69 protein-coding genes and 1 pseudogene (1 of these 70 only partly in view) are annotated in these 99,050 nt (G+C 70.3%); 21 read left to right on the top strand and 49 right to left on the bottom strand.

Going from position 1 to position 99,050, the window contains the following annotated elements:
* Nucleotides 1-398 precede the first annotated feature (398 nt).
* The 3 genes from ABT147_RS19215 to thyX all read right to left on the bottom strand — a co-directional run bounded on the left by ABT147_RS19215 (nt 399) and on the right by thyX (nt 4,084).
* Entirely contained in the window at nt 399-2,081 is a 1,683-nt protein-coding gene (locus ABT147_RS19215; protein ID WP_351407471.1) for a ribonuclease J, read from the bottom strand.
* A gap of 151 nt (nt 2,082-2,232) precedes the next feature.
* Entirely contained in the window at nt 2,233-3,132 is a 900-nt protein-coding gene (dapA, locus tag ABT147_RS19210) for a 4-hydroxy-tetrahydrodipicolinate synthase (protein WP_351407469.1), read from the bottom strand.
* A gap of 211 nt (nt 3,133-3,343) precedes the next feature.
* On the bottom strand, nt 3,344-4,084 hold the full coding sequence (gene thyX, locus ABT147_RS19205; RefSeq protein WP_351407467.1) for an FAD-dependent thymidylate synthase: 741 nt from the start codon (nt 4,082-4,084) through the stop codon (nt 3,344-3,346).
* Nucleotides 4,085-4,273: 189 nt separating this feature from the next.
* On the opposite strand from thyX, the gene ABT147_RS19200 reads away from it, so the two are divergent.
* Nucleotides 4,274-4,831, top strand: a complete 558-nt coding sequence (locus ABT147_RS19200) for an SCO5741 family PH domain-containing membrane protein (RefSeq protein ID WP_351407464.1) — start codon at nt 4,274-4,276, stop codon at nt 4,829-4,831.
* 83 nt (nt 4,832-4,914) lie between these two features.
* Here ABT147_RS19200 and ABT147_RS19195 read toward each other — a convergent pair whose 3' ends face one another.
* The 5 genes from ABT147_RS19195 to rpsO form a co-directional block, all read right to left on the bottom strand.
* Nucleotides 4,915-5,370 carry a tetratricopeptide repeat protein gene (locus ABT147_RS19195; protein ID WP_351407462.1) on the bottom strand — a complete coding sequence of 152 codons (456 nt, stop codon included), beginning with the start codon at nt 5,368-5,370 and terminating at the stop codon, nt 4,915-4,917.
* A gap of 15 nt (nt 5,371-5,385) precedes the next feature.
* A complete protein-coding gene (gene dapB, locus ABT147_RS19190; RefSeq protein ID WP_351407460.1) occupies nt 5,386-6,138 on the bottom strand; it encodes a 4-hydroxy-tetrahydrodipicolinate reductase in 753 nt (250 codons plus the stop codon).
* Nucleotides 6,139-6,159: 21 nt separating this feature from the next.
* Nucleotides 6,160-7,539 (bottom strand): M16 family metallopeptidase, encoded by a 1,380-nt coding sequence (locus ABT147_RS19185; RefSeq protein WP_351407458.1) that lies wholly within the window; start codon nt 7,537-7,539, stop codon nt 6,160-6,162.
* On the bottom strand, nt 7,536-9,755 hold the full coding sequence (locus ABT147_RS19180; protein WP_351407456.1) for a polyribonucleotide nucleotidyltransferase: 2,220 nt from the start codon (nt 9,753-9,755) through the stop codon (nt 7,536-7,538). Before ABT147_RS19180 ends, ABT147_RS19185 begins: the two co-directional genes overlap by 4 nt.
* A 530-nt stretch (nt 9,756-10,285) precedes the next feature.
* Nucleotides 10,286-10,573, bottom strand: a complete 288-nt coding sequence (gene rpsO, locus ABT147_RS19175) for a 30S ribosomal protein S15 (protein WP_030041128.1) — start codon at nt 10,571-10,573, stop codon at nt 10,286-10,288.
* 729 nt (nt 10,574-11,302) lie between these two features.
* Between rpsO and ABT147_RS19170 the strand changes: the two genes are divergently transcribed.
* Entirely contained in the window at nt 11,303-11,596 is a 294-nt protein-coding gene (locus tag ABT147_RS19170) for a DUF397 domain-containing protein (protein ID WP_351407453.1), read from the top strand.
* A 119-nt stretch (nt 11,597-11,715) separates the two neighbouring features.
* Here the strand turns inward: ABT147_RS19170 and eccD are convergent, their stop codons facing one another.
* Nucleotides 11,716-13,224: a type VII secretion integral membrane protein EccD gene (gene eccD, locus ABT147_RS19165; RefSeq protein WP_351407504.1), complete on the bottom strand. Its 1,509-nt coding sequence runs from the start codon at nt 13,222-13,224 to the stop codon at nt 11,716-11,718.
* A gap of 363 nt (nt 13,225-13,587) precedes the next feature.
* On the opposite strand from eccD, the gene eccCa reads away from it, so the two are divergent.
* On the top strand, nt 13,588-17,562 hold the full coding sequence (gene eccCa / locus ABT147_RS19160) for a type VII secretion protein EccCa (RefSeq protein ID WP_351407451.1): 3,975 nt from the start codon (nt 13,588-13,590) through the stop codon (nt 17,560-17,562).
* Nucleotides 17,563-17,684: 122 nt separating this feature from the next.
* On the opposite strand, the gene ABT147_RS19155 is transcribed toward eccCa, so the two are convergent.
* The 3 genes from ABT147_RS19155 to ABT147_RS19145 all read right to left on the bottom strand — a co-directional run bounded on the left by ABT147_RS19155 (nt 17,685) and on the right by ABT147_RS19145 (nt 19,681).
* Nucleotides 17,685-17,984: a WXG100 family type VII secretion target gene (locus tag ABT147_RS19155; RefSeq protein WP_351407449.1), complete on the bottom strand. Its 300-nt coding sequence runs from the start codon at nt 17,982-17,984 to the stop codon at nt 17,685-17,687.
* A 75-nt stretch (nt 17,985-18,059) separates the two neighbouring features.
* A complete protein-coding gene (locus ABT147_RS19150; protein ID WP_351407447.1) occupies nt 18,060-18,404 on the bottom strand; it encodes a WXG100 family type VII secretion target in 345 nt (114 codons plus the stop codon).
* A 53-nt stretch (nt 18,405-18,457) separates the two neighbouring features.
* Complete coding sequence (locus ABT147_RS19145) at nt 18,458-19,681, bottom strand: S8 family serine peptidase (protein WP_502983116.1); 1,224 nt, start codon at nt 19,679-19,681, stop codon at nt 18,458-18,460.
* Between the two features lie 1,275 nt (nt 19,682-20,956).
* Here ABT147_RS19145 and ABT147_RS19140 point away from each other — a divergent pair.
* Complete coding sequence (locus ABT147_RS19140) at nt 20,957-21,625, top strand: hypothetical protein (protein ID WP_351407444.1); 669 nt, start codon at nt 20,957-20,959, stop codon at nt 21,623-21,625.
* On the opposite strand, the gene ABT147_RS19135 is transcribed toward ABT147_RS19140, so the two are convergent.
* Nucleotides 21,544-21,957, bottom strand: a complete 414-nt coding sequence (locus ABT147_RS19135; protein WP_351407442.1) for a DUF2563 family protein — start codon at nt 21,955-21,957, stop codon at nt 21,544-21,546. The genes ABT147_RS19140 and ABT147_RS19135 overlap by 82 nt on opposite strands.
* A gap of 510 nt (nt 21,958-22,467) precedes the next feature.
* Here ABT147_RS19135 and ABT147_RS19130 point away from each other — a divergent pair.
* The 3 genes from ABT147_RS19130 to ABT147_RS19120 all read left to right on the top strand — a co-directional run bounded on the left by ABT147_RS19130 (nt 22,468) and on the right by ABT147_RS19120 (nt 25,975).
* The gene (locus ABT147_RS19130; RefSeq protein WP_351407440.1) at nt 22,468-22,974 is read left to right on the top strand and encodes a hypothetical protein; all 507 of its coding nucleotides are present in this window, start codon (nt 22,468-22,470) and stop codon (nt 22,972-22,974) included.
* Nucleotides 22,975-23,082: 108 nt separating this feature from the next.
* Entirely contained in the window at nt 23,083-25,395 is a 2,313-nt protein-coding gene (locus ABT147_RS19125) for a hypothetical protein (RefSeq protein WP_351407437.1), read from the top strand.
* Nucleotides 25,396-25,468: 73 nt separating this feature from the next.
* Nucleotides 25,469-25,975 (top strand): hypothetical protein, encoded by a 507-nt coding sequence (locus tag ABT147_RS19120; RefSeq protein ID WP_351407435.1) that lies wholly within the window; start codon nt 25,469-25,471, stop codon nt 25,973-25,975.
* Nucleotides 25,976-26,416: 441 nt separating this feature from the next.
* Here the strand turns inward: ABT147_RS19120 and ABT147_RS19115 are convergent, their stop codons facing one another.
* From ABT147_RS19115 to eccB, 4 genes are all read right to left on the bottom strand, one after another.
* Nucleotides 26,417-26,665 carry a hypothetical protein gene (locus ABT147_RS19115; RefSeq protein WP_351407433.1) on the bottom strand — a complete coding sequence of 83 codons (249 nt, stop codon included), beginning with the start codon at nt 26,663-26,665 and terminating at the stop codon, nt 26,417-26,419.
* Nucleotides 26,662-26,838: a hypothetical protein gene (locus ABT147_RS19110; protein WP_351407431.1), complete on the bottom strand. Its 177-nt coding sequence runs from the start codon at nt 26,836-26,838 to the stop codon at nt 26,662-26,664. Before ABT147_RS19110 ends, ABT147_RS19115 begins: the two co-directional genes overlap by 4 nt.
* A gap of 11 nt (nt 26,839-26,849) precedes the next feature.
* Nucleotides 26,850-28,079 (bottom strand): type VII secretion-associated serine protease mycosin, encoded by a 1,230-nt coding sequence (mycP, locus tag ABT147_RS19105; RefSeq protein WP_351407499.1) that lies wholly within the window; start codon nt 28,077-28,079, stop codon nt 26,850-26,852.
* 172 nt (nt 28,080-28,251) lie between these two features.
* Complete coding sequence (eccB, locus tag ABT147_RS19100) at nt 28,252-29,787, bottom strand: type VII secretion protein EccB (RefSeq protein ID WP_351407429.1); 1,536 nt, start codon at nt 29,785-29,787, stop codon at nt 28,252-28,254.
* Between the two features lie 403 nt (nt 29,788-30,190).
* On the opposite strand from eccB, the gene eccE reads away from it, so the two are divergent.
* The 4 genes and pseudogenes from eccE (at nt 30,191) to ABT147_RS19085 (ending at nt 36,047) form a co-directional block, all read left to right on the top strand.
* Nucleotides 30,191-31,378 carry a type VII secretion protein EccE gene (eccE, locus tag ABT147_RS19095; RefSeq protein ID WP_502983114.1) on the top strand — a complete coding sequence of 396 codons (1,188 nt, stop codon included), beginning with the start codon at nt 30,191-30,193 and terminating at the stop codon, nt 31,376-31,378.
* Nucleotides 31,378-32,175: a hypothetical protein gene (locus tag ABT147_RS19090; protein ID WP_351407425.1), complete on the top strand. Its 798-nt coding sequence runs from the start codon at nt 31,378-31,380 to the stop codon at nt 32,173-32,175. Before eccE ends, ABT147_RS19090 begins: the two co-directional genes overlap by 1 nt.
* Before the next feature lie 308 nt (nt 32,176-32,483).
* Nucleotides 32,484-32,615, top strand: a pseudogene (locus tag ABT147_RS47335) (SCO5717 family growth-regulating ATPase); the annotation flags it as partial.
* A gap of 816 nt (nt 32,616-33,431) precedes the next feature.
* On the top strand, nt 33,432-36,047 hold the full coding sequence (locus ABT147_RS19085; protein WP_502983115.1) for a nucleotide-binding protein: 2,616 nt from the start codon (nt 33,432-33,434) through the stop codon (nt 36,045-36,047).
* A gap of 94 nt (nt 36,048-36,141) precedes the next feature.
* Here ABT147_RS19085 and ABT147_RS19080 read toward each other — a convergent pair whose 3' ends face one another.
* From ABT147_RS19080 to rimP, 9 genes are all read right to left on the bottom strand, one after another.
* Entirely contained in the window at nt 36,142-37,095 is a 954-nt protein-coding gene (locus tag ABT147_RS19080) for a bifunctional riboflavin kinase/FAD synthetase (protein WP_351407420.1), read from the bottom strand.
* Nucleotides 37,096-37,255: 160 nt separating this feature from the next.
* Complete coding sequence (locus tag ABT147_RS19075; protein WP_351407418.1) at nt 37,256-41,551, bottom strand: trypsin-like peptidase domain-containing protein; 4,296 nt, start codon at nt 41,549-41,551, stop codon at nt 37,256-37,258.
* Between the two features lie 447 nt (nt 41,552-41,998).
* Nucleotides 41,999-42,913, bottom strand: coding sequence for a tRNA pseudouridine(55) synthase TruB (truB, locus tag ABT147_RS19070; protein WP_351407416.1), 915 nt, complete (start codon nt 42,911-42,913; stop codon nt 41,999-42,001).
* Entirely contained in the window at nt 42,910-43,362 is a 453-nt protein-coding gene (rbfA, locus tag ABT147_RS19065) for a 30S ribosome-binding factor RbfA (protein ID WP_351407413.1), read from the bottom strand. The genes truB and rbfA overlap by 4 nt, the downstream gene beginning before the upstream one ends.
* 46 nt (nt 43,363-43,408) lie before the next feature.
* Nucleotides 43,409-43,702: a DUF503 domain-containing protein gene (locus ABT147_RS19060; protein WP_351407411.1), complete on the bottom strand. Its 294-nt coding sequence runs from the start codon at nt 43,700-43,702 to the stop codon at nt 43,409-43,411.
* Nucleotides 43,703-43,939: 237 nt separating this feature from the next.
* Entirely contained in the window at nt 43,940-47,074 is a 3,135-nt protein-coding gene (infB, locus tag ABT147_RS19055; protein WP_351407409.1) for a translation initiation factor IF-2, read from the bottom strand.
* A 146-nt stretch (nt 47,075-47,220) separates the two neighbouring features.
* Nucleotides 47,221-47,535 carry a YlxR family protein gene (locus ABT147_RS19050; protein WP_351407407.1) on the bottom strand — a complete coding sequence of 105 codons (315 nt, stop codon included), beginning with the start codon at nt 47,533-47,535 and terminating at the stop codon, nt 47,221-47,223.
* 173 nt (nt 47,536-47,708) lie between these two features.
* Nucleotides 47,709-48,695 (bottom strand): transcription termination factor NusA, encoded by a 987-nt coding sequence (gene nusA, locus ABT147_RS19045; RefSeq protein ID WP_351407405.1) that lies wholly within the window; start codon nt 48,693-48,695, stop codon nt 47,709-47,711.
* Between the two features lie 2 nt (nt 48,696-48,697).
* Nucleotides 48,698-49,207 (bottom strand): ribosome maturation factor RimP, encoded by a 510-nt coding sequence (rimP, locus tag ABT147_RS19040; RefSeq protein ID WP_351407403.1) that lies wholly within the window; start codon nt 49,205-49,207, stop codon nt 48,698-48,700.
* A gap of 183 nt (nt 49,208-49,390) precedes the next feature.
* On the opposite strand from rimP, the gene ABT147_RS19035 reads away from it, so the two are divergent.
* Genes ABT147_RS19035 through ABT147_RS19025 form a run of 3 tightly spaced genes read left to right on the top strand, consistent with a single transcriptional unit; the run spans nt 49,391 to nt 51,351 of the window.
* The gene (locus ABT147_RS19035) at nt 49,391-49,939 is read left to right on the top strand and encodes a hypothetical protein (protein WP_502983113.1); all 549 of its coding nucleotides are present in this window, start codon (nt 49,391-49,393) and stop codon (nt 49,937-49,939) included.
* Nucleotides 49,936-50,391 (top strand): ferritin-like domain-containing protein, encoded by a 456-nt coding sequence (locus ABT147_RS19030; protein WP_351407398.1) that lies wholly within the window; start codon nt 49,936-49,938, stop codon nt 50,389-50,391. Before ABT147_RS19035 ends, ABT147_RS19030 begins: the two co-directional genes overlap by 4 nt.
* Before the next feature lie 27 nt (nt 50,392-50,418).
* Entirely contained in the window at nt 50,419-51,351 is a 933-nt protein-coding gene (locus ABT147_RS19025) for an aminoglycoside phosphotransferase family protein (protein ID WP_351407396.1), read from the top strand.
* Between the two features lie 111 nt (nt 51,352-51,462).
* Here the strand turns inward: ABT147_RS19025 and ABT147_RS19020 are convergent, their stop codons facing one another.
* The 6 genes from ABT147_RS19020 to dxr form a co-directional block, all read right to left on the bottom strand.
* A complete protein-coding gene (locus ABT147_RS19020) occupies nt 51,463-53,169 on the bottom strand; it encodes a proline--tRNA ligase (RefSeq protein WP_351407394.1) in 1,707 nt (568 codons plus the stop codon).
* A gap of 100 nt (nt 53,170-53,269) precedes the next feature.
* Nucleotides 53,270-53,800 (bottom strand): GNAT family N-acetyltransferase, encoded by a 531-nt coding sequence (locus ABT147_RS19015; RefSeq protein WP_351407392.1) that lies wholly within the window; start codon nt 53,798-53,800, stop codon nt 53,270-53,272.
* 148 nt (nt 53,801-53,948) lie between these two features.
* Nucleotides 53,949-54,803, bottom strand: a complete 855-nt coding sequence (locus ABT147_RS19010; RefSeq protein WP_351407390.1) for a GNAT family N-acetyltransferase — start codon at nt 54,801-54,803, stop codon at nt 53,949-53,951.
* A gap of 181 nt (nt 54,804-54,984) precedes the next feature.
* Entirely contained in the window at nt 54,985-56,142 is a 1,158-nt protein-coding gene (gene ispG, locus ABT147_RS19005) for a flavodoxin-dependent (E)-4-hydroxy-3-methylbut-2-enyl-diphosphate synthase (protein ID WP_351407388.1), read from the bottom strand.
* Nucleotides 56,143-56,295: 153 nt separating this feature from the next.
* A complete protein-coding gene (locus tag ABT147_RS19000; RefSeq protein ID WP_351407386.1) occupies nt 56,296-57,600 on the bottom strand; it encodes a M50 family metallopeptidase in 1,305 nt (434 codons plus the stop codon).
* A complete protein-coding gene (gene dxr, locus ABT147_RS18995) occupies nt 57,597-58,880 on the bottom strand; it encodes a 1-deoxy-D-xylulose-5-phosphate reductoisomerase (RefSeq protein ID WP_351407383.1) in 1,284 nt (427 codons plus the stop codon). The genes ABT147_RS19000 and dxr overlap by 4 nt, the downstream gene beginning before the upstream one ends.
* Nucleotides 58,881-59,095: 215 nt before the next feature.
* Here dxr and ABT147_RS18990 point away from each other — a divergent pair, with 215 nt between their 5' ends.
* On the top strand, nt 59,096-59,551 hold the full coding sequence (locus ABT147_RS18990) for a lamin tail domain-containing protein (RefSeq protein WP_351407497.1): 456 nt from the start codon (nt 59,096-59,098) through the stop codon (nt 59,549-59,551).
* A gap of 102 nt (nt 59,552-59,653) precedes the next feature.
* Here the strand turns inward: ABT147_RS18990 and ABT147_RS18985 are convergent, their stop codons facing one another.
* Together ABT147_RS18985 and ABT147_RS18980 are read right to left on the bottom strand one after the other, a co-directional pair.
* Nucleotides 59,654-61,594: an acyl-CoA dehydrogenase family protein gene (locus ABT147_RS18985; RefSeq protein WP_351407381.1), complete on the bottom strand. Its 1,941-nt coding sequence runs from the start codon at nt 61,592-61,594 to the stop codon at nt 59,654-59,656.
* A 153-nt stretch (nt 61,595-61,747) separates the two neighbouring features.
* A complete protein-coding gene (locus tag ABT147_RS18980; protein ID WP_351407379.1) occupies nt 61,748-62,557 on the bottom strand; it encodes a GH12 family glycosyl hydrolase domain-containing protein in 810 nt (269 codons plus the stop codon).
* Nucleotides 62,558-62,919: 362 nt separating this feature from the next.
* Between ABT147_RS18980 and ABT147_RS18975 the strand changes: the two genes are divergently transcribed.
* From ABT147_RS18975 to ABT147_RS18960, 4 genes are all read left to right on the top strand, one after another.
* Nucleotides 62,920-63,933: a LacI family DNA-binding transcriptional regulator gene (locus tag ABT147_RS18975; protein WP_351407377.1), complete on the top strand. Its 1,014-nt coding sequence runs from the start codon at nt 62,920-62,922 to the stop codon at nt 63,931-63,933.
* Between the two features lie 166 nt (nt 63,934-64,099).
* Complete coding sequence (locus ABT147_RS18970; RefSeq protein WP_351407374.1) at nt 64,100-66,151, top strand: glycoside hydrolase family 31 protein; 2,052 nt, start codon at nt 64,100-64,102, stop codon at nt 66,149-66,151.
* 455 nt (nt 66,152-66,606) lie between these two features.
* The gene (locus tag ABT147_RS18965; protein ID WP_351407495.1) at nt 66,607-67,662 is read left to right on the top strand and encodes an AI-2E family transporter; all 1,056 of its coding nucleotides are present in this window, start codon (nt 66,607-66,609) and stop codon (nt 67,660-67,662) included.
* 101 nt (nt 67,663-67,763) lie between these two features.
* The gene (locus ABT147_RS18960; protein WP_351407372.1) at nt 67,764-68,993 is read left to right on the top strand and encodes a sulfotransferase family protein; all 1,230 of its coding nucleotides are present in this window, start codon (nt 67,764-67,766) and stop codon (nt 68,991-68,993) included.
* 110 nt (nt 68,994-69,103) lie between these two features.
* On the opposite strand, the gene ABT147_RS18955 is transcribed toward ABT147_RS18960, so the two are convergent.
* From ABT147_RS18955 to ABT147_RS18935, 5 genes are all read right to left on the bottom strand, one after another.
* Entirely contained in the window at nt 69,104-71,575 is a 2,472-nt protein-coding gene (locus ABT147_RS18955; RefSeq protein ID WP_351407370.1) for a CBM35 domain-containing protein, read from the bottom strand.
* Between the two features lie 112 nt (nt 71,576-71,687).
* Nucleotides 71,688-72,506 (bottom strand): carbohydrate ABC transporter permease, encoded by an 819-nt coding sequence (locus ABT147_RS18950; protein ID WP_351407368.1) that lies wholly within the window; start codon nt 72,504-72,506, stop codon nt 71,688-71,690.
* A gap of 8 nt (nt 72,507-72,514) precedes the next feature.
* Nucleotides 72,515-73,438 (bottom strand): carbohydrate ABC transporter permease, encoded by a 924-nt coding sequence (locus ABT147_RS18945; protein WP_351407365.1) that lies wholly within the window; start codon nt 73,436-73,438, stop codon nt 72,515-72,517.
* Nucleotides 73,439-73,477: 39 nt separating this feature from the next.
* Nucleotides 73,478-74,806 carry an ABC transporter substrate-binding protein gene (locus ABT147_RS18940; RefSeq protein WP_351407363.1) on the bottom strand — a complete coding sequence of 443 codons (1,329 nt, stop codon included), beginning with the start codon at nt 74,804-74,806 and terminating at the stop codon, nt 73,478-73,480.
* 100 nt (nt 74,807-74,906) lie between these two features.
* Nucleotides 74,907-76,004, bottom strand: coding sequence for a LacI family DNA-binding transcriptional regulator (locus ABT147_RS18935; protein WP_351407361.1), 1,098 nt, complete (start codon nt 76,002-76,004; stop codon nt 74,907-74,909).
* A gap of 174 nt (nt 76,005-76,178) precedes the next feature.
* Here ABT147_RS18935 and ABT147_RS18930 point away from each other — a divergent pair, with 174 nt between their 5' ends.
* On the top strand, nt 76,179-78,632 hold the full coding sequence (locus ABT147_RS18930) for a glycoside hydrolase family 36 protein (protein WP_502983112.1): 2,454 nt from the start codon (nt 76,179-76,181) through the stop codon (nt 78,630-78,632).
* 86 nt (nt 78,633-78,718) lie between these two features.
* Here ABT147_RS18930 and ABT147_RS18925 read toward each other — a convergent pair whose 3' ends face one another.
* The 7 genes from ABT147_RS18925 to ABT147_RS18895 form a co-directional block, all read right to left on the bottom strand.
* Nucleotides 78,719-79,486: a glycoside hydrolase family 12 protein gene (locus ABT147_RS18925; protein ID WP_351407359.1), complete on the bottom strand. Its 768-nt coding sequence runs from the start codon at nt 79,484-79,486 to the stop codon at nt 78,719-78,721.
* A gap of 49 nt (nt 79,487-79,535) precedes the next feature.
* Nucleotides 79,536-82,046, bottom strand: coding sequence for a glycosyl hydrolase family 95 catalytic domain-containing protein (locus ABT147_RS18920; protein WP_351407357.1), 2,511 nt, complete (start codon nt 82,044-82,046; stop codon nt 79,536-79,538).
* Between the two features lie 2 nt (nt 82,047-82,048).
* Nucleotides 82,049-84,112, bottom strand: a complete 2,064-nt coding sequence (locus tag ABT147_RS18915) for a beta-galactosidase (RefSeq protein ID WP_351407354.1) — start codon at nt 84,110-84,112, stop codon at nt 82,049-82,051.
* Nucleotides 84,112-86,352, bottom strand: coding sequence for a 1,4-beta-glucanase (locus tag ABT147_RS18910; protein ID WP_351407352.1), 2,241 nt, complete (start codon nt 86,350-86,352; stop codon nt 84,112-84,114). The genes ABT147_RS18915 and ABT147_RS18910 overlap by 1 nt, the downstream gene beginning before the upstream one ends.
* Nucleotides 86,353-86,605: 253 nt before the next feature.
* Nucleotides 86,606-87,565 (bottom strand): carbohydrate ABC transporter permease, encoded by a 960-nt coding sequence (locus tag ABT147_RS18905; protein ID WP_351407350.1) that lies wholly within the window; start codon nt 87,563-87,565, stop codon nt 86,606-86,608.
* Complete coding sequence (locus ABT147_RS18900; protein WP_351407348.1) at nt 87,562-88,602, bottom strand: ABC transporter permease; 1,041 nt, start codon at nt 88,600-88,602, stop codon at nt 87,562-87,564. The genes ABT147_RS18905 and ABT147_RS18900 overlap by 4 nt, the downstream gene beginning before the upstream one ends.
* 26 nt (nt 88,603-88,628) lie before the next feature.
* Nucleotides 88,629-90,314, bottom strand: a complete 1,686-nt coding sequence (locus ABT147_RS18895) for an extracellular solute-binding protein (RefSeq protein WP_351407346.1) — start codon at nt 90,312-90,314, stop codon at nt 88,629-88,631.
* Between the two features lie 386 nt (nt 90,315-90,700).
* On the opposite strand from ABT147_RS18895, the gene ABT147_RS18890 reads away from it, so the two are divergent.
* Complete coding sequence (locus ABT147_RS18890) at nt 90,701-93,607, top strand: glycoside hydrolase family 3 C-terminal domain-containing protein (protein WP_351407344.1); 2,907 nt, start codon at nt 90,701-90,703, stop codon at nt 93,605-93,607.
* A gap of 146 nt (nt 93,608-93,753) precedes the next feature.
* On the opposite strand, the gene ABT147_RS18885 is transcribed toward ABT147_RS18890, so the two are convergent.
* The 3 genes from ABT147_RS18885 to ABT147_RS18875 form a co-directional block, all read right to left on the bottom strand.
* Nucleotides 93,754-95,205 (bottom strand): aldehyde dehydrogenase family protein, encoded by a 1,452-nt coding sequence (locus ABT147_RS18885; protein ID WP_351407341.1) that lies wholly within the window; start codon nt 95,203-95,205, stop codon nt 93,754-93,756.
* A gap of 565 nt (nt 95,206-95,770) precedes the next feature.
* A complete protein-coding gene (locus ABT147_RS18880; protein ID WP_351407339.1) occupies nt 95,771-97,642 on the bottom strand; it encodes a PucR family transcriptional regulator ligand-binding domain-containing protein in 1,872 nt (623 codons plus the stop codon).
* A gap of 160 nt (nt 97,643-97,802) precedes the next feature.
* A protein-coding gene (locus ABT147_RS18875; RefSeq protein ID WP_351407337.1) for an ATP-binding protein crosses the window boundary here: on the bottom strand, nt 97,803-99,050 show its 3' portion. It continues 885 nt past the right edge of the window; 1,248 of the gene's 2,133 nt are visible here — the last part of the coding sequence; the start codon falls outside the window, past its right edge; its stop codon occupies nt 97,803-97,805.

Below are 99,050 nucleotides of genomic sequence, written 5' to 3'. Positions count from 1 at the left end.
TGACCCGGCCGGGAACGGGGTATCAACATATCTGGCGTTGATTTTTGGCACGCTGTTGAGTTCTCAAGGAACGGACGCTTCCTTTGTACTCACCCGAGTGACTCTCGGGCTTTCCTCCGGGCAGTTTCCCTTCGGTCTTGCTGTCTTGCGTTTCCGACTCTATCAGACCGTTCTCCGATCCGATTTCCTCGGTGCTTTCCAGGTTTCCGCTTCCGCGTTTCCCTTTCCGGCGACTCCGACTTTATCAGAGGTTCTGAGTCGGAATTTCCGCCCGGTCCGGGTGGCTCCTGACGCGTAGTTGCGTCGGGTTCCCCCCTGGGCGGAGCCGTAAACGTACTGGAGCGGGGCGCCCCGATGCAAATCGAGGAGCCCCGCTCCAGGTGGGCACTGACGGAGGGTCAGACCTCAACCACCACAGGCAGGATCATCGGCCTGCGCCGGTAGGTGTCGGAGACCCACTTGCCGAGAGTGCGGCGGATGAGCTGTTGCAGCTGGTGGGGCTCGACGACCCCGTCCTGCGCGGAACGCTCCAGGACCTCGGTGATCCGCGGGACGACCGCGCCGAACGCGGAGTCCTCGATGCCGGAGCCGCGGGCCTGGATGTGCGGACCGCCGGTGATCTTGCCGGTGGAGGAGTCCACGACGACGAAGACCGAGATGATGCCCTCGTCGCCCAGGATCCGCCGGTCCTTCAGGGCCGGCTCACCGAGACCGACCGAGAGGCCGTCGACGTACACGTAACCGGCCTGGACCTTGCCGGAGATCTTGGCCTTGCCCTCGATGAGGTCGACGACCACGCCGTCCTCGGCGATGACGATGCGGTCGTGCGGTACACCTGTCAGGGCGCCCAGTTCGGCGTTGGCGCGCAGGTGGCGCCATTCGCCGTGCACCGGCATCAGGTTCTTCGGGCGGCAGATGTTGTAGAAGTACAGCAGCTCGCCGGCCGAGGCGTGTCCGGAGACATGGACCTTGGCGTTGCCCTTGTGGACGACGTTGGCGCCCCAGCGGGTCAGGCCGTTGATGACGCGGTAGACAGCGTTCTCGTTGCCGGGGATCAGGGACGAGGCCAGGATCACCGTGTCGCCCTGGACGATACGGATCTGGTGGTCCCGGTTCGCCATGCGGGACAGGGCAGCCATCGGCTCGCCCTGCGACCCCGTACACACGAGGACGATCTCGTGGTCCGGCAGGTCGTCGAGTGTCTTGACGTCCACCACCAGGCCCGGCGGGACCTTGAGATAGCCCAGGTCCCTGGCGATGCCCATGTTCCGGACCATCGAGCGGCCGACGAAGGCGACCCGACGGCCGTACTCGTGGGCGGCGTCGAGGATCTGCTGGATGCGGTGGATGTGGCTGGCGAAGCTCGCCACGATGATCCGCTTGCTGGCGCCCGCGAAGACCTGGCGCAGCACGCTGGAGATGTCCCGCTCGGGCGGGACGAACCCCGGGACCTCGGCGTTCGTGGAGTCGGAGAGGAGGAGGTCGATGCCCTCCTCGCTCAGCCGTGCGAACGCGTGCAGATCCGTGAGGCGGTTGTCCAGCGGGAGCTGGTCCATCTTGAAGTCGCCCGTGTGGACCACCATGCCCGCGGGGGTGCGGATGGCCACGGCGAGCGCGTCCGGGATGGAGTGGTTGACCGCGACGAACTCGCAGTCGAAGGGGCCGATGCGCTCGCGGTTCCCCTCGACCACCTCAAGGGTGTACGGGCGGATGCGGTGCTCCTGGAGCTTGGCCTCGATGAGCGCGAGGGTCAGCTTGGAGCCGATCAGCGGGATGTCGGGCTTCTCGCGGAGCAGGTACGGGACCGCTCCGATGTGGTCCTCGTGGCCGTGCGTGAGGACGATGCCCTCGATGTCGTCGAGGCGGTCCCTGACGGACGAGAAGTCCGGCAGGATCAGGTCGATTCCGGGCTGCTCCTCCTCGGGGAAGAGCACCCCGCAGTCGACGATCAGCAGACGGCCGCCGTACTCGAAGACGGTCATGTTGCGGCCGATTTCGCCGAGGCCGCCCAGCGGGGTGACCCGCAGGCCGCCCTCGGGAAGGGGCGGCGGCGGGCCGAGTTCAGGATGCGGATGACTCAAAAGACTCTCCTCAACCATGCGCGCCACGTACCTCTGTGGCACGTGGCGCGCATGACGTTCGTGCAAAAGCAGTTGTGGATGTGGACGCAGGCGCTTTCGTCCTGCCTATTCAGTTGTGAAGTCTGGTTGTCGCGTCGTACGAAGTCCGGTGCTAGAGCTGTACCCCGCCGGCACCAAGATCGATCTTGAGCTGGGCCGTCTCCTCGGGCGAAAGTTCCACCATGGGGGCGCGCAGCGGTCCGGCGGGCAGACCCTGGAGGGCGAGCGCCGCCTTGGTGGTCATCACGCCCTGGGTGCGGAACATGCCGGTGAAGACCGGGAGCAGCTTCTGGTGGATCTCGGTGGCCTTCTGGACGTCACCGGAGACGTACGCCTCGACGAGGGCGCGCAGCTCGGGGGTGACGACATGGCCGACGACCGAGACGAAGCCGACCGCGCCCACGGAGAGCAGCGGGAGGTTCAGCATGTCGTCGCCGGAGTACCAGGCGAGGCCGGAGCGGGCGATGGCCCAGCTGGCGCGGCCGAGGTCGCCCTTGGCGTCCTTGTTGGCGACGATGCGCGGGTGCTCGGCGAGCCGGACGATCGTCTCGGTGTCGATCGGGACGCCGCTGCGGCCCGGGATGTCGTAGAGCATGACCGGCAGGTCGGCCGCGTCGGCGATCGCCTTGAAGTGGCGGTACAGGCCCTCCTGCGGGGGCTTGTTGTAGTACGGCGTGACGACGAGGAGGCCGTGGGCGCCGACCTTCTCGGCGGCGCGGGCGAGCTCCTTGCTGTGCTGGGTGTCGTTCGTGCCGACGCCGGCGATGATGTGCGCGCGGTCGCCGACGGCTTCGAGGACGACTCGTACCAGGTCCGATTTCTCCGCGTCACTGGTGGTGGGGGACTCCCCGGTGGTGCCGTTGATGACCAGGCCGTCGTTGCCTGCGTCCACCAGGTGGGTGGCGAGCCGCTGCGCGCCGTCGAGGTCGAGTGCGCCGTCCGCCGTGAAGGGCGTGACCATGGCGGTGAGGACCCGCCCGAAGGGGGTCTGCGGAGTCGAGGTCGGAGCCATGGGTAACACGCTACTCGCTGCTCAGGGCACGGTCTGCCCTCGGGGGGCGGGAAAAGTCAGGACAAATGCGGAGCCCGGCACTGCCTGCTCGGGGGTTCAAGCAGTGCCGGGTCCGTTTGATCAGGCTAGATGAACTTCGCGAAATGCCGCAATACGGACACTTCGCTCGGCTGACCCGTACATCTGTGCCTGGCCGAAAGTCGGCGGTCCGCTACGGCGCGACCCGGCCGTTCATGTTGAACGCGGCGTGCGTGAGCGGCATGAGCTTCGCCCACTCCGCCTCCATCTTCTCGCCGACCATCTCGATCTCCCGCTGCGGGAAGGACGGCACCTTCGCGAGCTCGTGCTGGGTGCGCAGTCCGAGGAAGTGCATCAGCGAGCGGGCGTTGCAGGTGGCGTACATCGAGGAGAAGAGCCCGACCGGGAGCACCGCGCGGGCGACCTCACGGGCCACCCCGGCGGCAAGCATCTCCTGGTACGCCTCGTACGCGTGGACGTACGAGTCCTCCATGACCCGCCCGACCAGCTCCTGCTGCGCCTGGGTGCCCTCCACGAAGACGTACTTGCCGGGACGGCCCTCCTGGACGAGCTTGCGGGCCTCGTCGGGGACGTAGAAGTGGGGCTGGAGCTCCCTGTACCTCCCGGACTCCTCGTTGTACGACCAGCCGACCCGGTGGCGCATGAACTCGCGGAAGACGAAGATCGGGGCGCTGATGAAGAAGGTCATCGAGTTGTGCTCGAAGGGGCTGCCGTGCCGGTCCCGCATGAGGAAGTTGATGAGGCCCTTGGAGCGCTCGGGGTCCTTCGTCAGCTCCTCCAGGGACTGTTCGCCGGCGGTGGAGACGCGGGCGGCCCACAGGACGTCCGAGTCGGCCGCGCTGTGCTTCACCAACTCGACGTTGACATCGCTGCGGAAGCTGGGCTTGAGATCGTCGGCGGGGGTGTCGGTCACGGCTCGGAGGGTCCTTCCCATTGCTGCTCTCGGGCGGCGCCCACTCTACGGCCCGGGACCGGCGAGGGGCCGGTTGGCCCGAGTTGCACCCCCTTGTGCCCCTGTCGGACGCCCGGAAGTGGTGAGGAGGGGTCCGGCTCTGTAGCCTCACCCGGCGAAACCTGTGCGTGGATTGAGTGAGGATCAGCCGTGCCCCTGCCCTTCCTGACCGCCGACCGCGCCTTCGACCAGACGGTGGACGAAGCGCTGCCCTTCGACGACCGCGACCGCTGGCGGCGCCCCTACCGCCCCGGCCCGTGGCGGGTCGGCGCGGCAGCGCTCCTGCTGCTGCTCGCCTCGTACGTGCTGGTCGCGGCGGTCATCATCGCGGCGGCCGAGACGCCGCAGGCGGGTGCCGTCTGCTTCGGCGCGGCACTGCTGGTCATCGGCTGCGCCCTGCGGCTGCTGCGGGTCGGCATCTGGGTGAGCGCGCGGGGAGTGCGACAAGTGGGCTTCTTCAGGACCCGTACGGCGTCCTGGCAGGCGAGTGTCTCGGTGCGTACCGTGCAGCAGCCGGTGCGGTGGCTCGGGCTGCCGCGGTCCGTGCAGGGGCAGGCGCTGCTCCTCGTCCGCACGGACCGGGTGCAGGAGTATGTGACACCGCTGATGACCACGCACAACGCCGACTTCCTGGCGCGTACGGAGGCCTTCGACCGGGCGGCCGACACGATCGAGGCGTGGGCGGCGGAGTACGGGCGCGCCGCGTAGTCCGCCATACGGGTGAGGGGCCGGTCCGCGGGTGCGGACCGGCCCCTCACCCGTACGCGTGTACGAGAAACGGGTGCGAGGAGTCAGGCGGCCGGGGCCGGCCTGCCGTCGTGGAGGGCGATCGCGCGCTGCATCGCCTTGCGGGCCCGGGGGGTGTCGCGGGCGTCGTGGTAGGCGACGGCGAGGCGGAACCAGGTACGCCAGTCGTCGGGGGCGTCCTCGGTCTCCTCCTTGCGCCGGGCGAAGACCTCGTCCGCCGAGTCACGGTCGATGCGGCCGCTCGGGGTGCGCTTCAACTCGTCGACGGGCAGGCCCCCTTCGGCGTCGAGTTCGGCGGCGAGCTGGTTGGCCTTGCGGACGAACTGGGTGTTCTTCCACAGGAACCAGAGGCCGATCCCCGGCAGGACGAGCACGGCGACGCCGAAGGCGATCGTGACCGGGGTGCCGGTCTCTATGAGCAGGATCCCGCGGCTGCCGACCAGGACGAAGTAGACGACCAGGACGGCTGCCGTGACGGCGTAGGTGAGCTTCGCGCGCATGACGATTCCGGCCGATCAGCCCAGGTCGAGGAAATGTTCGAGGCCGAAGGTGATGCCCGGGGCCGTCATCACGCGGCGGGCGCCGAGCAGGATGCCCGGCATGAAGCTGCTGTGGTGCAGGGAGTCGTGGCGGATGGTGAGGGTCTCGCCCTCGCCGCCGAGGAGGACCTCCTGGTGGGCCAGCAGACCGCGCAGCCGGACGGAGTGGACGGGGACGCCGTCGACGTCCGCGCCGCGAGCGCCGTCCAGAGCCGTCTCCGTGGCGTCCGGTGCCTGGGCCGTGCCTGCCGCGCGCCGCGCCTCGGCGATGAGCTGGGCCGTGCGTGTGGCGGTGCCCGAGGGGGCGTCGACCTTCTTCGGGTGGTGCAGTTCGACGACCTCCACCGACTCGAAGTAGGGGGCGGCGATCTGCGCGAACTTCATGTTCAGGACGGCACCGATGGAGAAGTTGGGCGCGATGAGCACACCGGTCTCCGGGGAGCCGTCCAGCCAGCCCTTCAGCCGCGCGAGGCGTTCGTCGGTCCAGCCCGTGGTGCCGACGACCGCGTGGATGCCGTGGCGGACGCAGAAGTCGAGGTTGTCCATCACCGAGTCGGGGGTGGTCAGTTCGACGGCGACCTGGGCGCCGGTCTCGGCCAGGGTCTGCAGCTTGTCGCCCCGGCCCAGGGCGGCCACCAGTTCCATGTCCTCGGCGGCCTCGACGGCCCGTACGGCCTCGGAGCCGATGCGGCCCCTGGCACCGAGGACCGCCACGCGCAACTTGCTCATTGCTTGGTTCCTTAACTGGGGTTAGGCGACGGCTTCGTGGAGACGGGACGCCTGTTTGTCCTTGAGCGGGCCGATCACCGACAGGGACGGACGCTGCCCCAGGATCTCGCGGGCCACGGCACGGATCTCGTCCGGGGTCACCATGGCTATCCGGGTCAGCATCTCGTCGACGGACATCTGCTCGCCCCAGCACAGCTCGCTCTTGCCGATGCGGTTCATGATCGCGCCGGTGTCCTCCAGGCCGAGAACCGTGGAGCCGCGGAGCTGGCCGATGGCGCGCTCGATCTCGTCGTCCGGCAGCCCGTGCTCGGCGACCTGGTCGAGCTCGTCGCGGCAGATCTTGAGCACGTCGTGCACCTGGGAGGGCCGGCAGCCGGCGTACACGCCGAAGAGGCCGCAGTCGGCGAAGCCGGACGTGTACGAGTACACGCTGTACGCGAGGCCCCGCTTCTCCCGGACCTCCTGGAAGAGGCGGGAGGACATGCCGCCGCCGAGCGCGGTGTTGAGGACGCCCAGGGCCCAGCGGCGCTCGTCGGTGCGGGCGAGGCCGGGCATGCCGAGGACGACATGGGCCTGCTCGGTCTTGCGGCCGATCAGCTCGACGCGGCCGGCCGTACGCAGAGCGCGGCGGCCGTCGCGCGGGGCGATCGGGGTGGCGTCGGGGCGATCGAGGGCGCCGGCGCTCTCGAAGGCGGCGCGGACCTGTCGTACGACCTTGTTGTGGTCGACGTTGCCCGCGCAGGCGACCACGAGGTGGGTCGGGTCGTAGTGCTTCCTGTAGAAGCGGCGGATGCGGTCGGCGGAGAGGGCGTTGACCGTGTCGACCGTGCCGAGGACCGGGCGGCCGAGGGGGGTGTCGCCGAACATGGTGTGCGCGAAGAGGTCGTGCACGCAGTCGCCCGGGTCGTCCTCGGTCATCGCGATCTCTTCGAGGATGGCGCCGCGCTCGACGTCGACGTCCTCCTCGCGGATGAGCGAGCCGGTGAGCATGTCGCAGACCGTGTCGATGGCGAGCGGCAGGTCGGTGTCGAGCACGCGTGCGTAGTAGCACGTGTACTCCTTCGCCGTGAACGCGTTCATCTCGCCGCCGACCGCGTCGATCGCGGAGGAGATGTCCAGCGCGCTACGGCGCGTGGTGCCCTTGAAGAGCAGGTGCTCCAGGTAGTGGGTGGCGCCGTTCAGCGCGGGCGTCTCGTCGCGGGAGCCGACGTGCGCCCAGATGCCGAAGGTGGCGGAGCGCACGGACGGCAGGGTCTCGGTGACGATACGCAGGCCGCCCGGGAGGGTGGTCTTGCGGACCGTACCGATGCCGTTCATGCCCTTGATCAGGGTTTGGGTACGGGCGACGGCCCGCGCCTCCGTGGAGGTGCGGGCCGTCGCCTTGGAGCTACGGGACGTCACTTGTCGCCGTCGTCCTTCTTGTCCTCGGAGCCTTCTTCGCCCTCGATCACGGGGATGAGGGAGAGCTTGCCGCGGGAGTCGATCTCGGCGATCTCGACCTGGACCTTGGAGCCCACGCCGACGACGTCCTCGACGTTCTCCACGCGCTTGCCGCCGGCCAGCTTGCGGATCTGCGAGATGTGCAGCAGTCCGTCCTTGCCCGGGAGCAGCGACACGAACGCGCCGAAGGTGGTGGTCTTGACGACCGTACCCAGGTAGCGCTCGCCGACCTCCGGCATGGTCGGGTTGGCGATGCCGTTGATCGTGGCGCGGGCGGCCTCGGCCTGCGAGCCGACCTGGGCACCGATGTAGATGGTGCCGTCGTCCTCGATCGTGATCTCGGCGCCGGTGTCCTCCTGGATCTGGTTGATCATCTTGCCCTTCGGGCCGATGACCTCGCCGATCTTGTCCACGGGGATCTTGACGGTGATGATCCGCGGGGCGTTGGGGGACATCTCGTCCGGCGTGTCGATCGCTTCCATCATCACGTCGAGGATGTGGAGGCGGGCGTCACGGGCCTGCTTGAGGGCCGCGGCCAGGACGGAGGCCGGGATGCCGTCCAGCTTGGTGTCGAGCTGGAGGGCGGTCACGAACTCCTTGGTGCCGGCGACCTTGAAGTCCATGTCGCCGAAGGCGTCCTCCGCACCGAGGATGTCGGTGAGGGCGACGTAGTGCGTCTCGCCGTTGATCTCCTGGGAGATCAGGCCCATGGCGATACCGGCGACGGGGGCCTTGAGCGGCACACCGGCGTTGAGGAGCGACATGGTGCTGGCGCACACGGAACCCATGGACGTCGAGCCGTTGGAGCCGAGGGCCTCGGACACCTGACGGATCGCGTAGGGGAACTCCTCGCGCGTCGGCAGGACCGGCACGATGGCGCGCTCGGCGAGCGCGCCGTGGCCGATCTCGCGGCGCTTCGGGGAGCCGACGCGGCCGGTCTCGCCGACGGAGTACGGCGGGAAGTTGTAGTTGTGCATGTAGCGCTTGCGGGTCACCGGCGAGAGGGTGTCGAGCTGCTGCTCCATGCGGAGCATGTTGAGGGTGGTGACGCCCAGGATCTGGGTCTCGCCACGCTCGAACAGCGCCGAGCCGTGCACGCGCGGGATGGCCTCGACCTCGGCGGCCAGCGTACGGATGTCCGTGACGCCGCGGCCGTCGATGCGGACCTTGTCCTTGATGACGCGCTCACGGACCAGGGACTTGGTCAGCGAGCGGTACGCGGCGGAGATCTCCTTCTCGCGACCCTCGAACTGCGGGAGCAGCTTCTCGGCGGCCAGACCCTTGACGCGGTCCAGCTCGGCCTCGCGCTCCTGCTTGCCCGCGATGGTGAGGGCCTGCGTCAGCTCGTCCTTGACCGCGGCGGTGAGCGCCTCCAGGACGTCGTCCTGGTAGTCGAGGAAGACCGGGAACTCGCCGGTGGGCTTGGCGGCCTTCGACGCGAGGTCGGCCTGGGCCTTGCAGAGCACCTTGATGAAGGGCTTCGCGGCGTCCAGACCGGCGGCGACGACCTCCTCGGTCGGCGCCTCGGCGCCGCCCTGGACCAGCTGGATCGTCTTCTCGGTGGCCTCGGCCTCGACCATCATGATCGCGACGTCGCCGTCCTCCAGGACGCGGCCCGCGACGACCATGTCGAAGACGGCGTCCTCGAGCTCGGTGTGCGTCGGGAAGGCCACCCACTGGTTGTTGATCAGCGCGACGCGGACGCCGCCGATCGGACCGGAGAAGGGCAGACCGGCCAGCTGCGTGGACGCGGACGCGGCGTTGATCGCGACGACGTCGTACAGGTGGTCGGGGTTGAGCGCCATGATCGTGGCGACGACCTGGATCTCGTTGCGCAGGCCCTTCTTGAAGGACGGGCGCAGCGGGCGGTCGATCAGCCGGCAGGTGAGGATGGCGTCCTCGGAGGGACGGCCCTCACGGCGGAAGAAGCTGCCGGGGATCTTGCCGGCGGCGTACATCCGCTCCTCGACGTCCACCGTGAGGGGGAAGAAGTCGAGCTGGTCCTTGGGGTTCTTGGAGGCGGTGGTGGCCGACAGCACCATGGTGTCGTCGTCCAGGTAGGCGACGGCGGAGCCGGCGGCCTGGCGGGCCAGACGGCCCGTCTCGAAACGGATGGTGCGGGTGCCGAAGGAGCCGTTGTCGATGACGGCCTCGGCGTAGTGGGTCTCGTTCTCCACTAGCAAATTCTCCTCGTCTTCGTCCCTGGTCCCGCCCGTGTGGCAGGGGGACGGTGGCGGAGAAGCGCGCCGTCTGGTGCGGGCCGGTCTTCGATCGAAGCCCTCGGGGTCGCAATCTCCCGGGGGCCACTACCGAGGACCGGCGGCGGCGAGGTGCGCTTCTCCTCGTTCGGTGTGCGTGCGGTCGCCCGTGCCGGGCGCCCTTACGCTGTGTCGTGCGTATTGCGTTGTGCTACCACACTACAAAGGGGCGGTGACACTCCGCACGTTTCCGCACGTACGTCCCGCGTGCGGCGGGGCCGCGCGCCCCCTTTCCGACGTTCCGGATCCGGTGTTCCGGTTGTTCCGGCTTGCGGCGGGGTCACGTGAGTCGCGGCGGGTGGGGCGGGTGCCGCGGGGTGCGGCGGGTGCCTCGTGTGTGGCGGGTGCCGCGTGATGCGGCGGGTGCCGCGGGGTGTGTACGCAAAAGGATGCGTACAGCAAAAGGAGCGGTCCCCATTCTCCCGGGAACCGCTCCCCTTCACGGCGTCTTACTTGGCGCCCGCCGCACCGCGACGGATGCCGAGGCGGTCGACCAGCGCACGGAAGCGCTGGATGTCCTTCTTGGCCAGGTACTGCAGCAGACGGCGACGCTGACCGACCAGGATCAGCAGACCACGGCGGGAGTGGTGGTCGTGCTTGTGGGTCTTGAGGTGCTCGGTCAGGTCCGAGATCCGGCGGGAGAGCATCGCGACCTGGACCTCGGGGGAGCCGGTGTCGCCCTCCTTGGTACCGAACTCGCTGATGATCTGCTTCTTCGTAGCGGCGTCGAGCGACACGCGATACTCCTCTTGAGTCTCATTGATGCCACCGAGTGCCCCTGGTCTGCTTCTCAGGGGGGCTTCTGTGACTCGGGTGACGGGGTCCGTCGGGGGCTCCCCCAGGTGAGGGGTGCGCACGCGAGCGGCCATCGGCCAGGGTATCAGGCTGGGGGGACGCGGCTGACCGGGGTCGGTCAGCGCCGTCGAGGACGACGCTCCCGTAACCGGCGGTGGCACGGCAGGCTCATGCCCGCGGCGGTGGGGCCCTCGTCCGGATGGGGGCTCTTGCCGGGGTAGGCGACGGCCGTCCAGCCGGCCACGCTGACGTGGCGCGTCACCGCACACAGGGGGCGGGGAAGTCGAGCCTGCAGCTCCTCGCTCTCGTCGCCGTGGGCACCCCCTGTTCCTGGTCTCCGATGCCCTTCGCGAAGACCCTCTCCGTCGCCCAGGTGCCGACGGACTGGATGTTCCTGCCCACGGTCTTGACGGGTCGCTCACCGGCCGTGGCCTTCCTGCGTGTCGGGGACGCTGTCGGCCGGGCGTGGGTACGAGGGACGATCAAGGACCATACGGCTCTTCGTACGGGGGCGGCGGCGGGCGTGGAGCTTTGGTGAGGGGTGCCCGTGCCTGTAACGAAGCCGACACCCCTCGTTACGGTCGTACCCGGGCGAACCCCTGAGCAGCGAGAACGGCAGCAAGTAGGGTGACCACACAGTGCGTTGGCGCAGAGGAAGGATCGGAGCCGTCATGGCCGAGGCCGAGGACGAAGAACTCAGGGCACGCAAGGAGCGGGAGAAGGACGAGCTCTACGCGCTCGACATCTCGGGCGTCGAGTGGCACAGCGCGCCCGGCACCGAGGAGCACGAGGAGCGGGTGGAGATCGCCTACCTCCAGGAGGGCGCCGTGGCCATGCGTTCGTCACTCGACCCCGACACCGTGCTGCGGTACACGGAGGCGGAGTGGCGGGCATTCGTACTGGGGGCGCGGGACGGGGAGTTCGATCTGGAACCGGCTCCGCACAACGGAGGGCTCGACGCGTAGCCCGGGCGGCAATGGACCGGGCAGTACCCATGGGGCAGGGAACCAGGTATCGGCTCCCTGCCCCATGGGTTTGCACGACGCGCCGAGCGCCTGACGCCGTATCCGGGTCAGGCCCCCCGCTAGCCGGTCATGCCCCGGACCTGGGCGTACACGTCGAAGACGGCCAGAGCGAGCGGGATCAGGGTGAGCAGGACGAAGGTCTCGGCGATCTCCAGGAAGCGTCCCCAGAACGGGGTCACACCGCGCTGCGGGGTGATGAGACCGATCGCGGTGACCAGGACGGCGGCCGCCGCGATGGCCGCGGCGAGCCAGACGCTGCGGATGTCGAGGGCGGTGGTGTCGCCGAGGAGGGCGTCGCGCACATAGTCCCGCGGCGGGTTCAGTACGAGCCCGAGTCCGAGGAAGACCAGGACCATGAGGCCGGCCGCCAGGGTGGCGCCCACCTGCGCGGTGTAGCGGAAGAGATGAGCGCGCATCAGCATCGCCACACCCGTGGCCAGTGCCAGAAGCTCCGCCCACATGTTCCCGGAGAAGCCCAGGACGATCGAGGCGCCCACGGAGACGAGCGCGCAGCCTCCGACGAGGCCGACGAGGAGCTCGTGGCCGCGGCGGGTCTGGGCCGCGATGCGCTCCACGTCGATGGGCTCCTGGGGGACCGGCTCGCCCGCGTCGTAGCCGCCCCAGGACGGATTGGGCGGTTCGAAACCGATCGGCAGCCGTGCGAAGCGCATGGACAGACCGGGCAGGAAGGCGAGCGCGACGACGGCGAGCGGGGCGCAGACGGCGGCGGTCTCCATGGGGCGCAGATCCGTGAGGATGGCGATGAAGGTGGTGATCAGGCCGATGGCGGAGGCGAAGACGAAGGCGACGAAGGGGCCGTCGCCGCCGGGCGACACCAGGGTGAGGACGACGGCGGCGAGCAGCACCGCGGTGCAGGCGAGCAGGAACTGCAACCGGCCGACGCCCTGCCCCTCGGAGAGAGGCAGCAGTCCTGAGCCGGCCACGGCCATGTTCGGGAGGGAGCCCAGGCCCAGAGCGATGGCGGAGCCGCGATCGCCGTACACCCGTGCGCGCACGCAGGCGACGGTGAGCAGCAGGAGCCCGAAGACGCCGGCGATCACGCCTTGGAGGCTGTACATGTCGTGACGGAGCTCGGAACCCCAGGCCACGAACGCCAGCAGCGCCGGCAGGACACCGCCCGCGATGAGGCCGGCGGCCCGGGTGAGTTCACCGTTCCACAGGGTGCGGTCGCGGGTGACCGCGGCGGCTACCGCCTCGGAGACATCGTCGACGACGGCCGGCGGCAGCGAATCGGCGAACGGTCGCAGCGTGAGCAGTTCTCCGTCGAGGATGCGCTGCGCGGCGAACGACCGCGCGCCGTCGAGGACGGTGCCGTCGCGGAGTACGAGGTGGTAGCCGACGGGAGCCCCCTCGTCGGGGTTCTGCTGGGACAGCCTCAGGATCTCCGGGTACAGGTCGGCGACCGGTACGTCGTCGGGCAGCGCCACGTCGATACGACTGTCGGGTGCCACGATGGTGACCCGGCAGTAGCCGAAGCCCATGCCTGCCCCGGAAGGGGCTCCGGTACCCGGTCCGCCGGTCGCGCCGACCGGCGCGGAGGCCGTCATGCTCACCTGCTGTTCCCCCTCGTCAGTGGTCGGGCGGTCGGCCACGCCGCCGCGCAACCGCCCGCCCGTCCGCAAAGATCCTGTGTAGGTTGCGCCGCGCCGCGCGTGCAACCGGGCAACGATGCCGTCCCGCCCGGGTGTCGCGGGGCGGCGCTTGGTTCCGAGCGTTGCGGATTGCCCGGTTTTCCCAGAACGAATTGCCTGGTTCTCCCGGAACGATTCGCAACTGCTCACGCCCCTCACGGGCACCCTACCGCCCGTCGATGTCAGCGGTTGTCAGTAGGATCGCCCTTCGCGATCGACGTCCGCCGGACACGGGGCTGCGGACGAAACGACTCGGTCCGGCAAGGGAATTGGTGCGTAGTGAGCCACATCGTCGTCAAGCGCCCGCCGCGGGCGCTGCCGAAGGAAGTGCCCACGGACGAGGTGGTGCTGCAGCCTCCGCCGGAGCTTCCGCGTGGGCAGCAGGAAGGCGCTCTCATGCAGCTGTTGCCCATGCTCGGCATGGGCGGTTCCGTGGTGTTCTTCTTCAACCCGCAGGCCCAGCCCTTCATGAAGATCATGGGCATGGTGATGATCGCCTCCACGATCGCCATGGGCGTCGCGATGCTCGTCCGCTACCGCCGCGGCAATCAGGGGCAACTGGCGGACATCCGACGGGACTATCTGCGCTATCTGTCACAGACCCGGCACCACGCCCTGGCCACCGCGAGGGCCCAGCGCGACGCCCAGTACTACCTGCATCCTTCGCCGGAGCAACTGTGGGCGCTGGTCGCCGAGGGCAGCCGGGTGTGGGAGCGCCGCACCGGTGACGAGGACTTCGGACAGGTACGTGTGGGTCTCGGGCCGCAGGCCCTGGCCACTCCCCTGATCTCACCGCAGACCGCTCCGGTGGACGAGTTGGAACCGCTGGCCGCCGGGGCCATGCAGCGTTTCCTGGCCACGCACAGCACCCTCGAGGACCTGCCGATGGCGGTCTCGCTGCGCGCCTTCTACCACGTGACGATCAGCGGCGAGCCCGGCACCGTACGCGGAACCGCCCGAGCGGTCACGGCCTGCCTCGCGTCGCTGCACTCCTCCGAGGACATGGTCATCGCGATCGCCACCGGGCGGGAGACGGCACCCGAATGGGAATGGGCGAAGTGGCTGCCGCACACGCAGACACGGGGTGTCGCGGACGGCGCGGGCAGCATGCGCCTGATCGCGACCGATCCGCTGGAGCTGGAGGACCGGCTGGCGGACGTCCTCCAGGGCCGCCCCCGTTTCCACCCCGCCGCTCCCCCGGTCCCCGAACAGCCGCACCTGGTCGTCGTGCTCGACGGTGTCTCGCTGCCGCCCGCTTCCCTGCTGGCCGGCCCCGAGGGCCTGCAGGGCGTGACGGTCGTCGAGATCGTCCCCGGAGACCTCAGCTTCGGACGCGGTGACCTCTCGATCGTCGTGCAGCCCAAGGAACTGCGCCTGGAGTCGGCGCACGGCATGGTCTACGAGGGCACGCCGGACGTCCTGTCGTACGAGGCCGCCGAGGCTCTCGCCCGGCAACTGGCGCCGCTGCGCATGGCATCGGGCGGTGACGACGGCGAACCGCTGCTGGCCAACCTGGATTTCACGGAGCTGCTGAACCTGGGCGACGCGGCCTCGGTCGATCCGCGGCGCACCTGGCGTCCGCGTTCGCAGTCCGAGCGGCTGCGGGTGCCGATCGGCCTCGGCGAGGACGGCCGGGCCGTGATGCTCGACCTCAAGGAGGCCGCGCAGGAGGGCATGGGCCCGCACGGCCTCTGCGTCGGCGCGACCGGCTCCGGAAAGTCGGAGCTGCTGCGCACGCTGGTGCTGGGGCTGGCCGTGACCCACTCCTCCGAGACGCTGAACTTCGTCCTGGCGGACTTCAAGGGTGGTGCGACCTTCGCCGGCATGGCCCAGATGCCCCATGTGGCGGCCGTGATCACCAACCTCGCGGACGACCTGACCCTCGTCGACCGCATGGGCGATTCGATCCGCGGTGAGCTGAACCGCCGCCAGGAGTTGCTCCGCGATGCCGGCAACTACGCCAACATCCACGACTACGAGAAGGCCCGCGCGGCCGGTGCCCCGCTCCAGCCCATTCCGTCACTCGTCCTGGTGATCGACGAGTTCAGCGAACTGCTCACCGCGAAGCCGGACTTCATCGAGATGTTCGTGCAGATCGGCCGTATCGGCCGTTCGCTGGGCGTGCACCTGCTGCTCGCCTCGCAGCGTCTGGAGGAGGGCCGACTGCGGGGGCTGGAGACCTATCTGTCGTACCGGATCGGTCTGCGGACGTTCTCGGCGGCCGAGTCACGCGCCGCGATCGGCGTCCCGGACGCGTACGAGCTGCCGAACGTGCCGGGCTCCGGCATCCTGAAGTTCGGCACGGAGGAGATGGTGCGCTTCAAGGCGGCGTACGTCTCCGGGGTGTACCGCACGGGTTCCGAGCAGGCCGTCGTGCCCGGCGGACCGCTGCCGGTCGACCGACGGCCCGTGCTGTTCACCGCGGCCGAGGTACCGGTGCAGTACGCGCCGGTGCCGCAGCAGCGCCGGGAAGAGCCCGACGAGCAGCAGGACGACGCGCTCGCCGACACCGTGCTGGACGTGATCGTCCGGCGTCTGGAGGCCCAGGGTCCGGCCGCGCACCAGGTGTGGCTGCCCCCGCTGGACAGCCCGCCGTCGCTCGACGCGCTGCTGCCCGGGCTGGCTCCGGTGCCGGGCCGCGGGATGACGCAGCCCGGCTACGAGGGCGCGGGGCGGCTCGTCGTCCCGGTCGGCCTCGTCGACAAGCCGTTCGAGCAGCGGCGCGAACCGCTGTGGACCGACTTCGGCGGCGCGGCCGGCCACATGCAGATCCTGGGCGGCCCACAGTCCGGCAAGTCGACGCTGCTGCGTTCGCTCATCGCGTCGTTCGCGCTCACGCACACCCCGTACGAAGTGCAGTTCTACGGGCTCGACTTCGGTGGTGGCGGTCTGTCGGCCGTGGCCGGGCTGCCGCACGTGGGCGGCGTGGCCTCACGCCTGGACCCCGAGAAGGTCCGTCGTACGGTAGCCGAGGTGTACGGCATCCTGACGCGCCGCGAGGAGTACTTCCGTGCCGCGGGCATTCCCTCGATCGCCGAGTTCCGTGCGCGCCGCGCGCGGGGCGACATCTCGGTGACCGACCAGCCCTGGGGCGACGTGTTCCTCGCCATCGACGGCTGGGGCAACTTCCGTACGGACTACGAGGCGTTGGATCCGGTGATCCTGGACATCGCGGCGCGCGGCCTCGGTTACGGAATCCATCTGGTCCTCACCGCCTCGCGCTCCATGGAGGTCCGGTCGAACCTCAAGGACCACCTGATGAACCGCCTGGAGCTGCGGCTCGGCGACCCGATGGACTCCGAGTTCGACCGCAAGGTGGCGGCGAACGTGCCCACCGGTGTTCCCGGCCGCGGTCAGACACCGCAGAAGCAGCACTTCATGGCAGCGGTCCCGCGGATCGACGGCCTGTCCTCCGACACGGACCTGGCGGAGGCGACGGCGGGCCTCGCGGCCGAGGTCGGCCGGCACTGGCAACAGGCCGGCGCTCCCGAAGTACGTCTGCTGCCGCGGGAGTTCCCGGCAGCGCAGCTGCCACCGGGCAACCGCTTCCCGAACCGTGGCGTCTCCTTCGCCCTCGACGAGGACAGCCTCGAACCGGTCTTCGTGGACTTCGACCAGGACCCGTTCTTCCTCATCTTCGGCGAGAGCGAGTCCGGTAAGTCGAACCTGCTGAAGCTGCTCATCAAGCGCCTCACCGAACGCTACGACGGCAACAGCTGCAAGCTCTTCGTGGTCGACAACCGCCGCGCGTTGCTGGGTGTCACCCCGCCTTCGCATCTGGCCGAGTACATCCCCATGTCGAACCAGATGCAGCATCACATGGACGCGCTGGCCGACCTCATGCAACGCCGCACGCCCACGGCGGACGTCACGCCGGAGCAACTGCGCGACCGCAGCTGGTGGCGTGGACCCACGGTGTTCGTGATCATCGACGACTACGACCTGGTGTCCACGTCGAGCGGCAACCCGCTGTCGGGGCTCACGGACATGCTCCCGTTCGCCCGTGACGTCGGCGTCCGCTTCATCATCGCCCGCTCCACGGCGGGCGCCGGACGCGCCGGCTACGAGGCGTTCACCCAGCGCATCAAGGAACTCGGCGCACAGGGCGTCGTCCTCGCGGGCGACCAGGGTGAGGGGGATCTGCTGGGCGGTGTCCGACCGCGGCCGATGCCGGCGGGGCGGGGCGTGTTCGTTTCGCGGAAGCGGGGGAAGCCGTTGGTTCAGGTGGGGTTGGTGGAGGGCGGGGAGGCGTGACGGGTGGCCGGCCGTCGACGAACGGTTGGCTGACGGTCAGCTGATGTGCAGGGAGGCCCCAAAACCACGGGGTGGGCGCCTCCCGCGCGCGCCCACCCCGCAACTGCCCGACAAGTGTCGGCCTACTGAAGGTAACTGGCGCCCTTCTTGTCACCTTCCATGTAGGTACCACCGGCCGTGGCCACGACGTGGCCGATACCCGTGAGTGCGGTGTGGATGTCGCTGGCTTCCTTGTCCCACCTCTCCAGCTTGCCCTTGAACGTGTCCTGGGCCTCACCCTCCCAGTACTGCACGCTGTTCTCGACGAGCCTCTTCAACTCCCGCAGGTCCTGCTCAAGGTCCCTGGCCTCGTTGGCAATCTTGGTCGCCGTGATGTCGAGCGCGTCATAAGTGACGGAAAGCCCGTCGGTGTTGTTGCCCATGCCTGCCTACCTCGTCTCGCTGATGCGTGCCTGATGAGTGCCGGTGTCCGGCTTTGGTCCTTGATGCGGCTCGACTCAGTAGGAGCTCAGCGGGGAGACCGTGGGAGCGCCGTCCTGGAGGTCAATCCTGTTGACCGCCGCACGCACCTCGTCTTCCTTGCTGTCGATGATGTTGCGCGCCGAGGTCATCGCGTCGATGACATCAGCGAGGATGTTGCCCATGTTCCGCAGCGACTCGTTGATCTCGAACTGCTTCTTGTCGAACGCGGCTCGGCCGATTCCGTCCCACTGACCGGTTTCCAGGCTGTCGATAATTCCCTGCAGCCTGTGCACGCGTGACTTGACGTTCTCGTACTTCTCTAGCATCTGCTTCTGGAGCAGAATTACTGCATCGTTTTCGAGCTTCTGCTTACTGACCATGGTCAGGCGTCCTTCCTGTTACGTGTTTCTGGTCCAACGGCTCGCGCCCGAGGTCACCTGGCGCGCCGCGCCCGCATGACAGCCACGCCGACACCGCCGAGCACGACAGCCGCGGCGGCCGAGCCGAGCGCGATCCACAGGATGTTGCTGTCATCGGGCGATTCCGCGACCGATCCCGCCGCCGAGGTACCGCCGTTGGAACCCTTTTCGGGAGCTTGCGACGCGGTTGATGGAGAGGGGGAAGGCGAGGGCGAAGATGCCGAGTTGGCCAGGAGGTCTCCGCCGTTGTCCTGTTCGAGGGGGTCTACGTTGGCGGGGCCGGCGTTGTAATCGGGGTCTTCGAGAACAATCCGAGGACGGACGAGCCCATAACCCGCGTACTTGCTCGGCTCATCCTTCGGCCACGTACGGCTGGCCGTGTCGATCAAGGAACGGGTGACCTGGTTCACCGACCAGTCCGGGCGAGCGGACCAGATCAGGGCGGCGGAGGCTGAGGCGATGGCAGCCGCGGCACTCGTGCCTTGGTCGTCATCGCAGTACGAGCGGAGGTTCCCGTCGCACCACCCGGGGAAACCCTCCCCTGGCGCCACAAGATCCACATAGTTCCCGGACGAAGCGAACTCCGACACTGTTCCGGATTCATCTACCGCCGACACGCCAATTACATAGGGATACGCGGCTGGATAACCGATCCTGCCCTTGTCGCTGCCCCCGTTACCAACTGCCGCAATGAGCAACTTGCCTTTGGAAGCGGCGTACTCGATAGCCGACTCTTCCTTGGAGCTGGGTCCCTCCGCTCCGAACGACATGCTGATGATCTGCGCGTCAGTGTCGGCTGCCGCCCTGATCGCGGCTGTGGTGTCGGGCGTTTTCTCCAGTTCCTCCGCCTCGCCCTTCATTTCCTCAAGCTCGATGCGATACGGGACGATCTTCGCCCCCGGGGCCAACCCCTGCAGGCCTCCTCCCGCTCCCGTACCCGCGATCAATTCAGCCATGGTCGTTCCATGGCCGGTGGCGTCGTCCGTGGCTCGGTACGCGACCGGTTCGGGAACCTCGTCGGCCAGGACCTGCCCCTTCAGGGACGGGGTATCCGCGCTCACCCCGCTGTCAATGAGCGCGACCTTGACGCCCTTCCCCGTGCTGATCTTCCACATCTGCTCGGCCTGCATCGGTTCCAGGTACCACTGCTTGGACTGGGCGTCGTCCGCAGCAGCATTCGGGGCGAATCCCGTACTCACGGCCGCCAGGGCGCCGATGACCGCGCCCACAGCCCGCACTCGACTACCGCTGCGCGATCCGTGGAACATGGCCTGCTCGGCTCGTCGGCTGGTCGCTGACCTCATCGTGTTCCGTGTCCTCGCTCGCGCTCAGTTGACGACCGGCGGCACATCGCGCCGCGGCCTGTTGGGCAGGGGATTCTCTTCTTCATCGACCCGCTGATCGAGGCGCGGCGATTCCTGAGCATTCCCGTCGTCACCGGGCGTCCCTCGACCAGGGCCGCGCACGAGACCCGCACCGCCACGGGTCAGACCATTGCGCTCGGCTCCCGTAACGGAGTTGCGTGCCGCCGGCCTACCCGTGACAGCCTCGGATGTCCCCGTACCGCTACGAGAAGGCGTCACGCGTGAACTCGGCCTCGCGGTGGACTCGGGTGCTCCGAAAACCCCACGCTGACCCGGTCGACCACTAGTGGGCCGTGAAGTGGCTGCCCCCTCGCCACCTACGACTGTGCCGCGAGGAATCCTCGCCCCACCCTTCGCGGAAGCGCCGCCGGCAGCCATGGGCTGTCCACCGACAACTCCGTTGGCCCGACCCGCTCCGGTCACAGGACCGCCGTTCGCCCGGTGAGCCACCGTACCGCCGGCTCGCGGCGTGCCCCCGGTGACCGCACGGCCCACCTGGGACGACTGCGATCCGGAATCCATGCCTCTGGTCGTGGGCTGCCCGGTCGACGTGGCACGTCCCATCTGGTTCATGGGCGCTTGTCCCGTGGAACGCCCAGGAACCGAAGTGGGCGCCCCGGGCGTACCAGTACGCCCTTGAGCCGACGCAGGGGTACGAAGACCACCTGCTCCGCCCGAGTTCCGACCTGACGTGCCGTTGGCGACCGGTGTCCCGAGACCGCCCTCGAACATGCTCGACTGCCCACCACCTGGAACAGGAGTACCCAACGCCGACGGCGTATGACCGGTCACGGGCGGAGCCGTGGACGGTGGCAACGTGCCGACGCTGTCGATATGGGTATTCACAGGCTCATCCGGGTACGTGGTCTTGCCCGTGATGTTTTTTGCGGACCCCGGATGGTCACTCGGGCCGTGCCTGGTGGCGTCATCCGTCACGGCAGCGGGATGACTCACGACAGTTGTCGTTCCGAATTCTCCAGTCCCGCCCGAGGCAGATCCTCCGGGGCGATACTCGTTCACAGGCCGCGGAACCCCCACGTCAGGCATGGTCGTGAACTCAGGCGTCTTGTCCTTGGCGGGCAGGGACGCCAGCACCTCTTCGGAGACCGCGTAGTACGACGCCAACCGGTTCATCTGGTTGATCGCCTCTTGGCGATCCTTCTCCACCCGTACGGCAGCCTCGTACTCGCCCTTGTCCGCGGTTTTCTCCGCGTCCGTGAAGTGCTCAGGCCGCTTCCGGCTCGCTTCCGGGTCTCGGGACGGCATGGCGCCGCGCACAGACGCGAGGCCCACGGCGGCAGCGGTGATCTGATCCCCCGCCGACCCGGCGAAGTCACTCAGGTGATGCGTGTTGGTGACGAGCGAACTACCCCATTTACGGAAGGCGTCACCCGACTCTCCGACCCAGTGGACATTGTCGATGTGGCCTTCGAGTTCGTCGGCTGCTGCCCTGATGGCATCACGCGCATCCCACAAGGCCTTGCCCGAGGATTCCAGATCCTCGGGGTTCGTCCGCTCAACGAGGTCAATCAGCTGATTGAGGTCGAAGTCACGCTTCTCGAAGTCTGTCCGATCCGCGATAGTGCGCCCGAACGAAGTATCCACGAAGGCCGAGCGCATCATGCGGTGGAGCAGCCCACCTTGCGGACGGCTCTCAAACCCACGGACGATATCCGTGACGCCGTTCTGCCCCTCAACGCGGCCGAAGTCCGCCTCGTGCTGTTTATCAGTCATCGTCACGCCTTCATGCCGCTGCGACCGTCGCTGGCACGCTGCTTGCCATCCTGGATCTCCCTGACCTCTCCCTGGATGGCGTAGAACCGCTGACGCAGCTCCTCTTCGAGATTGTCGAACCCCCGATGCGCACCCTGAACCGCGATGGCGGTCGCCTCGATCTGCAGATGCAAGGTCTTGGACAGAGACGTCAGCTCTTGATGGACCCGGTTGTACTGCGTGTACAGGCCATCGGCCTCGGGGAAGATGCCGTCCGCCCCGGCACTCAGCGACGTGGACCTGATCGTCTGGGCGCCCACTTTCGTCGGGTTGCCCGCCGACGTCTCAAGGTCGCGGAGAACCGCGTCCACCCGCTTCACGAACTTGTCCAGAGCCTCACCACTGGCCTCCAGGTTCGCCGCCCTTGCCGCCGACACACCCCCAGTCACCTCAGCCGGAAGCACGACGCTCCTCCCCGTTTCCCCGTAGAACCATCGCCCCCGACATGACCGAGACCTGGCCGACCGCTCACCGTACGATCGCAAAGCGATCCACGTCCCACGACGCTTTCACCACTGTAGTCAACCCGTGGAACGGGGCCAACAGCAATGTGCGGCAGCTCGGTTACGAGACCGATCAGCTGTCACAGTTCGCCCGTCTTGCCTGTTCACTGCGAACGGGATGCGCACGGCTGGCCGCGCGCAGGGCCTGCCTGGCCCTACCTCATGATTCAGCGCCGTCGCGGTCACGGCGTCACGCTGCCTGCGATCTTCTTCGCATCTCCTGCGAACCTTCACGGCCGACAATCCGCGCACAGCGGGCTTGCCCTGACTGCTCCTTGGGCCGGGTTGCTAACTTGATTGATCGCCACACCATCGGCGACAGCGTCTGTCCGACGCGGTGATCGCGAGAACGGCCGACCGAGCACACGGGGGAAGGTTCTGCCCATGGCATGGGAAGAGTGGGAGCAGCTCAAGGCGGAGGCGGCCGAGCGGCAGTCGACCCACATGCGGTTGAACCAGGTCGAGGGTGGTGGCGCCTCTTCCGCGCTTCCGGAGAAGTACGGCGTCCTCAAGGCCAGTCAGACCGATCTGAGCAAGATCGGCAAGATCGCGCACACCCTCTACAACGATCTGTGGGACAAGGCCCGCGTCGCCGTCCCCAGCAGTGACTCGGCGGCCGGCGACCTGTCGAGGCAGGGCTTCGCCCTGGGCGCCGGCCTCCAACACGTGTCGACGCGATGGGAAGAACAGCTCAAGTCCCTGATGGACGCCGTCGCGCACATCTCGAACCACATGCACGTCACCACGAAGCTGCACAGCGGGGGCGAAGGCTTCATCCAGCGGCAGATGAGCAGTATCGACGCGCTGGACGCCGGTTTCGACGAACGGGTCGGGAAGCCTGGCGCCAAGAACCCGGCCTACTACCCGGCCGAGAGCGAGAAGAAGGAGTAGCGGTGGCTCGGTTCCGAGAGCGGCGTCGTTGCGCCAGACCGCCCGGTACCGACATCCGCGCCGCACATCACCCGGCCCCTGCTCCCCTTGCTCCGAGGACGAAACCCCATGCAGCTCGACACTCTCCTTCACGCAAGTTTCACCCTGCTCGATGACGCCGTCACCGACTGGTCGACGCTCGTCGATCGACTCGATGACCTGAAGAAAGACGCCGAGGACGGGCTGCACCAGGCCGCCAACAAGGCCAACTGGGCCGGAATGAACGCTCAGGTGTCCAAGGAGTTCATCGGCAAGACGGCGGGCGAGTTCGCCGATGCCCACACCCAGGCCAAGACCATTCACAGCATCCTCAGCGACACCCGGGGCGAGCTGAAGAGGTATCACCAGCAGCTGACCGGGGCCATCGACCGCGGCCGGAAGAGGAATCTGAAGGTCATCGGATACGAGGGCGGGTTCACCGTCACCTCGGACGTTCCCCCGGAAGGCCGGGCCAAGGCCGACTCGGACAACCAAGGGGACATCACAGCGCTTCGCGACGAGGTCCAGGGGATTCTGGACAAGGCCACCCAGAGCGACGACTCGGCCAGTACCGTCCTGAAAGCCATCGCCGACCAGACCCAGCTGGGCTTCTCGGACGCCAACTACTCCGACCGGGATTCTGCGGCCGCGGCCGTCAAGGCGGCCAAGGATCTGGCCAGGCTCGCGAAGAAGGACCCCGACGATCTGACGGTCAAGGACTTCGACACGCTCAACGACGGGCTCAAGAAGTACGCGAACGATGGCCTCTTCGGCGAGACGTTCGCGACGACTCTCGGCCCGAAGAAGACCCTTGAGTTCTGGACGGGTGTCACCGATGCCAACAGAGGCAACTACGAACTGGGGCACAAGCGCCTCGACCAGTTCGACGACCTCCAGCGCAACCTCGGCCTGACACTGGCCCATGCCTCTCAAAGTGACTCCGTCGCCATGACCGAGTGGAAACGCCAGATGATCGACATCGGCGACAAGCCGATCTACGGCAACAACGGCGGGCCGATGGGCTTCCAGGTCATGAGCAACCTGATGCGCACCGGCAACTACGACGACCGGTTCCTGCACGACTACGGCACCAAGCTCATGGACACCGAACGCAAGCTCACCGGCAACGGCGAGCACGGCAACGGGGCTTGGCGGCACATGGGCGGCAGCCCCTGGCTGAACCGGATCGGAGAGGACAGCGGCTCCGACCCACTCACGGGTTACTTGAAGGGGTTGTCCAACAGCCCCGACGCGGCTACCGATTTCTTCAATCAGCAGTACGTCTCGAAGGACGATCCGGACAACCCCTTCGAACGGGACTCGGACGACGCCAACACCTACAAGGGCAAGGTGTCACTGTCCAACTTCCAGTACCTGTTCGAGGAGCGGGACTGGCCTCAGGATGTCGACTCGAAGGGCGATGATCTCCACACGGGCCAGAACACTCTGGCATTGGCACTGGAAGCTGCGACCACGGGGCACCCGGCGGGAGAACTGCCCACACTGGACACCCCGCCGCACAATGCAGCTCAAACCAATCTCATGGAAAGTCTTGTTGCATCGATCAGTGACGACCCTGAGCGCCTGACAGGCAACGGATACATGTCCGATAGCATCGGGCAGATCACTTCAGAGTATCTACCCGACATCAACCGCGCCGCGTCAGGCGTGGAAAAGAACGAGGATTCAGAGAAGTGGAAGGAGATCGAGAATCTATATCCGATCGTCGGCTCCGAGGCCAAGCTTGAGCACATCGATGTGAGCAAGCTTCTCTTTGCGGTTGGCCATAACCCCGAGGGTTACGCCGCTGTCGAGGTCGGACAGAAAGCCTACCTGGGCCGACTGATGGATCATCACCTAAATCCTGATCTACCGGCAGATCAGCGCATTTCCGATGATCACGAAATCATCGTCAGGCAAATCGCAGAAAGGTCAGGAGAAATTTCCGGAACTCTCAGGCTCGGCATTCAGGATGAGATCGGAGACACCGCCTCAAACAAGGATAAGGAATATGAGCAGTCCGTTGCACAGCGCAAGAACTGGATCTCCGGCGGAGTTGGCACCGCCGTCGGCGTGGGCACATCTTTCGTAGCGACTCCTTGGGTCGGGGCACTTGCAGGTGGCGCTGCCGGCACTGCGACCAGTGTCATCCTGGAGTCGGTCTTCCAGGATGCCGAAGGAAACGCCAAGGCAGATGCGGAGAAAACCGGTGGGCAGGTCTGGAACGAGGGCTGGAAACAGAACACGAGTATTACAGAGGATGCGGTACGCGCTGCGGCGGAAACCTATCATTTGGACTCTGGCGATCTCGGAATGACGGCCCGAGGGGCCGCAAGTCAGGGCTATGTCAACGCGCGAGCCATCCTGGAAGGCCAAATCCCGGGAAGCACCACGGACGGCTAATGGCACCCAGTCTCACTGAGGAATCTTAATGAATAGTCAACGGACGGCTCCATGGCCGCATCACCTACGCGCCGTGGCTACCGCCGCAACCCTTGTCTCCGTGCTCTCAGCATGCAGTAACGATGGACCAGAACGCGAATACGCGATCCCTGCCACGCTGTGTGGAACTGCAATCGACAGCGACGACCTTGCGCCGTTTCTCCCAGCGGGCAAAGATATTTCCGTGAAGGGCGACTCACGCTCTGGGATCAAAGACTGCGAGGTGGTCATCGACAATGTGCTCGTCGTGACCACGACTCAAGCCTGGCTGGAAGACGGAAGAACAACAGCATACTTCGCGTCCGGAAAAACTCTTGACACACCCACACATTCAGCAAACGGAGGCAGGTTTCAGTATTCGGGAAGGGAGGCCTTCGGTAAAACCCGTAACTGCATTGACGCCAAGTACAGGCAAGAGCTGTACACAGCAGTGCAGGCGCAGGGTTCGAAACACACGGATGCCGACGCCATGAAACGACTGATTATCTCTTACACCAGCGAGGTCGAGACGTCAGCCGAGTGCACAGGAGGAGCGCAATAGACAAGGAGAAGGTGCGCTCAGTCAGAACCCCGGAAGCCTCCCGGACGCCTCTGTGGGATTTCACTAACCGCTACTACATTCGGGTACTAGTGCTATTGGAAAGACCACGGCATCTGGCAAGTCATCGGATCATCCCGAGCACCTGTACGCCGTGATCCAGGTGTTCTTGAGGACTCCAGCATGTGCAACGGAGACGTACTCCATCATCACCGGCTGGACGACGGCCGGGAGAGCCGATTCGAGTCTCGTATTCCCAACCAGGGCTCCGCGCTGGCTATTTCAACGCACTTCATTGTCCGCCGCACTGCAGCCGCTCTTGAAGGCCGATCGAACTGCTCCCGACCACCCGTGTCGTGGGGCGCTCAGTTCCTCTTCTGCAGCAGCCCTCCGCAGCTCGCTTCAACTGGATCCTGTTGGCGGCGAGATGACCGCCCTGCTCTGTCAGCACTCCCCACCCTCCCCCTCCACATCAAGCCGATACCCCCGATAAGTCACCGGCCCCAGCGCACCCGCGACACCCGGCGGCGTGTAGTCGTCCTCCTTCGAGCGGATTCGTTCGATGTGTACGCAGAACGCCGTGCCCGCCCCGTCCCCCTTGACCGTGAAGTGCGCGTCGGTGTCGGTGTTGGTGGGGACCGGATAGGCGTCCACGCCCGACTGGGGGGCGGCTGCGCCGCCGTTCTGTGTCACCTTGTCTTCGACGAGGGTCGCGTAGTCGTGACGAGGGTGATGCGGGCCACGGTGAAGGCCGCGTCCGGGAGTTCCTCGGCCGATGGGTTGACGCGGGAGCGCCAGGCTCGTACCCGGTCCGCCTTGACGCAGGCCATGGCCAGCAGGGCGGCGGGCAGGACCAGGCCCAGCACGGTCAGTCAGGTCAGCGCGTCCATGCGCCGTCTCCCGGCCGTCGTCGCTGCCCGCGCCGCGAGTCCCGCACCGCCACCGCCGTACCGCTCAGGCCCGCCACCAGTACCAAGCCGCCCACGGCCACATACGTCGCGAGGCGGGTGTTCCGTTCCTCCGCGGACTCACCGAAGTGCAGCGGGGTGACCGAAGGGGCCTCGCCCCTGGCCACTCCCGCCTCGGGCTCCGGGCTCTCGACCGGGTGCTGCGGGTCCACGTTCGTCAGGGCCTTGACGGGGTCGATCACTCCCCAACCGACCAGAGGGTCGTGGCCGGGGATCGAGCGTTCCGCCGTCTGCTCGATCTGGGCGACGACCTGCTGAGCCGTCCAATCCGGATACTTGGACTTCAGGAGGGCCGCCACACCGGCCACGTACGGCGCCGAGAAGCTCGTACCGTTGTCGGCACAGTGACCGCCGCCGGGAACTGTGGAGATCATGTCGACACCGGGGGCAGCGACTCCCACGAAGTCTCCCGATTGTGAGAAGGACGCCCGTTCGTTGTTCCGGTCGGAGGCCGCCACCGCCAGGACTCCCTCGTACGACGCGGGGTACGTGGCCTTGTGGCTGCCGCCCAGGCCGTCGTTGCCGGCCGACGCGACGACCACGACCTTGCGATCGAGGGCGTAGTCGACGGCCGCCTCCAGCCGCTCGTCGGGTTTCACGGCGTTGGCCGTGTCCTGGGAGATGTTGATGACGTCGGCGCCCGCTTCCACCGCGTGGCGGATCGACGACGCCAGGGTGAGGGCGGTTCCGTCGCCCTCGGCGTTGTTCTGCTTGACGGGAATGATCCGGGCGTCCGGGGCCAGGCCCACGAAACCGGTCCCCTTCATCGGTCGGGCCGCGATGATGCCGGCCACGCGCGTGCCGTGGCCCACCGTGTCGGTGGTGCCCTGGTTGTTGCCGCGGTCGATCTTCTCGCCCTCGGAGTTCTTCGCCGGGAGGTAGTTCGCGCCCTTGGAGGCGTCCACGGCTTTGGTGAGCTGCGGGTTCTTGACATCCACCCCGGTGTCGATCACGGCCACCTGGACGTTCTTGCCCGTGGACTGGGCCCACAGTTCGTCGAGGTTGACGCGTTGCAGAGCCCAGGGGCGGCCCGCGTAGGGCTTCGACGAGAACGTGCACTGGCCGCCGTCAGCCCACGCTGTGGTCGCGGGGAAGGCGAGTACGGAGCCGGTGGCGATCAGTGTGGTCGCCACGGTCATGGTCGCCGGTCTCGCCGTCGAACGGCCCACGCGGCTCCAGAGCTTTCGCGTCCCCGCGTTCCGTCCGGTCCGCATCCGCATCCGCATCCGCAGCGCACTCTCGTAAGCCCTCACGAGCGCCTCCGCCTCCGCCTTCACCTTCGCCGTCCCTCCGCTCTCCTCCACCCCGCGGCTACGAGCCCTGCGGCTGCCGCGCCGCCGCCTCCGACAGACGCGGGCCCGTCGGCAGGAACGTCGACCACGCCACGGGGACCGGCGACGGCGTCACCTTCTCGTAGCCGAGCCGGGTCTGGGCGATCTTCGCCGCGTTCAGCTCCTCCTCGCGCTGCTTGGCGGACGAGCCGATGCCCTCGTCGTCGGTGACGCTGTCGCTGTTGGACTGCAGGGCGTACCGCAGGCCCGTGTCCGTCACCAGGAAGACGCTGCCCGCCGCCGTCTCCGTGCCCTGGAACTGGCGGTAGAGCTGACCGGAGCCGGGGGTGACGTACGCGCTGGAGGAACCGGTGGGCAGCTGGGCGGGGAAGTCGGTACCCGCCCAGGTGGACAGTGTCGTCCTCCCCTTCGCCTTGCCCCGCGAGTCGACCGAGAGCAGGACGTTGCAGACGGTGTTGCGGCCGGAGTCGGCCTTGGAGCCGTCGTTCACCGTCTTCGGCTTGAACGTCGGCCAGGTCTTGTCCGCCGCGAAGGTGGTGCTGTCGGCCACCGCGCTGGGGTGCACCTGTTGGGCCTCGCCCGCCTGTCCGACATCGACGAGGTCACCGCTGTTGAGCAGCAACGTGGCGACGAACTCGGAGATCCGGGCCACCTCGCCCGGCAACACCACGTAGTACTGCATCCGTTGGCCGTCGTAGGCCTTGATGACCTCGCCGACCTTGTCGTACTGCTCAAGGCCGGCGGAGGCGTTCGCCGGCGTACCGGGCGTACCGTCGATCTCCGGGATGGAGATGGGGTCGCCCTTGTGGAGCGTGTCGAGCCAGTCCTGGGAGACCCGCTGCGGGGCACGGCCCTGGGTGTCGAGTGCCCTGAGCAGCTCGGTGTCGGCCGGGTCGGCCAAGGGGTACGCGGTGCCCAGGGCGTCGACCACGTACTGGCTCTTCTCGTCCGGGCCTACGACGTACATCAAGTCGCCGCCTGAGAGCTTCTCGGGGCCCGAGGTCCTGGAGAACTCCTTCTCGGCCAGGACGAACGCGGCCTTCAGGATGGCTCGGCCGCCCTCACCGGGACGCTCGCACACCGCCCAGCGTTTGGCGGTCTCCGCCTCGTCGGGGGAGGGCAGGCGGTCGGGGGCGTACGGGATACCGATCGTGGCACCGTGCGGTGGCTTCCCGCTGTCCAGGATCTTCTCGTCCACGGTGATGACGCTCGCCTTGGCGGGGTCCAGGAGCAGCTTGGCCGAGGCCATGTTGAGCACCGGATGCAGCTGCGTCCGACCGTCCGTCCTCAGCACGACGTACCGGGTGGTGGAGTCGCTCGCCACGATGACGTGTTCCTCGGCCGTGGCCCAGCCCCTGGGTGCCGTGGGGCTGAACACGCCGATGCCCCCGAAGACCGCGAGAATCACCACACCGACGACGGCTCCGGGCCACAGCGCTCGCAGCGGCTTGGGTGCGCCCTCCTCCGAGCCCGACGGAGACGGCTGAAGGAAGGCCGCGAGCGTACGGCGCTTCGCGAAGGTGTAGGCGTTGAGTTCGTCCCGCCGTGATGCCATCTGTGTCCGCTGTCTCCCCGTGCGGAGCCATGGGGGATCTGTGAAGATCCGTCCCCGTCCTCGAATCGCCTCTGGTGTCCAGGCTGTCAGAGGCGCCCCCTACTATGCCTGTTGCGTGACTGTGCTGTCGGCACGGGCAGGGTGTTCAGGTCCTGACAGGCCCTGAGTGCCAAGGATTTCGGGAGAGTTCGGGGGTTTGTGAGCAATGGCGTCCGCAGCACGGGCCCGATCGCGATCGCAAGCGAGGCCGCAACCGGGTGGCGCGCGCCCGTCACGTAGGCGCGGATCGTCCTCCCTCTCCCCGACCACGCGCTCGGGATCGGCGCCCGCCGCCTCCGCGCCCTACCGCGGATCCGTCTCGCCCCAGCTGAAGTCCCATTCGGGGCGCAAGGGTTCGTTCGCGGTGCAGCGACTGGTGTTGCTGGAGGCGGCGGCGGCCCTCGTGGTGGTCGGATGGCTCCTCGGCACGCTCGCGCTCGTCTCGGCGATCGCGGCCGCCGCGGTGCTGGTCGTCCTCGCCCTCGTACGACGTCGTGGGCACTCCCTGCCCGAGTGGCTGGGTTCTCTGCTGGCGCTGCGGGCCCGTACGCGCAGGGCCGCGAGCACGCCGGTGCCCCCGGGCACCGATTCCGGTCTCGCACCCGCCGTGGAATGTGATCCGAGCCTGCGGACGTACAGCTTCGAGCGCGGCGATCGCCGTGGTCAGCGGCCGGTCGGCATGGTGGGCGACGGAGGATTCCTCACCGCGGTGCTCCAGTTGGAGTCGGACGCCGGCGCACTGCGGGCCGAGCGCGCACGGAGACCGCTGCCCGTCGCGCTCGTACAGGACGCCCTCGAAGTCGACGGGATCCTGCTGGAATCGGCGCAGATCGTGGTCCACACGCAGCCGGCGCCCGCGCTGCACCTGCCGCAGCAGTCGGTCGTGGTGAGCAACTACGCGCCGCTCCAGGCCCAGACCGGGGCTCCCGCGGTGCGCATCGTCTGGATCGCGCTGAAACTCGACCCCGAGCTGTGCCCCGAGGCGGTGGCCGCGCGCGGCGGCGGGCTGCGCGGGACGCAGAAGTGTCTCGTCCGGGCGGCGGAGCACCTGTCCAGTCGACTGACGGGCGCCGGCCTCCGGGCGAGCGTCCTCACGGAGGAGGAGCTGACAGCCGCCATCGCCACCTCCGCCTGCGCCAACCCGATGGTGACGGCGCAGGCCGCGCAGACCGGGCCGGACGAGGTGTCGCAGCGGCGGACCGAGGAGTCCAGCCGCAGTTGGCGCTGCGACAACCGTCGGCACACCACGTACTGGGTGCGCCGCTGGCCTCAGTTGGGTGGCTCCGGCACCTCGCTGGCGCAGCTGGTGGCCGAGCTGACCTCGGTTCCCGCGCTGGCGACGACCTTCAGTCTGACGCTGGCCAAGGGCGGTCGGCAGGATGTGGCCCTCACCGGTCACCTTCGCATCACCGGTCGCAGCAACCAGGAGCTGACCGACGCGCGGCGTGATCTGGAGCATGCCGCGCGGCAGGCCGGGACCGGGCTCGTACGACTGGACCGTGAACAGCTTCCCGGCGTTCTCGCCACCCTGCCGCTCGGAGGTGCCCGCTGATGACCATGACGACGTCGGCCTCGGCCTCATCTTCGTCCGTGTCCTCGCCTTCGCCTTCGCCCGAAGGCACTCCGGTGGCAGCGGGCTTCGGGCAGCGGCTGCGCACCGGGTTCGGGCTGCTGGGTCCCCGGCACCCGCGCCACACACTGTCCCTGGAGCAAGTGGGCGCGCTGTCCCTGCCCATAGGCGACGACGGTGTGGTGGTGGGCGTCAATCAACAGGGGCGGCCTGCCGTCCTCGGGATCAACCGGCCGACCCCGTTCGACGTCGTCCTCATCGGCGGCCTGTGGACGGCCCAGGTCCTGGCGCTGCGCGCGGCGGCGACAGGGGCGCGCGTGGCCGTGGAGACAGGACGGGGACAGTCCTGGATGCCGTTGGTGCACGCCATGGGCGGCGGGCAGAACGGTCTGGCCGTGTACGACGTGGGGCGCGTGCCACCGCAGGGCGCGTCGGCCGGTACCCCCGTGCTGGTGGTGCGTGACTGCGGCATGCGGCCGCCGCGTGGCCGCGTGGCGTCGGCACCCTGGCAGTCCGTCCTCACACTTCTCCCGTACTTGAGCCCGGTCGCGCCCCGACTGATGCGCCAGGCTCGTCTCGTGGGTGTCCAGCGGGTGTCGCCGGACGAGGCGACGGAGATCGGGCGCGTGCTGGGCCTGCCGCACCCCGAGATACGGTCCCTGCCCGGACTGCAGGACGGCATCACGCTGTGGTGCGCGGAGCGGGACCGGGAGTACGTGATGACGCAGGCCACGGACGCGGAGACCGGTCTGCTGGGCGTGGCCCGTCGCATGGACTGAACCGACGGTTCGGGACGAGTCCGGCGGATGAAGATCGAATGAAGATCGAACCTCGACCATATATCCAAGTGCGCCACCATTGAGGCAATTGAGCACTTCGCTGAAGCCGGTCGGGAGAGACGGGCCTGCCGGGCCCGTGGCTTTGATGATTAGGCTGGGGTACAGCACGTCGCGAGTTGCCCGCGAGCGGGTGGTACGGGCTGTGCGACATGGCCCGGGGCCCGAGGGGGGATCAGCCCGGCGAATCGGACGACAGGAACGGTCGCCCCAGCACGGCTTGAGGGTGCTCGACCACACCAGGAGGAATTGTGAGCAGCGATCGGGACGGGATGCGCGGGGGCTGGGCCACACCCGACGATGACCAGCCCGACGCGGAGTCCTCCGTCGAGACGACGGGCGAGTTCACCATCGACTACGCGCCGCCTGCCTGGTACACGCAGAACGCCTCGTCGGGAGGGGCCGGTTCGGATTCGGGTACGGCTGCCGACACCGGCGCGGGCGCGAGCGCGGGGGGTGCTTCTCCGGTCGTGGGTGCCACGACGCCTCCGTTCGCGCCCCCGTCCGCTCCGCCGGTCGGTCCTCCTGTCGACTTGCCCAGCGCGCCCGGTGCCGGTCCGGGTGGAGCGGTTCCGCCCACTTGGCCGCCGGTCGCCGCCGCGCCCGAAGCCGGTGACGCCGATGGGGACATCGAGAGCGGTGCGACCATGCGGATTTCCGCTGCCGCGTTGAAGCGTGAGATCGCGGGTGCGGGTACGCCCGCCGCGGGTGCGGGTGTGGTTGCGGGTGCTGCTTCCGGAGGTGAAGTGGGTGCCGGTGACTTCGAGTTGAATGCGCCGCAGGTGGAGGATGGGGCGCCGGGGGCCTCGGCCGTGCCCGGTGGCAGTGAGAGTGACGGTGCCGGGGTGCCCGACGCCGGGGGCTTGGCGCCTTCCGGTACGGCCCCGGTCGCCGAGGCGCAGCCTCAGGGGTCGGACAGCGTGGGGGCCGTCGTAGCCGATGCGGGTACGGATGCCGCCGATGCCGGTCCCAGTACGAGTGCGGGTGCGGGTGCGGATGATGTCGCCGTCGTGCAGTCGGCCGAGGCGGGCTCGTCCGGCGGGAGTCAGGATGCGCAGGGCGGTGCTGGTGATGGCGGTGTGGCCGCCGAGGGTTCGCCCGCCGTGGACGCGTCCGGCGAGGCCGTTGCCGCCGAAGGCGTAGCTGCGGCCGCTGGGGCCGTTGCCTCTGAGGGCGAGGAGCCCGGCGAGACCGCAGCAGTGGCGGGGGGCGAGCAGCCCGACGGTGCCGCGAAGCCGGACGTTGTCTCCGACAGAGGCGAGTCGGCGGATGCCGCGCCTCAGGGCACCGTTGCGCAGGGTTCGGCGCCGCAGGACCTCCCGGCCCAGGGCGCCGTCCCGCAGGACGCAGCACCTCAGCCAGGTCCCCCGCAGGACGCCGCGCCTCAGCCGGGCGCTCCGCAGGACGCCCCGCCTGCCGTACCCGGTGTACCGCAGGCCCCGCCCGCGTGGGTACCCCCGCCGGGGCCCCAGGGTGGGCTTCCGCCGTTGCCGCCCGCGTATCTGCCGGCCGCGCCCGCCGCGCCTGCCTCGGCGGCGCAGTGGCCGGCGTCCGCGCCCTCGGAGCAGGGCGAGCCGTCCGTGCCTCAGCAGCAGCCGTTCCACCCGCAGGCCCCTCAAGGTGCGCCAGCGGCCTGGGGCAACCCGGTCGATGCCGCTCCCGGCACGCCCGGTGCGCCTGGTATCCCCGGACCCGGCGCACCCGCCGCCCCTGGCACGCCCGGAGCACCCGCCGTCCCTGGCGACCCCGGTGCACCCGCCGCCGTGGCACCCGGCGCGCCCGACGCCTCCGATGCGCCGACCGCCGCCCCTGGCCCGACACCCCCGCAGGCCCCCAACACCCCCTCCCCCGCTGGCTATGGCTTCCCGCCCCCCGGCGCACCCGTGCCCCCGCAGGCACCCATCCCCCCACAGGGCGGCTACGGCTTCCCCCAGCCCCCGGCCCAGCCGGGACAGCCAGTGCACCCGGGACAGCCCGTACCCCCGGCCCAACCAGGCCACCCGGAGCAGCCCGCACACCCGGCCGCCCCCACCCCCACCGCACCCCCCGCCCAACCCACCCCCGGCTACGGCTTCCCGCCCCCCGGCGCACCCGTACCCCCACAAACCCCCATCCCCCAGCAAGGCGGCTACGGCTTCCCCCAGCCCCCGGCCCAGCCGGGTACCCCGGACGCCCCCGCCCCCCAGCCCGGCTACGGCTTCCCGCCCTCCGCCGCCCCCGGCGTCCCGGCCCAAACCCCTCCTCAGGGCCCGCCCCACGCGGCCACCCCCCAGCCCGGCTACGGCTTCCCTCAGCCCCCCGCTCAGCCCGGGCACCCTGGCCAACCCCAACCCCCCTTCCCCAACCAGCCGGGCCAGCCCGGACACCCGGGCCAGCCCGCCCACGCAGCTCACCCGGACCACCCCGGCCAGCCCGGCCAGCCCGGTCACCCCGGCCAGCCCGGTCATCCGGGCGGGCACCCCCACCCCCCTGCACCCACCGCTCCCACCACTCCCACCGCCCCCATCGACCCCCGCACAGGCGCCGCCTGGCCGCAGCCCGTGCAGCATGATCAGCGGCAGCCGACCAACCCCGGTGTGGCGCCGCTCGGTTACACCGCGGCGGTGGAGTTGTCCTCCGACCGGCTGCTCAACAGCAAGAAGCAGAAGACCAAGAGCAGCCGCCCGGGGTCGGGCGGCGGGCTGTTCAAGTTGGGTGGGAAGAAGGAGGAGGCCGAGCGGCAGCGGAAGCTGGAGCTGATCAGGACGCCGGTGCTGTCCTGCTACCGCATCGCGGTCATCAGCCTGAAGGGCGGCGTGGGCAAGACCACGACCACCACCGCGCTCGGCTCGACGCTCGCCACCGAGCGGCAGGACAAGATCCTCGCGATCGACGCCAACCCGGACGCCGGCACCCTCGGCCGTCGCGTGCGGCGCGAGACCGGGGCCACGATCCGCGACCTCGTCCAGGCGATCCCGTACCTCAACTCGTACATGGACATCCGGCGGTTCACCTCGCAGGCGGCCTCCGGGCTGGAGATCATCGCCAACGATGTCGACCCGGCCGTCTCCACGACGTTCAACGACGAGGACTACCGGCGCGCGATCGACATCCTCGGCAAGCAGTACCCGATCATCCTGACCGACTCGGGTACCGGTCTGCTCTACAGCGCCATGCGCGGGGTGCTCGACCTCGCCGACCAGCTCATCATCATCTCGACACCGTCCGTGGACGGTGCGAGCAGCGCGAGTACGACGCTGGACTGGCTCTCCGCGCACGGTTACCAGGACCTGGTGGCACGTTCCATCACGGTCATCTCGGGGGTGCGCGAGACCGGGAAGATGATCAAGGTGGACGACATCGTCTCCCACTTCGAGACGCGCTGCCGCGGTGTCGTCGTCGTGCCCTTCGACGAACACCTGTCCGCGGGCGCCGAGTTGGACCTCGACATGATGCGGCCGAAGGTGCGGGAGTCGTACTTCACGCTCGCCGCGATGGTCGCCGAGGACATCGCCCGCCACCAGCAGTCGCACGGCCTGTGGACGTCGGACGGCAACCCGCCGCCGGTGGTCGCTCCGCCGATGCCGGGCCAGCAGACCCCGGGCCAGCCCTATCCGCAACAGCAACAGCAACCGGGGCAGGGGCAGGGCCAGCCGTACCCGCCGCAGCAGGGGCAGCAGCCCTACCCCGGCCAGCCCCAGCCCTACCCGGGTCAGCCGGCCCCCGGCCAGGCCCCAGGGCCCTACGGCTACCCCGGTCAGCCCGCCCCGGGCCAGCCGTACCCGCCGCACCAGGGTCAGCAGCCCTACCCGCCGGCACCGCCACAGCAGCAGTAACCCCCGCACGGCGAGACGACCGAGGGCCCGTACCGTTCACGATCCACGAACGGTACGGGCCCTGCGCGCGCCCGAAGGACGAAGCCGGCGGGGGCTACTCCCCCGCGTACGCCCCGATCAGCTCCCGGCACCTCTTCACGTCCTCGCCCATCGCCACGAGCAGCGCGTCCAGCGAGTCGAACTTCGCCTGGCCGCGCACGAAGGCGAGGAAGTCGACGGCGACATGGAGGCCGTAGAGGTCGAGTCCGACGCGGTCGATGGCGTACGCCTCGACCGTGCGCTCGGTGCCGTCGAACTGCGGGTTCGTGCCGACGGAGATCGCGGCGGGCATGGCCTCGCCGTCGACGTGGAGCCAGCCGGCGTAGACGCCGTCGGCGGGGATCGCGGTGTGCGGGAGGGTCTCGACGTTGGCCGTCGGGAAGCCCAGTTCGCGGCCGCGCTGGGCGCCGCGTACGACGACGCCCTCGACGCGGTGGGGGCGGCCGAGGATCTCGCGCGCGCCCTCGACGTCGCCCTCGGCGACCAGGCGCCGGGTCATCGTCGAGGAGAACGGCTGTCCGCCGCCCGCCTCACCGGTGACGAACAGGTCGACGACCTCGACGTCGAAGTCGTACGTCTTGCCCTGCTCGGACAGGAAGGCCACGTCCCCGGCGGCCTTGTGGCCGAAGCGGAAGTTGGGGCCCTCGACGACGGCCTTGGCGTGCAGTTTGTCGACGATCACCTTGGCGACGAAGTCGGCCGGCGACAGCCGCGAGAACTCCGTCGTGAAGGGCAGGATCAGCACCGCGTCCACGCCCTGCTCGGCCATCAGTTCGGCGCGGCGGTGGTGCGGGGCGAGCAGCGGAGGGTGGGTGCCGGGACGCACGACCTCGCTGGGGTGCGGGTCGAAGGTGACGGCGACGGCGGGAACGCCCAGCTCACGCGCGCGTTCCACGGCGTGCCGGAGGATCAGCTGGTGCCCTCGGTGCACCCCGTCGTAGGAACCGATGGTGACGACGCTGCGCCCCCAGTCCTCGGGGATGTCCTCCAAGCCACGCCAGCGCTGCACTGTGACCGCTCCTCGTCGAACCCGTGTCCGTATTGACGCCTAACCCTTGCGCAGGTCTAAGGGTGCCATGCCCGGTGTCCTCGGTCCGCATCGGCATCCGGCCTGTGACCCGGAGCACGGAACCGGAGCACGGAACCGGAGCACGGAACCCGGCCGTGCTTCACGCGGGCACCCGCACCCCCGGGACCCCCGGCACGCCCGCCAGGTTCTCGATCATCCGGCGGGTGCTCGGCCCGACCACCGCCGCCCACTCCTGGGGCGTGCCGTTGAGCCAGCCGGCCACCATCCCCGCGAAACCCGGCACATGGCGGGCCAGGTCGACGAGCGCCCAGTCGAAACGGGTCGCCCCTTCGGGCGTACGGACGAGCAGCATCCCGACCCGATGGACCAGCGCCCGGGTGGCCGCACCGTCGTCCCCCGCGCCTCCCGCGCCCCCCGTGCCCCCCGCGCCCCCCGTGCCTCCCACCTCCCGCGCATCCGCTGTCACTCCGCGCGCGGCGGCCGCCCGCAGCAGCGCGTCGAGGACCGACGGGTCCCGTTCGGTCGCCATCAGCAGGTCGAGCAGTTCGCGCCGCAGCGGGCCGGAAACGGGGGTGCCCGGCTCGGCGAAGACGGCCGCGAGGGCCGCGCGGACCTGGACGGGGCCGTCGACGATGAGGCCGCTGACCAGCGGGAACAGTACGGCTCGGGTGCCCGGGCCGTGCTCCAGCCTGCGGTCGACGTACACGGCGACATGCCCGGCCAGCTCGGGGCGCAGTTCGACGACCTCCCGTACGAGGGTGGTGACGCGGCGCGCGAGACCGGGCGTGGTGACCTCGGCGAGCGTGCGCAGGGCCTCCCCGTCGGAGCCCTCGGCGCCGGGAGTCCGCAGCCGGGCGCGGAAGGCGCCCAGGACCGGGTCCGGGTGGGTGGCGAGGGCCGTGACCAGCGCGCTCGCGGGCAACTGGGGATCACCGGCCGCGAAGCGCTCCAGCGCCTGCGGCAGATAGCGCGACCGGGTCCCCGGATCCCGTACGAGCAGGGCGAGGGCGCCGCTGTGCAGGGTGACGTCGGCGGGGCGGCCCAGCAGGGCGAGCGCCGCGTAGCGGAGCAGCTCGCGGTCGGGCTCCGTGCGGGCGTGCGGAGCGGTCCGCAGTCCGTACGCGAGCCCCGCGACCCGCCGTGCCGGGCGCTCGTCGTGCGCCCACCGGTCGACGGCCCGGCACACCGCCGAGGGCTCCTCCTCGGACAGTACGGCGAGCAGCTCGTCGCCGCGCCGGTGCGCGCTGTCGACCAGCGCCTCGGTCAGGTCGTCCAAGGCGCACCGCCGATGCGTGTGCAGCAGCGCCTGCGCGGCCGTCGCCACGGTGGCGTCGGGGGTCGCGACCAGCGGGGTGTCGTCGGGGAACCAGCGGGTGAGCAGCGGTTGTACGGCGGTGGGGTCGGCGGCGAGGAGCCGGGAGGCCACGTCCAGATAGCGGGGTCCCTCGCCGGGGGACGGGTCGGCCACGACGAGGCGTCGCAGCAGGTCGAACCGTTCCGCCTCGGGCAGCGGCAGCGACGACCAGAAGTCCGGCCCGAACTCCCCCGGTACGCCCCGGCCCTGGCCCCGCCAGGCCCCGATCCGCTCGCTGAGGAACCGCAGCACCCGGGTGTACGGCGTCGCGTCGGGGACCCGGAGCAGGACCTCGGCCAGGAGGCGGGTGGCCCACCAGGTCGGGTCGTCGGGGGCCGGTGCGCCCGGCGGCAGCAGGGTGTCCAGGGCGTCGAGCAACTCCTCCAGGCGCCCGGCGAGTTCGGTGGGGCCCTGTTGGCGGCCGAGGAGGAGCAGGGCGTGGACGACGGGGCCGATGCGGTGGCGGGGCACGGGGAGGTCGCGGGTGGCCCGGCGGGCATGGCGGCGGACGCGGGCCTCCGACGGCATGGTGCCCCAGCCCCGCCGGGCCTCGGCCTGGGCGACCCAGCCCCGGTGCACGAGCGCGTGCAGGGCGGCGTCGAGGTCCAGGTGCGCGCCCTGGATCCAGTCGGCCAGCTCCTCGTGGGCGAAGCGGTAGCCGTCGCCGGCCGGGACGAGCAGGCCCTCGGTGAGCACGGCCGAGGCCCAGCCGGTGGTACCGCCGAGCCGCCGCCCTGGCACCGGCCCCCAGGGGAACACCGCCTCGAACGCCGCCCGGTCCAGCTCCCCCTGCCCTGGCCCCAGACACCGCCGCGCCGCCTCGTGCACCTGCCCCGAGACCTGCGCCGCGAGCCGCCGCACGGCCGTCCCGCGCACCCCGTTCACCGCGGCGAGCCGCACGGCGACCCGCAGACACATCAGATCCAGATAGGCAGCCAACACGTCGTCCCGATCGGGCCGCCGACCCGGGGCAGCGGCTGCCGCCTTGCCGGAGGAGGACGAGTCCTGACCGGAGGAGGGCGAAGCCTGACCGGAGGAGGGCGAAGCCTGACCGGAGGAGGGCGAAGCCTGACCGGAGGAGGATGTCGTCCTGCCGGAGGCGGACGCCGCCCTGCCGGACGGGGGTGCCGTCGTGTCGGACGGATGCGCCGTCGTATCGGACGGGCGTGGGCCCGGGCCGGAGAAGGGCCCCTCCGGCCCGTGGGCTCCCGGCCCAGGGCGACCCGGCCCATCAAACCCCGACCCTTCCGGCCCCAGCCCACCAAAACCCGCCGCCACCCGGCCACCCCCGGCCGCACCCCCGCCCTCCGTACCCCCACCGGCCGGCCCGGCGAAGGCGCCATCCTCGCCGGGCCGGCCGTCCGGGGGCTCCGGCAGGGCCGCTCGTACCTCGGACAGGAGCCGCAGGGTGAGCGGGTGTCGGGCGTCGGGGCCGGCGAGGGCGTCCTCGGGGATGCCGTACCGCAGCCGGGCGCGCCGGGCCTCGCTCTCCGTCAGGTCGCCGAGCCGCACGCACGCGGGCAGTGACTGCCCCGCTCCGCCGGACGCCTCCCCGTGCAGCAGCTCCGCCGGGAACTGCGCCCCGGCCCGCTCCCAGTACTCGGACCGGCAGGCCACCACGAGCCGGGCCCCGTTCTCCCGCAGCCACTCGACCGTCCCGGCGGTCCACTCGGCCAGCCGGTGCGCGAGTGTCGGCGGCATCTCCTCGGGCCCGTCGAGGAGCAGCAGCATGGGCCGCCCCTCGGCCGCGGCGAGCCGGGCCAACCGCTCCGGCCGGATGTCCCCCAACTCACCCTCGTACCGGCCGGGCAGCCACGGCCGCCCCCCTCCGGCCCACGACCCTCCCGAAGCATGAGCGGCCCCCGGCAGACCTCCACTGCCCCAGGCACCGGCATCGCCACAAGCACCCGACGCGGCCGAGAAGTCCGAGGCGGCCCACCCGTCCGACGCCCCTGCCCCGGCGGCCCCGGCAGGCCCCTGCGCCGGGCGCGCCCCCGCCGACGCACCCCACTCCCCCGCGGAACTCGCCCCCGCCGACGCACCCCACTCCCCCGTGGGACTCGCCGCCGCCGAAGCCACCACGATCCGCCCCGCCCGCTCCAGCGCCCGCCGTGCCGCGTCCGCCAGGGAGGTGTCGTCGGCCAGGAGGTCTGCCCCGCGGAGCCACAGCGTGGGCGCGGGCTCGTGCCCCCGGCCGCGCCGGGCGGCGAGGGCGGCCAGCTCCGTCGTACGGCCGCTGCCGGGTGGGCCGACGAGACCAAGGACGGTGGCCGGACCGTCCGTGAAGGCGCTCAACTCCCGTACGACATCGACCCGTTCGACGGGGTCGGCACCGCTCGCCGCGACGGCCCCGGCACTCGCCCCCGGCCCGTCCGAGCCGACCGTGGTGGCGGTCAGCTCCAGCACCCCGGCCAGGTTCAGATCGGTCCCGTACGCGCCCACGGTCGCCGCGTTCCGGGCGAGCAGCTCGGCCAGCGGCTGCACCGCCCGCCATCCCCGCAGAGGTACGGCGAAACCGGTGGCCCGGTGCTGGGCCTCCAGCGCCGTGCCGAGGACGCCCACCACGGCCCCGGTGGTCATGTCGAGCACGGGCCCCCCGGCCGCGCCCCCGCCCAGCCGCAGCGCCTCGCTCCCGGCCGTGCCGATCGCCAACTCCAAGGCGCCGCGCAGCAGATGGAAACCGTCGGTCGCCGTGTACGTCACGTCCGCCGTGCCCAGTACCCGTGCCTCGCGCCAGCCGCCGGCCGCGATACGGACGTACGCGCCCGTGTCGACCTCGTCCCGCAGGGCGAAGGGGAGCGGGTCCACGCACAGCCCCTCGGTGCGGATGAGCGCGAGGTCGAGGGCGGGCAGTGGGGTCACCGCGTCGGAGGTCACCACACAGACACGGTCGCCGGCCGCGTGCACCACGATCCGGGCCAGTCCGTCCACCGCCTCGTGGCTGGTGACGACCGTGCCGTGGTGATCGGCCACGAAGCCCGTGCCGCGCGGTCGTCCCGCCAGATCGCCGACCCGCACCAGGACTTCGTCCCGCGCCGCCCGGCGGCCGTCGTCGGTCGCCCGACGGCCCCGTACCGCCATGTCCTGACCTCCCCGTCGTACCTGTGTTCCGACGGTAGGCACGTGAAGATCAGCGGAACAGATCGCGCGGCGAACGCGCCCCCTTCCGCTCCCTCGGTTCACTCCGAGCGCCTGCACGAAGGGGTGAATAGCCCCGGGGAGATGGATACACCTCTGGGTGGGGGAACCGAGGGGGGACCGTGGAGCGGCGGGAACAGCGAAACCCCGTGACCGCCGCTCCACGCTCCGCTGGGTTCAGCCGAGGTACGCCGGGTGCCTCCGGCACCGGCCGGCCCAGGGGCTGTGCCCCTGGGCCCCGCCTACACCCCGCCTACCAGCTCGTGAGGATGCGGTCGTTCGGCGCGTGCGGCTCGTGTGTGGCTGATCGCGCAGTTCCCCGCGCCCCTGAAGAGCATGGGGCTGCGCCCCTGCTCTTCAGCGCCCGCCCCTCAGCCTGAGTCCCAAGCTCTAGCCGAAGACGGCCAGGCTCTTGGCCTTGCCCTTCTGGCTTTCGACCAGGGCCAGGAAGCGGCCGGCGGGGTCGAAGACGGCGATGGCGCCGCGGTCGGCGTACTCCTCGGGCATCTCCAGGCGTACGCCGTTCAGCAGCAGCCCCGCCCGGCGGTCGTCCACGTCCCAGCGGGGGAACGCGGCGGTGGCGGCCTCGGCCACCGGCATCACGGTCAGCTCCTCCTGGAGCTGGTCCAGGGTCCGCGCGGAGTCCAGCTTGTACGGCCCCACACGGGTGCGGCGCAGCGCGGTGAGGTGGCCGCCGACGCCCAGCCCGGCGCCCAGGTCGCGGGCGAGGGCGCGGATGTACGTCCCGGAGGAGCACACCACCGACACCACGAGGTCGAGGACCGGGGTGCCGTCCTCGGCGACGGCGTCCCGGACGTCGTACACCGCGAAGGAGGAGATGGTGACGGGCCGGGCGGGAATCTCGAAGTCCTCGCCGTCCCGGGCCCGTTTGTACGACCGCACGCCGTTGATCTTGATGGCGCTGACCTTGGACGGGACCTGCATGATCTCGCCGGTCAGCTCGGCGATGCCGGCGTCGACGGCGTCGCGGGTGACCTTCGACGCGTCGACCGACGCCGTGATCTCGCCCTCGGCGTCGTCGGTGACCGTCGTCTGCCCGAGCCGGATGGTGCCCAGGTACTCCTTCTCGGTGAGTGCGAGGTGACCGAGCAGCTTGGTCGCCTTCTCCACCCCCAGGACGAGCACACCGGTGGCCATGGGATCGAGTGTTCCCGCGTGCCCGACGCGCCGCGTGCGGGCGATGCCCCGCATCTTGGCGACGACGTCGTGCGAAGTGAAGCCCGACGGCTTGTCGACGATGACAAGGCCGTCGGGCGTGGTGGTCTTCTGGCGCTGCTGCGTCATTCGGCGGCGTCGTCCTCGTCGTCGTCCTCGCCCGGCTTGCGGTACGGGTCGGCCTCGCCGGCGTACTTGGCGCCCGACGCGCTCTCGCGCACCTGGGCGTCCGAGGCCCGCGCCTTGTCGAGGAGGTCATCGATGGTCTTGGCGGTGTCTGGGAGGGCGTCGGCCACGAAGGTGAGGGTCGGTGTGAACTTCACCTGGGCGGCCCGCCCGACCTCGGAACGGAGGATGCCCTTGGCGCTCTCCAGTCCCGCGGCGGCGGCCGCCCGCTCCTCGTCGTCCCCGTACACCGTGTAGAAGACGGTCGCCTCCCGCAGGTCCCCGGTCACCCGGGTGTCCGTGATGGTGACGTGTGAGCCGAGCCGCGGGTCCTTGATCCCGCGCAGCAGCTTCTGGGCCACCACCTCTCGGATGAGGTCCGCCAGCCTCTTGGCACGCGCGTTGTCGGCCACTGGTCCGTCTCCTAGCTCTTTCTTACGTCTACTGATCACTTCTCGGTCAGTCGTCGTCGCCGTGGAGGCGACGTCTCACCGAGAGCAGTTCCACCTCGGGGCGTCCCGCGACCAGCCGCTCGCACCGGTCGAGTACGTCGGTCAGATGCCCCGTGTCACCGGACACCACCGCCAGCCCGATCACGGCCCGGCGGTGCAGATCCATGAGATCGACCTCCGCCACGCTCACCGCGAACTTGCGTTGCAGCTCGGCCACGATGGGACGGACGACGGAGCGCTTCTCCTTCAACGACCGTACGTCGCCGAGCAGGAGATCGAAGGACAGAGTCCCCACATACATGTGTGTATCCGGTTCACCCGCCGGTACGGGATAGATGGCCTGCCAGGATGCCGGGCAGGAACATCAGAACCGTACATCGAACCCACGGGGCGGCTCGATCGCTTTTAGGGGCGCGGGGCTGCATCGATATGCGGCTCCGCCGCGTGGGCGCGAAGGGGGTCTGGGGCGCAGCCCCAGAAACGGCCACACCGGCCGGGGGTGAACAGGTCACCCCCGGCCGGCATGAACCACGGCTGACTACGACCGCGGCTTCTCCCGCATCTCGTACGTCGCGATGACGTCGTCGACCTTGATGTCGTTGAAGTTGCCGAGGTTGATACCGCCCTCGAACCCTTCGCGGATCTCGGTGACGTCGTCCTTGAAGCGACGCAGACCGGAGATGGTGAGGTTCTCCGCGATGACCTTGCCGTCGCGGACGAGGCGCGCCTTGGTGTTGCGCTTGACCTCGCCCGAGCGGACCAGGACACCGGCGATGTTGCCCAGCTTGGACGACTTGAAGACCTCGCGGATCTCCGCCGTGCCGAGCTCGACCTCCTCGTACTCCGGCTTGAGCATGCCCTTGAGGGCCGCCTCGATCTCCTCGATGGCCTGGTAGATCACCGAGTAGTACCGGACGTCGACGCCCTCGCGCTCCGCCATCTGCGCCGCGCGGCCCGCAGCGCGGACGTTGAAGCCGATGACGATCGCGTCGGAGCCGGTCGCCAGGTCGATGTCCGACTCGGTGACCGCACCCACGCCGCGGTGCAGGACGCGGATGTCGACCTCTTCGCCGACGTCGAGCTGGAGCAGCGAGGACTCGAGAGCCTCCACCGAACCGGACGCGTCGCCCTTGATGATGAGGTTGAGTTCCTGCACCAGACCGGCCTTGAGGGCCTCGTCCAGGTTCTCCAGGGAGAACCGGACCCCACGCCGGGCGAAGTTGGCGTTGCGCTCGCGCGCCGCGCGCTTCTCGGCGATCTGACGGGCCGTACGGTCCTCGTCGACGACGAGGAAGTTGTCGCCGGCGCCCGGGACGTTGGTGAGACCGAGGACGAGGACCGGGGTCGAGGGACCCGCCTCTTCCACGTTCGCGCCCTTGTCGTCGAGCATCGCGCGGACACGGCCGTACGCGTCGCCGACCACCATGGTGTCGCCGACCCGCAGGGTGCCTCGCTGGACCAGGACGGTCGCGACGGCGCCGCGGCCGCGGTCGAGGTGGGACTCGATCGCGATGCCCTGCGCGTCCTGCTCCGGGTTGGCCCGCAGGTCGAGCGAGGCGTCCGCGGTGAGGACCACGGCCTCCAGCAGGGAGTCGATGTTCAGACCCTGCTTGGCGGAGATGTCGACGAACATCGTGTCGCCGCCGTACTCCTCGGCCACCAGACCGAACTCGGTGAGCTGACCGCGCACCTTGGTCGGGTCGGCGCCCTCGACGTCGATCTTGTTGACCGCGACCACGATCGGCACACCGGCCGCCTTGGCGTGGTTCAACGCCTCGATCGTCTGGGGCATCACACCGTCGTTGGCCGCCACCACGAGGATCGCGATGTCGGTCGACTTGGCACCACGGGCACGCATGGCGGTGAACGCCTCGTGACCCGGGGTGTCGATGAAGGTGATCCTGCGCTCTTCGTCGTTGACCTGGGTCGCGACCTGGTACGCGCCGATGTGCTGCGTGATACCGCCGGCCTCGCCCGCGACGACGTTCGTCTTGCGGATGGTGTCGAGGAGGCGGGTCTTACCGTGGTCGACGTGACCCATGACGGTCACGACCGGCGGACGCGCGACGAGGAACTCCTCGCCACCCTCGTCCTCGCCGAACTCGATGTCGAAGGACTCGAGCAGCTCGCGGTCCTCCTCCTCCGGGCTGACGATCTCGACGACGTAGTTCATCTCGCCGGCGAGCAGCTGGAGGGTCTCGTCGGAGACGGACTGCGTGGCGGTGACCATCTCGCCGAGGTTCATCATCACCGCGACGAGCGACGCCGGGTTGGCGCCGATCTTCTCGGCGAAGTCGGTGAGCGACGCACCGCGCGACAGGCGGACGGACTGTCCGTTGCCGCGAGGCAGCATCACGCCGCCGACCGACGGGGCCTGCATGGCCTCGTACTCCTGACGCCTCTGCCGCTTCGACTTGCGACCGCGACGCGCGGGACCGCCGGGACGGCCGAAGGCGCCCTGCGTGCCACCACGGGCACCCGGACCACCGGGACGACCGCCGAAGCCGGGACGACCGCCGCCGCCACCGGGACCACCGGGACGACCGGCGAAACCGCCACCGCCGCCACCGGGACCGCCCGGACGACCGGCGAAACCGCCACCGCCGCCACCGGGACCGCCCGGACGACCGGCGAAGCCGCCGCCGCCACCGGGACGACCGCCGCCGCCACCGGGACCGCCGGGACGACCGCCGCCACCGGGACCACGGCCACCGGGGCCACCGCCGCCGGGACGCGGGCCGGCAGCCGGACGCTGCGGCATCATGCCCGGGTTGGGACGGTTGCCGCCGGGGCCGCCGCCGGGACGCGGGGCCTGCGGACGGGGCATGCCGCCCGGAGTGGGACGGGCACCGCCCGGACCGCCCTGGGGACGCGGAGCGCCACCGGGACCGCCCTGCGGACGGGGAGCCTGGCCGGGGGCCTGCGGACGCGGACCGCCGCCCTGGGCGCCACCGGGGGCGCCGGGACGCGGCGCTCCACCCGGACGGGGGCCCTGCGGGCGTCCCATCCCGGTGGAGCCACCGGAGGTGAAGGGGTTGTTACCCGGACGCGGACCGGCCGGACGGGCACCGCCCGGCTTGGGCGCGCCGGGCCCACCCGAACGCTCGGGACGCTGACCACCGGGACGAGGCCCCTGGCCACGGTCCTGACCGCGGTCCTGCCGGTCCTGACCGGGACCGCCCGGACGCTGGCCACCGGGACGCGGCGCACCGGGGCCGGGACGGGCGCCCGGACGCGGGGCGGACGGGGCGGACGCGGCGGCCGGAGCCGACGGGGGTGCCTGGAACTCGGGCACGCTCGGGGCCGGGGAGGCCGGAGCGGGCTTCGGGGCCGGCGGCTTGGGACCCGGCAGCGGGCGCGGGCCCGGGGCCGGAGTCGCGGGCTTCTCCGCGGCGGGCGGCTTCGGTGCGGCCGGACCCGGGCGCGGGGCGGCCGGACGTGCGGCCTGCGCGGGAGAGGGGGCCGCCGGACGTGCCGGGGCGGCCTTGCGGGGGGCGGGCTTGCCGCCGCCGCTGCCCTGCTGGAGGGCGTCTGTCAGTTTGCGTACAACGGGCGCCTCGATCGTCGAGGACGCCGAACGGACGAATTCACCGAGCTCTTGGAGCTTGGCCATGACGACCTTGCTCTCAACCCCGAACTCCTTGGCGAGTTCGTATACCCGGACCTTAGCCACTTCGCTCCTTTTTAGGTCCGGGTGCGTCCGGACCGTCGCTACTTCATGGGCGTACTCATCGCGTGCTCATCGAGTGCTCATCGCAATCTCGACCTACTTCCAACTCGCGGAATACCGGGCCGCACGGAGGTTCCGTACGACACGTCTTACGGTGTTGCCTGCTCGGCAACCGTCACCTGCTCGGCAACTGTTGTCTGCTCCACGTATCGGCGCAACGCCTTTGTGTCGAGCGCTCCCGGGGCACGCAGCGCCCGCGTGAACGCCCGACGGCGAAGCCCCAAGTCGAGACAGACCTGGGCGGGGTGTACGTACGCACCCCGGCCGGGCAGCGTACCGCGAGGATCGGGGGCGCATTCGCCCTCGATCGCCACGACCCGCAGCAGTTCGGTCTTGGCCGCTCGCTGCCTGCACCCCACACAGGTGCGTTCAGGGCATGCGCGGGCACGCGTCCGGCCAGACACTGCTAAGTCTACCTCCCCGCACCGACCTCACCCCTTTGGGGCAAAAATCGAACGGTTGTTGTCGTGATCTAAGCGACCTGCGGCTTGGATCTATTCCCCGGCCTCCCGGAACTACCCGGATGGCCCAGTCAGGACGCCCGATCGAGTGATCGCTCGGGCGGTTGCTCGGGCGGTTACTCGGACGGCTGCTCGGTGTCCGGGCGGATGTCGATCCGCCAGCCGGTGAGGCGGGCGGCGAGGCGGGCGTTCTGGCCCTCCTTGCCGATCGCCAGCGACAGCTGGTAGTCGGGCACGGTCACCCGCGCGGAGCGGGCCGCGAGGTCCACGACCTCGACCTTGGAGACCCGGGCCGGGGAGAGCGCGTTCGCCACCATCTCCGCCGGGTCGTCCGACCAGTCGACGATGTCGATCTTCTCGCCGTTCAGCTCGCCCATGACATTGCGCACCCGGCCGCCCATCGGGCCGATGCACGCGCCCTTGGCGTTCAGACCGCTGCGGGTGGAGCGGACGGCGATCTTCGTACGGTGACCGGCCTCACGCGCGATGGCGGCGATCTCGACGGATCCGTCGGCGATCTCCGGCACCTCCAGGGCGAAGAGCTTCTTCACCAGATTGGGATGCGTGCGGGAAAGCGTCACGGAGGGACCGCGGACGCCCTTCGCGACCCGTACGACGTACGAGCGCAGCCGCATGCCGTGCTGGTACGCCTCGCCGGGGACCTGCTCCTGCACGGGCAGGATGGCCTCCAGCTTGCCGATGTCGACGAGCACGTTCTTCGGGTCGCGGCCCTGCTGGACCACACCGGTGACGATGTCGCCCTCGCGCCCGGCGTACTCGCCGAGCGTCGCGTCGTCCTCCGCGTCCCGCAGTCGTTGCAGGATCACCTGTTTGGCGGTGGTGGCGGCGATGCGCCCGAAGTCCGACGGGGTGTCGTCGAACGCGCGCGCCTCCTGCCCCTCCTCCAGGTCCTCGGGGTCCTCCTTCGCCCACACGGTCACATGGCCGGTCTCCCGGTTGAGCTCCACGCGCGCGTGCCGGCGGCTTCCCTCGGTGCGGTGGTAGGCGATGAGGAGGGCCGCCTCGATCGCCTCGACGAGCAGGTCGAAGGAGATCTCCTTCTCCCGTACCAAGCCCCGCAGGGCGCTCATGTCGATGTCCACGGCTACGCCTCCTCCTCTTCCGTCATGTCCTTCTTGTCCTTGCGGTTGAACTCGACCTGGACGCGGGCCCTGTCGATCTCGTCGAAGGCGAGCCGGCGGGAGGTGGCCTTGCGGCCCTTCACCCCGGGCACTTCGAGGTCGAGGCCCTCGTCGTCCACGGTCAGGATTCTGGCGATCAGTTCCCCGTCCTCGCGGAGCGTGAACTTCACCAGACGGTCGACGGCGCGGCGGTAGTGACGGTGCTCGGTGAGGGGGCGCTCGGCGCCCGGCGTACCGACTTCCAGGGTGTACTCCGCCTGGCCCATCGCGTCCGTCTCGTCCAGCTGGGCCGAGAGCGCGCGGCTGACCTCGGCGATCGCGTCCAGATCCGCGCCCTCGTCCGAGTCGACGACCACGCGCAGCACCCGCTTGCGTCCGACCGAGTCCACTGCGATCTCTTCGAGATCCAGGCCCTGGGAGCGTACGAGCGGTTCCAGCAGTTCTCGCAGCCTCTCGCTCTGGGTGGTGCTCATCCGGGTGACTCCTCGGCCGCGTGTGCTGTTGTGGGTAGGGCGCGTGTCAGGTCAAAGGGTAGCCGCTCCGCTGGGGTGTTGCCGTCCACGAGTCGCCCGCGCCCCTATCGGGAGCGGGGCCCGTTCACGGGTACCGTGATCGCACCGCTTCTTTGTTCGTACGACCCCCCTAGGACGTCTGCTGTGTCGTTCAGCCTGCCGTCGCGCGCCCTGTCGGGGCCGCGGAGAAGGAGTTTGCTCGTCGGGGCCGCTGGTGCGGGCCTGCTCGTGGGGTGCTCGTCCGGGGGTGAGGGGTCGGATGCCGCCGGGGGCGGTGCGTCGAAGGTGGACAAGGCGCGGGCGCGGGTGGTCCGGGACAGCGAGGAGCTCGTGGAGCGGTACGACGCCGTGATCGCCGCGCATCCGGATCTGGCCGCGCTGCTGACGCCGTTGCGGGCGGAGGTCGTACGGCATGCGCGGGCGTTCGGGGGCGGGAAGAGTGCGGGTAAGGGTTCCCCGTCGCCGTCCGGTTCGCCTTCACCTTCTGCTTCTGCTTCCGCCTCCCCCTCCTCCTCCCCCGTGCCCGAGGATCCCAAGGCCGCCCTCGCCGCCTTGGGCGCCGCCGAGCGGAAGCTCGCGGACCGGCGGGCCAAGGCATTGCTGGAGGTGCCGGGTGAGGTGGCGCGGCTGATGGCCTCGGTGGCGGCCGCGGGGGCCGGGCACGCGTACTTGTTGACGGAGGGTGCGAAGTGAGCAGCGGGGAGCTGAAGGCGGTACAGGCGGCGCTCGGGGCCGAGCACGCCGCCGTGTACGGGTACGGAGTCGTCGGCGGGAAGATCGGCGAGGCCCGGCAGAGCGAGGCCCGGGAGGCGTACGACGCGCACCGGGCCCGGCGGGACCAACTCACCCGGGCCGTACGGGACCTGGGCGGCAGGCCCGCCGCGGCGGCGGCCGGATACGCGCTGCCGTTCCAGGTGAGCGATTCCAACTCCGCCGTACGGCTCGCCGCGGAGTTGGAGGAGCGGGTGGCCGGGGTGTACTCCGATCTCGTCCGGGCAGCGGAGGGTGACCGGCGCCGTGCGGCGGCCGAGGCGCTGCGGGAAGCGGCGGTGCGGGCGGTGCGATGGCGGGGCGGAAGCGTAGCCTTCCCTGGTCTCGCCGAGCGGACGGCCGCCGCCGGTCCGTCGGCGACACCGCACACCTGATCACGGTCCGAAGGGAACGACTCGCACATGGCACGCATGGCTTTCGAGGACTTCGAACCGCCGCAGCGGCTGGTGCGAGCGCTCGCCGAGACCCGGCGGCCGGGCGGCGGTGACGGGATCGGCGCGTGGCTGGAAACCCTCCCCGAGCTGCTGCAACAGGCCGTCGATCTACGCGAGTTGACCGTGGAGCGGGTGCAGGCACCCGGTGGTCGCAGCAGTCTGGTGCTGCTGGTGCGGATGATCGGCGACACCCCCGCCGTGCTCAAGCTGGCGCCCGAGCGGGCGCGGCCGGAGAGCGAGCGGGCGGCCCTCGCGCACTGGGACGGGCGGGGCGCGGTGCAGTTGCTCAATCCCGGGGACAGTGCCGGTGTGCTGCTGCTGGAGCGGCTGCGTCCCGATCTGTCGGTGCGGTCGCTGCCGGAGGCCAAGGCGCTGCTGGAGGCCGCGGCGACCTTGCGGCGGCTGTGGGTCGAGCCGCCCGAGGCACATGTCTTCGAGACCGTGGCCGAGCGGACGGGGCGGCAGGCCGAGGCCCTCCGGGCGGGCGCCGAGGAGGACTCCGAGGTTCGGGCGCTGGTCGACGCGGCTCTCGCGGTCCGTGCGGAGCTGCTGGGTTCCGCGCCCGAGGAGCGGTTGCTGCACGGGACGTTCCGGCAGAGCAAGGTGCTGGGCGGGGAGCGGCTGCCGTGGCTGGCCGTGGGGCCGGATCCGGTGGTGGGTGAGTGCGCGTTCGATCTGGCCCGGCTGGTGCGGGACCGGGTGGAGGACCTGATCGCGTCGCCGTCGGGAGCGGCGATCACTCGGCGGCGGGTGAAGAAGCTGGCCGAGTCGTTGGATGTGGATCAGGAGCGGTTGCGGGGGTGGACGCTGTTCCGGGCCGTGGAGTCGGGGGTGCGGGCCCGGCGGGTGGGGCGGCCTCGGGACGCGGAGCTGTTGCTGGAGTTCGCCGGATGGCTTTGAGCGGGCGGATGAGGAGCTGATCCGCAGTTCCCCGCGCCCCTACGGGGGTCCCCGACCGTAGAGGGGCGTTCTGCCACGTCCTACGGTCGGGGGAACGGTCTCTCTTCGAGGTCAGGCCGTGGTCAGGCGGGCGATCGCCTCGTCGACCGTCAGCTCCTCGCGCTCACCGGTGCGGCGGTCCTTCAGCTCCAGGACGCCCTCGGCGGAGCGGCGGCCGGCGACCAGGATCTTCGGTACGCCGATCAGCTCGGAGTCGGTGAACTTCACACCCGGGGAGACCCCGGCACGGTCGTCGACCAGGACGCGGAGGCCGGCGGCCCGCAGCTTCTCGGAGACGTCGAGGGCCAGTTCGGTCTGGAGGGCCTTGCCCGCCGCGACGACGTGGACGTCGGCCGGGGCGACCTCGGCGGGCCAGCACAGGCCCTTGTCGTCGGCGGACTGCTCGGCGAGGGCCGCGACGGCGCGGGAGACGCCGATGCCGTACGAGCCCATGGTGACGCGGACGGGCTTGCCGTGCTGGCCGAGGACGTCGAGCTTGAGGGCGTCGGCGTACTTGCGGCCGAGCTGGAAGATGTGGCCGATCTCGATGGCGCGGTCCAGCTTGAGGCCGGTGCCGCAGTTCGGGCAGGGGTCGCCCTCCTGGACGACCACGACGTCGACGTACGCGCCGACCTCGAAGTCACGGCCCGCGACGACGTTCCTGGCGTGCGTGGCGTCCTTGTTGGCGCCCGTGATCCAGGCGGTGCCCGGCGCCACACGCGGGTCGGCGATGTAGGTGACCTTCTCGCCCAGGCCCTGCGGGCCGACATAGCCGCGGACCAGGTCGGGGCGGCCCGCGAAGTCCGCCTCGGTGACCATCTCGACGACCGCCGGGGCGAAGTGCGCCTCGACCTTGCCCATGTCGACCTCGCGGTCACCGGGGACACCGACGGCGACGATCTCGCCGTCGACCTTCACGAGGAGGTTCTTGAGGGTGGCGGAGGCCGGGACGCCGAGGTGGGCGGCGAGGGTCTCGATGGTGGGGGTGTCCGGGGTCGGGATCTCTTCGAGCGCGGGGGCGTCGCCCGCGTCCACCGGCTTCAACTCGTAGGTGATCGCCTCGGTGTTGGCCGCGAAGTCGCAGTTCGGGCAGTCGGCGAAGGTGTCCTCGCCGGCGCCGGCCGGGGCCAGGAACTCCTCCGACTTCGAGCCGCCCATCGCGCCCGCCGTCGCCGCGCAGATGCGGTAGTCGAGGCCCAGACGCTCGAACACCTTCTGGTAGGCCTGGCGGTGCAGGGCGTAGGACTGGGCGAGGCCCTCGTCCTCGGTGTCGAAGGAGTACGAGTCCTTCATCAGGAACTCACGGCCGCGCAGGATGCCGGCGCGGGGGCGGGCCTCGTCACGGAACTTGGTCTGGATCTGGTAGAGGATCACCGGCAGGTCCTTGTAGGAGGACGCCTGGTCCTTCACGATCAGCGTGAAGATCTCCTCGTGGGTGGGGCCGAGGAGGTAGTCGCCGCCCTTGCGGTCCTGGAGGCGGAACAGCTCCGGGCCGTACTCGTCCCAGCGGCCGGTCGCCTCGTACGGCTCCTTCGGCAGCAGGGCGGGGAGCAGGACCTCCTGGGCGCCGATGGCGTCCATCTCCTCGCGGACGACGCGCTCCACGTTGGCGAGGACCTTCTTGCCGAGCGGCAGCCAGGTCCACACACCGGCGGCGGTGCGGCGGACGTAGCCGGCGCGGACGAGGAGCTTGTGGCTGAGCACCTCGGCGTCCGCCGGGTCGTCGCGCAGCGTCTTCGCCATCAACTGGGACATGCGCTGGACCGGTGCGTTCGCCATGGTTGTCGTACTCCTGCCGGGGTTGGGTGATGGCAGGAGGTTAGCCGGGGGGTGGGTGCCCGTGGAAATCCGGTGGGGGCGGTGGGGGGTGGTACGGCGGCTATCTGCGGCGCAGGGGCAGGTGGGCGCCCATCACGGCGTACGGCTTGGGGGCGCTGGGGAAGACGACCTGGCGGGCCAGGTCCGTATAGCCGAGGGAGCGGTACAGGCCGCGGGCCGGGCTGTCGACGTCGATCGCGGAGAGGATCGAGCGGGGTTCGGCCGCGCTGTCGGTGATGGTGGTGATCAGGGCGCGGCCGACGCCGTGGTTCTGGTGGCGGGGGTGGACGTGCAGTTCGGTGATCACGAACGAGTCGTCCAGCCAGTGCTCGTGGTGGAGGGCGCGGAGGTAGGGCTCCACGACGGTGGACCACCAGTGGGTGCGGTTGTTGGGCATGCCGTAGACGAAGCCCACGAGCCGTCCGGCGGTGGTGGCGCCCAGTGCCCGCGCCCCCGGGTAGGTCATGTGGCGGAGGACGATCTGGCGGCGGACGGCCACCTCGTCGGGGGCGAGTCCGAAGGCGATGGCTTGGACTGCGAGGGCCTCGTCTACGTGGGCGGAGAGGTCCAAGGGGCCGATGACGAGGTCCATGTTGCGGATGCTACAGGGGGGTTCGGGTTGTCTGCGGGGCGCGGGTTGTATGTGGCTGGTCGCGCCCACGCGGCGGAGCCGCATGTCGATACAGCCCCGCGCCCCTTCAGGGGCGCTCACCTTGCCCGGCGTTCACAAGTTTGCCCCCTCAGAACAGGACGCTCATGAAGGCGCCCACCTCTTGGAAGCCCACCCTCTGGTACGTGCGCCTCGCCGAGGTGTTGAAGTCGTTGACGTAGAGGCTGACGAGGGGGGCCACGTCGGCGAGGGCGTAACGGAGGACGGCTGCCATACCGGGGGCGGCGAGGCCCTTGCCGCGGTGTTCGGGGGCGACCCAGACGCCCTGGATCTGGCAGGCGTGGGGGGTCGCGGCGCCGATCTCGGCCTTGAAGACGACGCGGCCGTCGGGGCCGAGGCGGGCGAAGGAGCGGCCGGAGCCCACGAGTTCGGCGACGCGGGCCTGGTAGAGGAGGCCGCCGTCGCCGGCCAGTGGGGAGACGCCGACCTCCTCGGTGAACATCGCGACGCACGCCGGCATGATCGTGTCCATCTCGTCCTTGCGGATCCGGCGGACGTACGGGTCGGGGGTGACCTCGGCGGGGTCGGGGAGCCGGTCGGTGACCATGAGGGGCTGGTGGGAGCGGACCTCGCGGGCCGGGCCCCAGCTGGGTTCGAGGAGGCGCCACAGCTGGGCGGTGGGTTCGGCGGGGCCGACGACCGAGGAGCAGCGGCGGCCGGCCCGGCGGGCGCGGTCGGCGAAGGCGCGCACGGCGCGGGGGGTGGCGCAGATGGGGACGAGGTTGGCGCCGGCGTAGCAGAGGGAGGTGAGGGCGCCGTCCTCGTACCAGCCCCACATCTCGCCGCCGAGCCGCCAGGGGTCCAGGCCGGCGACCTGGACGCGGGACGTCACGAAGGCGTTCGCGACGGGGTCTCGGTCCAGGACGGCGAGTGCGGCGTCCAGGTCACTCGGTTCGAGGACCCTGGTGGTGGTCTGGGTCAACACGTGCGGGGGCCTCACCCTGGGGTCTGCGCTGGTCTCCGCACGATACCCTGCCGGGCTGTGCCGGGCGCCTCAGAGCTCGGGGGCGACTGTGTTTTGGCGGGTGCGGGTGCGTCGTGGCTGGTCGCGCAGTTCCCCGCGCCCCTGGAAGGGGGCCTGCGGCCCCTTCCAGGGAAGAGCGGGCTCAGCCCGCTACCGCCACCGTCGGTTCGCCCGAGGCGACTCCGTCCGCTTCCATCTGTTCGGCGATCTTCATCGCCTCTTCGATGAGGGTCTCTACGATCTTGGACTCGGGGACGGTCTTGATGACCTCGCCCTTGACGAAGATCTGGCCCTTGCCGTTGCCGGAGGCGACGCCGAGGTCGGCCTCGCGGGCCTCGCCGGGGCCGTTGACGACGCAGCCCATGACGGCGACGCGGAGGGGGACCTCCATGCCGTCGAGGCCGGCGGTGACTTCCTCGGCGAGCTTGTAGACGTCGACCTGGGCACGGCCGCAGGAGGGGCAGGAGACGATTTCGAGGCGGCGGGGCTTCAGGTTCAGCGATTCCAGGATCTGGTTGCCGACCTTGATCTCCTCGACCGGCGGGGCCGAGAGGGAGACGCGGATGGTGTCGCCGATGCCCTCGGAGAGCAGGGCGCCGAAGGCTACGGCCGACTTGATGGTGCCCTGGAAGGCGGGGCCCGCCTCGGTGACGCCGAGGTGGAGGGGGTAGTCGCACTGGGCGGCGAGCTGGCGGTAGGCGTTGACCATGACGACCGGGTCGTTGTGCTTGACCGAGATCTTGATGTCGCGGAAGCCGTGCTCCTCGAAGAGGGAGGCCTCCCAGAGGGCGGACTCGACGAGCGCCTCGGGGGTGGCCTTGCCGTACTTCTGCAGGAGGCGGCGGTCGAGGGAGCCGGCGTTGACGCCGATGCGGATCGGGGTGCCGTGGTCGTTCGCCGCCTGGGCGATCTCCCGGACCTTGTCGTCGAACTGCTTGATGTTGCCGGGGTTGACGCGGACGGCGGCGCAGCCGGCCTCGATCGCGGCGAAGACGTACTTCGGCTGGAAGTGGATGTCGGCGATCACCGGGATCTGCGACTTGCGGGCGATCGTCGACAGGGCGTCGGCGTCGTCCTGCGTGGGGCAGGCGACGCGGACGATCTGGCAGCCGGACGCCGTCAGCTCGGCGATCTGCTGCAGCGTGGCGCCGATGTCCGACGTACGCGTCGTGGTCATCGACTGGACCGACACCGGGGCGTCTCCACCGACCGCCACGGATCCGACCTGGATCTGCCGGCTCTTCCGACGCTCGGCGAGCTTGGTCGGAACGGACGGCATGCCGAGAGAAATCGCAGTCATCTGCTGTGCAACCCCAAGTTGTGGATCAGGATCGGTTCCCGGTACGGGCGGGCTCCAGGCTTCGAGATTACGGCACGGGCACGGGCCCGAGCACATCACCGTCCGGCCGGGCCCACCGCGTGAGTGTGCCCGGCCGCCGTGAACCACGGGTGTCTAGGAGATGCGCACCGGGTTCACGAGGTCCGCGATCAGCACCAGCAGGGTGAAGCAGACGAAGATGCCGGCGACCACGTACGCGACGGGCATCAGCTTCGCCACGTCGAACGGGCCGGGGTCGGGGCGGCGCAGCAGCTTCGCCGCGTTCCGGCGCAGCGACTCCCACAGGGCGCCCGCGATGTGCCCGCCGTCGAGCGGGAGGAGCGGGAGCATGTTGAACAGGAAGAGGGAGAGGTTGAAGCCGGCCAGCAGGATGAGGAAGCTGGCGAGCTGCTGGGTGGCGGGGATGTCCATGGTGAAGATCTCGCCGCCGACGCGGGCCGCGCCGACCACGCCCATGGGTGAGTCGGCCTCGCGCTCGCCGTCGCCGAAGGTGGCGTCCCACAGGGCCGGGACCTTGGAGGGCAGGGCGAGCAGGGACTCGACGCCGTTCTCCATCATGTCGCCCATGCGGTCGACGGAGTCGGCGAAGGAGAGCGGGACGATGCCGGTGGCGGGGGTGAAGCCGAACCAGCCGGCGGAGATGTACTTGTCCTCGACATAGCCGCCGTTGCCGTCGGTCTTGCTGACCTGGTTCTTCACCAGGGTGGCGGTGAGGGCGAGTTCCTTGCCGTCGCGGTCGACGGTGACGGTGACCTGCTTGCCGGGGTTGGAGCGGATGTCGGACTGCAGGGCGGCCCAGTCGTCGACGGGCTCGCCGTTGAAGGCGACGATCTTGTCGCCCGGCAGCAGGCCCGCTGCCTTGGCGGGGGCCTCCTCGTCGCCGGAGCGGCACTTGGAGCGGTTCTCACTGGCCTCGATGACGCAGTCCGAGACCTTGCTGACCGTGGTGGTCTGGGTCTGGGCGCCGAAGGTCATCATCACGCCGACGAAGATCACGACGGCCAGGACCAGGTTCATGAAGGGGCCGGCGAACATCACGATGACGCGCTTCCACGGCTTGCGCGTATAGAAGAGGCGGTTCTCGTCGCCGGGCTGGAGCTCGTCGAAGGAGGCCGCGCGGGCGTCCTCGATCATCACGCGCCACGGGGAGGTCGAGCGGGACTCGATCCGGCCGTCCGCGCCGGGCGGGATCATTCCGATCATACGGATGAAGCCGCCGAGCGGGATCGCCTTGACGCCGTACTCGGTCTCGCCCTTCTTCTTCGACCAGATGGTCGGGCCGAAGCCGACCATGAACTGGGGCACGCGGACACCGAAGAGCTTGGCGGTGGAGAAGTGACCCAGTTCGTGCCAGGCGATCGAGAACGCCAGGCCGATCACGAAGACCACTATGCCGAGGATGAACATCAGGGTCGTCATGCACGGGCCTCCGCGGTCGTCCGCTCGGTGGGTTTGGCTGTCGAAGTGGTCGAGGTGGTGAGCTCACGGGCCCTGGCGCGCGCCCAGGTCTCCGCTTCGAGGACGTCCGCCACGGTCAGGGAAGTTCCCGTTCCGGGGGTGCCGTGCTCCTCGACGACCCGGGTGACGGTCTCCATGATCGCGTTGAACGGGAGGCCGCCGTACAGGAACGCGTCGACGCACTCCTCGTTCGCCGCATTGAACACCGCCGGGGCGGTGCCCGCGAGCTGCCCCACATGCCGGGCGAGCCCGACCGACGGGAACGCGTCGTTGTCGAGGGGGAAGAACTCCCAGGTGGACGCCTTGGTCCAGTCGAAGGCGGGCGCGGCGTCGGGGACGCGCTGCGGCCAGCCGAGGCCAATGGCGATGGGCCCGCGCATGTCGGGGGGCGTCGCCTGGGCCATCGTCGATCCGTCCGTGAACTCAACCATCGAGTGGACATACGACTGGGGGTGCACGACGACCTCAATGCGGTCGAAGGGAATGTCGTAGAGGAGGTGCGCCTCGATGACTTCCAGGCCCTTGTTGACCAGGGTCGCGGAGTTCACGGTGATGACCGGGCCCATGGCCCAGGTGGGGTGCGCGAGGGCGTCGGCGGGCTTGACGTCCGCCAGTTCCGCCTTCGTACGGCCGCGGAACGGGCCCCCGGAGGCGGTGACGACCAGCTTGCGCACATCGGCCCGGGTGCCGGAGGCGAGGGCCTGGAAGAGGGCGGCGTGCTCGGAGTCGACCGGGATGATCTGGCCGGGCTCGGCCACCGCCTTCACCAGCGGGCCGCCGACGATGAGCGACTCCTTGTTGGCGAGCGCGAGGGTGCGGCCCGCCTCCAGGGCGGCGAGGGTCGGGGCGAGGCCGATGGAGCCGGTGATGCCGTTGAGCACGGTGTGGCCGTCGGAGGCGGCGAGGTGGGTGGCCGCGTCCGGGCCGACGAGGATCTCGGGAAGCGGCTCTCCCGCGCCGTACGCGGTGGCCAGTGCCTCGCGCAGCGCCGGTACGACGTCCTCGCGGGCGACGGCGACGGTCCGTACGCGCAGGCGGTGCGCCTGCTCGGCCAGCAGCTCCACCCGCCCTCCGGCGGCGGAGAGCCCGGTGACGCGGAAGCGGTCCGGATGGCGCAGGACGAGGTCGATGGCCTGGGTGCCGATCGAGCCGGTCGATCCGAGGATCACTACGTCCCGTACGCCGTCGACCGGGTCGAAGACGAGATGCGGATCGGCGAGAGGGGCTGGACTGTCGCTCATCCCTCCATTGTGGCCGCATCCGGTGTCGGGCCGGACCGCGCGCCCCCTTGTCGACCTACTTCGTGCGATGTGCCGTCGACGACGCGTTTTCTCCGTTTGTGAAGCACGCGTGAAGGTGGGGTGATATGACTTCTCCCCTGGCTGATCCGAAAGTCGTATCAGCTGATCGTCGGTGGATGACGACGATCTTGTACGAGGATCCTGGGGGGATCTCCATGCACAAGCGCATACGCGCCGCCCTGCCCGCGCTCGCCGGAGCCGTCGCGCTGAGCGGCACGTTGCTGAGCGGCCCGGCCGAGGCCGCGGGGGGCGTGGTCATCTACCGCGTGTACTTCGACAGCCCGGGCAAGGACACGCGGACGAACGCGCAGTACAACGGCGAGTGGGTGCAGATCAAGAACACGGGTTCGTCGGCGATCTCGCTCAAGGGCTGGGTGCTGAAGGACCTCGACAACCACAAGTACACGTTCCCGAACATCAAGATCGGGGCGAAGAAGTACATCAAGGTCCGCACCGGGTCGGGGACCGACACCTCCTCGACCAAGTACCAGAACCGCAAGGCCTATGTCTGGAACAACACCAGCGACACGGCGAAGCTGACGAAGGCGAACGGTTCGAAGGTGGATTCCTGCTCCTGGACGACTCGGGACGCCAGCGACAAGTACTGCTAGGCGCTGCGGGGGAGGGTCGTTCGTTGGCTGCGGGTCCGTCGTGGCTGGTCGCGCAGTTCCCCGCGCCCCCAAAAGCACCAGGGGCGCGGGGAGTTGTAACGGTCAGCGGATGCGGCGGTGGACGTTCTCCTTCGTGCTTTCGCCCGGGGTCGCGTCCGCGATCCAGGGGCCCTCGCCCGAGGGGTCGATGACGCCCTCCTCCAGCCATTCGTATGCGCCGCCGAGGACACCCTTGACCACCTTGCGGTCCAGGTCGTCCGTGTTGCTCCACAGGCGGCCGAAGAGTTCCTCGACGCGGATGCGGGACTGGCGGCAGAAGACGTCGGCGAGCTGGTAGGCCTCGCGGCCGTGGTCGCCGGTGGTGCGCAGGAGTTCGGCGCGTACGACGGCCGCGCTCATCGCGAAGAGTTCGGCGCCGATGTCGACGACCCGGCCCAGGAAGCCCTGCTTGGTCTCCATCCGGCCCTGCCAGCGGGACATGGCGTAGAAGGTGGAGCGGGCGAGCTTGCGGGCGTTGCGCTCGACGTAGCGCAGGTGGGTGGCCAGGTCGGGGTGGCCCGCGGGGTGGAAGTCGCCGTAGGTGCGCGGGAGTTGGCCCGGTCCCGCGACCAGTTTGGGCAGCCACTTCGCGTAGAAGACGCCCGCGTTCGCGCCCGCCTTCGCCTTGTCGGAGAGGGACTTGTCCGGGTCGATGAGGTCGCCGGCCACGGAGAGGTGGGCGTCGACGGCCTCGCGGGCGATCAGCAGGTGCATGATCTCCGTGGAGCCCTCGAAGATCCGGTTGATGCGCAGGTCGCGCAGGATCTGCTCGGCGGGGACGGCCCGTTCGCCGCGTGCCCGGAGCGAGTCGGCCGTCTCGAAGCCCCGGCCGCCGCGGATCTGGACCAGTTCGTCGGCGATCTTCCAGCCCATCTCGGAGGCGAAGAGCTTCGCGAGGGCGCCCTCGATGCGGATGTCGTTGCGGTCCTCGTCGGCCATCTGGGAGGAGAGGTCGAGGACCGCTTCCAGGGCGAAGGTCGTCGCCGCGATGAAGGAGATCTTCTGACCGACCGCCTCGTGGTGGGCGACCGGCTTGCCCCACTGCTCACGGGCCGCCGACCACTCGCGGGCGATCTTCAGACACCACTTGCCGGCGGCCACGCAGGACGCCGGGAGCGAGAGCCGGCCGGTGTTGAGGGTGGTGAGGGCGATCTTCAGGCCCGCGCCCTCGGGGCCGATACGGTTCGCGGCGGGGACCCGGACCTGGTGGAAACGGGTGACGCCGTTCTCGATGCCGCGCAGGCCCATGAAGGCGTTGCGGTTCTCGACGGTGACACCGGGTGAGTCGGACTCCACGACGAACGCGGTGATGCCGCCCTTGTGTCCCTCGGACTTGGGCACCCGCGCCATGACGACCAGGAGGTCGGCGACCACGCCGTTCGTCGTCCACAGCTTCACGCCGTCGAGGATGTAGTCGTCCCCGTCGGGCACCGCGCTGGTGGCGAGCCGGGCCGGGTCGGAGCCGACGTCGGGCTCGGTGAGGAGGAAGGCGCTGATGTCGGTGCGGGCGCAGCGGGGAAGGAACTTCTCCTTCTGCTCGGGGGTGCCGAACAACTTCAGCGGCTGCGGTACGCCGATCGACTGATGCGCCGAGAGCAGCACGCCGATCGCCGGGCTGGCCGAGCCGGCCAGGGCGAGCGCCTTGTTGTAGTACACCTGGGTGAGGCCGAGACCGCCGTACTTGGGGTCGATCTTCATGCCGAGGGCGCCGAGTTCCTTGAGGCCGTTGATGACCTCGTCGGGGATACGGGCCTCGCGCTCGATCAGGGCGCCGTCGACCTTCGTCTCGCAGAAGGCGCGGAGCTTGCTCAGGAACTGCTCGCCGCGCCGGACGGCCTCGTCCGTGGGCAGGGGGTGGGGGTGGATGAGGTCGAGGCGGAACCGGCCCAGGAACAGTTCCTTGGCGAAGCTGGGCTTGCGCCAGGCCTGCTCCCGCGCGGCCTCCGCCACCTGGCGGGCCTCACGTTCTGTGACGACGGGCTTCTTGAGGGGTGGGGCGGACATGAGGCTCACCTCGCCGCGAATCGGGATCTTGTACCGGATGGGTACCTGATTGGTTACCGATGGGTGCTACTCGATCGTTGGTACCCGATTCGGGGTGACCCCGCCACCCCTCGCGTGCGCGCCGGCACCCTCCGGCCGGCGCTCACGGCACCCTCAGCCGATGTTCACCGAGTACGCCTTGGTGTCCAGGCGGCCGGTTCCCTTGAAGACCTCGGTGCCCGCCTCGATGCCGGAGACGTACTTGTCGTTGCTCAGCAGCTTGCGGCGGACGAGTGCCTGCGTGAAGTCGTCGAGGTTCAGGGTCGCCCTGGTGGTGTTGGTGCGGCGGACGAAAGAGAACACCTTCCAGCCGATGTCACCGGTATAGATGTCCCACATCGCCCCGCCGAGGCTGACGCTGCCGTACTTGGTGCCGAGCGGGCCGGCGCCGCCCTGCCGGTTGAGCCAGATCATGACCTCGTCGGTGGGCCTGTCCTGCCAGTCCGCGGTGTTCTTGGAGTGCAGCCACAGGTCGTAGGCGACGTTCATGGTGCCGGGGTTCGAACCGACCGAGAACTCCCAGCTGGTCTTCACCGGCTTGCGGGCGCCCACCCGGATGGGCAGCTGCGTCGCCGCCCTGTCGACCTTCCAGCCCCAGTGCCAGCCGAGCACGCTGCTCGCGTACGACTTCACGTCGTAGTCCTTGCCCGTCGCGCTGTTGGCCAGGCTGTAGCTGGTCCCCCACGAGATGGTGGAGCCCGACCGGGAGTTGTCCCAGACGCACTGGGTGCCGGTGGCCTTCTCCCGGTTCCAGACGTTGTTGTTCACGTAGTACTTACCGAGCGTGATCGTGTCGAAGTCCGTGCACTTCCTGGCCTCCTCCCCCGCCATCGCCACGGTCACGGAGGCCCCGACCGCGAGCGCGGTGACAACGGCCGCGCCGATCTTGGCGGTACGGGTCAGTCGGGGGCGGCGGTGCTGCATGGGCGGTTCCTTCCGGGGGCGGTGCGTACGGGTGCTGGTCGCCGCCGGGGAGCACGAAGGTTGCCGTGCGGTTCTAAGCTGAGATCCGGGCGCCTTCGAGGAGACGCCCCCACCCGCCCACCCAGGGGCGCGGGGCTGTATCGATGTGCGGCTCCGCCGCGTGGGCGCGAGAAGCCCCCACTCACCCGCACCCGCCGAAACAAGCTCCCCCACCCCTCCCCCTGGGCGCCCGGCGAATAATCGAAGCGCTTCGACAACCTATGGACACCCACCCACCGCCGAGCTACTGTCGAGCCACCCTCACTCGCCCTTGTTCAGAGATAGCGCGCTGTCGAAGCGCTTAAACACGCTTGGAGAGCTGGATGGTCACCCTCGCCGAGGTCGCCCAGCACGCCGGAGTCTCGGCGAGCACGGTGAGCTATGTCCTCAGCGGCAAGCGGTCCATCTCCGCGGGCACCCGGCAGCGGGTCGAGCGGAGCATCCAGGAGCTCGGCTACCACCCGAACGCGGGGGCCCGCGCCCTGGCGAGCAGCAGGTCGAACATCGTCGCCCTGATGGTCCCGCTGCGCACCGACATGTACGTACCGGTGATGATGGAGATCGCCATCGCGGTGGCCACCACGGCCCGTACGTACGGCTACGACGTGCTGCTGCTCACCGGCGAGGAGGGCCCCGACGCGGTGCGCCGCGTCACCGGCAGCGGGCTCGCCGACGCGATGATCCTGATGGACGTGGAGCTCGACGACGAGCGGCTGCCGCTGCTGCGCGGCACCGACCAGCCGTCGGTACTCATCGGACTGCCGGCCGACACCAGTGGGCTGACCTGCGTCGACCTCGACTTCGGGGCGACGGGCGCGCTGTGCGTGGAGCATCTGGCGATGCTCGGCCACCGCGACATCGCCGTCATCGGCGAGGCACCCGCGGTGTACGAACGGCACACCGGTTTCGCCGAGCGCACCCTCGACGGACTCCGGTCCAGGGCACGGGAGTTGGGCCTGCGCGTGCTGCACCGCCCGTGCGAGGGCGGCTACGACGCGATGGCCGCGACCCTGGCCCGGATCTTCGACGAACGGCCCGGCACCACGGGGGTCGTCGTCCAGAACGAGTCCGCCGTGGAACCGCTGCTCGCGCTGCTGCGGCAGCAGGGGCGCGCGGTGCCGGAGGACGTCTCGGTGATCGCCGTCTGCCCGGACCAGGTCGCCGTGCAGGCCTCGGTGCGGCTGACGTCCGTGGCCATCCCCGCCCAGGAGATGGGCCGGCGGGCCGTGGAACAGCTGATCGCCAAGCTGGAGGGCCGGGACACCGACGAAGTGGTGCTCCTCGCCCCCGAGTTGACGGTCCGCGCGAGCACCGGGCCGCTGTCCACCCACGACTGAGCCCACGTCGTCCGCCGACCGTCGCACGCCGGGTGCCGCCGGGCACACCGACCGCCGTGGGAAAGCCGCCGTACGGAAGCCGCCGTACGGCGACCTCATCCCCCCTCCTGCCTCCTTCCCGTGTTCCTCCTGCCTTCCTTCACCCCTCCCTTCCAGGAGACCTCTCGTGAATCAGCCTGCCGAGAACCAGACCCCGACGGGTGCGGTCAGCCTCGCCCAGTCCTCCCCCACCGTCGGTACGTTCCGTGAGCGGGACGGTGCCCTGGAGTGGAGCGGACGCCAGGAGACCCTGCGGATCGAGCCCTGGGGCCCCGACGCGGTCCGGGTCCGCGCCCGCCTCGGCGGCCCGGTCCTCGACGGGCTGCCGGGCGCCCTGCTCGACGAGCCGGAGTCCACCGAGAGCAGCGTCAAGATCGAGGACGGTCTGGGGCGGCTGACCGTCGGCGCGCTCACCGTCGAGGTCGACGCCGAGGGCCTGATCCGGTACAGCCGTACGGCCGACGGGAGCGAGCTGCTGGCGGAGGAGCGCGCCCACTTCTGGTGGCCGGGCTCGCGCCTCTACACCGCCGTCGGCAACGGGTACCACCGCCTGGAGCAGCGGTTCGCCGCGTACGACGACGAGAAGCTGTACGGCCTCGGGCAGCACCAGCACGGGCGGCTCGACCAGAAGGGCCTGGTGCTCGACCTGGTCCAGCGCAACGCCGAGGTCGGTATTCCGGTGCTCACCTCCAGCCGGGGCTACACCCTGCTGTGGAACAACCCGGCGATCGGCCGTGTCGAGCTGGCCGGGAACGGCACCCGGTGGGTCGCGGACTCGGCCCGGCAGATCGACTACTGGATCACCGCGGGCGACCCGGCCGACGCGCAGCGCCGCTACAGCGCGGCGACGGGCCGTACGCCGATGCTGCCGGAGTGGGCGGCCGGGTTCTGGCAGTGCAAGCTGCGCTACCGCACCCAGGACGAGCTCCTCGCGGTGGCACGGGAGTACAAGCGGCGGGGGCTGCCCCTCGACGTCATCGTGTGCGACTTCTTCCACTGGACGCATCTGGGCGACTGGAAGTTCGACCTGAGCGAGTGGCCCGACCCCGCCGCCATGGTCCGGGAGCTGGACGAGCTGGGCGTCAAGCTGGTGGTGTCCGTGTGGCCGTCGGTGTCGCCGCTGAGCGAGAACCACCATGTGATGGAGCAGCGCGGGTACTTCATCGGCACGCAGTACGGCCCGATGGCGCACGCCGACTGGCCCGACAAGGAGGTCGCCTCGACGGTCCAGGTGGCCTTCTACGACGCGACGAACCCGGAGGCCCGGGAGTTCGTGTGGTCGCGGGTGAAGGAGAACTACCTGGAGCCGTACGGCATCAAGGCGTTCTGGCTGGACGCCTGCGAGCCGGAGATCAAGCCGGGCTTCCAGGAGAACCTGCGCTACTGGGCGGGGCCCGGTCTGGAGGTCGGCAACATCTACCCGGCCGAGAGCGCCCGCACCTTCTACGAGGGGCTGAGGGCGGCCGGTGAGGAGGAGATCGTCTCCCTCAACCGGTCCGCGTGGGCGGGCAGTCAGCGGTGGGGGGCCGCGCTGTGGTCCGGTGACATCGGTACGGACTTCCCGACGCTGCGGCGGCAGATCGCGGCGGGGCTCAACACGGCGTTGTCCGGCATCCCCTGGTGGAACACCGACATCGGTGGGTTCCACGGAGGCGACCCCGACGATCCGGCGTACCGCGAGGTGATGGTGCGCTGGTTCCAGTTCGGCGCGTTCTCGCCGCTGATGCGGCTGCACGGGTTCCGTGAGCCCGGTATGCCGTTGGGGCCGGACATGACCGGGGGGCCCAACGAGGTCTGGTCGTACGGGGAGGAGGCCGGGGCGATCCTGGAGGGGTACCTGCGGCTGCGGGAGCGGTTGAAGCCGTATGTGCTGCGGGTGATGCGGGAGGCCCATGAGGAGGGGCTGCCGGTGATGCGGCCGCTGTTCCTGGAGTTTCCGGAGGACGCGGGGGCGTGGGCTGTGGACGACGCGTATCTGTTCGGGCGGGATGTGCTGGTGGCGCCGGTGTTGGAGGCGGGGGTCACTCGGTGGACGACGTATCTGCCGGCGGGGGCTCGGTGGACCGATGCGTGGACCGGGGAGACGTATGAAGGGGGTGCGGCCGTGACTGTGGATGCGCCTCTGGAGCGGATTCCGGTGTTTCTGCGGGACGGGGTGTCGTTGCCGATCGCTGAGTAGGTGCTCGGTGTGGGGGCTGGGGCGGGGGGGCCGCTGCTCGGCGGTTGCGAGGTGGGGCCTGTGCTGGTCGTGGCGGAGCGGCTGCTGCTGCCCTGGGTGCGGGAGACCACCTCGCCGCGGTAGCGCGCCGCCGGGCGGACCGGCCGGATCAGCGTTCGCCGGCCGGGTCTACGCTATGGCGCCACGGCCATCCCATGATCCTCAGGGGGTGTGCGCGACCTCTGAGTGAGTGGAGATGACCGGCGATGAACAGCCGTACGGGAGACTCTCGCGGAATCCGCGGGGGACGGCCGGGCCGTAGGGGCGGGCCCGCGCGCAGACCTGTCGGACGGGTCCATCGGACGCGTACGACGATACGGACGACCGGCGCGTACGTGGAGGTGCCGAGGCCGGTCGCGCCGGCGGACGGGGGCGTTCCCCCTGGGTTCCTGCCGGGGCCCGCGCGGCACATCGCCGTGTGGAGCGCGCTGACGCTGCTGGTGACCGGTGTCGTGTCCGTGGGCGTGTGGATCTGTGTGACGTTCCAGACGGCGGTCACGCCGGTGCTGATCGCACTGCTCGGTACGGCGCTGCTCGGCCCGCTCTACCGGCGGCTGGTGGCGATGAAGTTCAACAAGTCCCTGGCCGCCGGGCTGACCTGTGCGGCCGTGATCGTGGTGATGGGCGGGGCCGCGTACATCGTGGTCTCCGCGCTGATCGACACCGGGGACCAGATCATCTCCTCGCTCAGGGACGCGGCGAAGTCGCTCAGTGAGGAGTTCGGGTTCGCGGGGACCTCGCTGGACGATCTCGCGAAGAACGCGAAGGAGCTGATGTCGAAGTTCGGCGGCACCGCGGCCTCCGGCGTGCTCACCGGGGTCAGCGCGGTCAGTGAGTTCGTCGCGATGGCGGTCCTGGCGATGCTGCTAATGTTCTTCTTCCTGCGCGACTCCGACAAGGCGGTCGCGTCCCTGCACTCGTTCGCGCCGCGCGGCAGCGGGGACACCCTGGAGGTGATGGCCCGGCGCGCGTTCCGGGCGATCGAGGGCTATATGCGGGGGACGACGCTCATCGCCTTCATCGACGGTGTCTGTATCGCCATCGGACTGCTGATACTCCAGGTACCGGGGGCCGTCGGCCTGGGCGCGCTGGTGTTCGTCGGTGCGTACATCCCGTATCTGGGCGCGTTCCTGTCGGGTGCGGTGGCGATCCTGGTCGCGTTCGCGGACCGGGGTCTGGTGACGGCGCTGTGGGCGGTCGGTGTCGTCTTCGCGGTGCAGATCCTGGAGGGGAACGTGCTCCAGCCGATGATCCACAGCCGGACCGTGCAGATGCACCCGGCGGCGATCCTGCTGGCCCTCACGGCGGGCGCCTCCATCGCCGGCATCCTCGGCATGCTCCTCGCGGTGCCGCTCACGGCGGCGGTGTCCGGGGTGCTGTCGGAGCTGCGGGCCCGGTACGGGGACGGGGCGGGGGCAGGGGCGGCGACCGCACCCCCGGGGACGGCCGAGGTGGCCCGCGCGGCAGGATGATCACCGGCGGTGCGTCCGGACCGGGCGGCGCCCTCGCTCCGGCGAAGCCGGAGGGGCTGGGCTTCACCGCCGGAACCGGACCCGCGTCGAAGGGAAGCCCGATGTCCGCCACTCCCGTCCCCCTCAAGCTGGCCAATCTGTTACTCCGGCCGACGCTCGGCTCCCGCCGGGACCCCGACCGGGTGTTCGACCGGATCGCCGCCAAGGCCGCGCGGGAGGGCGGGGACGGGAGCGGAGAGGGTCACGGGCAGGGTGTCGGGAGCGGGGACGAGGAGTTCGTCGAGGGCTTCCGGTTCCTGCTGCGGGAGTGGGCGAAGGACGAGGGACTCGGCCCGGTCGGCTGGCAGTCCGCGCAGGCGCACGTCCGCAGACACCTCACCAACCGGGCCCGGTTCCGGCGGCTGATCGCCGAGAACCCGGCCATCGCGGAAGAGCCCGTCGAGAAGCCCGTGTTCGTGGTCGGTCTGCCGCGCACCGCCAGCACCCTCACCCACGGGGTGCTCTCCCTCTCGGACGACCACCGCTGCCCGCTGCTCTGGGAGTTGCTGGCCCCCGATCTCGAACCCTCGCCCGAGGAGCGGCGCAAGCGGATCACCACCGCGCGCCGCGTGCTCGACGGCAGCCATCTGCTCAGCCCGCGCTTCCGCGACATCCACCCGATGACCGCCGAGGGCCCGGAGGAGTGCACGTTCCTCCTGCCGCACGCCCTGGTGCCGCTGTCCCAGGCCCACATACCCGCCTACCACGCCTGGCACTTCGAGCGCGATTTCGTGCCCGACTACCGCCATCTCAAGCGGGCGTTGCAGGTCCTCCAGTACGGTCGTCCGCGCCGCCGCTGGGTCCTCAAGTCCCCCTTCCACACCGGGAATCTGGACGCGCTGATCAAGGTGTTCCCCGACGCCACGCTGGTGTGGACGCACCGCGACCCGGCGGCCGCCGTCGCGTCCTTCTGCAGCCTGGTCGAGGTCGGCATGGTCACCTCCCGGCGCGAAGTCGACCCGCACGGGCTCGGCGCGACCTGGCTCGACCTGCTCAGCCGGTCGGTCCAGCGGGGCCTCGCGGCCCGGGCCGGCATGCCCCGGGAGGCGGTGGTCGACGTGCCGTACTCCTCGCTCGGCGCCGACCCTGCCGCGGGCGCCCCGAAGCTGTACGACGCCATCGGGGCCCGCTGGACCGAGGCCGACGCCGCCCGGCTCCCGGCGGCCGCCACCCGCTCCAAGGGCAGCCGCCCCCACCGCTACGACCTGGCCCGCTACGGCCTCACCCCGGCCGACATCGAGTCCGCGTTCGCCGACTACAACGCGCTGCGGGCCGAGGTCGACCGGGCCTGACGGGACCGGAACGACACGGGCCTCGGCCACCGGTACGCACTACCGGTGGCCGAGGTCCGAGGGTGTCCCAGGGGCCGTGGCCCGGGGTCGGCCTGATCCGAACGCCAGGCCTAGCCGACGACCCGGCCCACCTCGATCCGGTCGATGTTCGGCGCCCAGGCGCCCGCGTTGCCGAAGGTCACCTTGTTGGCGCCCTTCTTCAGGTCGACCGGGACGCCGACGGTCCAGTAGTCGTCCCAGCCCCAGGTGTTCTTGAAGGTGACCTTGCGCGGCTCGCCGTCCCCGACCGTGATGTCCGCCGTACGGGACATGATGTCCGTGTTGTAGGCGTGGCCGTTGTCGCGGCGGTCGTTGTGCGCGTAGTGGACGACCAGGACGTAGCGGCCCTTGGTGGGGGCGTTCACCGTGAACTCGGCGGTGCTGGCGGCGCTGTTGCCGAGCCAGCCGATGTACGAACCGGCCGAGGCGTACGGGGAGTCGACCAGCTTGGCCCCGCCCGCGAGCGTGGCCGCGGCGCCCTCGTACGCGAGCGTGCCGGTGGTCGAGCCCGCGCCGGTGACGTCGAGGGCGCGGACGGCGGTGTGCTTGGCGGTCGCGGTGATCCGGTTGTTGCCCGCCACGAGGTACAGCCGCAGCGGCCGGTCGGGCACCGCGGCCACCGACTGCCCGTGCAGGGCGAGCTTCACCGGCGCCGACGCCCGGGGCACCACCCGGTAGTAGCCGTCGCTCGGGGCGTACACGTCGAAGACCGCCTTGTCGCCGGAGCGCAGCACGAGCGCGCCGGTGCCGACACCGGCCGAGGACGAGTAGTCGTACGACGGCCTGCCGCTGATGTCGGCGAGGGTGGCCTCGTAGGAGGCGGCGGGGTCGCCGGTGCGGGCGGTGAGGTCGATCCGGTCGAGGGTGACCTCGGTGTTGCCCTTGGAGAGGGTCAACTGGTGTGTACCCGCCGAGAGTTGGACGGTGACGTCCTTCTTGGCGCGGTAGGTCCAGTTCTCGGTGGAGGGGTAGGTGACCGTGACCGGGTCGCCGCCGTCGACGATCAGCTTCTGGGTGGCCGGGGTCCCGGACTGGTTGCCGTACAGGATCGCCAGGTCGTACGTGCCGTCCTTCGGCACCGACACCGTGAAGTCGACCTTGCTGCCGGCCTGGTTGAGCGAGCCGACGTCCTTGGTGCCGGAGGCCGCGTAGCCGTTGGCGTTGCTGACGGTGCCCTGGGTGTAGACCTTGCCGTCGGTGATGGCGGCGTCCTCGGCCTCGTAGGAGGCGGTCCAGGGGACGGACGGGGTGGCCGGGGTGCCGGCGCCGCCCGGGGTGAGGACGATGCGGTAGGCCGACATCTTGTGCAGGCCGCGCAGCGGCACGGTCACCGTGCCGTCGTCGGCGATCTTCACCTTGGTACGGGAGAGGACGTGCGGGGTGGCGTGCTGGCCCTCGTAGCCGGACCAGGCGGCCTCGGCGACGGTCGCGGTGACCGTACGGCCGAAGAGGGACCGGGGGACCTTCCGGAACACGACGTCCGTGTCGGCGGCCGAGCCGCCGAGCAGGACCTGGGCCTGGCGGCGGGAGGCGTCGAGGGAGGCCAGACCCTGGAGCGTGTCGATGGTGTCGGCCTGCGGCGGGGTGACCTTGACGGTGTCACCGGTCAGGCCGGCGTACCAACGGAAGAACCACCAGCCGCCGTTGGGGATGTTGGAGCGGACGACGTTGCCGTCCATGTTGCCCGCCGCGTCCCAGTAGGCCTGGTTGGCGTACACCTTGTTCCGCTCGAACATCGAGACCCACTGGACGAGTTGGCCGGGGACGGAGAGGTCGCGGCGGTTGGCGTACTCGTCGATGTTGATCGTGAGGGGCTCGATGCCCAACTGCCGTTCGATCGCGCGGTAGTTGTCGTAGTGGCCCTGGAAGTCCTTGAGCGAGCCGGAGCCCAGCTCGTGCCAGGTCATGATCTGGGGCAGGACGTTCTCGCGCTTGGCGAAGGTGAGGAAGTCGGTGATCAGGCGGGTGTGGTAGCCGGACTCGTTGGGGCCGGCGATGCGCGCGTCGGGGTCGATGGCGCGGATGCGGTGGAAGACCGTCTTCCAGTCCTTGAGGAACCGGTCGCGGTTGGCCTCGTACTCGGCGGGGTCGGAGGCGTTGAGTCCGTACCAGATCAGGTCGGGCTCGTTGAACGGGATGTAGACGAAGCGGTCGCTGTTCGGGTCGGCCGAGACCTCCTTGACGATCTTGTCGACCTTGGGGAGGTAGTCGTCGATGCCGAGGTCGTCGTACGGCCACTTGGGATAGATGTCCTGCATCATCACCAGGACCTCGCCGCCGCCGTTGCGGAAGAACGACTTGGAGACGGTGAGCGCGTCGCCGTTGGGGTGCTGGGCACCGCCCTCCGGTTTCTGCGAGATGCTGGTGATCTTCAGCGGGGCGAGGGCCGCGTCGCTGGGCACCCCGTCGTCGCTGAGCCCGTACAGCGCGCCGTTGGCTCCGCGCAGGACCGGGCCCTCGGAGGCCGAGAGGTCGACGGTGAGGCGCTGCGGATCGGCGGCTGCCGCCGCGGACGATCCGGTGGCGGGGAGGGTGCCTGCCATGACGGTGACTCCAAGTAGTGCTGTGACCAGGGCAGTTCTCGTTCGGGACCTGGTCCGGTTCCGGGTGCGGGCTCTCGTGCGGGTGGGGGTGATCACGCGGCTGGACCTCCGGTCATTTGACGGCTCCACTGGTGATTCCGGACACGATCTTTCGCTGGCCGACGAGGAAGACGGCGACCATCGGCAGGCTCATCACCACGACGTACGCGAAGACGAGATGCCAGTTGTTGAGGTAGAGCTGGGCGCTGGCGACCTTGTAGAGGTTGAGCGGGAGGGTCGCCCGGTCGCCGCCGCCTAGGACGAAGAAGGCGTAGAAGATGTCGCTCCAGGCGTAGAGCATCACCATGATCGTCGCGGTGGCGATGACGGGCCGGAGGAGGGGGAGGACGATCCGGACGAAGATCCGGAACGGCTTCGCGCCGTCGATGCGGGCCGCCTCCTCCAGTTCCATGGGGATGGCGCGGATGAAGCCCGTCATGAAGAAGATCGAGGTGGACAGGTACATCCCGGTGTAGACGGCGATCATTCCGGGCCGGGTGCCCGCGAGGCCGAGCTGCCGCAGCTCCATCACGATGGTGATGACCGCCGGCGGCAGCAGCAGCCCGCTGATGCACAGCGCGTACGCCGTCGAGACCAGCCTCGACTTGCGGCGGGCGAAGACCCAGGCGGCGCCCGCGCCGAGGATCAGCACGAGGAGCACCGAAGGGACCACGACGAGCAGGGAGTTGAGGAGGCCGCGCAGCATCTCGCCCTGGGCGACGGCGTCGTCGTAGTTGGCCCCTGGCTGCCACTGCTCCGGCAGGTCGAGGTTCGGCTTGATGGCCTCCGCCTGCGGTTTGGCGGAGGTGACGAGGACCAGCCAGAGGGGGACGCCGACGGCGAGCCCGGCGATGAGGAGGACCAGGGCCGGGCGGCCGTATCTCCAGGCCACGGACGGGTTCACAGTAGCTGCTCCCTTCGCCGCAACCCGATGACCAGCGGGATCGCGACGGCGACCACGACCAGGAAGAGGACGAGACTCATCGCGGAGGCCTGCGCGTACAGGCCCTGGCCGAAGATCCGGAACATATAGATGTTGAAGACCTCGGTGGACGCGGCCGGCCCGCCGCCCGTGGTGGCCTGCACGATGTCGAAGGTGTTCATCGAGCCGATGAGCGCCGTGGTGACGTTGAAGGTGAGGGCCGGCGCGAGCATCGGCCAGCGCACCGACCAGAACGTCCGCCAGGGCCCGGCCCCGTCCATCCGCGCGGCTTCCAGCATGTCGCCCGGGATGCCCTTCAGCCCCGCCAGATAGATCAGCATCGACAGGCCCATCCACTTCCAGCCGTGGATGAGGGTGACGACGACCAGCGTCCAGGTCGTCGAGCCGAGCCAGGGAATGTCCGTACCGAGCACGGAGTTGACCGCGCCGTCCTGATCCAGGAGCGCCTGGAACACATAGCCCGTGGCGAGGGCCGAGATGAGCACCGGCAGGAAGAAGACGGCACGGAAGAACCGGTTGAAGCGGGTGTCGTCCTCCAGCAGCAGCGCGAGGATCAGTCCGAAGGCGTTCTGGAAGACCGCCGCGAGCAGCGCGTACAGCAGGGTGGTGCGGATCGCGCGGAGGAGGGTGCCGTCGTCGGCGATGGTCGTGAAGTTGTCGAGGCCCGTGAAGGCGATGTCCGGGTGGTACGAGGACCAGTTGGTGAACGGGTAGTAGAAGTTGAGCAGGTTGGGCACCAGGAAGAAGCCCGCGAAGACGACGATCGCGGGGAGCGCGAACCACCAGGGGTGGTGCACGGCGGCGCGGGGCAGCCGCCCCACCCGCCGGGGTTCGCCTCTCGTGGGTGCCTGTTTGCGCGTACGTACGGCCGTGTCCGCCATCGGATAGCCCTGTCCCTCCCCAGCCTGTCTCTCCCCCGGTCAGAAACCGGGCGCGCCCTGGGCCTTCGCCACCTGCGCGAACTGGTCCTGGATGGCCTGGGCGACCTGCTGCGGGCTCTTCTTGTCGAAGAGCATGTCGGCGAGGTAGAGGTGCGTGTCCGGGGCGACGATCGCCTTGGCCTGGAAGACGCCGATGGCGGTGGGCAGGGCCGCGACCTGGGCCTTAGACGCCTCCGGCAGACCGTCCGGGGTGGGCACGGAGGGCTGCACGGACGGGATCTTCATCGCCTTGATGTAGTCGGGGTAGTCGGGGCCGAGCCAGAAGGCGAGGAACTGCCGGGCCGCGTTCTGCCGCTTCTCGTCACCCGTCTTGAACGCGACGACCCCGTTGGTCTGGTCGGGCGAATACAGGCCGGTGGCGGCCGAGTTGGCGACCGGGAACCAGCCGATCCTCTTGTCGATCTCCGCGGTGGAGTACTTGGCCTGCAACTGGCTCTGGAAGGAGGTGACGTTGAGGACCATGCCGGCCTCGCCCTTCCACAGCGCGTCGGCCTGCCCGGTGAAGGTGCCCGTCCGGTAGTTCTTCTGCGCGAGCCCCGCGTCGAGGAGCTTCTCCTTGTACTTCTTGATCGCGCCGACGACAACCGGGTCGGTCCACTTCTCCTTGTTCTCGTTCAGGTCCGCCCACCACTGCTTGTCCAGGTCGGTGAGCTGCACCTGCGTCTGCCACTGCAGGGGCCACTTGTCGCCGCCGGCCTCGTAGAAGGCCGCCGCGTCCGTGCCGTCGACGACCCTGTGGCCGAGGGCGAGGAGTTCGTCGTACGACTTCGGGAAGTCCTTCTCGGCGATACCGGCCTTCTGGAAGACGTCCTTGTTGTAGTAGACGCCGAGCATGGCGGGGCTGGTGACGATCGCCGCGTACCGCTTGCCGTCGATGACCCCGAGCGACTTCTCGGTGTCACCGAGCTCGGAGACCCACTCCTCGCCGTCGAGGGTGAGAAGGTTCTGCTGCGGCTGGACGAAGGGGAGCGTGGAGATCGACGGCTGCCAGAACATCAGGTCGGGGCGGTCGCCGGAGGCCAGCTTGGTCGGCACGTTCGACTCGTAGGGGTCCGGGACCGGCTGGACCTCCACCTGGGCGCCGGTGGCCTTCTCGAAGGCGTCGATCACCTGCTTGGGCGCCGTCACCGTGTTCTGCGCCGTCCACATGGTCAGTTTCACGCCGTCGAGACGGGCGGTGGGGTCGACGGCCGACTGCTTGGTGTCCGTGTCCGCGCCGGAGGACCCTGCCGTGGGATCGCTGCACGCGGTGGCGGCCAGGCCGAGGGCGCATATGAGGGCCAGCGTCGGGAGAGCTCTTGTCTTCATCGCGTGCCTTTCGAGAACAGGTGGTTCAGGGCAGGGCAGGATGCGGAACAGCCGTGTTCGTACGGGGGGTTCGGGTCTTGCGGCGGTGCCTGTACGGGTCTCAGGCCCGCGTGCCGGGTGCGGGCCCACCGGGCAGCGGCGCGGGTGGGGCGGGCGGGGCGGGCAGTGGCGCGGGCGGGGGGCCCGCGCTTTCCCGCACGACCAGTTCCGGTACGGAGACGGGGTGCGGGGCGATCTGCGCGGACTCCTCGACCACCGCGTGGAGCAGGGCGAACGCGGACCGCCCGAGGCCGGTGAAGTCCAGGCGTACGGTCGTCAGGGACGGGGTCAGATAGGCGGAGTGCGGGGCGTCGTCGAACCCGGCGACGCTCACCTCCCCGGGCACGGACCGCCCGGCCTCGTGCAGCGCCCGCAGCACACCGAGGGCGAGGTCGTCGTTGCCGCAGAGGACCGCGGTGACCGCCGGGTCCCGCGCCAGCCGCAGCCCGGCCGCGTGACCGCCCGCCGGGCCCCAACTCCCCTGCACCGGGCGGGGTTCGGGCGCTCCGGCCTCCTTGAGCGCCTGCCGCCAGCCGGTGGTACGGGCGCTCGTGCGCCGGGTGCTGGACGGGATGGCGACGTAGTGCACGGTCTCGTGGCCGAGGGAGAGCAGATGGCGGGTGGCCTCGTAGGCGGCCTCCCGGTCGTCGGTCCACACCCAGGGGCGGTCGCCGTCGGGCGGGGTCGCGGGGGTCTCGACGACGCCCACGACCGGCAGGCCCGCGGGGACCGCGCCGAGGGCCGCCACACCGGCCGGATCGTAGGCGATCACGATGAGGCCGCCACTCGCGTCCGCGGCCCGCTGCACCTCGGCGGCGACCGCGGCCTCGTCCGCCGATTCGAGGACACCGATCCCCACCGCGTACGACGCCGCCCGCGCCGCCTCCTCGATGCCCTGGAGGATCGAGGCATAGCCGTAGTGCGTGGTGTTGGCGGTCAGCACGGTCACGGCCCGGGTACGGCCACTGGCCAGCGCGAGCGCGGTGGCGTTCCGGCGGAACCCCAGCTCGTCGATGGCCGCGAGCACCCGCTCCCGCGTCGTGTGCTTGACGCTGGGGTGGCCGTTGATCACCCGGGAAACCGTCTGGTACGAGACCCCGGCGGCGGTCGCGACGTCCCGGATGCTCGCCGGGCGCCTTGTGTGACCGGTCACATTCATGCCAGGATTGTGACCGGTCACACAGGCGTCGTCAAGAGAACGTAACGAAGGATTCACGCGGATGCCTCCGGCGGTGGAGCCGCGCGGACGGGACGGCTTGCGGTTCGGCTTGCGGTTCGGTTTGCGGTTCGACCGGCGGTTCGGCTGACGGGACGGCTTGGGAGGGAAGCGAACGTGGACTCTGGTGCGAGCGGCTTCGACGGAAGTGATCCGAGTGATCTGACGGACGGCGGGGCTGACGCCAACTGCGGTGCGAGAGGCTTCACTTGGGGCCACTCGGCGATCGAGACGGAGTTCGCCACGGCCGCCGACGGGACGCTCCGCTTGGTTCGGCTCGGCCCCCGCGGGGACACCGTCGATCCCGAAGTCGCCCTACCTCTTGTCGAGTTGACGGCGTTCGGGCACGGCAGCGGGTGGTCCGGGCCCCGGTTCACGGGTACGGCGTTCGGGGAGCGGCTGGTGTATCGGGGGCATCGCGGTGACGGTGGTGGCAGCGGCGGGGGCAGTGGCAGTGAGGGTGGTGGCAGCGGTCGTGACGGTGGGGTCGGCTGGGAGCGGCTGACCGTCGAACTTCACGATCCCTCGACCGGGTTGACCGCCTTCGTCGAGCTGTCGTCACCCGCCGAGGTCGCCGTCCTCCGCTCCCGGATACGGCTTCGCAACGACAGCGGCGAGCCCCTCGTCGTCCAGTCCGTCAGCAGCCTGCTCCTCGGCGGGCTGCCCTCCCCCGATGTCCTCGATGTGCACCGGGCGCGCAACGACTGGCTCGCGGAGTGCCGTTGGTACGCCGAGCCGCTGCGGGCGACGGTCGCCGACATCAACGTCGACGTCCATCAGCACGACAGCCGGGCGGCGCTCACCCTGACCGGGCGGGGCAGTTGGCCCAGCGACGGGCATCTGCCGATGGGGGCGCTCGTGGAACGGGGCGGCAGCGGGGGCCGGGCCTGGGTGTGGCAGGTCGAGTCGCCCGCCGGGTGGCGCTGGGACCTGGGCGAACGGGACCACCGCACCTACCTGGCCGTGAACGGCCCGACCGACGCCGAGCACCAGTGGCGGGTGCGGCTGGCGCCGGGCGAGGAGTTCACGACGGTGCCGGCGGTGCTGGCGGTGGGGAGCGGGGGCGGGGCTGCGGGCGTGTCTGCCGGACCTGCCGCTGGGACTTCCGTCGGGACTTCCGTTGGGACTTCCGTTGGGACTTCCGTCGAGGGTGCTGCCGGATGTACCGATGGGGCTGCCGTCGGGACTCCCGTCGGGGCCGGGTACGGCTCGGGGCTCGACGAGGCGCTGGCCGCGCTGACCGCGTACCGCCGGGCCGTGCGGCGCCCGCACCCTGACCACGAGGCGCTGCCCGTCGTCTTCAACGACTACATGAACACCCTGATGGGCGACCCCACCACCGCGAAGCTGCTCCCGCTGATCGACGCGGCGGCCGACGCGGGCGCGGAGTACTTCTGCATCGACTCCGGCTGGTACGACGACTCGGCGGACGGCGGCTGGTGGGACGGCGTCGGGGAGTGGCTGCCGTCGCCGCGCCGCTTTCCCGAGGGCGGTGTGGACGGCGGCACCGAACCCGGGGCGACCCCCCTGTCCGACGCCGGGATCCGGGCCGTACTGGGGCGGATCCGGGAGCGTGGGATGGTGCCCGGGCTGTGGCTGGAGCCGGAGGTCGTGGGCGTACGCAGTCCCGTGGCGGCGGAGCTGCCGGCGGAGGCGTTCTTCCAGCGGGACGGCGTACGGCTGACCGAGCAGGGCCGTCACCAGCTCGACCTGCGCCACCCGGCCGCCCGCGCGCACCTCGACAAGACGGTGGACCGCCTCGTCGGTGACTGGGGCGTGGGCTACCTCAAGCTCGACTACAACATCGTGATCGACCCCGGCACCACCGCCCCCGGCGACCTCTCCCCCGGCGCCGGCCTCCTGGGCCACGCCCACGCCTACCTGGCCTGGCTCTCCGACGTCCTGGACCGCTACCCGCACCTGGTCGTCGAGAACTGCGCCTCCGGCGGTATGCGCATGGACGGCGCCACCCTGGCCGTCTCCCAGCTCCAGTCCACCAGCGACCAGCAGGACCCCCTGCGCTACCCCCCGATCGCCGCCGCCGCGCCCACGGCGGTACCGCCCGAACAGGGCGCCGTCTGGGCCTACCCCCAACCCGACTACGACGACGACCTGATCACCTTCACCCTCGGCGGCGCCCTCCTCGGCCGCATCCATCTGTCGGGCCACCTCGACCGCATGACGGAACGTCAACTCGGCCTCGTACGCGCCGCGGTGGACACCTACAAGTCGATCCGCGGCGACCTGGCCCACACGGTGCCCTTCTGGCCGCTCGGTCTGCCCGGCTGGACGGACGAGTGGCTCGCGCTGGGGCTGCGGGCGCCGGACGGACGAGGACCGTCGTACGTCTCGGTGTGGCGAAGGGGCGGGGAGGCCGAAGTACGGCTGCCGGTCGCGCACTTGGCCGGTCTCGGCGCCCCCGTCCGCGCGGAGATCCTGCACCCGTCCGCCGCACGGACGGACTCCACGGCGGCCTGGGACCCGGCCACCGGCGAACTGCGGGTGACCGTGCCGCGCACCCCCGGCGTGCTGCTCATCCGTCTGACACCGGAGGCCCGGGCGCAGGCGTAGGACGACCCGAGCCGGTGCCGCGTGGGGGGACGGCACCGGCTCGGGCTCACCTACGGATACGGATACGGCTCAACGGCCGCCGAACGTCAACTGCTGCTGACAGTCAGGTTGTTGGTGGTGAAGTTCAGGCCACCCGAGGACGAGGTGACCTCGAAGCCGAACTGCACGTCACCGATGGTCTCGTTGCCCATCCAGCCCTTGGTGTCCTTGATCCACTTGAGGATGGGGAGGATCTGGACGCTGCCGGAGTTGGAGTCGGAGGTCCGCAGGAACGAGAAGACCTCGTTCGCGCCGTTGTTGCCCTTGTAGACGGCCCAGGTGTGGCCGCCGAGCGTCACGTTGCCCTGTGAGGTGCCGAGCGGGCCGACGGCTCCGTTGTAGTTGACCCAGAGCATGATCTCGTAGTCGTAGTCCGTGTCCCAGATGTCGTACGACGAGTTGTACGCGCCCGAGGACGGGACCGTGACGTTGTAGCTGCTGTTGAGCGAACCGAGCGAGGTGATCGTCTTGTTGATCACCTTCTTGGAGTTGGGGTACGACTTGATGCCGCCGGTGTTGGGGTGGTTGGCCCAAACCCCCCAGTTGGTACCGGAGTTGGCCCAGATGCACTGGCTGCCGGCGCCGGAGCCCCAGATGTTGTTGTAGAGCGTGTATCCGTTCAGGCTCGTGTTGCCCCACTGGTCGCAGGAGTTCCAGACAGCGGCCGAGGCGGGGGCGGCGGCGAGACCGACGGTGGCGCCGAGCGCGAGGGCGGGGGCCAGCAGGACCTTGCCGATCCGGCCCAGGGTGCGGGAGTGGGGACGCGGGGCGGTCCCGGTGAGCGTGCGGGTGCGGGTGCGGGTGCGTAGTGCCATGGGTGTCGTGTTCCTTCCATGGGTGGGGGGAACTGCGGGGTGGGGAGAGCTACCGCGGCCCCAGAGTGAGGACGCGGTCTTCTCCGGCGACGAGGTCGAGCGACGTGCACGGCTCGTCGAGCGACGTGCTCGATTCGGCGAGCGACGTGCTCGATTCGGCGCCGGAGGAAGTCCGGAGTTCTACGCGGCAGGTCCGGGTGGGGCGGATCACCGCGATCGCTTGCCGTGGGTTCCAGGTGAGGTCGAGTTCGGCCCCGAACCTCGTACGGACGCCCCGCAGCCGGCCCGACGGACAGGCCGCAGGGAGCGCGGGCAGCAGCACCAGTCGGTCCGGCGTCGACTGCACGAGCATCTCGATCAGTACGGCGGGCAGGGTGTGCGCGGCGTCCGCGTTGTAGACGTCGCGCTTCGGGTAGTGGGCGCTCATCAGGGAGGCGTGGAAGAAGTCACCGCCGAGGACCTGGCCGAGGGCGTGTGCGACCCGGTCGCCGTCGCGGAGCCGGGCCGCGACGAGGGCGTGGTGGAGATGGCCGTGGGCCGAGTCGTTCTCGGCGCCGCGCAGTTCGAGGGCGCGGTGGGCGGCGGCCGCGAGGTCCGGGGTGTCGTACGGGTTGATCTCGTCCAGCGGCCAGACGCCGTAGAGATGGCTGAGGTGACGGTGGTCGTAGGTGTTGTCGAGGCCGGGCCAGGCCCACTCGGCGAGCGCGCCGTCGGCGTTGACGCGGTGGGCCGGGATCCGGTCGGCGAGCGCCCGCCAGCGGTCCGCCCGCTCCGGCTGATCGGCGTGGTACTCGGCGGCCGTGAGCAGCGCGTGCCGTGCCGCCGACAGGTCCATGGCCGCGTTGACCGCGCCCCAACTCGCGTTCGCGGGACGGTTCTCGGGCGAGTAGGAGGGGACGACGACGAGGTTCCCGTCGGCGTCGGTACGGGTGAGGAAGTCCTCGTAGAACAGGGCGACCTCGGCGAGCGCGGACGCCGTGCGCGGATCGCGTTCGCCCCGGGTCTCGTCGTGGTCGACCAGCGGCTTCAGCAGCCAGTCCGCTCCCGCCGTCCACAGGTGCAGCGGGTACTCACGGCTGAAGTGGTACGTCAGCCCGGTCTCACCGTCGGAGTGCGGCGGGGCGACGACACCCCGGGCGCCGAAGATCGCCCGAGCGTTCTCCCGCCAGTCGGCGAGCTGACCGTGGACCAGGGACGCGTGCGCCTCGGTGACCTCGGGAAGGGCCCCGGCCGCGGCGGATGACGTCTGCAGGTTGAGGTTGGCGTCGTTGGTGAACGCCCCCGCCCAGGCCGTGTCCCAGTCACCGGTCCACAGCCCGACCAGCCGGGGCGGCAGCAGACCGCTGGAGGAGAGGAGGTGGTAGCGACCGGCGGCGAAGAGGCGTTCGAGGAGAGCGGGGCTTTGGGGGCGGCGGAGGAGTTCGGAGCCGGGGAGGGAACGTTCGTTTTGGGGGGTGGTGTGGAACGAACCCTCGTTTTGTGCGGCGGCGGTCTGCGGGGACGAACCCTCGCTTTGTGCGGCGGCGGTCTGCAAGAACGAACCTTCGTTTTGTGCGCCACTCCGCGAGAACGAACCCCCGTTTTGCCCGACCCGCCAAAACGAATGTTCGTTTTCGATCCCCCCACCCCCGAGCTCCAACGACACCCGCTCATACGCCGGCCGGTGCATCCCCACATGCCGGTCCAGCAGCCAGGCGTACGGCGGCTCGATGTCCTCCGGCAGCAGGTCCCGCAACGCCTGCCCCTCGGCCACCGCGTCCAGTTCGCCGGTGTGGCGGCGTATGCGGGTGAGCAGCAGGACGGACTGGGCGCGTTCCAGGCGTACGCCGGGCGGGGTGAGGGTCGTACGGCCGCCGGTGACGGCGACGAGCGTGGTGCCGGTGTAGGCGCGGTCGCTGCCCGGGTAGCGGGCGCGCAGGTTCAGGAGGGCGCCCTCGGGGGTGAGGACCGCGCCGTGACCGATCGCGAGGTCCGGGGGCGCGCCCGGCAGTCGGGGGTCGAGGTCGATGTCGAGGGTGAGCCGGTGTCCCGTGACGTACTGGACGATCACGTCGTCCGCGCGCGAGACGAAGACACGGCTGCGCCAGCCCGCGCACTCCGCCTCCACGACACCGGTGGTGAAGTCGACCGACCGGCGGTACCCACGCCCACGCCCACCCCGGTCCCCATCCCCGTCACCGTCCTCCCGCCTCAGCCGCACCTGGAACGCGGGATGGAAGGGCTGCACCCACTGCAGCTCCCGCCCGTCCGTGAACCCTTCGGCGGCGGTCAGGTCCCCGGCGAGCAACCGGTCCTGGAGCGAGGCCAGTTCGTGGGCGAGGCGCGGCGGTGCGGCGGTCTCGCCGCCGTTGGGCCGTACGAGGGTGTGGTGGGTGGCGATGACGCGGTCGTCGTTCGGATCACCGAACACCAGGGCGCCGTGCCGGCCGTTGCCGCTGAGGAAGGCGTCCTCCCAGCGGCCGGCGGGCGTCGGCTCCCAAGTCCCGTGCCACCGGGCCTCCGTGACCGTGTCGCTCGTGCTCGTGCTCGTGCTCGTGGTCCTGTTCGTGGTCCTGTTCATGGTCATGATTTCAGCACCGCCACGCCGTACCGGCCGAGCGACAGCGCCCCGGTGACGGTCGCCCCCGTGAGCAGGTCGCGATGGGTGCCCGGCACGTCGACGGTGACCGCGTCACGGCCGTGGTTGAGCACGAAGAGCACATCGCCGCGCCGTACGGCCTCGACGCCGTCGGGCAGCCCGTCCAGTACGGGCCGTACCCCGGCGTCGTCGGCGGCCCGCGTCAACAGGCCCCGCAGCGCTGCGGGTTCGGGGAGCGTGGAGACGTACCAGGCGCGGCCCTTGCGCAACACGGCCGGGAATCCGTCGAGTTCGCCGCCCTTGTAGGCGATGACCTCGTCGGCGTCGTCCGCCGCCTCGATCTCCTCGGACCACAGCGTCCCCCGGAAGGTCCCCCGCGAAGCCCCCCGGAGGCCCTCGTACTCGACCTCCTCCCCCGCGTCCAGCGGCCACCACTCGTGCAGGGTGCGGATGCCGAAGAGGTCGCGGAGTCGGGCGTCCATACCGCCGGGGCGTACGCGGTCGTCCTCGTCGGCGACACCGGTCAGGAAGCCGCTGACGAGGGTGCCGCCGCCCCGTACGTACGCGAGGAGGTTCTCAATGGCCGTGTCGGTGAGCAGGTAGAGCTGCGGTACGACGACGAGGCGGTACGCGGAGAGGTCGTGCTCGGGATGGGCGAAGGCGGTGGTGAGGTGTGCCTCCCACAGGGCGCGGTGCCAGGACCGTACGACCTGGGGCAGGTCGACCTCGGACGACAGCCGGCCGTCCTGGGCGCCCGCCCACCAGGAGTTCCAGTCGAACAGCACCGCCACGCCCGCGTGAACATGATTTCCCGTCACCTCCGCTCCGATGGCGGCGAGTTCGGTGCCGAGCCGCTTGATCTCCTGGTACGTGCGGCCCTGTTCGCCCGCGTGGCTGACCATGCCGGAGTGGAACTTCTCCGCGCCCTGCCGGGACTGCCGCCACTGGAAGTAGCAGACGGCGTCCGCGCCCCGGGCGACGGCCTGGAGGGACCAGAGACGGTTCAGGCCACGGGGCTTGGGGTGGTTGACTCCGCGCCAGTTGACCGGCCCGGCGGCCTGCTCCATCAGCACCCACGGACCGCCGCCCGCCTGGGAACGCGTCATGTCCTGGATGAGCGCCCCGTTCTGGGCGCCGAACGGGTCACGTGGGTCCGGGTAGATGTCGACCGAGACGACGTCCTCCTCCTCGGCCCAGCGCCACGCGTCCTGACCCACCCACATCGGCATGAAGTTGGTGGTGACCGGGAGGTGCGGGGTGTGCCGGCGGACGATGTCGCGCTCGATGACGTAGCACTCCAGGAGCATGTCGCTCGTGAAGCGTTTGAAGTCGAGCACGTGGGTGGGGTTCTTCATGTAGTGGGCGCGGCGTGGCGGGAGGATCTCGTGCCAGCCGTCGTAGCCCTGGCTCCAGAAGGCCGTGCCCCAGGCCTCGTTGAGGGCGTCGAGGGTGCCGTACTTCTTCCGGAGCCAGTCGCGGAAGGTGGCCGCCGCCTCGTCGCCCCAGTCGTAGGTGCAGTACTCGTTGTTGATGTGCCACATGGTGAGGGCCGGGTGGCCGCCGTAGCGGGCGGCGAGGTCCTCGGTGATGGCGGCGGCGTAGCGGCGGTAGGTGTCGCTGGAGTGCGAGAAGTGCTGGCGGGAGCCCCACCACTCGACCTGCCCGTTCTCGTCGCGCGGGAGGGTCTCGGGGTGGAGGCGGCCCATCCACGGCGGCGGGGAGGAGGTGGGGGTGGCGAGAACGACGCCGATGCCGTTGTCGTGCATCAGATCCATCAGGGTGTCCAGCCAGCCGAACTCCCGGGCTCCCGGACGGGGTTCGAGCTTCGCCCAGGAGAAGACTCCGAGGGTGACGGAGTTGACGCCGGCCTCCTTCATGAGGCGTACGTCCTCGTGCCACACCTCCTCGGGCCACTGCTCGGGGTTGTAGTCGCCGCCGAAGAGGACCCGGCCGCGGGTGGCGTCGGCGAGGGTGGGGCCGCCGGTGGGAGCGGGGCCGCCCGTGGGAGCCGGGCCGCCCGTGGAAGCGCGGGTCGTGGGTTCCGGCATCAGACCGGCTCCCCGTACTGGATGCCCCGCCCGTTGGTCGCCAGGTACACACGGCCGTACACGCGCGGGTCGCCGACGATGACCTCGCCGGTCCAGCCCCACTGGTGAGCGTCGTCGTTGATGCGGGTCCAGGTCCTGGCGCCGTCGTCGGAGCGGTAGACGGCGGTGATGGTCTCCGTCGAGCCGACCTGGTAGATCGCCGGGTAGTCGGCGCCGGCGGCGGCCTTGCCGAAGCCGAGGGTGTACGAGGCCCAGCAGCTGTCGAGCTTCGAGAAGGCCGCCCCGCCGTCGGTGGACCGGTACAGCCCGTTCCACTTCACGCTCAGCCACAGGTCACCGGATCTGCCCGGGGCCGCGACCAGCTTGAACTGGCTGTCGCCGGACGGCAGTCCCGTCGCACGCGCCGTGAACGAACGGCCACTGTCAGTGCTGGCGTATAGCGTTCCCGTGTCGGTGTCGTATGCGTAGAAGTGCGTCGGGTCGGCCGGGTCGGCGACCGGCGTGGCGCCCTTCGGGAAGGAGGGGACCTCGGTCCAGGTCGCGCCGTTGTCGGCGGAGCGGTGAGCGGGGTACTTCGTGCCGTCCCAGTGCACGAAGGACCACAGCAGCGCGCTGCCGTCGGCGTTGGTGGCGATCGGCCCCGGTGCGCTCTTGGCGATGTCGGGCTGGGCTTCGAAGGGCGCCCAGCTCCGCCCGCCGTCGCGGGAGTACGCGCCGTTGCCGTGGTCGCCCCAGCCGGTGCGGACCACGTACGACGGCTTCGCCGAGGCCTGCGCGAGTCCCGTCGCCGACCCGAACACGGGGTTCGACGCCATGCCGCGCGACGGGGACGCCGTGAGCCGCTCGTGGTACATCGTGCCGATGTCCCCGAGACCGCTGATCAGGTGCGCCTCTCCGACCGGGGGCGAGATCAGCTGGCGCACGGCGGTCTCCTCCAGGCCCCGGATCTGCGGCGCCCAGTGCTTCAGGTCCCGGGTGCCGTAGAGGGTCGCGCCGGTGCCGTAGACGAGGTGCCCGGAGTCGTACGGGTCGAGGGCGAGGGCCTGGATCCACCAGCCGAACTTCGGCTTGTCGGCACCCCACTTGAGATAAGGAGTCTCGGATACGTCGAAGACAGCGGAGTCCTTGAGGGACGTCCAGGTACGGCCGCCGTTGGTGGACCGGTAGACGGTGTCGATGTCGGCCCAGCGGTTGTTGGTGGACACGACCACCGTGCCGGGGCGGCGGGCGTCGACGGCGACCCCGCCGTAGCCGAAGGAGTCGGTGCCTCCGTCGGCCGTGGTGCCGCCCGGCTTCACCGGGGTGATCTCGGTCCACTTGCCGTTGGTGGTGCGGAGCTTGTGCACACTGCCGTCGGACTGGCCGTTGGGACCGGGCGCGTCGGCGTACGTCACGTACAGCTCGCGGGTGTGCCGGTCGTACGCGGCGCGGATCGGGACCTTGGCGGAGGTGCCGGTGGGGCGGCCGGGGACGGCTTCCCAGGTGGTGCCGTCCGTGGTCCGGAAGAGGTTGGCGGAGGTGCCGTCGCCGTCGCCCCAGCCGGCGTACACGGCGCGTCCGGCGGCGACGAGCAGGGTGACGCCCTGGCCCGAGCCGCTGGGCGCCGCCGGGAAGCCGGTCACCGCCGCCCAGGTGGCGCCCCGGTCGGTCGACCTCAGCAGACCGTCGTGTCGCGTGCCCAGCCACAGGGTGTCGCTGTCGCGCGGGTCGACGAGGAGGCGCTCGCCCGCGCCCCGGCCGTCCTCGTTGGCGCCGAGCTTGACGGTGAGGTCGGTACGGGTCCAGGTGGCGCCGCGGTCGTCGGAGCGGAGGATCGCGCCGTTGCCGGCCCAGGACTGGGCGTACGTGCCGAGGGCGAGGTAGAGGCGGTCGGGGTGGGCGGGGTCGATGGCGATGGCCTCCACGCCGAGGAGGTTCCAGTCGTCCCAGCCGATGTGGTCGGTCAGCGGGGTCCAGCGGGCCTTGCGGTCGTCCCAGCGGTAGGCGCCGCCGATGTCGGTGCGGGCGTAGGCGAGACCTTGTCTCGCCGGGTGGAAGAGGACGCCGGTGACGAAGCCGGTGCCGCCGATCACTGCGTTTCGCCAACGGTAAGTGATGTCGCCGGGGGTTGTGGGGTCGGCGTCGGCTGTCGGGGCCTCGGCCGCGTGGGCCGGGGTTCCCAGTGCGGGGAGGGCCGTGAGGGCTGCGGCGGCTGCCGTCCCGGCGAGTACGGTGCGGCGGCTCGGCTGTGGGGTGCGCATGACATACCTCGGTTTGCGGGGAGGGGTACGGGGTGGGCGCCTTATGGGTCGGGGGTGCGGGTCCGTCGGCGGGTGCGGGTGGTGCGTGGTTGCTCGCGCAGTTCCCCGCGCCCCTGAAAAAGCGGGGCCGCGCCCCTGCTTTTTCGGCCCGAAATGGCCGCAGGCCTTTCAGGGGCGCGGGGAACTGCGCGAGAAGCCCCACGCACCCGCACCCGCCGACGAACCCGCACCCCCGAGCGACTAGGCGCCCCGGTCAACCCTTGACCGCACCGGTCAGCATCCCCTTCTTGAAGTGCTTCTGGACGAAGGGGGAGAGGACGGCGACGGGGAGCAGGGCCATGACCATGACCGCCATCTGGATGGCGAGCGGCGAGAGCTGGCCGGTGTTGATCTGGGCGGAGAGACCGACCGGGCGTTCCTGTTTCTGGACGAGCTGGATCATGACGTTCTGCAGCGGCATCATGTCCTGGTCGGTCAGATAGATGGACGCGTTGAACCAGGCGCTCCAGTAGCCGACCGCGTAGAAGAGGGCGATGACCGCGAGGACGGCCCTCGACAGCGGCATCACGATCTGCCACAGGATGCGCCAGTCGCCGGCGCCGTCGATGCGGGCGCTGTCGATGAGTTCGGGCGAGATGCCCATGAAGAACGAGCGCAGGACCAGGATGTTGAAGACGCTCACCGCGCTGGGGAGGATCAGCGCGAGGTAGGTGTCGGTGAGTCCGAGGCCCTGGACCAGCAGATACGTCGGGATGAGGCCCGCGCCGAAGAACATCGTGGCGAGCAGCGTCATCAGGATCCACCGGTGGCCTAGCGAGCCGACGCGGGAGAGGCCGTAGGCGCACAGGACCGAGACGGTCATGCTGAACAACGTGCCGACCACCGTCACCCCGACGCTGACCAGCGCGGCCGTCTGGACCTGGCCGCCACTGAGGAGTTCCTTGTAGGCGATGAAGGTGATGCCCTTGGGGACGACGACCAGCCCGCCCGCCTCGTCGATGGTCTTCTTCGTCTGGAGGCTGGTGACGATGACGATCCACAGGGGGAAGAGGATCGCGAAGCAGGCGAAGCCCAGGGCGATGCCCTTGCCCGCGAGGCCCGCCTTGGCGGGTTCCTCCTCCCAGGACGGGCGGGGCGGCGCGGCCCAGCGGCTCGGCTTCGGCGCAGTCGGCCGCTCATCGACCGGGGCCGCCTTCTCGACGAGTGCGCTCATTTCTTGTACACCCCCTGCTCACCCATGAGATGGGCGACCTTGTTGGCGGTCAGAACCAGGGCGAGGCCGACCACGCCCTTGACGAGTCCCGCGGCGGCGGCGTAGCTGAAGTCCTGGTTGCGGATGCCGTTCCACCACACATAGGTGTCGAGGACGTCGGAGGCGTCGACGCCCACCGCCTGCCGTTGGAGCAGCAGTTGCTCGAAGCCGACGGTGAGGGCGTCGCCGACGCGGAGCACCAGCAGCAGGGCGATCACCGGGCGCAGGGCGGGCAGGGTGATGTGCCACATGCGCCGCCAGCGGCCGGCGCCGTCCATCGCGGCGGCCTCGTACAGGTCGTGGGAGACGGAGGAGAGCGCGGCGAGGAAGACGATGATGCCCCAGCCGGCGTCCTTCCAGATCATCTCGACCGTGACCAGGTACTTGAAGATCTCCGGGTTGGTCATCAGGTCGAAGCCGTCGTAGCCGTGCTGGCGGAGGGTCTGCGCGATGACGCCCGCCCCGCCGAAGATCTGCATGAACACGGTGACGACGAGGACCCAGGAGAAGAAGTGCGGGAGGTACATGATCGCCTGGGCGACCGCCCGGATCCGGGGCCTGACGATGCTGTTGATGAGCAGCGCGAGCAGGATCGGGATGGGGAAGAACAGGACGAGCTGGAGGAAGAACAGCACGAACGTGTTCTGCACCGCGTGCCAGAACGCCGAGTCCGCGAAGATCCGCTCGAACTGTTCGACGCCGACCCAGGGGCTCTGGAAGATGGCGACGAAGCCGTTGTCGCTGAGGTACGGGTCGTAGTCCTGGAAGGCGACCACATTGCCGAGGATCGGTATGTAGTTGAAGACCAGGACCAGCAGGACCGCCGGCAGCGTCATCAGGATCAGCGTGCGGTCACGCCGAAATCTGAGGCGGCGGCTCAGCCCGTCCGCGCGCTTCCCGCCCCGGGGCCGGGCCCCGGCGGCGTCGTCGGACGGCGCCGGGGGGTCATCGGGGGTCTTCGCCTCGGCCCTGGACCGGGGCACCGTGCTGTGCGACACGGCGTTCTCCTTGCCTCGGCCCCGGGTCAGCTCGCCGAACCGTTGTCGTCGAGCAGCTTCTTGTACCAGTCGCGCAGGCCGTCGCCGCCCTTGCTCTTCCAGTCGGACACCGCCTGCTGGACGTCGCTGATCTTCTTGCGCCCGCGCACGACGTCGTCCTCCAACTGCTCGAAGTTGTCGGCGAGGTTGGCCCAGCGGTTCGGCTCGGTGACGGTCAGCCCGAAGAAGGAGGTCTTCTTGGTGAAGGCGCCCATACGCTGCTGCCACTCGACGATGCCCTTGGTGACCTCGGGGAAGTCGGGGTAGGCGACGTACGCGGCCGGGTTGCCGGTGTAGTCGTAGGCGCCGTTGACCTCGTTGACGCCGGCGGTGGTCTTGACCGGCAGGCCCTTCTTCACGTCGTAGTCCGTGCCCTCGACGCCGTAGGCGGTGAGCATGAACTCCTTGGTGCCGTAGGGCGCGGCGCAGTAGTTGCAGAGGGCGAGGAAGTCCTTGATCTGCTGGGCGGACGCCTTCTTGCTGACGAAGGTGAAGATGTTGGCGGGCTGGACCGCGTAGAGGGTGGGGTCGCCGCCGTCGGCGCCGAAGATGTCGAACGCGGCCATGTCGAAGTCGGAGTTCTGGGTGGCCTGTTCGGAGACCGAGCCCCACCAGGCGGAGATGTTGCCGTTGAAGACCAGGGACTGACCGGCCGTGAACCGGTTCCTGGCGTCGCCGCCCGCCTTGCCGGAGACCGCGTCCGGGTGGACCACGTCGGCGGCGTACAGCTTCCGCGTCCACTCCAGCGCTTCGAGGTACTCCTCGGTCTCGACGCGGTTGACCAGCTTGCCGTCGACCATGTTCCACCACAGCGCCTTGTCGCTGGCACCGAGGACGCCGAAGAAGTTCCACGCCGACCACTTCATGTCGTCGCAGGCCCAGACCTTCGACCTGGCGTCGGTGGCCTCCTTCGCCCAGGACAGGAACTCGTCGGGGCTCGTCGGGACGCTGTAGCCCTTCTTCTCGAAGATGTCCTTGCGGTACATGGGCGCGATGTCCGTGACGTACGGGGCGGGCATCGGTACCGCGCGCAGCTGGCCGCCGAAGATGCCGCGCTGCCAGGCCTCGGAGGGGACGGCCGCGAGGTTCGGGTACTCCTTGACCTTGTCGCCGGAGAGGTACGGGCCCAGGTCGGCGAACTTGGCGTTGATGGCGCTGGGTATCTTGCCCATCAGGTTCCAGCCGGGTACGACCACGACGTCGGGGATGTCGCTGGAGGCGAGGACCGCGCCGAGCTTCTGGTCGTAGGTGACACCGTCCTGGTTCTGCCAGGTCACCTTGACGCCGGTGGCCTCGTTCATGGCCGTGTAGTAGGGGTTGTCGCCCTTCGGCGGGGTGCCCCAGAACGGCGCCATGACCTTGAGGGCACCGCCGCTGCCGAGCTTCTTCGGGACCGAGGTCTTCAGGTCGGCCGTGGCGATGGCCTTGCTGAAGCCGGCCGCCGAGCCGTTCTTCGCCGGGATGTCGGGCTCCACGACGGTCGACGCGACGAACGTCGGAAGGATCTTCTGCGCGTCCTTGCCCGACGTCGTGCCCTCCTTGCGGCCTTCCTGCGATCCGCCGCAGGCGGACAGCAGCGGCACACCCCCCGCCACTACGGCGGCGGCGACCGCCGTGGAGGCGAGGAAGCTTCTCCGGCTGGGCGCGGCGGAGGTGGCGGAGTTCGGCGTCATTGCGTCAACCCTTCATGGCGCACACCAGGACACCCGGCGGTGGCCGTCGGCTGCGGTGTCTTGAGTGGAACTGGCTGTGCTGAAGCGGGGAACCGATGAACAGCGGAGGGAGGTGAGCACGCGAAGCGTTTCCCTACGCTGTCGAAGCGCTTCGATGTTGCTGCGAGGTTAAGTGAACGACCGGGGGTGCACAAGGGTCGATTCCCAGATTCCTCGGAGGTGTCGGCGACCGGAACGTCCCCGTCCGACCTTCGATATCCCGGCCTGTATGACGGTGAGGAAACGGATCTGTTGCGCCTTGGTCTCTTGACACCCACCCCACGGTCGAATGAGCATCGAAGCGCTTCGAAAGCGCCTCGCCGCTCCACCGCAAAGGGATCCCCAACGTGACCGCACAGACGACGCCCACGCCGCCTTTCCGCGATCCGCAGCTGCCGCTCGCGAAGCGCATCGACGATCTGCTCCAGCGGCTCACCGCGGACGAGAAGATCGCGTTCCTGCACCAGTTCGCGCCCGCCGTCGACCGGCTCGGGGTGGCCGCGTTCCGCACCGGCCAGGAGGCCCTGCACGGGGTGGCCTGGATGGGCCCGGCGACGGTGTTCCCGCAGGCCGTGGGACTCGGCGCGACCTGGAACGAGGACCTCGTCCGCCGTGTCGGCGAGGCCGTCTCCACCGAGACCCGCGCCATGCGCGCCCGCGACGACCGCGTCGGCCTCAACGTCTGGTCCCCCACGGTCAACCTCCTGCGCCACCCCCTGTGGGGCCGCAACGAGGAGGGCTACTCCGAGGACCCGAAGCTGACCTCGGCCATCGCCACCGCGTACACCCGGGGCCTGCGCGGCGACCACCCCACGTACTGGCGCACGGCCCCCGTCCTCAAGCACTGGCTGGCGCACAACAACGAGACCGACCGCTCCGAGACGTCCTCCTCGGTCCGCCCGCGCGTCCTGCGCGAGTACGATCTGCGCGCCTTCCGCGAGACCGTCGAGGCGGGCGCGGTGGCCGGTGTGATGCCCGCGTACAACCTGGTCAACGGCCGCCCCAACCATGTCTCGCCCTATCTGGCCGAGCATCTGCGCACCTGGACCGACGAGCCGCTGCTGGTCTGCTCGGACGCGGGCGCGCCGTCGAACCTGGTCGACTCCGAGCACTACTACGCCACCCATGAGGAGGCGACCGCCGCCTCGCTGCGGGCCGGTGTCGACAGCTTCACCGACCACGGCACGGAGAGCTCGACGATGATCGGACGAATCCGGGGCGCGCTGGTCCAGGGGCTGCTGACCGAGGACGACATCGACGAGGCGGTCCGCCGCCAGCTCTCGGTCCGCTTCCGCCTCGGCGAGTTCGACCCCGGGGCGGACCCGTACGCCGATCTCAAGGACTTCGACACCCCGGCCCACCGCGCTCTCGCCCAGGAGGCGGCCGAGCAGGCGATCGTCCTGCTGAAGAACGGGAACGGCCTCCCGGAGAACGAGGGCGGCCGCTCGGAGGACAACGAGCGCGGCCACTCGCAGAAGGGCGGTCTGCTGCCGCTCGCCGCCGACACCCGTATCGCCGTCGTCGGCCTGCTCGCCGACGAGTGCAAGCTCGACTGGTACAGCGGCACCCTCATCCACCGCTCGACCCCGCTCGAAGGCCTGTACGACCGCTTCGGCGCCGAGCGCGTGACCTTCGCGGAGGGCGTGGACCGCGTACGCCTCCGGGCGCTGTCCACCGGCGCGTTCGTGTCCGTGCCCGAGGCGCCCGAGGCCGCCGACGAGGTGCGCGGCGCGGAGGGCGCCCTCGACCCGGCGCTCCTGGCCGGCCGCACCGATCTGGCGCCGCTCACCACGGGCCCGGACGGCACCGAACTCGCCCTCGTCGACTGGGGCGCGGGCGTGCTCACCTTCCGCGCGCCCGACGGCCGCTACCTCTCGGTCGCCGACGACGGATATCTGCGCGCCTCGGCCGATCAGCCGGGCGGCTGGGTGGTCCAGGAGACATTCCTCCTCGAACCTCACGAGAACGGTCACCTCCTCAAGCACGCGGGGACAGGCCGGTATGTCACCGTCGCCGCCGACGGCGTGAAGGTTGCCGACGGTAATCCGGAAATCTTCGATCTCCTCGTGAGCGAGCGGGGCGAGGAATCCGTCGCACGGGTCGCCGCCGAGGCCGACGTGGTCCTCGTGGTCGCGGGCAACGACCCGCACATCAACGGCCGCGAGACCGAGGACCGTACGACGCTCGCGCTCCCCGCCCACCAGGAACGCCTGCTGCGCGCGGCCCGCGCCGCCAACCCGAACACCGCGCTGGTCCTGGTCTCGGCCTACCCGTACGCCGTCGACCCCTCCGACCTGCCCGCCGTCCTGTGGACCGCGCACGGCGGCCAGGCCGCGGGCACCGCCCTGGCCCGGGTCCTCGCCGGTGACGTCTCCCCCGCGGGCCGCCTCCCGCAGACCTGGTACGCGGCCGACGCGGACCTCCCCGGCCTCCTCGACTACGACGTGATCGGCGCCCGTCAGACGTACCTCTACTTCGAGGGCACCCCGCTCTTCCCCTTCGGCCACGGCCTGTCGTACGCGGAGTTCGCGTACGAAAACCTGGTCACCCACGTGGGCGACAGTGACCTGACGGTCTCCTTCACCGTCACCAACACGGGCGCGGTGACCGCCGACGAGGTCGCCCAGCTCTACGTCCGCGCCGAGGAGCCCTCGGTCCCGCGCCCGCGCCGCGAGCTGCTCGGCCATCGCCGCGTCACCCTCGCCCCCGGCGCCTCGACGGAGCTGACCTTCCGGCTCCCGCTCTCCGTCCTGGAGTTCTGGGACGTGGCCCACGGCACCTGGCACCGAGAGCCGGGCGCGTACGAACTGCTGGCCGGGGCGTCGAGCGAGGACATCCGCCTCCGTACGACCGTCACCGTCGACGGCGATCCGGTCGCCCCGCGCCCGGTCGTCTCCCATGGCCTGGCCGCGGCGGACTTCGACGAGCAGCGCGGCACGGAGATCGTCGACCGTACGAAGGTGTCGGGCGACGCGGTGACTCCGGCGGGCGAGGGTGCCGGTGAACTGCTCTTCCAGAACTGCGACTTCGGCGCGGGTGTCCACGAGATGACGGTGGAGGTGGCGGGCGCGGGAAGCGTCGAGTTCTCCCTCGTCGGCGGCCCGGTACTGGCGACCCTGACGCTGGACACCCCCACCGCGGACCCGTACACGTACACCACCCTGCGCGCCGCCGTCTCGGCGGCCGATGTGCATGACGTCCACCTCGGACTGCGCGGCCCGCTGCGGCTGGCGCACGTCGGCTTCTCCGGCTGAGGGTCCGGAAGAAGACCGGCACACAGAAGGGGCCCGGCACCGGAAGGCATCGGTGCCGGGCCCCTTCATCCCGGGATCTGACCCGAGACTACATGAAAACGATTGTCACAAGCTAGGGGTTGGGGCGAAGTGATCTCATCGGCGCCTCAGAGCTGAAGCCCGGTCAACACCATCACCCGCTCATAGGTGTAGTCGTCCATGGCGAAGCGCACACCCTCACGCCCCACACCGGACTGCTTCGCCCCGCCGTACGGCATCTGGTCGGCGCGGTAGGACGGCACGTCGCCGATGACCACGCCCCCGACCTCCAGGGCGCGGTGGGCACGGAAGGCGGTCTGCAGATCATGCGTGAAGACACCCGCCTGGAGGCCGTACTTGGAGTCGTTGACGGCGGCGAAGGCCTCGGCCTCCCCCTCCACCTTCCGTACGGTGAGGACGGGCCCGAAGACCTCCTCGCAGGAGATCGTCACATCGGCGGGTACGTCGGCGAGCACGGTCGGCGCGTACGAGGCGCCGTCGCGCTTGCCGCCGGCCAGCAGGGATGCCCCGGCGTCGACCGCCTCCTGGACCCACGCCTCGACGCGCTTGGCGGCGTCCTCGCTGACCAGCGGCCCGACATCGGTGGCGCCGTCGGCCGGGTCGCCGGTCACCTGGGCCTCGACCGCGGCGACGATGCGCGGCAGCAGCCGGTCGTACACGGACGCGTCCGCGATCACCCGCTGCACGGAGATGCAGGACTGGCCGCCCTGGTAGTTCGAGAAGGTCGCGATACGACCGGCGGCCCAGTCGAGGTCCTCGTCGCTCGCCCAGTCGCCGAGCACGACCGCCGCGCCGTTGCCGCCCAGCTCCAGCGTGCAGTGCTTGCGCGGCGCCGAGTCCATGATCGCGTAGCCGACCTTCTCGGACCCGGTGAAGGAGATCACGGGCAGCCGCTCGTCCTGGACGAGGGCGGGCATACGGTCGTTGGCGACGGGGAGGATGCTCCAGGAGCCGGTGGGCAGGTCGGCGGCGGCGTCCGCGATCAGCTCTCCGATGATCAGACCGGAGAGGGGGGTGGCCGGGGCGGGCTTCAGGATGATCGGCACACCGGCCGCGATCGCCGGGGCGATCTTGTGGGCGCAGAGGTTGAGCGGGAAGTTGAAGGGCGCGATACCGAGGACGACGCCCTTGGGGAAGCGGCGTGTGAGGGCCAGCCGGCCCTGTCCGCCGAGGTCCGTGTCGAGCCGCTGCGCCTCGCCGCCGTTGAACCGCCGGGCCTCCTCGGCCGCGAACCGGAACACGGAGACGGCCCTGCCGACCTCCCCCCGGGCCCACTTGATCGGCTTGCCGTTCTCGGCGGAGATCAGCTGGGCGATCTCCTCGGTGCGCTCGACGAGGCTCCTGCTGACGTGGTCCAGAACGGCGGCCCGCACATGCGCCGGCGTCGCCGCGAACTCGTCCCGTACGGCGTACGCGGCGGCCACGGCCTCTTCGACCTGCTCGTCCGTCGGCACGCTCACCCTGCCGACCAGGCGGCCGTCCCAGGGCGAGTTCACATCGAACGTGGTCTCACCGGTGGCCTGACGGCCGGCGAGCCAGAAGGCGTGGGTGGCGGTCATAGTCGATCCCGGCCCTTCGGTGGGTAACACATCTCGGCTTCCGGCTCCACGGTAGGGCCGGGGCGGCGGGGGGTCGCTTGTCCGGCACGTATGAGTATCGACGCGGGTTGCTACGGATTGGCGGGGTCGGGGTGCGTCGCCGGGTGCGGCCCGGTGGGGCTTCTCGCGCAGTTCCCCGCGCCCCTAAGGATTCAGGCCCCTGCGGGCCTGAAAGGGCCATGGCCCCGGGGCCTGAAAGTCGACGGGGCTGCGGGCCGAAGGGTCGACGGGTTGCGGGCCGAAAGACGACGGAGCTGCGGGCTGAACGACGCCGGAGCCGCGGGCCGAAGGACGACGGAGTTACGGGCTGAACGACAACGGAGCTGCGGGCCGAAAAGCACGGGGCGCAGCCCCTGCTTTTCAGGGGGCGGGGAACTGCGCGAGAAGCCCCACCGGACCCGCACACGCCCACCCACCCCAACCACCCCACCCCTCATCCCACCCACCACCCCACACCCCTCGGGGTCGAAGGGGCAGCGCCCCTAGGGATGGGACGGGTAGGGGCGGCGGGGGCGAGGAAAAGCCCTTACTCCCCCGCCGCAGCCGTAGCCTTCAACGCCAACCACAACTCCATCCGCACATCGGCGTCATCCAACGACCGCCCCAGAATCTCCTCCACCCGCCGCATCCGATACCGCAGCGTGTGCCGATGAACCCCCAGATCCGCGGCAGCCGCATCCCACTGCCCATGCCGCGACAACCAGGCCCGCAACGAAGCGACAAGATCCCCCCGCCCGGTCGCATCATGCTCCCGAAGCGGCCGAAGCAGACTGTCGGCAAAGGCCCGCACCGCGTCATCCCCGAGCAACGGCAGCACCGACCCCGCGGCCAGCTCCTCGTGCTCCACCAGACAACGCCCACGCCGCCGAGCCACGGACAACGCCTGCTCGGCCTGCTTGTAGGCGGCGGCAGCCGCGATAGGCCCCGCCGGCGCGGACAGCCCGACGACAAGCTCCTCCTCCTCGACGGAACCGGACCCCGAGCCGGAACCGGAACGGGAGCCAGACCCAGAACCCGAACCCGAACCGGAACCGGAACGAGCACCGGAGCCCGAACCCGAATCAAGACCAACCCCGGAGCCACTGCCGACCACGGCCCCCACATCCCGCCCAGCCACCCGAGACGCCTCCAACCCCACCGCGAACTCCCCGCACGCGGCCACCGCCGCACCCCCGTCCACCGCGAGCACGACAAGCCGCTCCCCGTCGGGAACGACGAGCACAGCCTCCCCCGCCCGCGCAGCGGCGGCCTCCACGACCTCGACGAGCTGCCCGAGCAGATCACCCCCCGATCCACCGGCAACCGCCCCCCGCCCCCCTCCACCGGAGCCAGAACCGGAACCGGAACCACCCCCCGCCCCGACGGCGAGACCGGCCCCAGCCACCCCCTCGACCCCACCTGCCCCACCCGCCACACCCGCCGCCCCCACGGCCCCCTCCACCCGAGCCCGCGCCGCAGACGCCGACGCCGACTCCGCGAGGACCAACCGGAACGGCGCGTCCAACAACTCCCCGTACAACCCCCCGGCCACGGCACGCGCGTGATCGCACTCCCCGGCCAACAGCATCCGCAGCACCGCCGCCCCGATCCGCTGCTCGGCGGCGTGCAAGGAGCGCGACCGTTCCGTGGTGAGCGTCAGCAGGGCGATCGCGGAGTGGACGGCGTACCGCTCGGCCGTGCCGAGGGCGGCGGCCGTGCCGACGGCGAGGGCGGCGCGCGCCCGGCGCCCGGTCCCGAGGGAGTGCAGCTCGACACGGTCCTCCCCGCCCACGACCGCGCTGGCGGGCGCGGGCCGGTCCCGCAGCCGTTCGACGTCGGCGGTGAGCCGCCCGGCCCGCCGCTCGGCCCACTCGGGCGCCACCGCGACGACCGCGCCGGAGGCGTCGTACAGGGCGGCCCACCCGTCGACCTGCCCGGCGAGCGCGCCGAGCAGCCCTTCGGGGCCGTCGGTCAACGCCTGCTTGGTGAGTTCCCGCTGCGCCGCGAACCCCGCCGTCACGGCCCGGTACTGCTCGGCGGCGATGGCGGCCGACACCGCCTTGCTGATGGCGAGGAAGGGCGTACGCCGGGGCACTTCCAGCAGCGGCAGCCCCTCCCCCTCGGCCGCCGCGACGAGCGCCTCGGGGATGTCCTCGTAGTGCACCCCGACGGCGAAGCCGAGCCCGACGACCCCGGCCCCCACCAGGCGCCGTACATAGCGCCGCATCGCCTCCGGATCCTCCGCGTCCAGCTTCAGCGCGGTGATCAGCAGCAGCTCCCCGCCCTCCATGTACGGCACGGGATCGGCGAGCTCACTGGCGTGCGCCCAGCGCACCGGCACATCCAGGCGGTCCTCGCCCGCCCGCACGGTCAGCTTGAGCGTGGAGTGGTGGACGAGCGAGGCGAGCGTGGGGGGCATGGGACCTTCAGGTCGATGTGGGCTTTTGGCCGCCGCGTATGAACGACCTGTCCCGATTCTGCCTCACCGTACGATCACAGGCCCCCCACACCGCCACCCATCTGGCTCAAACCGAACGCCCCCGCCGACCGCTCGCGCCGACCACTGCGGGCCGCCCTCCTCAGCCCCGCAGATCCACCAGCAACGGCGGCGCGTGCTCGCCCCGGACGCTCGTCAGCGACAGCACGGCGTGGCCCGGCGGCACACCGTGCGCCAGTTCGGACGCGGACCACCGCTCCCGCTCCACCTGCCGTACGGTCACCGCCCGCGCGGTGGGGGCATGGCCGGTGATGACGCGGCGCAGCGCGTGCCAGGCCTTGCCCGCCGGGGAGTCGGCGATGATCTGCCGGTCGGTGACGTCCCGTGCCTCGGTCCACTCCTTGCCCCAGACCTCGGCGAAGTCCTGCCCGTCCCACGGGGTGAGCCCGGACAGCGCCATCCGGCAGCCGGTGGCGCCGAGGAGCGGCCCGCGCAACGGCCGGGGCACGTCGTCGAGGGTGCGGAGGGTGAGGACGGTGCCGGCGTTGGCGGAGCGCAGCCGCTGGATGCCGCGTACGGCCTCGGGGGTGACGACCCCGGTGGCGTCGTCCAGCACGAGGCAGGCGAACAGCGAGCGGTCCTCCCGTACGGCGACGCTCGCGGTGAACTGCGCGAGCACCAGCCGCGCCAGGATGCGCGAGGCGTCGGCGTGGCCGCGCTCGGGGAGGTCGATGCGGACGCGTACGGGGTGGTCGAGGGCGCGCAGGGAGAAGGGCCGGGTCTGCCCGGAGGTGTCGAAGAACGTGGCGAAGGCGGGCCGGTCGAGGAGGGCGACCCGGTCCGCCAGTACGCCGCTGACATCCCCGGGGTGCCCGAGCTGGCGCTCCCGCGCGTCCAGTTCCCGCAGCAGCGACTCCTGTCCGGCGTCCTGGAGGGCCGTGCGCAGCTCGGCCAGCGGGCCGGGGGCGCCGTCCAGGAGCTGCCGCAGCTGCGGCACCGACGGGAAGCGTCCGTGCACCGCCCGGAACGGCCCGAGGAGCTGGGCGAGCACCGTGGTGGAGCGCCGGCTGTCGCCGCCGGGGTGCGGGTCGGTGAGGTCGCCGACGAGCGCCTCCGCGAGGACGGCCGCGGCCTCGTCGGGGTCCGTGGTGCCGCCGTAGAGGTCAAGGTCGTAGACGGACTCCGGGTTCCCGATCCGTACGACGACGTCGTACGCGTCGGCCGGGCCGAGCCCCGCGCCCGCCGCCCCCACGACCACCACCGCGGCCCGTCCGGCGAGCGCGTGCAGGCACAGCGACTCGGCGACGGGCCAGACCACGCTGCCGGTCTTGCCCGATCCGGCGGGCCCGACGGCCAGCAGGGAGGTGCCGAGCAGTTCGGGGCCCACGGC

This window comes from Streptomyces sp. NPDC001868 (assembly GCF_040297125.1).
Classification (GTDB): Bacteria; Actinomycetota; Actinomycetes; order Streptomycetales; family Streptomycetaceae; genus Streptomyces.
The sequence above is the reverse complement of the archived record's forward strand: the minus strand, read 5'-3'. Positions and strand labels throughout refer to the sequence as shown.

What these genes read in the sequence shown, in the direction of transcription:
- ABT147_RS18975 (WP_351407377.1), top strand. Translation starts at nt 62,920, where the DNA reads ATGGTCACCCTCGCCGAGGTCGCCCAGCACGCCGGAGTCTCGGCGAGC.
- ABT147_RS19075 (WP_351407418.1), bottom strand. Translation starts at nt 41,551, where the DNA reads ATGGCGGTACGGGGCCGTCGGGCGACCGACGACGGCCGCCGGGCGGCG.
- ispG (WP_351407388.1), bottom strand. Translation starts at nt 56,142, where the DNA reads ATGACTGCGATTTCTCTCGGCATGCCGTCCGTTCCGACCAAGCTCGCC.
- ABT147_RS18955 (WP_351407370.1), bottom strand. Translation starts at nt 71,575, where the DNA reads ATGGCAGGCACCCTCCCCGCCACCGGATCGTCCGCGGCGGCAGCCGCC.
- ABT147_RS19000 (WP_351407386.1), bottom strand. Translation starts at nt 57,600, where the DNA reads ATGACGACCCTGATGTTCATCCTCGGCATAGTGGTCTTCGTGATCGGC.
- truB (WP_351407416.1), bottom strand. Translation starts at nt 42,913, where the DNA reads ATGACGCAGCAGCGCCAGAAGACCACCACGCCCGACGGCCTTGTCATC.
- ABT147_RS19020 (WP_351407394.1), bottom strand. Translation starts at nt 53,169, where the DNA reads ATGGCGAACGCACCGGTCCAGCGCATGTCCCAGTTGATGGCGAAGACG.
- ABT147_RS18990 (WP_351407497.1), top strand. Translation starts at nt 59,096, where the DNA reads ATGCACAAGCGCATACGCGCCGCCCTGCCCGCGCTCGCCGGAGCCGTC.
- ABT147_RS19170 (WP_351407453.1), top strand. Translation starts at nt 11,303, where the DNA reads ATGGCCGAGGCCGAGGACGAAGAACTCAGGGCACGCAAGGAGCGGGAG.
- ABT147_RS18925 (WP_351407359.1), bottom strand. Translation starts at nt 79,486, where the DNA reads ATGGCACTACGCACCCGCACCCGCACCCGCACGCTCACCGGGACCGCC.
- ABT147_RS18915 (WP_351407354.1), bottom strand. Translation starts at nt 84,112, where the DNA reads ATGCCGGAACCCACGACCCGCGCTTCCACGGGCGGCCCGGCTCCCACG.
- ABT147_RS18910 (WP_351407352.1), bottom strand. Translation starts at nt 86,352, where the DNA reads ATGCGCACCCCACAGCCGAGCCGCCGCACCGTACTCGCCGGGACGGCA.
- eccD (WP_351407504.1), bottom strand. Translation starts at nt 13,224, where the DNA reads ATGACGGCCTCCGCGCCGGTCGGCGCGACCGGCGGACCGGGTACCGGA.
- ABT147_RS19155 (WP_351407449.1), bottom strand. Translation starts at nt 17,984, where the DNA reads ATGGGCAACAACACCGACGGGCTTTCCGTCACTTATGACGCGCTCGAC.
- ABT147_RS18985 (WP_351407381.1), bottom strand. Translation starts at nt 61,594, where the DNA reads ATGTCCGCCCCACCCCTCAAGAAGCCCGTCGTCACAGAACGTGAGGCC.
- ABT147_RS19060 (WP_351407411.1), bottom strand. Translation starts at nt 43,702, where the DNA reads ATGTATGTGGGGACTCTGTCCTTCGATCTCCTGCTCGGCGACGTACGG.
- ABT147_RS18885 (WP_351407341.1), bottom strand. Translation starts at nt 95,205, where the DNA reads ATGACCGCCACCCACGCCTTCTGGCTCGCCGGCCGTCAGGCCACCGGT.
- ABT147_RS19150 (WP_351407447.1), bottom strand. Translation starts at nt 18,404, where the DNA reads ATGGTCAGTAAGCAGAAGCTCGAAAACGATGCAGTAATTCTGCTCCAG.
- ABT147_RS18945 (WP_351407365.1), bottom strand. Translation starts at nt 73,438, where the DNA reads ATGGCGGACACGGCCGTACGTACGCGCAAACAGGCACCCACGAGAGGC.
- ABT147_RS19195 (WP_351407462.1), bottom strand. Translation starts at nt 5,370, where the DNA reads ATGCGCGCGAAGCTCACCTACGCCGTCACGGCAGCCGTCCTGGTCGTC.
- ABT147_RS19015 (WP_351407392.1), bottom strand. Translation starts at nt 53,800, where the DNA reads ATGGACCTCGTCATCGGCCCCTTGGACCTCTCCGCCCACGTAGACGAG.
- dapB (WP_351407460.1), bottom strand. Translation starts at nt 6,138, where the DNA reads ATGAGCAAGTTGCGCGTGGCGGTCCTCGGTGCCAGGGGCCGCATCGGC.
- ABT147_RS18905 (WP_351407350.1), bottom strand. Translation starts at nt 87,565, where the DNA reads ATGAGCGCACTCGTCGAGAAGGCGGCCCCGGTCGATGAGCGGCCGACT.
- ABT147_RS19090 (WP_351407425.1), top strand. Translation starts at nt 31,378, where the DNA reads ATGACCATGACGACGTCGGCCTCGGCCTCATCTTCGTCCGTGTCCTCG.
- ABT147_RS18960 (WP_351407372.1), top strand. Translation starts at nt 67,764, where the DNA reads ATGTCCGCCACTCCCGTCCCCCTCAAGCTGGCCAATCTGTTACTCCGG.
- ABT147_RS18895 (WP_351407346.1), bottom strand. Translation starts at nt 90,314, where the DNA reads ATGACGCCGAACTCCGCCACCTCCGCCGCGCCCAGCCGGAGAAGCTTC.
- ABT147_RS18880 (WP_351407339.1), bottom strand. Translation starts at nt 97,642, where the DNA reads ATGCCCCCCACGCTCGCCTCGCTCGTCCACCACTCCACGCTCAAGCTG.
- ABT147_RS19025 (WP_351407396.1), top strand. Translation starts at nt 50,419, where the DNA reads ATGGCACGCATGGCTTTCGAGGACTTCGAACCGCCGCAGCGGCTGGTG.
- dapA (WP_351407469.1), bottom strand. Translation starts at nt 3,132, where the DNA reads ATGGCTCCGACCTCGACTCCGCAGACCCCCTTCGGGCGGGTCCTCACC.
- dxr (WP_351407383.1), bottom strand. Translation starts at nt 58,880, where the DNA reads ATGAGCGACAGTCCAGCCCCTCTCGCCGATCCGCATCTCGTCTTCGAC.
- eccB (WP_351407429.1), bottom strand. Translation starts at nt 29,787, where the DNA reads ATGGCATCACGGCGGGACGAACTCAACGCCTACACCTTCGCGAAGCGC.
- rimP (WP_351407403.1), bottom strand. Translation starts at nt 49,207, where the DNA reads ATGAGCACCACCCAGAGCGAGAGGCTGCGAGAACTGCTGGAACCGCTC.
- ABT147_RS18935 (WP_351407361.1), bottom strand. Translation starts at nt 76,004, where the DNA reads ATGAATGTGACCGGTCACACAAGGCGCCCGGCGAGCATCCGGGACGTC.
- ABT147_RS18980 (WP_351407379.1), bottom strand. Translation starts at nt 62,557, where the DNA reads ATGCAGCACCGCCGCCCCCGACTGACCCGTACCGCCAAGATCGGCGCG.
- ABT147_RS18940 (WP_351407363.1), bottom strand. Translation starts at nt 74,806, where the DNA reads ATGAAGACAAGAGCTCTCCCGACGCTGGCCCTCATATGCGCCCTCGGC.
- mycP (WP_351407499.1), bottom strand. Translation starts at nt 28,079, where the DNA reads ATGACCGTGGCGACCACACTGATCGCCACCGGCTCCGTACTCGCCTTC.
- ABT147_RS18920 (WP_351407357.1), bottom strand. Translation starts at nt 82,046, where the DNA reads ATGAACAGGACCACGAACAGGACCACGAGCACGAGCACGAGCACGAGC.
- ABT147_RS19125 (WP_351407437.1), top strand. Translation starts at nt 23,083, where the DNA reads ATGCAGCTCGACACTCTCCTTCACGCAAGTTTCACCCTGCTCGATGAC.
- ABT147_RS19130 (WP_351407440.1), top strand. Translation starts at nt 22,468, where the DNA reads ATGGCATGGGAAGAGTGGGAGCAGCTCAAGGCGGAGGCGGCCGAGCGG.